This window comes from Pantoea sp. Acro-807, assembly GCF_011752675.1.
Classification (GTDB): domain Bacteria; phylum Pseudomonadota; class Gammaproteobacteria; order Enterobacterales; family Enterobacteriaceae; genus Pantoea; species Pantoea eucrina.
Window position 1 is genome coordinate 1,027,905 of record NZ_VWXE01000001.1, and the last position, 114,548, is coordinate 1,142,452.

At 54.4% G+C, this 114,548-nt stretch carries 110 protein-coding genes, 2 tRNA genes and 2 pseudogenes (1 of these 114 only partly in view); 58 read left to right on the forward strand and 56 right to left on the reverse strand.

Annotated features, from left to right (window positions below):
- Positions 1-26: 26 nt before the first annotated feature.
- Together topA and sohB are read right to left on the reverse strand one after the other, a co-directional pair.
- Positions 27-2,624 (reverse strand): type I DNA topoisomerase, encoded by a 2,598-nt coding sequence (topA, locus tag F3J39_RS04865; protein WP_104085016.1) that lies wholly within the window; start codon positions 2,622-2,624, stop codon positions 27-29.
- A gap of 463 nt (positions 2,625-3,087) precedes the next feature.
- Positions 3,088-4,134: a protease SohB gene (sohB, locus tag F3J39_RS04870; protein ID WP_039384581.1), complete on the reverse strand. Its 1,047-nt coding sequence runs from the start codon at positions 4,132-4,134 to the stop codon at positions 3,088-3,090.
- A 175-nt stretch (positions 4,135-4,309) separates the two neighbouring features.
- On the opposite strand from sohB, the gene F3J39_RS04875 reads away from it, so the two are divergent.
- Positions 4,310-5,074 (forward strand): YciK family oxidoreductase, encoded by a 765-nt coding sequence (locus F3J39_RS04875; RefSeq protein WP_166713875.1) that lies wholly within the window; start codon positions 4,310-4,312, stop codon positions 5,072-5,074.
- A complete protein-coding gene (gene cobO / locus F3J39_RS04880) occupies positions 5,071-5,658 on the forward strand; it encodes a cob(I)yrinic acid a,c-diamide adenosyltransferase (RefSeq protein ID WP_166713876.1) in 588 nt (195 codons plus the stop codon). The genes F3J39_RS04875 and cobO overlap by 4 nt, the downstream gene beginning before the upstream one ends.
- A gap of 28 nt (positions 5,659-5,686) precedes the next feature.
- Here cobO and rluB read toward each other — a convergent pair whose 3' ends face one another.
- Positions 5,687-6,562 carry a 23S rRNA pseudouridine(2605) synthase RluB gene (rluB, locus tag F3J39_RS04885; protein WP_071668861.1) on the reverse strand — a complete coding sequence of 292 codons (876 nt, stop codon included), beginning with the start codon at positions 6,560-6,562 and terminating at the stop codon, positions 5,687-5,689.
- A gap of 777 nt (positions 6,563-7,339) precedes the next feature.
- Here rluB and F3J39_RS04890 point away from each other — a divergent pair.
- Positions 7,340-7,981 (forward strand): hypothetical protein, encoded by a 642-nt coding sequence (locus F3J39_RS04890; protein ID WP_039384588.1) that lies wholly within the window; start codon positions 7,340-7,342, stop codon positions 7,979-7,981.
- Positions 7,982-8,004: 23 nt separating this feature from the next.
- Here the strand turns inward: F3J39_RS04890 and F3J39_RS04895 are convergent, their stop codons facing one another.
- Together F3J39_RS04895 and F3J39_RS04900 are read right to left on the reverse strand one after the other, a co-directional pair.
- Positions 8,005-8,625 (reverse strand): L-threonylcarbamoyladenylate synthase, encoded by a 621-nt coding sequence (locus F3J39_RS04895; protein WP_039384591.1) that lies wholly within the window; start codon positions 8,623-8,625, stop codon positions 8,005-8,007.
- Positions 8,626-8,646: 21 nt separating this feature from the next.
- Positions 8,647-9,522 carry a PHP domain-containing protein gene (locus F3J39_RS04900; protein WP_039384594.1) on the reverse strand — a complete coding sequence of 292 codons (876 nt, stop codon included), beginning with the start codon at positions 9,520-9,522 and terminating at the stop codon, positions 8,647-8,649.
- 280 nt (positions 9,523-9,802) lie between these two features.
- On the opposite strand from F3J39_RS04900, the gene F3J39_RS04905 reads away from it, so the two are divergent.
- From F3J39_RS04905 to F3J39_RS04935, 6 genes and pseudogenes are all read left to right on the forward strand, one after another.
- The gene (locus tag F3J39_RS04905; RefSeq protein ID WP_104085017.1) at positions 9,803-11,365 is read left to right on the forward strand and encodes an anthranilate synthase component 1; all 1,563 of its coding nucleotides are present in this window, start codon (positions 9,803-9,805) and stop codon (positions 11,363-11,365) included.
- Positions 11,365-12,958, forward strand: a pseudogene (gene trpD, locus F3J39_RS18795) (bifunctional anthranilate synthase glutamate amidotransferase component TrpG/anthranilate phosphoribosyltransferase TrpD). Before F3J39_RS04905 ends, trpD begins: the two are co-directional and overlap by 1 nt.
- A 7-nt stretch (positions 12,959-12,965) precedes the next feature.
- Positions 12,966-14,327, forward strand: a complete 1,362-nt coding sequence (gene trpCF / locus F3J39_RS04920; RefSeq protein WP_199181686.1) for a bifunctional indole-3-glycerol-phosphate synthase TrpC/phosphoribosylanthranilate isomerase TrpF — start codon at positions 12,966-12,968, stop codon at positions 14,325-14,327.
- Between the two features lie 43 nt (positions 14,328-14,370).
- The gene (gene trpB, locus F3J39_RS04925) at positions 14,371-15,564 is read left to right on the forward strand and encodes a tryptophan synthase subunit beta (protein ID WP_039384608.1); all 1,194 of its coding nucleotides are present in this window, start codon (positions 14,371-14,373) and stop codon (positions 15,562-15,564) included.
- The gene (trpA, locus tag F3J39_RS04930) at positions 15,564-16,367 is read left to right on the forward strand and encodes a tryptophan synthase subunit alpha (protein WP_166713877.1); all 804 of its coding nucleotides are present in this window, start codon (positions 15,564-15,566) and stop codon (positions 16,365-16,367) included. Before trpB ends, trpA begins: the two co-directional genes overlap by 1 nt.
- 187 nt (positions 16,368-16,554) lie before the next feature.
- Positions 16,555-16,869: a BON domain-containing protein gene (locus F3J39_RS04935; protein WP_039384615.1), complete on the forward strand. Its 315-nt coding sequence runs from the start codon at positions 16,555-16,557 to the stop codon at positions 16,867-16,869.
- Between the two features lie 38 nt (positions 16,870-16,907).
- Here F3J39_RS04935 and ompW read toward each other — a convergent pair whose 3' ends face one another.
- Positions 16,908-17,543, reverse strand: a complete 636-nt coding sequence (ompW, locus tag F3J39_RS04940) for an outer membrane protein OmpW (protein WP_175540465.1) — start codon at positions 17,541-17,543, stop codon at positions 16,908-16,910.
- A gap of 229 nt (positions 17,544-17,772) precedes the next feature.
- Here ompW and F3J39_RS04945 point away from each other — a divergent pair, with 229 nt between their 5' ends.
- Genes F3J39_RS04945 through yciA form a run of 4 tightly spaced genes read left to right on the forward strand, consistent with a single transcriptional unit; the run spans position 17,773 to position 20,022 of the window.
- Positions 17,773-18,168 carry a YkgJ family cysteine cluster protein gene (locus tag F3J39_RS04945; protein WP_094110951.1) on the forward strand — a complete coding sequence of 132 codons (396 nt, stop codon included), beginning with the start codon at positions 17,773-17,775 and terminating at the stop codon, positions 18,166-18,168.
- A gap of 49 nt (positions 18,169-18,217) precedes the next feature.
- A complete protein-coding gene (locus F3J39_RS04950) occupies positions 18,218-18,952 on the forward strand; it encodes a YciC family protein (RefSeq protein ID WP_039384626.1) in 735 nt (244 codons plus the stop codon).
- 59 nt (positions 18,953-19,011) lie between these two features.
- A complete protein-coding gene (locus F3J39_RS04955; RefSeq protein WP_039384629.1) occupies positions 19,012-19,551 on the forward strand; it encodes a septation protein A in 540 nt (179 codons plus the stop codon).
- 54 nt (positions 19,552-19,605) lie between these two features.
- Positions 19,606-20,022: an acyl-CoA thioester hydrolase YciA gene (gene yciA, locus F3J39_RS04960; RefSeq protein ID WP_039384631.1), complete on the forward strand. Its 417-nt coding sequence runs from the start codon at positions 19,606-19,608 to the stop codon at positions 20,020-20,022.
- Positions 20,023-20,067: 45 nt separating this feature from the next.
- Here yciA and F3J39_RS04965 read toward each other — a convergent pair whose 3' ends face one another.
- On the reverse strand, positions 20,068-20,805 hold the full coding sequence (locus F3J39_RS04965) for an energy transducer TonB (RefSeq protein ID WP_150034364.1): 738 nt from the start codon (positions 20,803-20,805) through the stop codon (positions 20,068-20,070).
- Positions 20,806-21,009: 204 nt separating this feature from the next.
- On the opposite strand from F3J39_RS04965, the gene F3J39_RS04970 reads away from it, so the two are divergent.
- Both F3J39_RS04970 and F3J39_RS04975 read left to right on the forward strand, forming a co-directional pair.
- Positions 21,010-21,306, forward strand: coding sequence for a YciI family protein (locus tag F3J39_RS04970; RefSeq protein WP_039384635.1), 297 nt, complete (start codon positions 21,010-21,012; stop codon positions 21,304-21,306).
- 3 nt (positions 21,307-21,309) lie between these two features.
- Positions 21,310-21,480, forward strand: a complete 171-nt coding sequence (locus tag F3J39_RS04975; protein ID WP_158086426.1) for a hypothetical protein — start codon at positions 21,310-21,312, stop codon at positions 21,478-21,480.
- A 20-nt stretch (positions 21,481-21,500) separates the two neighbouring features.
- On the opposite strand, the gene F3J39_RS04980 is transcribed toward F3J39_RS04975, so the two are convergent.
- The gene (locus F3J39_RS04980) at positions 21,501-21,674 is read right to left on the reverse strand and encodes a YciY family protein (RefSeq protein ID WP_128083772.1); all 174 of its coding nucleotides are present in this window, start codon (positions 21,672-21,674) and stop codon (positions 21,501-21,503) included.
- Between the two features lie 163 nt (positions 21,675-21,837).
- Here F3J39_RS04980 and cls point away from each other — a divergent pair, with 163 nt between their 5' ends.
- Together cls and F3J39_RS04990 are read left to right on the forward strand one after the other, a co-directional pair.
- Positions 21,838-23,298: a cardiolipin synthase gene (gene cls, locus F3J39_RS04985; protein ID WP_039384637.1), complete on the forward strand. Its 1,461-nt coding sequence runs from the start codon at positions 21,838-21,840 to the stop codon at positions 23,296-23,298.
- A 35-nt stretch (positions 23,299-23,333) separates the two neighbouring features.
- Positions 23,334-23,663, forward strand: coding sequence for an HI1450 family dsDNA-mimic protein (locus F3J39_RS04990; protein ID WP_199181676.1), 330 nt, complete (start codon positions 23,334-23,336; stop codon positions 23,661-23,663).
- Positions 23,664-23,726: 63 nt separating this feature from the next.
- Here the strand turns inward: F3J39_RS04990 and oppF are convergent, their stop codons facing one another.
- From oppF to F3J39_RS05020, 6 genes are all read right to left on the reverse strand, one after another.
- Positions 23,727-24,731 (reverse strand): murein tripeptide/oligopeptide ABC transporter ATP binding protein OppF, encoded by a 1,005-nt coding sequence (oppF, locus tag F3J39_RS04995; RefSeq protein ID WP_039384638.1) that lies wholly within the window; start codon positions 24,729-24,731, stop codon positions 23,727-23,729.
- A complete protein-coding gene (locus tag F3J39_RS05000; protein ID WP_039384639.1) occupies positions 24,728-25,744 on the reverse strand; it encodes an ABC transporter ATP-binding protein in 1,017 nt (338 codons plus the stop codon). The genes oppF and F3J39_RS05000 overlap by 4 nt, the downstream gene beginning before the upstream one ends.
- Before the next feature lie 11 nt (positions 25,745-25,755).
- Positions 25,756-26,664 carry an oligopeptide ABC transporter permease OppC gene (gene oppC, locus F3J39_RS05005; protein ID WP_039384641.1) on the reverse strand — a complete coding sequence of 303 codons (909 nt, stop codon included), beginning with the start codon at positions 26,662-26,664 and terminating at the stop codon, positions 25,756-25,758.
- Positions 26,665-26,679: 15 nt separating this feature from the next.
- Entirely contained in the window at positions 26,680-27,600 is a 921-nt protein-coding gene (gene oppB / locus F3J39_RS05010; RefSeq protein WP_039384644.1) for an oligopeptide ABC transporter permease OppB, read from the reverse strand.
- Between the two features lie 81 nt (positions 27,601-27,681).
- Complete coding sequence (gene oppA / locus F3J39_RS05015) at positions 27,682-29,322, reverse strand: oligopeptide ABC transporter substrate-binding protein OppA (RefSeq protein ID WP_039384646.1); 1,641 nt, start codon at positions 29,320-29,322, stop codon at positions 27,682-27,684.
- A 772-nt stretch (positions 29,323-30,094) separates the two neighbouring features.
- Positions 30,095-30,742, reverse strand: a complete 648-nt coding sequence (locus F3J39_RS05020) for a YchE family NAAT transporter (RefSeq protein WP_039384649.1) — start codon at positions 30,740-30,742, stop codon at positions 30,095-30,097.
- A gap of 386 nt (positions 30,743-31,128) precedes the next feature.
- Between F3J39_RS05020 and adhE the strand changes: the two genes are divergently transcribed.
- Positions 31,129-33,807, forward strand: a complete 2,679-nt coding sequence (adhE, locus tag F3J39_RS05025) for a bifunctional acetaldehyde-CoA/alcohol dehydrogenase (protein ID WP_166713878.1) — start codon at positions 31,129-31,131, stop codon at positions 33,805-33,807.
- Positions 33,808-33,858: 51 nt separating this feature from the next.
- Here adhE and tdk read toward each other — a convergent pair whose 3' ends face one another.
- Entirely contained in the window at positions 33,859-34,479 is a 621-nt protein-coding gene (gene tdk / locus F3J39_RS05030; protein WP_039384655.1) for a thymidine kinase, read from the reverse strand.
- Between the two features lie 373 nt (positions 34,480-34,852).
- Here tdk and hns point away from each other — a divergent pair, with 373 nt between their 5' ends.
- On the forward strand, positions 34,853-35,260 hold the full coding sequence (gene hns, locus F3J39_RS05035; protein WP_039384658.1) for a histone-like nucleoid-structuring protein H-NS: 408 nt from the start codon (positions 34,853-34,855) through the stop codon (positions 35,258-35,260).
- A 95-nt stretch (positions 35,261-35,355) separates the two neighbouring features.
- Here the strand turns inward: hns and F3J39_RS05040 are convergent, their stop codons facing one another.
- The 5 genes from F3J39_RS05040 to rssA all read right to left on the reverse strand — a co-directional run bounded on the left by F3J39_RS05040 (position 35,356) and on the right by rssA (position 40,861).
- Complete coding sequence (locus F3J39_RS05040) at positions 35,356-36,363, reverse strand: NAD-dependent epimerase (RefSeq protein ID WP_039384660.1); 1,008 nt, start codon at positions 36,361-36,363, stop codon at positions 35,356-35,358.
- A 14-nt stretch (positions 36,364-36,377) separates the two neighbouring features.
- Complete coding sequence (locus tag F3J39_RS05045; RefSeq protein ID WP_039384663.1) at positions 36,378-37,718, reverse strand: UDP-glucose/GDP-mannose dehydrogenase family protein; 1,341 nt, start codon at positions 37,716-37,718, stop codon at positions 36,378-36,380.
- A 23-nt stretch (positions 37,719-37,741) separates the two neighbouring features.
- The gene (gene galU, locus F3J39_RS05050) at positions 37,742-38,650 is read right to left on the reverse strand and encodes a UTP--glucose-1-phosphate uridylyltransferase GalU (protein WP_039384664.1); all 909 of its coding nucleotides are present in this window, start codon (positions 38,648-38,650) and stop codon (positions 37,742-37,744) included.
- A 193-nt stretch (positions 38,651-38,843) separates the two neighbouring features.
- Positions 38,844-39,860 (reverse strand): two-component system response regulator RssB, encoded by a 1,017-nt coding sequence (gene rssB / locus F3J39_RS05055; RefSeq protein ID WP_166713879.1) that lies wholly within the window; start codon positions 39,858-39,860, stop codon positions 38,844-38,846.
- Positions 39,861-39,961: 101 nt separating this feature from the next.
- Entirely contained in the window at positions 39,962-40,861 is a 900-nt protein-coding gene (rssA, locus tag F3J39_RS05060; RefSeq protein WP_166713880.1) for a patatin-like phospholipase RssA, read from the reverse strand.
- A 96-nt stretch (positions 40,862-40,957) separates the two neighbouring features.
- On the opposite strand from rssA, the gene F3J39_RS05065 reads away from it, so the two are divergent.
- The 5 genes from F3J39_RS05065 to xthA all read left to right on the forward strand — a co-directional run bounded on the left by F3J39_RS05065 (position 40,958) and on the right by xthA (position 43,640).
- A complete protein-coding gene (locus tag F3J39_RS05065) occupies positions 40,958-41,413 on the forward strand; it encodes a YchJ family protein (protein WP_039384671.1) in 456 nt (151 codons plus the stop codon).
- A 56-nt stretch (positions 41,414-41,469) separates the two neighbouring features.
- Positions 41,470-42,318 (forward strand): formyltetrahydrofolate deformylase, encoded by an 849-nt coding sequence (gene purU, locus F3J39_RS05070; protein ID WP_039384674.1) that lies wholly within the window; start codon positions 41,470-41,472, stop codon positions 42,316-42,318.
- Between the two features lie 157 nt (positions 42,319-42,475).
- A tRNA-Tyr gene (locus F3J39_RS05075) sits at positions 42,476-42,560 on the forward strand.
- Between the two features lie 43 nt (positions 42,561-42,603).
- A tRNA-Tyr gene (locus F3J39_RS05080) sits at positions 42,604-42,688 on the forward strand.
- 145 nt (positions 42,689-42,833) lie between these two features.
- Positions 42,834-43,640 carry an exodeoxyribonuclease III gene (gene xthA, locus F3J39_RS05085; protein WP_108569369.1) on the forward strand — a complete coding sequence of 269 codons (807 nt, stop codon included), beginning with the start codon at positions 42,834-42,836 and terminating at the stop codon, positions 43,638-43,640.
- A gap of 33 nt (positions 43,641-43,673) precedes the next feature.
- Here the strand turns inward: xthA and F3J39_RS05090 are convergent, their stop codons facing one another.
- From F3J39_RS05090 to F3J39_RS05100, 3 genes are all read right to left on the reverse strand, one after another.
- Positions 43,674-43,973, reverse strand: a complete 300-nt coding sequence (locus tag F3J39_RS05090) for a YnjH family protein (protein WP_166713881.1) — start codon at positions 43,971-43,973, stop codon at positions 43,674-43,676.
- The gene (locus F3J39_RS05095) at positions 43,970-45,889 is read right to left on the reverse strand and encodes a DNA topoisomerase III (RefSeq protein ID WP_039384680.1); all 1,920 of its coding nucleotides are present in this window, start codon (positions 45,887-45,889) and stop codon (positions 43,970-43,972) included. Before F3J39_RS05095 ends, F3J39_RS05090 begins: the two co-directional genes overlap by 4 nt.
- Positions 45,890-46,035: 146 nt before the next feature.
- A complete protein-coding gene (locus F3J39_RS05100; protein ID WP_039384682.1) occupies positions 46,036-46,587 on the reverse strand; it encodes an NAD(P)H nitroreductase in 552 nt (183 codons plus the stop codon).
- A gap of 171 nt (positions 46,588-46,758) precedes the next feature.
- On the opposite strand from F3J39_RS05100, the gene sppA reads away from it, so the two are divergent.
- The 3 genes from sppA (at position 46,759) to pncA (ending at position 50,337) form a co-directional block, all read left to right on the forward strand.
- Positions 46,759-48,615, forward strand: coding sequence for a signal peptide peptidase SppA (sppA, locus tag F3J39_RS05105; protein ID WP_166713882.1), 1,857 nt, complete (start codon positions 46,759-46,761; stop codon positions 48,613-48,615).
- A gap of 84 nt (positions 48,616-48,699) precedes the next feature.
- Entirely contained in the window at positions 48,700-49,713 is a 1,014-nt protein-coding gene (gene ansA, locus F3J39_RS05110) for an asparaginase (protein WP_166713883.1), read from the forward strand.
- 15 nt (positions 49,714-49,728) lie between these two features.
- Positions 49,729-50,337: a bifunctional nicotinamidase/pyrazinamidase gene (pncA, locus tag F3J39_RS05115; protein ID WP_145339034.1), complete on the forward strand. Its 609-nt coding sequence runs from the start codon at positions 49,729-49,731 to the stop codon at positions 50,335-50,337.
- A gap of 30 nt (positions 50,338-50,367) precedes the next feature.
- Here the strand turns inward: pncA and F3J39_RS05120 are convergent, their stop codons facing one another.
- On the reverse strand, positions 50,368-50,649 hold the full coding sequence (locus F3J39_RS05120) for a DUF1315 family protein (RefSeq protein WP_039384691.1): 282 nt from the start codon (positions 50,647-50,649) through the stop codon (positions 50,368-50,370).
- Between the two features lies 1 nt (position 50,650).
- A complete protein-coding gene (gene msrB / locus F3J39_RS05125; protein WP_039384692.1) occupies positions 50,651-51,061 on the reverse strand; it encodes a peptide-methionine (R)-S-oxide reductase MsrB in 411 nt (136 codons plus the stop codon).
- A gap of 338 nt (positions 51,062-51,399) precedes the next feature.
- Here msrB and gapA point away from each other — a divergent pair, with 338 nt between their 5' ends.
- Entirely contained in the window at positions 51,400-52,398 is a 999-nt protein-coding gene (gene gapA / locus F3J39_RS05130) for a glyceraldehyde-3-phosphate dehydrogenase (RefSeq protein WP_039384694.1), read from the forward strand.
- 72 nt (positions 52,399-52,470) lie between these two features.
- Entirely contained in the window at positions 52,471-53,355 is an 885-nt protein-coding gene (locus F3J39_RS05135; RefSeq protein ID WP_039384696.1) for a D-hexose-6-phosphate mutarotase, read from the forward strand.
- Here F3J39_RS05135 and F3J39_RS05140 read toward each other — a convergent pair.
- On the reverse strand, positions 53,352-54,197 hold the full coding sequence (locus F3J39_RS05140; protein WP_104085077.1) for an aldo/keto reductase: 846 nt from the start codon (positions 54,195-54,197) through the stop codon (positions 53,352-53,354). The two genes, F3J39_RS05135 and F3J39_RS05140, sit on opposite strands and share 4 nt — an antisense overlap.
- 64 nt (positions 54,198-54,261) lie before the next feature.
- Positions 54,262-54,984: a MipA/OmpV family protein gene (locus F3J39_RS05145; protein ID WP_104085354.1), complete on the reverse strand. Its 723-nt coding sequence runs from the start codon at positions 54,982-54,984 to the stop codon at positions 54,262-54,264.
- A gap of 439 nt (positions 54,985-55,423) precedes the next feature.
- On the opposite strand from F3J39_RS05145, the gene yeaG reads away from it, so the two are divergent.
- The 6 genes from yeaG (at position 55,424) to F3J39_RS05175 (ending at position 64,143) form a co-directional block, all read left to right on the forward strand.
- Entirely contained in the window at positions 55,424-57,358 is a 1,935-nt protein-coding gene (yeaG, locus tag F3J39_RS05150) for a protein kinase YeaG (RefSeq protein WP_065649162.1), read from the forward strand.
- 88 nt (positions 57,359-57,446) lie between these two features.
- Positions 57,447-58,724 (forward strand): YeaH/YhbH family protein, encoded by a 1,278-nt coding sequence (locus F3J39_RS05155; RefSeq protein ID WP_039384703.1) that lies wholly within the window; start codon positions 57,447-57,449, stop codon positions 58,722-58,724.
- Positions 58,725-58,951: 227 nt separating this feature from the next.
- A complete protein-coding gene (locus F3J39_RS05160; protein ID WP_039384705.1) occupies positions 58,952-60,679 on the forward strand; it encodes a potassium/proton antiporter in 1,728 nt (575 codons plus the stop codon).
- Between the two features lie 76 nt (positions 60,680-60,755).
- Entirely contained in the window at positions 60,756-60,989 is a 234-nt protein-coding gene (locus F3J39_RS05165; RefSeq protein ID WP_039384706.1) for a DUF1480 family protein, read from the forward strand.
- 375 nt (positions 60,990-61,364) lie between these two features.
- Complete coding sequence (wbaP, locus tag F3J39_RS05170) at positions 61,365-62,831, forward strand: undecaprenyl-phosphate galactose phosphotransferase WbaP (RefSeq protein ID WP_166713884.1); 1,467 nt, start codon at positions 61,365-61,367, stop codon at positions 62,829-62,831.
- Between the two features lie 118 nt (positions 62,832-62,949).
- On the forward strand, positions 62,950-64,143 hold the full coding sequence (locus tag F3J39_RS05175; protein ID WP_039384710.1) for a multidrug effflux MFS transporter: 1,194 nt from the start codon (positions 62,950-62,952) through the stop codon (positions 64,141-64,143).
- Here the strand turns inward: F3J39_RS05175 and dadX are convergent.
- Positions 64,136-65,206: a catabolic alanine racemase DadX gene (dadX, locus tag F3J39_RS05180; protein WP_039384712.1), complete on the reverse strand. Its 1,071-nt coding sequence runs from the start codon at positions 65,204-65,206 to the stop codon at positions 64,136-64,138. The two genes, F3J39_RS05175 and dadX, sit on opposite strands and share 8 nt — an antisense overlap.
- Positions 65,207-65,227: 21 nt before the next feature.
- Positions 65,228-66,529: a D-amino acid dehydrogenase gene (locus tag F3J39_RS05185; RefSeq protein ID WP_166713885.1), complete on the reverse strand. Its 1,302-nt coding sequence runs from the start codon at positions 66,527-66,529 to the stop codon at positions 65,228-65,230.
- Between the two features lie 488 nt (positions 66,530-67,017).
- On the opposite strand from F3J39_RS05185, the gene F3J39_RS05190 reads away from it, so the two are divergent.
- Positions 67,018-68,553, forward strand: a complete 1,536-nt coding sequence (locus tag F3J39_RS05190; RefSeq protein ID WP_039384715.1) for a SpoVR family protein — start codon at positions 67,018-67,020, stop codon at positions 68,551-68,553.
- A 35-nt stretch (positions 68,554-68,588) separates the two neighbouring features.
- On the opposite strand, the gene fadR is transcribed toward F3J39_RS05190, so the two are convergent.
- The gene (gene fadR / locus F3J39_RS05195; protein ID WP_039384716.1) at positions 68,589-69,308 is read right to left on the reverse strand and encodes a fatty acid metabolism transcriptional regulator FadR; all 720 of its coding nucleotides are present in this window, start codon (positions 69,306-69,308) and stop codon (positions 68,589-68,591) included.
- A 285-nt stretch (positions 69,309-69,593) separates the two neighbouring features.
- On the opposite strand from fadR, the gene dsbB reads away from it, so the two are divergent.
- A complete protein-coding gene (dsbB, locus tag F3J39_RS05200) occupies positions 69,594-70,124 on the forward strand; it encodes a disulfide bond formation protein DsbB (protein ID WP_039384717.1) in 531 nt (176 codons plus the stop codon).
- Positions 70,125-70,135: 11 nt separating this feature from the next.
- Here the strand turns inward: dsbB and F3J39_RS05205 are convergent, their stop codons facing one another.
- The 3 genes from F3J39_RS05205 to F3J39_RS05215 all read right to left on the reverse strand — a co-directional run bounded on the left by F3J39_RS05205 (position 70,136) and on the right by F3J39_RS05215 (position 71,846).
- Positions 70,136-70,582 (reverse strand): YcgN family cysteine cluster protein, encoded by a 447-nt coding sequence (locus F3J39_RS05205; RefSeq protein WP_039384718.1) that lies wholly within the window; start codon positions 70,580-70,582, stop codon positions 70,136-70,138.
- A 65-nt stretch (positions 70,583-70,647) separates the two neighbouring features.
- On the reverse strand, positions 70,648-71,307 hold the full coding sequence (locus tag F3J39_RS05210) for a fumarylacetoacetate hydrolase family protein (protein ID WP_039384719.1): 660 nt from the start codon (positions 71,305-71,307) through the stop codon (positions 70,648-70,650).
- A 263-nt stretch (positions 71,308-71,570) separates the two neighbouring features.
- Positions 71,571-71,846, reverse strand: a complete 276-nt coding sequence (locus F3J39_RS05215; RefSeq protein ID WP_039384721.1) for a YcgL domain-containing protein — start codon at positions 71,844-71,846, stop codon at positions 71,571-71,573.
- 154 nt (positions 71,847-72,000) lie between these two features.
- Here F3J39_RS05215 and minC point away from each other — a divergent pair, with 154 nt between their 5' ends.
- Genes minC through minE form a run of 3 tightly spaced genes read left to right on the forward strand, consistent with a single transcriptional unit; the run spans position 72,001 to position 73,827 of the window.
- The gene (minC, locus tag F3J39_RS05220) at positions 72,001-72,708 is read left to right on the forward strand and encodes a septum site-determining protein MinC (RefSeq protein ID WP_039384722.1); all 708 of its coding nucleotides are present in this window, start codon (positions 72,001-72,003) and stop codon (positions 72,706-72,708) included.
- Positions 72,709-72,741: 33 nt separating this feature from the next.
- Positions 72,742-73,554, forward strand: a complete 813-nt coding sequence (gene minD / locus F3J39_RS05225) for a septum site-determining protein MinD (RefSeq protein ID WP_039384727.1) — start codon at positions 72,742-72,744, stop codon at positions 73,552-73,554.
- A 3-nt stretch (positions 73,555-73,557) separates the two neighbouring features.
- The gene (minE, locus tag F3J39_RS05230; RefSeq protein ID WP_039384731.1) at positions 73,558-73,827 is read left to right on the forward strand and encodes a cell division topological specificity factor MinE; all 270 of its coding nucleotides are present in this window, start codon (positions 73,558-73,560) and stop codon (positions 73,825-73,827) included.
- 55 nt (positions 73,828-73,882) lie between these two features.
- Here minE and rnd read toward each other — a convergent pair whose 3' ends face one another.
- The 5 genes from rnd to F3J39_RS05255 all read right to left on the reverse strand — a co-directional run bounded on the left by rnd (position 73,883) and on the right by F3J39_RS05255 (position 80,302).
- On the reverse strand, positions 73,883-75,004 hold the full coding sequence (gene rnd / locus F3J39_RS05235; protein ID WP_071668922.1) for a ribonuclease D: 1,122 nt from the start codon (positions 75,002-75,004) through the stop codon (positions 73,883-73,885).
- A gap of 99 nt (positions 75,005-75,103) precedes the next feature.
- Positions 75,104-76,780 carry a long-chain-fatty-acid--CoA ligase FadD gene (fadD, locus tag F3J39_RS05240; protein ID WP_139239674.1) on the reverse strand — a complete coding sequence of 559 codons (1,677 nt, stop codon included), beginning with the start codon at positions 76,778-76,780 and terminating at the stop codon, positions 75,104-75,106.
- Positions 76,781-76,985: 205 nt separating this feature from the next.
- The gene (locus F3J39_RS05245) at positions 76,986-77,579 is read right to left on the reverse strand and encodes a Slp family lipoprotein (RefSeq protein WP_071668868.1); all 594 of its coding nucleotides are present in this window, start codon (positions 77,577-77,579) and stop codon (positions 76,986-76,988) included.
- Positions 77,580-77,640: 61 nt separating this feature from the next.
- Positions 77,641-78,339 carry a tRNA (adenosine(37)-N6)-threonylcarbamoyltransferase complex dimerization subunit type 1 TsaB gene (tsaB, locus tag F3J39_RS05250; protein ID WP_166713886.1) on the reverse strand — a complete coding sequence of 233 codons (699 nt, stop codon included), beginning with the start codon at positions 78,337-78,339 and terminating at the stop codon, positions 77,641-77,643.
- 52 nt (positions 78,340-78,391) lie between these two features.
- Positions 78,392-80,302, reverse strand: a complete 1,911-nt coding sequence (locus F3J39_RS05255) for an ATP-dependent DNA helicase (RefSeq protein WP_039384744.1) — start codon at positions 80,300-80,302, stop codon at positions 78,392-78,394.
- Positions 80,303-80,426: 124 nt separating this feature from the next.
- Here F3J39_RS05255 and F3J39_RS05260 point away from each other — a divergent pair, with 124 nt between their 5' ends.
- A complete protein-coding gene (locus F3J39_RS05260) occupies positions 80,427-80,771 on the forward strand; it encodes a RidA family protein (protein ID WP_104085356.1) in 345 nt (114 codons plus the stop codon).
- A 12-nt stretch (positions 80,772-80,783) separates the two neighbouring features.
- Here the strand turns inward: F3J39_RS05260 and F3J39_RS05265 are convergent, their stop codons facing one another.
- Entirely contained in the window at positions 80,784-80,969 is a 186-nt protein-coding gene (locus F3J39_RS05265) for a YoaH family protein (RefSeq protein WP_039384746.1), read from the reverse strand.
- Between the two features lie 111 nt (positions 80,970-81,080).
- Between F3J39_RS05265 and pabB the strand changes: the two genes are divergently transcribed.
- The 4 genes from pabB to F3J39_RS05285 all read left to right on the forward strand — a co-directional run bounded on the left by pabB (position 81,081) and on the right by F3J39_RS05285 (position 86,349).
- Positions 81,081-82,439, forward strand: coding sequence for an aminodeoxychorismate synthase component 1 (gene pabB / locus F3J39_RS05270; RefSeq protein ID WP_166713887.1), 1,359 nt, complete (start codon positions 81,081-81,083; stop codon positions 82,437-82,439).
- Between the two features lies 1 nt (position 82,440).
- Positions 82,441-83,007, forward strand: coding sequence for a CoA pyrophosphatase (locus F3J39_RS05275; RefSeq protein ID WP_039384751.1), 567 nt, complete (start codon positions 82,441-82,443; stop codon positions 83,005-83,007).
- Positions 83,008-83,195: 188 nt separating this feature from the next.
- Positions 83,196-84,560: an L-serine ammonia-lyase gene (locus tag F3J39_RS05280; protein WP_039384754.1), complete on the forward strand. Its 1,365-nt coding sequence runs from the start codon at positions 83,196-83,198 to the stop codon at positions 84,558-84,560.
- A gap of 229 nt (positions 84,561-84,789) precedes the next feature.
- Positions 84,790-86,349 carry an EAL domain-containing protein gene (locus F3J39_RS05285; RefSeq protein ID WP_039384755.1) on the forward strand — a complete coding sequence of 520 codons (1,560 nt, stop codon included), beginning with the start codon at positions 84,790-84,792 and terminating at the stop codon, positions 86,347-86,349.
- 47 nt (positions 86,350-86,396) lie between these two features.
- Here the strand turns inward: F3J39_RS05285 and F3J39_RS05290 are convergent, their stop codons facing one another.
- Entirely contained in the window at positions 86,397-87,962 is a 1,566-nt protein-coding gene (locus tag F3J39_RS05290) for a TerC family protein (RefSeq protein WP_039384757.1), read from the reverse strand.
- Between the two features lie 493 nt (positions 87,963-88,455).
- Between F3J39_RS05290 and manX the strand changes: the two genes are divergently transcribed.
- Genes manX through F3J39_RS05310 form a run of 4 tightly spaced genes read left to right on the forward strand, consistent with a single transcriptional unit; the run spans position 88,456 to position 91,631 of the window.
- Complete coding sequence (manX, locus tag F3J39_RS05295) at positions 88,456-89,412, forward strand: PTS mannose transporter subunit IIAB (protein WP_104085084.1); 957 nt, start codon at positions 88,456-88,458, stop codon at positions 89,410-89,412.
- A gap of 47 nt (positions 89,413-89,459) precedes the next feature.
- The gene (locus F3J39_RS05300; protein ID WP_104085085.1) at positions 89,460-90,260 is read left to right on the forward strand and encodes a PTS mannose/fructose/sorbose transporter subunit IIC; all 801 of its coding nucleotides are present in this window, start codon (positions 89,460-89,462) and stop codon (positions 90,258-90,260) included.
- 14 nt (positions 90,261-90,274) lie between these two features.
- Positions 90,275-91,120, forward strand: a complete 846-nt coding sequence (locus F3J39_RS05305) for a PTS mannose transporter subunit IID (RefSeq protein WP_071668873.1) — start codon at positions 90,275-90,277, stop codon at positions 91,118-91,120.
- A gap of 52 nt (positions 91,121-91,172) precedes the next feature.
- Entirely contained in the window at positions 91,173-91,631 is a 459-nt protein-coding gene (locus F3J39_RS05310; RefSeq protein ID WP_104085086.1) for a DUF986 family protein, read from the forward strand.
- Here F3J39_RS05310 and rlmA read toward each other — a convergent pair.
- From rlmA to F3J39_RS05335, 5 genes and pseudogenes are all read right to left on the reverse strand, one after another.
- The gene (gene rlmA, locus F3J39_RS05315; protein WP_071668874.1) at positions 91,628-92,434 is read right to left on the reverse strand and encodes a 23S rRNA (guanine(745)-N(1))-methyltransferase; all 807 of its coding nucleotides are present in this window, start codon (positions 92,432-92,434) and stop codon (positions 91,628-91,630) included. The genes F3J39_RS05310 and rlmA overlap by 4 nt on opposite strands.
- A 138-nt stretch (positions 92,435-92,572) precedes the next feature.
- The gene (cspE, locus tag F3J39_RS05320; protein ID WP_021510024.1) at positions 92,573-92,782 is read right to left on the reverse strand and encodes a transcription antiterminator/RNA stability regulator CspE; all 210 of its coding nucleotides are present in this window, start codon (positions 92,780-92,782) and stop codon (positions 92,573-92,575) included.
- A gap of 21 nt (positions 92,783-92,803) precedes the next feature.
- Positions 92,804-92,938, reverse strand: a pseudogene (locus F3J39_RS18800) (DUF2627 domain-containing protein).
- 514 nt (positions 92,939-93,452) lie between these two features.
- A complete protein-coding gene (locus tag F3J39_RS05330) occupies positions 93,453-94,454 on the reverse strand; it encodes an MBL fold metallo-hydrolase (protein WP_104085088.1) in 1,002 nt (333 codons plus the stop codon).
- Between the two features lie 18 nt (positions 94,455-94,472).
- Complete coding sequence (locus F3J39_RS05335; protein ID WP_094111077.1) at positions 94,473-94,748, reverse strand: YebO family protein; 276 nt, start codon at positions 94,746-94,748, stop codon at positions 94,473-94,475.
- 208 nt (positions 94,749-94,956) lie between these two features.
- Between F3J39_RS05335 and F3J39_RS05340 the strand changes: the two genes are divergently transcribed.
- Positions 94,957-95,196, forward strand: coding sequence for a YobH family protein (locus tag F3J39_RS05340; RefSeq protein WP_039384778.1), 240 nt, complete (start codon positions 94,957-94,959; stop codon positions 95,194-95,196).
- 142 nt (positions 95,197-95,338) lie between these two features.
- The gene (locus tag F3J39_RS05345) at positions 95,339-96,715 is read left to right on the forward strand and encodes an MFS transporter (protein ID WP_166713888.1); all 1,377 of its coding nucleotides are present in this window, start codon (positions 95,339-95,341) and stop codon (positions 96,713-96,715) included.
- Between the two features lie 68 nt (positions 96,716-96,783).
- On the opposite strand, the gene htpX is transcribed toward F3J39_RS05345, so the two are convergent.
- The 4 genes from htpX to F3J39_RS05365 form a co-directional block, all read right to left on the reverse strand.
- Positions 96,784-97,665, reverse strand: coding sequence for a protease HtpX (gene htpX / locus F3J39_RS05350; protein WP_039384837.1), 882 nt, complete (start codon positions 97,663-97,665; stop codon positions 96,784-96,786).
- Between the two features lie 220 nt (positions 97,666-97,885).
- Complete coding sequence (gene prc / locus F3J39_RS05355) at positions 97,886-99,925, reverse strand: carboxy terminal-processing peptidase (RefSeq protein ID WP_166713889.1); 2,040 nt, start codon at positions 99,923-99,925, stop codon at positions 97,886-97,888.
- Between the two features lie 20 nt (positions 99,926-99,945).
- Complete coding sequence (proQ, locus tag F3J39_RS05360) at positions 99,946-100,626, reverse strand: RNA chaperone ProQ (protein WP_039384840.1); 681 nt, start codon at positions 100,624-100,626, stop codon at positions 99,946-99,948.
- Positions 100,627-100,722: 96 nt separating this feature from the next.
- Positions 100,723-101,223 carry a GAF domain-containing protein gene (locus tag F3J39_RS05365; protein WP_071668877.1) on the reverse strand — a complete coding sequence of 167 codons (501 nt, stop codon included), beginning with the start codon at positions 101,221-101,223 and terminating at the stop codon, positions 100,723-100,725.
- A 217-nt stretch (positions 101,224-101,440) separates the two neighbouring features.
- On the opposite strand from F3J39_RS05365, the gene yebS reads away from it, so the two are divergent.
- From yebS to rsmF, 3 genes are all read left to right on the forward strand, one after another.
- Positions 101,441-102,685, forward strand: coding sequence for a membrane integrity lipid transport subunit YebS (gene yebS, locus F3J39_RS05370; protein ID WP_071668878.1), 1,245 nt, complete (start codon positions 101,441-101,443; stop codon positions 102,683-102,685).
- The gene (locus tag F3J39_RS05375; protein ID WP_166713890.1) at positions 102,654-105,287 is read left to right on the forward strand and encodes a PqiB family protein; all 2,634 of its coding nucleotides are present in this window, start codon (positions 102,654-102,656) and stop codon (positions 105,285-105,287) included. The genes yebS and F3J39_RS05375 overlap by 32 nt, the downstream gene beginning before the upstream one ends.
- A gap of 75 nt (positions 105,288-105,362) precedes the next feature.
- A complete protein-coding gene (gene rsmF, locus F3J39_RS05380; RefSeq protein ID WP_166713968.1) occupies positions 105,363-106,787 on the forward strand; it encodes a 16S rRNA (cytosine(1407)-C(5))-methyltransferase RsmF in 1,425 nt (474 codons plus the stop codon).
- A 196-nt stretch (positions 106,788-106,983) separates the two neighbouring features.
- On the opposite strand, the gene F3J39_RS05385 is transcribed toward rsmF, so the two are convergent.
- The 3 genes from F3J39_RS05385 to F3J39_RS05395 all read right to left on the reverse strand — a co-directional run bounded on the left by F3J39_RS05385 (position 106,984) and on the right by F3J39_RS05395 (position 107,800).
- Complete coding sequence (locus F3J39_RS05385; RefSeq protein ID WP_166713891.1) at positions 106,984-107,151, reverse strand: hypothetical protein; 168 nt, start codon at positions 107,149-107,151, stop codon at positions 106,984-106,986.
- Positions 107,152-107,318: 167 nt separating this feature from the next.
- Positions 107,319-107,456, reverse strand: coding sequence for a hypothetical protein (locus F3J39_RS05390; RefSeq protein WP_158086430.1), 138 nt, complete (start codon positions 107,454-107,456; stop codon positions 107,319-107,321).
- Between the two features lie 137 nt (positions 107,457-107,593).
- The gene (locus tag F3J39_RS05395; protein ID WP_039384852.1) at positions 107,594-107,800 is read right to left on the reverse strand and encodes a hypothetical protein; all 207 of its coding nucleotides are present in this window, start codon (positions 107,798-107,800) and stop codon (positions 107,594-107,596) included.
- 202 nt (positions 107,801-108,002) lie between these two features.
- Between F3J39_RS05395 and F3J39_RS05400 the strand changes: the two genes are divergently transcribed.
- Together F3J39_RS05400 and F3J39_RS05405 are read left to right on the forward strand one after the other, a co-directional pair.
- The gene (locus F3J39_RS05400) at positions 108,003-108,173 is read left to right on the forward strand and encodes a hypothetical protein (protein WP_039384855.1); all 171 of its coding nucleotides are present in this window, start codon (positions 108,003-108,005) and stop codon (positions 108,171-108,173) included.
- Between the two features lie 1,081 nt (positions 108,174-109,254).
- Entirely contained in the window at positions 109,255-110,010 is a 756-nt protein-coding gene (locus tag F3J39_RS05405; RefSeq protein WP_166713892.1) for a glycosyltransferase family 25 protein, read from the forward strand.
- 258 nt (positions 110,011-110,268) lie between these two features.
- Here the strand turns inward: F3J39_RS05405 and F3J39_RS18805 are convergent, their stop codons facing one another.
- From F3J39_RS18805 to F3J39_RS05425, 4 genes are all read right to left on the reverse strand, one after another.
- The gene (locus F3J39_RS18805; RefSeq protein ID WP_247648220.1) at positions 110,269-111,477 is read right to left on the reverse strand and encodes an HNH endonuclease; all 1,209 of its coding nucleotides are present in this window, start codon (positions 111,475-111,477) and stop codon (positions 110,269-110,271) included.
- Positions 111,478-111,539: 62 nt separating this feature from the next.
- Positions 111,540-112,169: a hypothetical protein gene (locus F3J39_RS05415; protein WP_166713893.1), complete on the reverse strand. Its 630-nt coding sequence runs from the start codon at positions 112,167-112,169 to the stop codon at positions 111,540-111,542.
- 23 nt (positions 112,170-112,192) lie between these two features.
- Positions 112,193-112,774: a WYL domain-containing protein gene (locus F3J39_RS18760; protein ID WP_211049192.1), complete on the reverse strand. Its 582-nt coding sequence runs from the start codon at positions 112,772-112,774 to the stop codon at positions 112,193-112,195.
- A 13-nt stretch (positions 112,775-112,787) separates the two neighbouring features.
- Positions 112,788-113,630 carry a phage repressor protein CI gene (locus F3J39_RS05425; protein WP_166713894.1) on the reverse strand — a complete coding sequence of 281 codons (843 nt, stop codon included), beginning with the start codon at positions 113,628-113,630 and terminating at the stop codon, positions 112,788-112,790.
- A gap of 108 nt (positions 113,631-113,738) precedes the next feature.
- On the opposite strand from F3J39_RS05425, the gene F3J39_RS05430 reads away from it, so the two are divergent.
- Both F3J39_RS05430 and F3J39_RS05435 read left to right on the forward strand, forming a co-directional pair.
- Positions 113,739-114,140, forward strand: a complete 402-nt coding sequence (locus F3J39_RS05430) for a hypothetical protein (protein WP_166713895.1) — start codon at positions 113,739-113,741, stop codon at positions 114,138-114,140.
- A 31-nt stretch (positions 114,141-114,171) separates the two neighbouring features.
- Positions 114,172-114,548, forward strand: partial view of a phage regulatory CII family protein gene (locus tag F3J39_RS05435; RefSeq protein ID WP_166713970.1) — the 5' portion only. Its footprint extends 133 nt past the window's final position; only the first 377 of its 510 coding nucleotides appear in the window; the start codon lies at positions 114,172-114,174; its stop codon lies beyond the right edge, outside the window.

Below are 114,548 nucleotides of genomic sequence, written 5' to 3' on the forward strand. Positions count from 1 at the left end.
GGCTGGCAGATGCCAGCCCCGGAGAGTTATTTTTTCGCTTCCTGCCATTTACCGTCAATATAGAACATTGACCAGCCGGTTGCTTTACCCTCTTTTTCAGACGAAACGTACTGCTGTTTTGTCTTGCGGCTAAAACGCACCAGGGTTTTATTTCCTTCCGGATCGGCTGCCGGTGCCTCTGCCAGATATTTAAGCTTTTCCGGCAGACGGTCAGCGAAACGCTTCAGCTCTTCCACCAGCGGCGCGCGGGTCTCGCGCGATTTCGGGAACGTATTAGCCGCAAGGAAGACGCCGGCTGCTCCGTCACGCAGCACAAAATAGGCATCTGACTTCTCGCACGGCAGCTCAGGCAGCGGTACCGGATCCTCTTTCGGCGGCGCGACTTCGCCATTGCGCAGGATTTTACGGGTGTTTTTACACTCTTCGTTGGTACACGCCATATACTTGCCAAAGCGTCCCATCTTAAGGTGCATTTCCGACCCGCATTTCTCGCACTCGACTATAGGGCCATCATAGCCCTTGATGCGAAACTCGCCCTGCTCAATTTCATAGCCATCGCACTCTGGATTGTTACCACAGACGTGCAGCTTGCGGCTGTTATCAATCAGATAGCTGTCCATCGCGGTGCCGCACTTAACGCAGCGGCGGCGGGCACGTAACGCGTTGGTTTCCGCGTCGTCACCCTCCAGCACGTTCAGCACTTCGTTTTCCGGGATCAGATTGATGGTCTGCTTGCAGCGCTCTTTTGGCGGCAGGGCGTAGCCCGAACAGCCGAGGAATACGCCGGTGCTGGCCGTACGAATGCCCATTTTGCGACCGCATGTCGGGCAGTCGATTGAGGTCAGCACCATCTGATTCGGCTGCATGCCGCCCTCTTCCGGATCTTTTTCAGCCTGCTCCAGCTGCTGGCTGAAGTCACTGAAGAAGGAGTCGAGAACGCCTTTCCACTGCGCCTGATTGTTGGCTACCTGATCGAGGCTGTTTTCCATATGAGCGGTGAAATCGTAATTCATCAGCTCGCGGAAATTTTCTTCCAGCCGGTCGGTGACGATCTCACCCATCTTCTCAGCATAAAAACGACGGTTCTCAACGCGTACATAACCACGATCCTGGATAGTGGAAATAATAGACGCGTAGGTTGAGGGACGGCCAATACCGCGCTTCTCCAGCTCGCGCACCAGCGACGCCTCGCTGAATCGCGCCGGAGGCTTGGTAAAATGCTGGCTCGGCTGCAGCGCAGTCAGATCCAGTATTTCCCCTACCGCTACTGGCGGCAGCGTCCTGTCTTCATCGTTTTTACGCAGTGCCGGCATAACGCGCGTCCAGCCATCAAAACGCAGCGTGCGGCCTTTTGCCTTGAGCCTGAATTCGGCTGCGCCTACGGTCAGCGTGGTGGAGTCATATTTAGCCGGAACCATCTGACACGCCACAAACTGGCGCCAGATAAGCTGGTAAAGTTTTTGCGCATCCGCTTCCATATCTTTCAGCTGCTCAGCGCTTACGTTGACATCTGACGGGCGAATCGCTTCGTGCGCTTCCTGCGAATTATCTTTGCTGGTATAGGTCACCGGCGCTTCCGGCAGGTATTTTTTGCCGAACTCGCTGGCGACATAGTCGCGCGCCATGGTCACTGCATCCTGGCTCAGGTTCGTGGAGTCAGTACGCATGTAGGTGATGTGACCCGCTTCATAAAGCCGCTGCGCCATCATCATGGTTTTCTTCACACCAAAGCCGAGACGTGTGCTCGCAGCCTGCTGCAGCGTTGAGGTAATAAAAGGTGCAGAAGGTTTGCTGCTGGTCGGTTTATCTTCACGATCCAGCACTTCATAACGCGCTTTTTCCAGTATCGCGACCGCCGCGTGCGTCTGCTCGCGGTTAACCGGACGAAACGCTTTGTCGCCCTGATGCGTCACCTGCATCGCCAGCGCATCGCCTTTTGGCGTAGCAAAATCTGCGTCGATCTCCCAGTACTCTTCTGGCACAAACGCTTTGATTTCGCGCTCGCGCTCAACCACCAGACGTACCGCTACCGACTGAACGCGTCCGGCAGAGAGACCGCGGGCGATCTTTTTCCACAGCAGAGGCGAAACCATATACCCCACAACGCGATCCATAAAACGGCGCGCCTGCTGGGCATTAACCCGCTCGATATTCAGTTCACCCGGCTTTTCAAACGCCTGGCGAATCGCATTTTTGGTGATTTCATTAAACACCACCCGGCTGAAACGCTTGTCGTCGCCACCAATGACTTCACGCAGGTGCCAGGCAATGGCTTCTCCTTCGCGGTCAAGGTCGGTTGCGAGATAGATATGATCGGCGTCAGCGGCCAGGCTTTTAAGTTCAGACACAACCTTCTCTTTGCCTGGCAGAATCTGATAATCAGCTTCCCAGCCATGCCACGGATCAACACCCATTCGGTTGACCAGCGCCGCCTTTTCATCTTTTTTAACTTTTTTCCCGGTTTTTACCTTCTCACCGTCAGTACTTTTACGGGTCGTTGAACCACTGGTCGGCAAATCGCGGATATGACCGACGCTGGATTTCACCACGTAGTCATTACCGAGGTATTTATTGATTGTTTTGGCCTTTGCCGGGGACTCAACGATAACGAGTGCTTTACCCATATGTACCTTTACCTGATTGAAACGTCCTGATAAACGGGAGAGGATTAATGCCCCAAAACCCAGTGGGTTTAATATTGCTGCCAGCAATCTGATTTTCAAGCTGGCGGGGACTGCCACTATTCAGTTTAAAACGGTGTGCGCAACCTTATGATTAACTACACTTTTTCCGCCTGACATCATCACACATCCTGGTGTGAACTCCCTGAAAGCTGAATCGCCCACACTCTACCTGATAAAATCTGATACGCAACTTAAATAGCACTCTGTTTAATTTTGCGCCAGCTGCAGGCGTGAACACGGATAAGTGGCAACAGAATGGCAGGTAATATAGAAGGAGAAAATGCGCTGTCAAAAAAAGTCGGATAATTCGGGACAAAAATGGAATTCATTTCACAACCCGGCCGAAGTAAATGGGACTCACCCGTTGCTAAGCATAAAAAACCCGGCCGGAGCCGGGTTTCTGTTACAGCAGAGGCTTTTCGCCACGCTGCCAGATTTTTAGCAACAGCCGTTCTGCCGCCTGGCTGGCGCTGCCGGTAAAACGATCCATCATCTTTTTCTTACGCGCATACTGTACGCCCAGCACGGTGAAGCGCTCCATATGCCGGATAATCAGGGCATCACTGGTGCCGATTTCATCAATCAGACCCAGTTCAAGCGCCTGCTGCCCATACCAGTGTTCGCCGGTCGCTACCCGGTTCATATCCAGCGACGGACGCATTTGCTGCACAAAGCCCTTAAACAGCTGATGCGTTTCATCCAGATCGTGCTGGAACTTCTCACGCCCCTCTTCGGTATTTTCACCAAACAGCGTCAGGGTACGTTTGTACTGGCCTGCAGTATGCAGCTCCACGTCAATATCATTGCGCTTCAGCAGCCGGTTGAAGTTGGGGATCTGCGCCACAACGCCGATTGAACCGATAATGGAGAACGGCGCGGCGACAATGCGATCTGCCACACAGGCCATCATATATCCGCCGCTGGCGGCCACTTTATCTACGGCGGCGGTCAGGCGCAGACCCGCGTCGCGCAGGCGCTGCAGCTGCGACGCTGCCAGACCGTAGCCATGCACCACCCCGCCCGGGCTTTCAAGCCGCAGCAGGACTTCATCACCCGGTTGCGCTACGGCCAGTACAGCGGATACTTCTTCACGCAGGGAGGCGACTTCACCCGCGTCCATGCTGCCTTTAAAGCCAAGCACATAGAGTACCGGCTTCGCGGTTTCAGTGACGCCGTTTTTTGCGTTGCGCTTCTCTGTTTTCGCTTTCAGCTTCTCTTCTTTTTTATGCTGTTTCAGCCAGACTTTTTGTACCTGCGGCTTCATTTTAGCCAGCTGCAGATCCTCTTTTATCTGACGATACTCATCATCCAGATGCGTCACCTGCAGCTGACCGGCGTGATGACGTTTGCGCAGCGCAGCATTCAGTATGATAAATACTACGGCCGCAATGGCGATCACTACCGTGACAGCCTTGGCCAGGAAGAGCCCATAGCTGGAGAAAAAATCCATTCTGCCGCCTTATTAAACAGTGAATTACAATTAACAGCTGAGTGTAACTGCTTTAACCCGGTTCGTCGCCTGAAAAGCCCGCAGGCGGCACAGAATGCTCCTCTGTAGCATTGCACCGGCTGGCGAATTCAGGCATAAAGCCAGAAACCTCTACCACTGACTGAAGGAGATTGCTGTGCACTATCAGCCTAAAGGCGATCTACTCGAAAACCGCATTATTCTGGTTACCGGCGCATCAGACGGCATTGGCCGGGAAGCGGCGCTGACCTATGCCCGCTACGGCGCCCGCGTTATCCTGCTCGGACGTAACGCCGTTACCCTGCAGCAGACAGAAGCGGCGATTAACCAGCTTAATAAGCAGCCCGCCAGCTCATACCTGCTGGATCTCGCGACCGCCACGCCTGAATCATGTCAGCAGCTGGCCGCGCAGATTGCTGAGCGCGTGCCGCGTCTGGACGGCGTACTGCATAACGCCGGTATTCTGGGTGAAATTGCTCCGCTGGCCGATCTTGAGCCGGCCCTCTGGCGCGAGGTGATGCAGATCAACCTGGATGCCACCTTTTATCTGACGCAGGCTCTGCTGCCGCTGTTGCTGAAATCAGAGGCGGGATCGCTGGTATTCACTACCTCCAGCGTAGGCCGCACCGGGCGCGCCGGCTGGGGCGCTTACGCCGTCTCTAAATTTGCCACTGAAGGCATGATGCAGGTGCTCGCCGATGAGTATAAAAACCACGCCCTGCGCGTAAACTGTATCAATCCCGGCGGCACGCGTACGAAGATGCGCGCCAGCGCGTTTCCGGAGGAGGATGCAAACCTGCTGAAAACTCCGGCCGATTTAATGCCGCTTTATCTCTACCTGATGGGCGATGATAGCCGGCGTAAAACGGGCATGAGCTTCGATGCTCAGCCCGGACGTAAAGCGGGTCCGGCCAGCGCATGAGCGGTCGCCATCAGCAACGTCAGCAGCGCCTGAAAGAGCAGGTTGACGCGCGCATCGCTGCGGCGACAGAACATCGCGGTATCGTTATGGTATTTACCGGTAACGGTAAGGGAAAAACCACGGCGGCTTTCGGTACGGCGCTGCGCGCCTGCGGCCACGGAAAAAAGGTGGCAGTGGTACAGTTCATTAAGGGGGAGTGGCCCAACGGCGAGCGTAATCTGCTGGCGCAGCACGGGGTTGAGTTTCAGGTAATGGCCACCGGATTTACCTGGGAGACCCAGAGCCGCAGCACGGATACGATCGCCTGCCAGCAGGTCTGGCAGCAGGCACAACGCATGCTGGCTGATAGCGATGTTGACCTGGTGATCCTTGATGAAATCACCTATATGGTGAGCATGGATTATCTGGATCTGGAGGCGCTGATGCTTGCTCTGCAACAGCGTCCGTCTGCGCAAAGCGTGATTATTACCGGACGCGGCTGTCACCGGCGCCTGCTGGAGCTGGCAGATACCGTGACTGAGATGCGCCCGGTAAAACATGCCTTTGATGCCGGCATCCAGGCGCAACAGGGAATTGACTGGTAGCCGCTGCCGGGGCAGCGGCACACAGCCATCAGGCGCCGCGTTTGCTGCTGCGGCGCTGAGTGGTATTGCCGGCGCTGCTGTGACGCTTCACTGCGCGGCGGATCTGATTCGCTTTGGTGCGACGGCGATCTTTCTCAACGGCAACTTTGGTAACGGTCTCTTCCGGCATGCCCACCAGCTTACGCAGGTAGTTTACCGCCGGCAGCTCCATCTCCATCCAGCCGCCGCGCGGCAGGCCTTTTGGCAGCTGAATATCACCATAACGCACGCGCATCAGGCGGCTAACCTGAACGCCTACCGCTTCCCATAAACGACGCACTTCGCGGTTGCGTCCTTCGGTAAGGGTAACGTTGTACCACTGATTGATCCCTTCACCGCCAGCAAACTTAATGGTTTTAAAGGCAGCCGGGCCATCTTCCAGCTGAACGCCCTTGCTCAGCAGACGCACTTTATCGTCACCCACTTCGCCAAAAACACGCACCGCATATTCGCGTTCAACTTCGCGACTTGGATGCATCAGACGGTTAGCCAGTTCCCCATCGGTAGTGAACAGCAGCAGACCGCAGGTGTTAACGTCCAGACGACCCACTGCCACCCAGCGCGATCCACGCAGGCGCGGCAGGCGGTCAAACACGGTTGGGCGCCCTTCCGGATCGTTACGGGTACAAAGCTCCCCTTCCGGCTTGTAATAAGCCAGCACGCGGCACACTTCCGTAGTGGACTCGGCAATAGAGACCAGGTGACCATCAATACGAATTTTCAGGCTTTTGTCATTTTCAATGCGATCGCCCAGCGTGGCCAGTTTGCCATCTACGCTGACGCGTCCGGCGGAAATCATGGTTTCGATTTCGCGGCGCGAGCCGTGACCGGCGCGCGCTAATACTTTCTGTAATTTTTCGCTCATGGAGCTGCCTCGTTGTCGCCTTCCCAGGCGTCGTGGTAAGAATGGGTAAGACAGCGGGATTACCACGTCCTCTGTCAGAAACTGTTAACGTTGCGCATCAATCTGACCGGATGCAAACGGCCTGCGATTTTACACCAGCTAAGGTTGCGTTAACACCTTTAACTTTGCTGCCGATAATAGCTGGCCGGCGTTTTCCCGCCTCTGCCGGTTTTGCCGTTCATGACGACAGGCGTTTTTATCCCTGACACTCTCCTGTTTACAGCCTGGTCAATGACCTGGCGATAGAGAAGCTCGTATTATATTGATGCCTGATGAGCCCGACCGGGGAAATCGCTTTAAAGCAATGAACCCGCTAAAACCGCTCAGGCCCCGGCTGCACGGCAAAATAGTGCTATCGCTTACGAAAACCACACAATCATCTACCCAACCAGCTTAAAACAAAATTTCACCTCGCCCTGAGTGGGTTGTGCGTATGATCCGCGCTACAGGTTGGTTTAAGGCTCTATATTCTGTTTTATTGCCATCTATTAGCGCGCTGAATTTGTGCATAAATAAAAGCGGTGTAAAATAAAGCAGCAGGCCAGATGTAGATTCGAAGAAATATTATTTTATTAAGTCTAAAGCTATTTATAACAAATTATTAACGTCACTCTGCATGACGGCTGTTTTAACGGAAAATATCCCGTCTATATGCCCGTACAGGCTGACATAATTAATTAGCGTGTCTGCTCTCCTCACCAGGGATGTTACTGACGCGCCTTAAAGAAGATCGTAACAATGAAAATAACCGTACTTTGCCCGGCGCTGTTCGCGCTGGCGCTAACCGGTTGTTCCGTTGGACAGACTGAATACAGCAAAGCGGCGCTTGAACATGTTGATATGAGCGTAACAGGCGTACCGACAGTGCTGGGTTTGGGTGTTCTCGGTACAACTATTCCCCTTACGCCGGAGTACAGCCTGACAGCGGCGCACGTTGCTAAAACGTCTGTGCAGCGCGTTAAGGCCTATCATCCTTATTGCGACGTTGCGATTATTTATCACAAAAATAGTCCTGATACGCTGGCCAGGTTTCGTACCAGCGCGCCCGGAGAAGCGATTAAAATGTATGGCTACAGTTTTATTTCTGCCATGCCGGTTGAATCGAGCGGCGTTAATTTGGCGCGCACGGCTATTACTAATCGCTGGAATAAAAAACCCTGTATGGCAATGGCATCTAATGCGGGTGTGACTCAGGGAATGTCAGGCGGCGCGGTCTATAACAGTGATGAAACCATTGCCGGAGTGATTGTGGGATACAGTCATGAAATTGCGAACAGACGTAGCAGAAAAGTGATCCTTAAAGATGTGTCACTCTATATTCCCTATGGCGATTTTAAGCGCTGGCTTGAGCGCAATCTCAGCCAGGCGCCTGTCACGTAGCGACACCTGGCCTGGCCGGGCGATTAGCTAAATGGCCGCGTATCTCCGGCACCTGCGCGCACCACGACCGGCGTGTCTTCCGTCAGGTCGACAACCGTCGTCGGCTGTTGCCCCAGCGTGCCGCCATCGAGGATCAGATCGACCAGTTTTCCGATGCTGTGCTGGATCTCTTCCGGATCGGATTCCGTAAAGTCATTACCGGGCAGCATCAGTGATGTCGACATCATCGGCTCATTCAGTCGCTCAAGCAGCGCCAGCGCAACCGGATGCGAAGGCACGCGCAGCCCGATGGTTTTGCGTTTGTCATTCATCAGGCGGCGCGGCACCTCTTTCGTCGCCTTGAGAATAAAAGTGTAATTACCTGGGGTGTTGTTTTTCAGGATACGAAAGGCTGAGTTGTCGACCTGAGAGTAAACCGAAAGCTCTGAGAGGTCGCGACACATCAGCGTAAAGTTGTGGTTACCATCCAGCTGACGGATACGGCAGATACGTTCCATCGCGTTTTTTTCTTCCAGCCGGCACCCCAGCGCATAGCCGGAGTCGGTGGGATAGACAATGACGCTGCCTTTATTGAGATAATCCACCGCCTGATTAATCAGGCGCGGCTGCGGGTTATCAGGATGAATGTGAAAACGTTGACTCATAAAAACCTCTTGTCATCTGTCTCAGGCAGTTGAAGCGGGGGCCAGAGCGGGAAAGCGTTCCCAGACGGGTTCAACGCCACCCGGCAGCCAGAGTTTACGCCCCAGCTCAATCCAGGGACAGGGTTGGTGAAAGTCGGACCCCTGCGATGCTGCCAGTTGATTATCGCGCGCATAGCCTGCCAGCTGGGTGCGTTCGTTAGGCGGCTGCTGACACTGCGCCACCTCGATCGCGTCGCCTCCCGCTTGTGCGAAAAAGGCAATCAGCCGCTTCAGCCATTTTGCCGACAGGCCGTAGCGTCCCGGATGCGCCAGCACCGCGACGCCGCCGGAATGATGAATAGCTTCAATAGCTTGTTCAATTGTACACCATTGTGGTGGCACATAGCCGGTTTTGCCACGCGCCAGATAGTGTTTGAACACCTGGGCCATATTCTCAGCTTTACCCTGTTCAATCAGATAACGGGCAAAATGACCGCGCGTAATCACCCCACCCTGTGCCAGCCGCTGTGCGCCCGCCAGTGCGTCGGGGATGCGGGCCCGCTCCAGCCGTTCAGCAATCTGCAGCGCCCGCTCATAACGACACTGGTGCTGCGCTGCCAGAAAGGCCTTAAGTGCCGGATGATCGCAATCGATATTCAGGCCTGCGATATGAATTTCGTGATTTTCCCACAGCGTGGACGCTTCCAGACCGGCCAGCACTTTTATCGGCAGTTTCTGCTCCTGTGCAAACGCCTGCGCCTCAGCAACGCCCGCGACCGTATCGTGATCGGTAATGGCCAGCACGCCAACTTGCTTATCAACCGCGCGCTGAACCAGGGCCGCTGGGGTCAGCAATCCATCGGAGGCGCGGGTATGGCTGTGAAGATCGTAAAGCGGGAAACGGCTAATATCTGACAAAGTAACTCCGGAGCACGGCTAAAAATCAGCGGGCATGATAGCGATTTTGTTGTTAACTGAGAAAGGGTATTGACATTTTTCATCCGAACCAGTTAACTAGTACACAAGTTCACACACAGTGGGTATCTGCCATGAGTCAGGTAGCAATGCGGTTAACAGATAGCTGGCGTACGTCTTCCTGTAACGGGTGGCGTTATTGTGCACAAGCCTGATTCCTGTGCAGATACCTGAGCCCGCCACCATGCGGGCTTTTTTTTGAGCGAATTTCAGAGAAATTATCATGGCAAATGCGAAACCTACATTGAAGTTGATTACCGGAAACGCACCCTATCGCGAAGATCCGGCCGCGGTGTTTCATCAACTGTGCGGCGCACGTCCGGCCACTCTGCTGCTTGAGTCTGCGGACATCGACAGCAAAAAAAATCTGAAAAGCCTGCTGATTGTTGATAGTGCACTGCGCATCAGCGCCCTTGGTCAGACCGTGACTTTACAGGCGCTCTCTGAAAATGGCCGTGCCCTGCTGCCGTTGCTGGATGCCGCTCTGCCTGAGAGCGTAAAAATCGACGTTCGTCCGGATGGTCGTGAGCTGCATTTTGCTACGGCGAATGATGTACAGGATGAAGATTCGCGGCTAAAAGCCTTCTCGGTGTTTGATGCGCTGCGTCTGATTCCGCAACTGGTTAATACACCTGCCGATGAGCGTGAAGCGATGCTGCTGGGCGGACTGTTTGCTTACGACCTGGTCGCCGGCTTTGAAGCGCTGCCGGCGCTGCGCAACGACCAGTGCTGTCCCGACTACTGCTTCTATCTGGCGGAAACGCTGCTGATTATCGACCACCAGCAGGGTTCAGCCCGCCTGCAGGCGAGCCTGTTTACGCCGTCAACCAGTGAGTTTCAGCGTCTGCAGAGCCGTATTGAGCAGCTGCACGGCCAGATGACACAGCCGGCGCCCGCCCTGCCGGTGCAGCGCGTGGAACAGATGACGCTCAGCACCAGCCAGAGCGATGATGCTTACTGCGAGGTGGTGGCGTCGCTGCAGCAGGCTATCCGCATCGGTGAAATTTTCCAGGTCGTGCCGTCGCGCCGCTTCTCGCTACCCTGTCCGTCACCGCTTGCCGCTTATGAAACGCTGAAGAACAGCAATCCCAGCCCCTATATGTTCTTTATGCAGGATCGGGAATTCGCCCTGTTTGGTGCCTCACCGGAAAGCTCGCTGAAGTATGACGCGCAGTCGCGCCAGATTGAGATCTACCCCATTGCCGGCACCCGCCCGCGCGGCCGCCATGCCGACGGCTCGCTGGATCGCGATCTCGACAGCCGTATCGAGCTGGAGATGCGTACCGATCATAAAGAGCTGGCCGAACATCTGATGCTGGTGGATCTGGCGCGTAACGACCTTGCCCGTATCTGCAAACCCGGCAGTCGTTACGTTGCCGATCTGACCAAAGTTGACCGCTACTCTTTTGTTATGCATCTGGTCTCCCGCGTGGTCGGCACGCTGCGTGACGATCTGGATGTCCTGCACGCCTACCGCGCCTGTATGAATATGGGCACGCTGAGCGGCGCGCCTAAAGTACGCGCCATGCAGCTGATTGCTGAAAAAGAGGGCACGCGGCGCGGCAGTTACGGCGGTGCCGTGGGCTACTTCACGGCGACCGGCGATCTCGATACCTGCATCGTGATCCGTTCCGCCTGGGTCGAAGAAGGTGTGGCTACCGTGCAGGCGGGTGCCGGCGTGGTGCTGGATTCTGTCCCGCAGGCTGAAGCGGATGAAAGCCGCAACAAAGCACGCGCAGTTCTGCGCGCTATCGCAACCGCGCACCACTGCAAGGAGATGTTCTGATGGCTGATATCCTGCTGCTCGATAATATCGACTCGTTTACCTATAACCTGGTGGATCAGCTGCGCAGCTTTGGTCACAACGTAGTGATCTACCGCAACAGCGTGCCGGCTGAGACGCTGATTGCGCGGCTGCAGCAGATGGAAAATCCGGTGCTGATGCTGTCACCCGGTCCTGGCGCGCCGACTGATGCGGGCTGTATGCCAGCCCTGCTGCAGGCGCTGCGCGGCCAGCTCCCCATTATCGGTATCTGTCTGGGTCATCAGGCTATCGTTGAAGCGTATGGCGGCCACGTGGGCCAGGCGGGTGAAATTCTGCATGGTAAGGCGTCTGCGGTAGAGCATGACGGCAGCGCGATGTTCAGCGGCCTGAGTAATCCGCTGCCGGTGGCACGCTATCACTCGCTGGTGGGGAGTAATACGCCCGCTGAGCTGACGGTTAACGCCAGCTACAACGGCATGGTCATGGCCGTGCGGCATGATGCCGATCGCGTCTGCGGCTTTCAGTTCCATCCTGAATCGATTCTCACCACCCAGGGCGCACGCCTGCTTGAGCAGACGCTGGCCTGGGCGCTGGCGCAGTAACAGGGAGATAAAGATGCAAACTATTCTGGAAAAACTGTATCAGGCGCAAACGCTGAGCCAGGCGGAGAGCCACCAGCTGTTCAGCGCCATTATTACCGGTCAGCTGGAGCCCACTCAGCTGGCCGCAGCGCTGATTGCCATGAAAGTGCGCGGCGAGCAGCCACAGGAGATAGCCGGCGCCGCATCGGCGCTGCTGGCTGATGCCAAACCTTTCCCGCGTCCTGACTATGCGTTTGCTGATATCGTCGGCACCGGAGGCGACGGCAGTAACAGCATTAATATCTCGACCGCCAGCGCGTTTGTGGCCGCAACCTGCGGCCTTAAAGTGGCCAAACATGGTAATCGCAGCGTCTCCAGCAAATCCGGCTCCTCCGATCTGCTGGCAGCGTTTGGTATTAATCTGGACATGCCCGCGCAGCAGGCGCGCCAGGCGCTGGACGATCTTAATGTCTGTTTCCTGTTTGCGCCGCAGTACCATACCGGCTTTCGTCACGCAATGCCGGTGCGTCAGCAGCTGAAATCGCGCACGCTGTTCAACGTGCTCGGCCCGCTGATCAATCCGGCCCGACCGCCGCTGGCGGTGATTGGCGTGTACAGCCCGGAGCTGGTGCTGCCCATCGCGCAAACGCTGAAGGTGCTCGGCTATCAGCGGGCCGCTGTGGTCCACGGCGGCGGAATGGATGAGGTCGCTCTGCACAGCGCCACGCAGGTGGCTGAGCTGCGCGAAGGGGAAATTACCTGCTATCAGCTGACGCCGGATGACTTTGGTTTTGGCATGCATGACAAAGAGGCGCTGGCGGGCGGGACGCCGGAAGAAAACCGTGACATTCTGACCCGTTTACTTCAGGGTAAAGGAGAGCCCGCGCATGAGCAGGCGGTCGCCGTTAACGTGGCGATGCTGCTGAAAGTGTTTGGTCATGAAGACCTGCGCGACAACGCGGAGCGGGCCATTGCCGCGATTCGCAGCGGACAGGCTTATGAGCGCGTGGTTGCACTGGCAGCGAGAGGATGAGATGAGTATTAAAGGCACCGTATTAGAGAAAATTGTGCAGGATAAGGCGATCTGGATAGCAGAGCGTCAGCAGCAGCAGCCGCTGGAGACATTCCACCCGGAACTGCAGCCGGCAACGCGCTCTTTTTATGACGCCCTGCGCGGCACCCGCACCGTTTTTATCCTTGAGTGTAAAAAAGCGTCACCGTCAAAAGGGGTGATCCGCGAGGATTTCGATCCTGCCGCCATCGCCGCCGTCTATCGTCATCACGCGTCTGCCATTTCGGTACTGACGGATGAGAAATATTTTCAGGGTGACTTCGCTTTTCTGCCGATTGTCAGCGCGGCGGTGACCCAGCCCGTGCTGTGCAAAGATTTTATCATCGACCCCTATCAGATCTACCTGGCGCGCCACTACCAGGCGGACGCCATCCTGCTGATGCTCTCCGTACTGGATGATGAACAGTACCGGCAGCTCGCCGCAGTGGCTCACAGCCTGAACATGGGCATCCTGACCGAAGTCAGCAATGAGGCGGAGCTGGAACGGGCGATTGCCCTCGACGCTCAGGTGGTGGGCATCAACAACCGCGACCTGCGCGATCTTTCAATCGATCTTAACCGCACCCGCGAGCTGGCACCGCGCCTCAGTCACGGCGTCACGGTCATCAGTGAATCCGGTATTCATAATTATGCGCAGGTGCGTGAGCTGAGCCGCTTTGCTAACGGTTTTCTCATCGGCTCGGCGCTGATGGAAGAGGCTGACCTGGCAGCTGCGGTACGTCGCGTGCTGCTGGGTGATAATAAAGTGTGCGGCCTGACGCAGCCGGAAGCGGCGCGCGCCGCCAGTGAAGCGGGAGCCCTGTATGGCGGTCTGATTTTTGCTGAAGGCTCACCGCGCAAAATCGATACTGTCCAGGCACACCGCGTGATGGCCGCAGCGCCGCTGCGCTATGTGGGCGTGTTTCGTAATGCGCCGGTTGGTGACGTTGTCACGTTGGCGGTAGAGCTGAATCTGGCAGCAGTGCAGTTGCATGGCGCCGAAGATCGCGACTATGTTGCCACGCTGCGTCAGGCGCTGCCGCCACAGACGCAAATCTGGAAAGCGCTGAGTGTCAAAGAGAGCCTGCCGGCGCGCGACTGGCCGCACGTTGATCGCTACGTGTTTGATAATGGCCAGGGCGGCAGCGGGCAGCAGTTTGACTGGTCGCTGCTGCAGGGAGAGTCGCTGGACAACGTGCTGCTGGCTGGCGGTCTCGCCGCTGATAACTGCGTGACGGCAGCCCAGCTGGGCTGCGCTGGTCTTGATTTTAACTCCGGCGTGGAGTCCGCCCCTGGCATAAAAGATGCCGGCAAAATTGCTGCGGTATTTACCACATTACGCGCTTACTAATGTTGCTGGCCCGCCAGTGCGGGCCGTTGAGGAAAGATCAATTATGTCGACGTTATTGAATCCCTATTTTGGTGAATTTGGCGGCCAGTACGTTCCGCAAATCCTGATGCCGGCTCTGCGCCAGCTGGAAGCTGCTTTTGTTGAAGCGCAGCGCGATCCTGAGTTTCAGCAGGAGTTTACCGATCTGCTGAAAAATTACGCTGGTCGTCCGACGGCGCTGACCCTGTGCCGTAATCTGACTCAGGGGACGAAAACCCGCCTCTATCTGAAGCGCGAAGATCTGCTGCATGGCGGCGCGCATAAAACCAATCAGGTACTGGGTCAGGCGCTGCTGGCAAAGCGAATGGGGAAAAATGAGATCATTGCGGAAACCGGCGCCGGCCAGCATGGTGTCGCCTCCGCGCTCGCCTGCGCGCTGCTCGGCATGAAGTGCCGTATTTATATGGGGGCGAAAGATGTTGAGCGTCAGTCTCCCAATGTATTCCGGATGCGGTTGATGGGCGCGGAAGTGATCCCGGTTCACAGCGGCTCAGCTACGCTGAAAGATGCCTGTAACGAGGCGCTGCGCGACTGGTCAGGCAGCTATGAAACTGCACACTATATGCTGGGAACCGCAGCAGGTCCGCACCCCTTCCCAACCATCGTGCGCGAATTCCAGCGTATGATCGGCGAAGAGACCAAAGCGCAGATCCTCGAAGCGGAAGGCCGCCTGCCCGATGCCGTGCTGGCGTGCGTAGGCGGCGGCTCCAATGCGATTGGCATGTTTGCTGATTTCATTGAAGAGAGCAGCGTGGGCCTGATTGGTATTGAACCCGCTGGCCACGGTATTGAAAGCGGCGAGCACGGCGCGCCACTGAAGCACGGCCGGGTTGGTATCTATTTTGGTATGAAAGCGCCAATGATGCAGACCGAAGAGGGCCAGATTGAAGAGTCTTATTCTATCTCCGCCGGCCTCGACTTTCCGTCAGTTGGTCCGCAGCACGCGCATCTGAACAGCATCGGGCGCGCAGAGTATGTCTCCATTACCGATGATGAAGCGCTCGACGCGTTTAAAACGCTGTGCCGCGCAGAAGGGATTATTCCGGCCCTGGAATCGTCTCATGCGCTGGCCCATGCGCTGAAAATGATGCGGGCAAATCCGGAAAAAGAGCAGCTGCTGGTGGTTAACCTTTCCGGTCGCGGCGATAAAGATATTTTCACGGTTCACGATCTGCTTAAAGCGAAAGGAGAGATTTGATGGAGCGTTATAATCAGCTGTTTTCACGCCTGTCAGCGCGTCAGGAAGGCGCGTTTGTCCCTTTTGTTACGCTGGGCGATCCCTCTCCGGAGCTCTCACTGCAGATTATCGATACGCTGGTTGAAGGCGGCGCTGATGCGCTGGAGCTGGGGATCCCTTTCTCCGATCCGCTGGCAGATGGACCCACCATTCAGAGCGCCACGCTGCGGGCTTTTGCGGCCGGCACCACGGTGGCGCAATGCTTTGAAATGCTGCAGGTAGTGCGGCAGAAATACCCCGATCTGCCCATTGGTTTACTGATGTACGCTAATCTGGTGTTCAGCCGCGGCATCGATACGTTCTATGCGCAGTGTGCCGCCGCGGGCGTCGACTCGGTACTGGTCGCTGATGTGCCAGTTGAAGAGTCAGCCCCCTTCCGCCAGGCTGCGCTGCGTCACAACATTGCGCCGATTTTTATCTGCCCGCCTAATGCCAGCGATGACCTGCTGCGTGAACTGGCTCAGCATGGCCGCGGTTACACTTATCTGCTGTCGCGCGCAGGGGTGACCGGTGCTGAAAACCGCGCCAGTCAGCCGCTTCACCATCTGATTGATAAACTGCGTGAGTTTCAGGCGCCGCCTGCCCTGCAGGGGTTCGGTATCTCCGAGCCGGAGCAGGTACGTGAAGCGATTGCTGCAGGCGCAGCGGGAGCGATCTCCGGTTCCGCCATTGTACGCATCATTGAGAAAAATCAGCGCGACCCGGCAACGCTGCTGCGTGAGCTGAAAGCCTTTGTCAGCGGCCTGAAAGCGGCCACCTGCTAATCGCTGTGGCTCCGTCACTCCGACGGGGCCACACTCTTTTTTCCGCCCCCCCCCATCCTTTCTGCCTGAGCGCCAGCTTTTTTCACTTTTTCTCTGCCAGCAGGTTGCCGATTATTCAGGGCCGACCCACACTTAAATGCGCCGTTGCGTTACGGTGTGAATCCATCTATGACAGGGAGATAACCAAATGAAATTGTTCAAGGTCGTTGCGGGAATTTTTATGGCTGCATTTGTGGCACTGACACTGAGCGCCTGTGCGCCAACGCCAACCAAAGAAGGCACCGGCGGTTATATTGATGACACCGTCATCACCACGAAAGTAAAAGCGCAGCTGCTGAATGATGAAGCGCTGAAATCTACAGAAATCAATGTTGAAACGTTCAAAGGTAAGGTTCAGCTGAGCGGGTTTGTCAGCTCGCCACAGATGGCTAACCGCGCCGTTTCCGTTACGCGCAGCGTGGCAGGCGTGAAGTCTGTTGTTAATAATATGCAGATCAAGTAATACCAAAAGGGCGGCCGGCAGGTCGCCCTTCTTCTGCCTCAGAAGCGATAGCCTGCACCAAAGAAAAAGACAAACGGATCGATACGCGTATTAATATTCTGCTGTACGCCCTGATGTCTGAATTTCACTTCAGTATCAATATCCATGTACCACAGCGAAGCGTTCAGCATCCAGTCACGGTTAATCTGATAATCGAGCCCCACCTGACCCGCAATGCCCCAGGAGTCTTTAACGCTCAAATCGCTGAGCTGTGCATCCCTGGCGGTCTGATTCAGCTTTGCGTCAAAAAAGGTGGTGTAATTGATGCCAACGCCTGCATAAGGACGTACCGCGCTGTTACTGTCGAGGAAATAGTATTGCGCCATCAGCGTGGGCGGCAGCTGACGCACCGTGGCCAGGTTACCGGTCGGACCAAGACCGACTTTATGACGAAACGGCGTGGCAGCCAGCAGCTCAATTCCGATATGGTCGGTTGCCATCCAGGTGAATGTCAGCCCCAGCTGCGTATCATTATCGACGCTGAATTCACCCATGTTCAGCACATTATCTGACCCCTCTGTCGGACGGACCGTTGCCGTACCGGCGCGCATAAAAAAGTCACCCGCCTGATGAGCCAGCGCCAGCTGTGGTATCGCCATCGCCAGGAACAGTGCGCATTTTGCCAGTTTCATCATCACTCCTTTGCCTGAATTAAAATTTTTCGCGGCACAGATGTAACGGTTTTCAGCGCAGATTTCATTAACTGGCTGGCAGAATAAATGCTTAGTTAACAATGAATTGACACAGATCAAATTTGCAAGCGCGAAAAAAGATCAAAAACAGGTTGCTGAAGTTTCATAACGTGATTACTTTGCTGATCCCGAGTGATTTTGGTTCGATGCCTCAGGAGTGGCGGGCGATCAGATGAGCGATATAACTAACCCTTGTATGACCTGTGGCGCCTGCTGCGCCTATTTTCGCGTTTCCTTTTACTGGGCTGAAGCCGATGATGCCGGTGGCGCAGTGCCAGCCGAACTCACCGAGCCGCTAAACCTGCTGATGCGCAATATGCGCGGCACCAGCGATCGCACGCCGCGCTGCGTTGCTCTGCAGGGCGAGCCCGGTAGCTGCGTCTCCTGCGGTATCTATGAGCAGCGCCCCTCTCCCTGCCGTGAATTTGCGATGTCCGGGGAAAATGGCGTCGTTAACGAAGCCTGCGACCGTGCCCGCGCCCGCCATGGATTACCTGCCCTTTTTCACCCTTCTTTACCTGACATGACAGAAAGTTATGGTATTCCGGGTGCCAGCCTGACCGCTTAGCATGTACAATCGCCGGGTTAATTAACCCGGTTTTTTTCAAGGAGTGTACATGTCTATCACGGCAAGCTCGTTATACCGTGACACAGGAAATTTTTTGCGCCATCAGCTGGTCACTATAATGCTGATGGCGCTGCTGACCTCATTCATTACCGTGATTATCGGGCATGCGTTAACGCCTGATGATGAGCAGCTGTCGCTGCTGAGTCAGAGTGACAGCAGCGCATCCTCCCTGTTTGAACTGGTACAGAATATGTCTCCGGATCAGCAGCGTATACTGCTGCGCGCTTCCGCAGCAGGAACCCTGGCGGCGCTGATTGGTAATACGCTGCTGCTCGGCGGCATGCTTTGCCTGATCCCGCTGGTCTCCAGCGGTCAGCGCGTCAGTGCCCTGCGCGCTATCGGTACCGCTGCACCGCTGCTGCCTAAGCTGCTGCTGCAGACCTTTTTGATCACGCTGCTGGTGCAGCTTGGCTTTATGGTGCTGATGGTGCCTGGCATCGTGCTCGCTATCTTGCTCTCTCTGGCGCCGGTGATGCTGGTCAGTGAAAAAATGGGCGTAATCGGTGCCATGCGCGCCAGCCTGCGCCTGGCGTGGAAAAATATTCGCCTGATTGCACCCGCTATTCTGCTGTGGCTGCTGGCAAAAATTATTCTGATGTTCTTTTTCTCTTCGCTGACGGTATTGCCCGCCAATATTGCCTCCGTGGTGCTTAACGCGCTGGGCAATCTGGTTTCTGCCGTTTTGATTATTTATTTGTATCGGCTCTATATGCTGTTACGTTAAGGGTTACGGCGCTCCGCTGAGCGCTATAACCACAGGCTACTGTCCGGACTGGAAACGCTATGAAGCAGTTACTCGACTTTCTCCCCCTGGTCGTTTTCTTTGTTTTTTACAAACTCTACGACATCTACGTTGCATCGGGCGCGCTGGTGGTGGCTACCGGCCTGGCGCTGGTAGTGAGCTGGGTGCTCTATCGCAAGCTGGAAAAGATGACCCTGTTTACCTTTGTCCTGGTGGCGGTGTTCGGCACCCTGACGCTGGTGTTTCATAATGATGAATTCATCAAGTGGAAGGTCACCGTAATCTATTCGCTGTTTGCGCTCGCACTGCTCTACAGCCAGTGGTTCATGCAGCAGCCCCTGATCCAGACCATGCTGGGAAAAGAGCTGCAGCTGCCTGCCACGGTCTGGCGCCGGCTCAACATCGCCTGGGCGCTGTTCTTTCTGCTGTGCGGCCTTGCCAACATCTATGTTGCGTTCTGGTTGCCACAGCCGGTATGGGTGAACTTTAAAGTGTTTGGCCTGACAGGGCTGACGCTGCTGTTTACCCTGCTGAGCGGGCTCTACATCTGGCGGCAGATGCCCCAGCAGGAATCAAAATAGTCTTTCCATCGCCCGGCCAGCCGGGCTTTTTTTCACCTGCAGAAGAACTGAGCAATGAACGAGAAGCATAAGCAGCCCACGGGCGAAATGGTTTTGCGTACGCTGGCTATGCCAGCCGACACCAATGCCAACGGCGATATTTTTGGCGGCTGGCTGATGTCGCAGATGGACATGGGCGGTGCAATTCTGGCAAAAGAGATCGCTGAAGGTCGCGTGGTCACGGTTCGGGTCGACGGCATGAGTTTTCTGAAGCCGGTCGCGGTAGGCGATGTGGTCAGCTGCCATGCGCACTGCCTGCGCACCGGAAACAGCTCAATGACTATCAACGTTGAGGTGTGGATTAAAAAGGTTTCATCTGAGCCGATAGGCCAGACCTACTGCGCCACCGAAGCGGTGTTCGTTTACGTCGCAGTAGACAACAGCGGCAAGTCGCGTCCGCTGCCGGCAGATCGCGCTAACCGCAGCCACTGAGTGATGAAAAGCAGAGCGGCTTTTTCGGCCGCTCTGCTCTGCGCCCTACTCGATCTTCGCGCCGCCGTTAATACGGAAAACAATATTCATGGTGATGCCCTGGCCCGGCTGGCCCGGCTGGTAGCGCCACTTTTTAACCTGATCCCTGACGCTGCGCTCGAACATATTGCGCGGCTGTGCCGAAAGAATAGTGACGTTGCCAACCCGGCCGTCACTGTCGACATCAAATTTCACCCGTACATTACCCTCAATACGCAGCGCGGCCGCGCGTGCCGGATAGGCTGGTTTGCTGATGCTGAGCGCTTTCGGTCCGCTCGCTTTAACCGGTGCCGGAGCAGTGGCCGCTTTTGGTGCAGTGGCGGGCCGGGGCTGAGCTGCTGCGGTCTCCTGCCTGAACGGATCGGCCCGGTCCGGTGCCGGCTGACGGGGGGCTGGCGCCGGTTTTTTTTCTGCTTTTGGTTTTGGCTTCGGCTTAGGTTTCGGCTTCGGCTTTGGCTCCGGTTTTGCAATAGGAACCGGCTCCGTTTTTGGCGGCTCCGGGGCGGCCTGCGGCTCGGGTTCAGGCTCAGGTTGCGGTGCCGGTGCTACCACAGCCGGCGCAGGTTCCGGCTGCACCTCAGGCGCGACCATGGTGATGGCGATAGGCTGAGACGCGGCAGGCAGCTCACGGGACTGATGCCACGAGGCATAGAGAATGCCGGCAATAACGGACCCGTGCAGTACCACGGAGAGGATCAGTGAAACAGGCGTACGGGTCGGAAAAGGCGTTGTCAATGTCGTCATAGCAGCTGTGGTCATTGAGTGAGAAGATGATTTTAAATGCAAATAGCAATCAGTTTCAATAAGCAGCGTAAAAGTGCCCCGTTTCCTCTTTTTTTTAACCCCGCTTGCGCTGGCGCCGATTGCCCTGAGGTTTCGTTTGCACTCTGCCGGGCGATCCCTTAACGTGTCTCGCAATTTCGGCCAGTCTAACGGGAGTATCCCATCGTGCTTTACCTCATCTACGCGGAAGATACCGCAGATTCACTGGAAAAACGCAACAGCGTGCGCCCTGCGCACCTTGCTCGTCTGCAGCTGCTGCAGGATGAGGGACGACTGATTGTTGCCGGCCCGCTACCGGTGGTCGACAGCAACGATCCAGGCCCCGCTGGCTTTAGCGGCTCGGCAATTGTCGCAGAGTTTGATTCGCTGGAGGCGGCGCAATCCTGGGCTCAGGACGATCCCTATATCGCCGCTGGCGTTTACGAAAAAGTTACCGTTAAGCCGTTTAAGCGGGTATTTTAATTCGTGATGTTATCACTGCTGCTGCTACTGGTGGCACTGCTGCTTACCGGTCGTGCGCTCTGGATCTGGCGCCGTCAGGGCTGGCTTCAGGCGCGCCAGCAGATTGTCATGCTGATAGTCCTGGCGGCGGCGGCGCAGATCGTCAACATTACGCTGATGCTGCGCGGCCATTAACGAACCCAGCCGCGCCGGTCTCACATATTCTGCGTAATAAACAGAATTGAACGGCGCTGCTGCTGCGCAACCTGGTGACGAATGGCATGGATGCGCTTATAGCGACGCGACTGGCCTTCCAGCCAGCGGGCACGACGGCGATGCACCTGGCGTAACATTCTCCAGCGGGCCACTTCATTTCTGCTTCGTCTCATGACACTCTCTCAGTCCGGCATATTTCGGCACGCATTATAGTGATCTGCACAGAAATGCCAATTCGAAACCTTTATCGATAAATCTCAGGGCAGATTAAGGTTTCGCTACAGCGCATCAGCACGTAAACTTTGCCTATAAATGCGCGAACAGGATGTCCACTCAATGACCACCTTTTATACCCTGATCAGTTGGTTACTGCTGTTTGGCTACTGGCTGCTGATTGCGGGTGTAACGCTGCGTATTCTGATGAAACGTCGCGCAGTGACCTCAGCTATGGCCTGGCTGCTGATCATCTATATTCTGCCGCTGGTAGGGATTATCGCCTATCTCTCGTTCGGGGAGCTGCATCTTGGCAAGCGCCGGGCCGAGCGCGCCCGCACCATGTGGCCCTCTACGGCTAAGTGGCTCACCGACCTCAGGCAGTGCCGGCATATCTTTGCCACCGAGCACAGCGACGTTGCACGCTCGCTTTTTGATCTCTGCCGGCACCGGCAGGGGATCGCTGGCGTCAAAGGCAATCAGCTGCAGCTGCTGACCAGCAGCGATGAGGTGATGCAGGCGCTAATCCGTGATATTCAGCTGGCGCGTCATAATATCGAGATGGTGTTCTATATCTGGCAGCCAGGCGGCCTGGCTGACGATGTGGCGGAGTCGCTGATGGCAGCCTCACGCCGGGGCGTGCACTGTCGTCTGATGCTCGATTCTGCCGGCAGCGTCGCCTTTTTCCGTAGCCCATGGGCAAATATGATGCGTAACGCCGGGATCGATGTGGTTGAGGCGCTGCAGGTCAGCCTGCTGCGTGTTTTCCTGCGGCGTATGGATCTGCGGCAGCACCGCAAAGTCGTGCTCATCGACAACTACATCGCCTACACCGGCAGCATGAACCTGGTCGATCCGCGTTTCTTTAAGCAGGATGCCGGTGTCGGGCAGTGGATCGATCTGATGGCGCGGATGGAGGGGCCTGTTGCCACCACAATGGGGATCGTTTACGCCTGCGACTGGGAGATTGAGACCGGTAAGCGTATTCTGCCTCCGGCACCAGACGGCAACATCATGCCGTTTGAACAGGAGAGCGGCCACACTATTCAGGTTATCGCTTCCGGGCCGGGTTTCCCCGAGGATATGATCCATCAGGCGCTGCTGACCGCGGTTTACTCCGCGCGCGAGCAGCTGATCATGACTACCCCCTATTTTGTTCCCAGCGACGATCTGCTGCACGCTATCTGCACGGCTGCGCTGCGCGGCGTAGAGGTCAGTATTATTGTCCCGCGTCACAACGATTCACTGCTGGTTGGCTGGGCCAGCCGGGCATTCTTTACGGAACTGCTGGAAGCGGGCGTAAAAATCTATCAGTTTGAAGATGGCCTGCTGCATACCAAAAGCGTGCTGGTTGACGGGCAGCTCAGCCTGGTGGGCACGGTGAACCTTGATATGCGCAGCCTGTGGCTCAATTTTGAGATCACCCTGGTGGTAGATGATGATGGTTTTGGCAGCGATCTCGCTACCGTGCAGGATGACTATATTGCCCGTTCGCGCCTGCTGGACAACGCCCGCTGGGCGAAACGTGCCTGGTGGCAGCGCATCGTTGAACGACTGTTTTACTTCTTTAGTCCATTACTGTAAAACGAGCGGAAAGATTACCGCCGCAGGATAAGCACATGACCATGGATTTAGACAACCGCCTGACCGATGATGAAACGCTGGAGCAGGCCTACGATATTTTTCTGGAGCTGGCGGGCGATAACCTCGATCCGGCTGATATTATTCTGTTTAACCTGCAGTTTGAAGAGCGTGGCGGCGCAGAGCTGTTTGACCCGTCGGAAGACTGGCAGGAACATGTTGATTTTGACTTAAATCCCGACTTTTTCTCAGAGGTTGTGATTGGTCTGGGTGAGGCCGATGGCGAACCTATCACGGATGTGTTTGCCCGCGTGCTGCTCTGCCGTGAGAAGGATCATAAGCTCTGCCATATTCTCTGGCGCGAATAAGTCAGCCATAAAAACGCCGGGCCTTTGCCCGGCGTTTTGCTATTCAGAGCCTGCTGACTGACGTCAGAGCGGATCTACCTTCAGGCAGGATACCGCATGGCGGAAACTGCCCTCCAGCAGCGGGCGGGTTTTGGCACATTCCGGCCCGGCAATCGGACAGCGGGTACGAAATACGCAGCCTGAAGGCGGATTGATTGGCGAAGGCAGCTCTCCGTCCAGCAGCTGGATCTGTTTATTCTTCTCCAGGTCAGGATCGGGGATCGGCACCGCCGACATCAGCGCCCGGGTATAGGGATGCTGCGGATCGTTGTACACCGCATCATAAGTACCCAGCTCAACGGCATGGCCCAGATACATCACCAGCACGCGATCGGAGATATGTTTCACCACCGCCAGATCGTGCGCAATGAATATCAGCGACAGGCCCATCTCGCGCTGCAGTTTCTGCAGCAGATTCACCACCTGCGCCTGGATAGAGACATCCAGAGCCGAGACTGGCTCATCACAGATAATCAGCTTCGGCTCCAGGATCAGCGCGCGCGCAATACCGATACGCTGACACTGGCCGCCAGAGAACTCGTGCGGATAGCGGTTGATAAGATTCGGCAGCAGGCCGACTTTCATCATCATCGCTTTGACCTTGTCTCTGACTTCCTGACGCGGCATTTTTGGATAATAGGTGCGCAGCGGTTCAGCAATAATGTCGCCAATGGTCATACGCGGGTTCAGTGACGCCAGCGGGTCCTGAAAAATCATCTGAATATCGCTGCGGGCCTGACGCCACTCTTCCGCGCTCTGCCCCAGCAGATCGCGTCCCAGCCAGGCGACACGCCCTTCGGTCGCTTTCACCAGCCCGATGATAGCGCGCGCCAGCGTCGATTTACCGCAGCCCGATTCGCCTACCACACCCAGCGTCTCGCCCTCATACAGCCGCAGGCTGACACCATCCACCGCTTTCAGCGTCTTCGGCGGCTGCCAGAACCACTGTTTGCCATCTTTGATCTCAAAATGCACTTTAAGATCGGCTATCTCCAGCAGTACTTTTTTCTCTTCCACAACGGTGCTCATACTAACTCCTCCACCGGTTTGAAGCAGGCGCGCAGGCGTCCGTCGGCAAACGGCTCCAGCGGCGGCGAAGCGGCACATATCTCCATTGCATAAGCGCAGCGTGGCTGGAACGGACAGCCCTGCGGCAACCGCAGCAGGTTTGGCGGATTGCCGGGAATGGTCGTCAGAGACTCACCCTCTGCATCGAGTCGCGGTACCGCATTCAGCAGCCCGATAGAGTACGGATGCGCCGGCTGATAAAACACATCGCGGGCACGGCCATACTCCATGGTGCGCCCGGCATACATCACCAGTACTTTGTCGCAGATCCCGGCTACGACGCCAAGATCGTGCGTGATCATAATGATGGCGGTGTTAAATTCGCGTTTCAGCTCATTAAGCAGCGTCATGATCTGCGCCTGAACCGTTACATCCAGTGCAGTGGTGGGCTCATCGGCAATCAGCAGCTTAGGACGACACAGCAGCGCCATGGCAATCATCACGCGCTGGCGCATCCCGCCCGAAAATTCATGCGGATACATCTTCATCCGCTTCCGCGCTTCCGGCATCTTTACCGCATCCAGCATGCGTACCGACTCTTCAAAAGCCTGCGCGCTGTTCATGCCTTTGTGCAGCTGCAGAACTTCCATCAGCTGCTCCCCTACCCGCATATAGGGATTGAGCGATGTCATGGGGTCCTGAAATATCATGGCAATCTGCTCCGCACGCAGCTTGTTCAGCTTGCCTTCGGGCAGGTTCAGGATCTCCTGCCCGTTAAAACGTGCCGATCCGTCAATGCGGCCGTTCTTTGCCAGCAGCCCCATCAGCGCAAACGCCGTCTGCGATTTGCCGGAGCCTGACTCACCTACAATGCCAAGGGTTTCCCCGGCACGCAGTGAAAAATTGAGATCGTTGACGGCGGTAACGTCGCCGTCGTGCGTGGTAAAGGTTACGCGCAGATCCTGCACATTCAGCAGCAGCTCCGGGCTTCCCGCCGGCACAGCACGCGCTGGCGTTGTGGTTTCAAAACTCATCGGGAAACTCCTTAGCGATCTTTCGGGTCGAGGGCATCACGCAGACCATCGCCGATAAAGTTAAAGCAGAATAGCGTGACCACCAGAAAGCCGGCCGGGAACATCAGGAGCCACGGAGAAACCTCCATCGAGTTCGCTCCGTCACTCAGCAGCGCGCCCCAGCTACTGAGCGGCTCCTGCGTCCCCAGACCCAGGAAGCTCAGGAAAGATTCAAACAGAATCATGCTGGGCACCAGCAGCGAGGCGTAGACCACTACGACGCCCAGTACGTTAGGCACAATGTGGCGCAGCACGATACTGGCCGTGGAGACGCCTCCTACCTGAGCCGCTTCGATAAACTCTTTGCGTTTTAGTCCCAGCGTCTGACCACGCACAATACGCGCCATATCGAGCCAGGAGACCATGCCAATGGCGACAAAGATCAGCAGAATATTGCGGCCGAAAAAGGTCACCAGCAGGATCACAAAAAACATAAACGGAAAGGAGTTGAGGATCTCCAGAATACGCATCATTACCGAGTCGATTTTGCCACCGAGATAGCCCGCCAGCGAGCCATAGAGCGTTCCCACCAGCACCGCAATCAGTGCAGAGGCGATGCCCACCATCAGGGAGATACGTCCGCCAATCGCCACCCGCACCAGCAGATCGCGCCCGGAGGAGTCCGTTCCAAACCAGTGGCCTGAAACCGTATCCGGCGGCGACGACATCATCGCCCAGTCGGTATCATCATAGTTAAACTGCGCCAGCATCGGCGCAAACACCACAAACAGGGCAATCAGCAGCAGCACCAGCAGGCTGATCAGCGCCGCACGGTTGTGAATAAAGCGGCGGCGTGCATCCTGCCACAGGCTGCGCCCCTCCACCTCGAGCTTTTCGCTGAAGGCATCCACCACGTCACTGTTTTTTTTGCTTAACATCATGAGCGTGCTCCACCCTTAATAGCGAATCTTGGGATCAATAACGGCGTAAAGCACATCAACGATCGCATTAAACAGAATAGTCAGCACGCCGACCAGAATCGTCAGGCTCATTACCAGCGAATAGTCACGGTTTAGCGCACCGTTAACAAACAGCTGGCCGATACCGGGCAGGCCATAGATCGACTCAATTACCATCGAACCGGTAATGATGCCGACAAAAGCAGGCCCCAGATAGGAGAGCACCGGCAAAAGCGCAGGCTTGAGCGCATGGCGCAGCACGATACGGCGCAGCGGCAACCCTTTTGCCCGAGCCGTACGAATGAAGTTTGAGTGCATGACCTCAATCATGGAACCGCGCGTAATACGGGCGATGCTGGCGATATAAGCCAGCGAGAGCGCCACCATCGGCAGCAGCATGTAGTTCCACTGCCCGCCGTTCCAGCCGCCGCCCGGCAGCCAGCGCAGCGTAATGGCAAAAATTAATACCAGCAGCGGCGCCACAACAAAGCTCGGGATAACAATGCCGGTCATCGCCACCCCCATGACGGCGTAGTCCCACAGGCTGTTCTGCTTCAGCGCCGCGATAACGCCAGCGGTTACGCCCAGGATCACCGCCAGGAAAAAGGCCGCCAGTCCCAGCTTCGCGGAGACCGGGAAGGCGTGCCCTACCAGATAGTTAACCGAATAGTCCTTATATTTGAACGAAGGACCAAAATCGCCGTGCGCCAGCTGCCCCAGATAACTCAGGTACTGTTTGCCAATCGGATCGTTGAGATGGTATTTGGCTTCAATATTGGCCATCACCTCAGGGGAGAGCGTGCGCTCGCCGGTAAACGGGCTGCCCGGCGCTAAACGCATCATAAAAAACGAGATGGTGATCAGAATAAAGAGCGTCGGAATCGCTTCCAGAAGCCGACGCAGAATAAATTTTAACATTGCCGTACCTGCCAGGCTGTTGCTTCACAAAATCAAAAAAGCGGTGCCGCAGCACCGCCACTGTCGATAGCCTGTGTGCTATTAGTGCTTAATGATGTACAGGTTCTTATCCAGCGTTTTATCCAGCGGATCGTTACCGGTATAGCCGCCGACGTAAGGCTTAACCAGACGGGCGTTAACGTAGTAATAGACCGGCACGATGGCACTGTCTTTATCCAGAATCTGCTCTGCCTGCTGGTAGTCAGCCACGCGCGCTTTTTCATCGGCAGCTTTCACAGCATCGTGGATCACTTTGTCAAAATCAGCGCTCTTGTAGTGCGCTGTATTACTGCTGCTGTCGGACAGCATGGTGTTCAGGAAGGAGGTCGGTTCGTTATAGTCCGCGCACCAGGCCGCACGTGAAACGTCGTAGTTGCCCTGATGACGGGTATCCAGGAACGTTTTCCACTCCTGATTCTCCAGCTTGATATTAACGCCGAGGTTCTTTTTCCAGATAGAGGACGCCGCGATTGCCAGCTTTTTGTGCAGATCTGAGGTGTTATACAGCAGGTTAAACGTCAGTGGCTTATCTGCGGTATAGCCTGCTTCAGCCAGCAGTTTTTTCGCTTCTGCGTTACGCTTGTTCTGATCCCATTTAAACCAGTCCGGCGGCAGCAGTTCCATGCCATCGGTTGCCGGCGGTGTATAGCTGTAGGCGGGCAGCTGACCCTGCGCCAGTACCTTATTCACCATGATGTCGCGATCCAGACCCAGCTTCAGCGCGGTGCGCACGCGGGCATCAGTGAAAGGCGCTTTCTGGTTATTGATCTCGTAGTAGTAGGTGCAGAGATACGGTTTTACCATCAGCTCTTTGCCATTATCGCGCTGCAGCTTTTTGAACAGCTCAATCGGCATATTGTTATAGGTGATGTCGCTGCCATTTTCAGAGAAGTAGCGGTTCACATCGCTCACTTCTGAGTTGATGGGCAGGAAGGTGACTTTGTTCAGTACCGTATGTTCGTTATCCCAGTATTGCGGGTTGCGTACCAGCGTGACGCGCTCGTTGATAACGTGCGCTTCCAGTTTAAACGCGCCGTTTCCTACCCAGTTCTGCGGCTGCGTCCACTGATCGCCCGATTTTTCGATTGCAGGCTTATAGACCGGTGACATCACGGCATTGATCAGCAGCTTATAAAAGTAAGGTACCGGCTGGCTTAGCGTAACTTCCAGCGTATGATCGTCCAGCGCTTTTACGCCCAGTTCAGAGGTCGGCTTTTTACCGGCAATAATTTCATCAACGTTAGCGATATGGCCATACTGCGGATAGCTGGCATAAGGTGACGCCGTTTTCGGGTCAACCAGACGCTGCCAGCTGTAGACGAAATCCTGTGCGGTAACCGGCTCGCCATTAGACCATTTGGCATTTTTACGCAGATGGAAAGTCCAGACTTTAAAATCTTTGTTTTCCCAGCTCTCTGCAACGCCCGGAACCGGTTTGCCGCTGGCATCGCTGACGATAAGCCCTTCATAGAGATCGCGGGCAATATTATCTTCCGGTACGCCCTCAATTTTATGCGGATCGAGCGACTGAACTTCGTCACCGTTACCGCGCACCAGCTCCTGTTTGGCGGCCAGCTCAACGCCAGCCGGTACCGTTGCAGCCAGCGCAGCGTTCCCTGTCAGAGAGGCAATTGCGGCCAGAACGCCGGCCGCAATCAGACTTTTTTTCGTGATGTTGTTCATTGTTATGCTCCAGTTTTATTATTGTCGTCGGTGCGCTATCGCGCCTGACGTATCCCGTTTACCGGGCGATCTTCGTCTCGTTCGAGCAAAGATCCCTGTCCCCTTCCGGGTGACTTCAGCAAGCCGCCAGCGGGTAATGATATTTGCTGACGACTCACTCACTGTTCTTTTGATAAAGAAAGCGTTCAGCTGCCGGTTTCTGATACGCGTTGCCGGTATAACTACGCCCGCGTGCTAATAAGCAAAAATCGTACACATCTGCTGAGAGAGCGATAAAAATCCTGGAAGTGCCAGAAATTATCAGAAGCTATCCCGTTGCGCCAAAGCCAATGCAGAAAAATGTTAGCTATTTCTCTTTTATCATGTCCGGGATAACGTTGAAAGCGTTAATTATTTCCGCTAAATATCAGCTAATACATTGATAAATATGATTATTTAATCAATTCTGGCGATTATGCGCGCACTTATTTTATGCAAAACTCATTCTGCGCAAATCTATTGAGTTTTTACTTCAAAGCGGAATATTCAGCGACTACTTTACAAGAGAGGCACAGCTAATCACTTTCAGCGCGGATTTAGCAGCAGGTAAATCTGTGACAATAATCACATTAATAAGCGGATATTAAGCAGGGATGACTGACTGAGTAGTAAAAGTGATAAAAGCGAGCCTGAAAGTAGCCCGATAACTAATTTCACCAAAAAGGTGCATGTGCACGTCGCGATGCACCCTTTTGGTTCATGAAGATGTTTTTCAGCAAAAAACAGGTCAGGTCTAATTCAGTAATCCTGGAAAGATTGCTTTTATGCCGGTGACGACAAATTCAATCCCTAACGCCATTAATAACAACCCCATAATACGGGTAATGACGTTAATTCCGGTCTGACCCAATATCCGTACCATTAACGGCGCCGCTCTGAACAGTAACCAGCAGCAAAAGGCGAAAACCGCAATCGCCAGCGTAAAACCCAGCAAATTAAGCCAGCTGTGATAGCGCGAACTCCAGACGATAGTGGAACTGATAGCCCCCGGCCCTGCCATGAGCGGCAGCGCCAGCGGGACAACACCGATGCTTTCACGAATAGCCGTTTCTGATTTTTCCTGCTTGTTTTGCTTATCCTCACCCAGCTTGCCGCTAATCATCGACATCGCAATGGTCACAACCAGTATGCCGCCTGCGATTCGGAAAGAGTCGATTGAGATACCAAACAGATGCAGGATCCCATCGCCAAGAAACAGCGAGGTCCAGAGAATAATCGCGACTGCAAGGTTGGCTGTAAGATTGGTTTTGTTGCGTTCAGCCACCGCCTGATAGCGGGTCATGCTGATAAAAACCGGAATGATGCCTACCGGATTCACCAGCGCAAACAGGCCGACAAAAAATTTTATATAGCCGGAAAGATCGAGTAGCACGGGGGTCACAACAGGCTCCTGAAAAAGTCAAAAAAACGCGCTTAATGTAGTGCATATGTCTGCTGAAAAACAGCGTATATGGCAGAAATATCTGCTATATGTCCGCCACAGAGATGGCATAAAAATCTGGCTGTTTTCATATATGCCTGCAGAACAGCAGCGTCTAAAAAACGGCGCCTTTAGTCGTAAACGATCTGGCTGACCGCTCACCGCTGCAGCCTCTCTTGATCTGCATCATGATTACGTCTCTCCACCAGCGCTACGCTGGGTGCAGTAAATCATTCACGTCAGACCTTTTTACTAAACAGACGGGCCTGCCCTGTCAAACCTTAGCTGATTTCTTTCTCTGCGCTGGCCTGTTTATTAAAAAAGTTTAACTTCCTCAGGAGAGTATTATGGCCGTAACCAATGTTGCCGAACTCAATGCACTGGTTGAACGTGTAAAACGCGCGCAGCGCGAGTTTGCCAGTTTTAGCCAGGAGCAGGTTGATGCAATTTTTCGCGCCGCGGCGCTGGCGGCAGCTGACGCCCGCATTCCGCTGGCTAAGATGGCGGTAGCGGAATCGGGCATGGGTATTGTTGAAGATAAAGTGATCAAAAATCATTTCGCTTCAGAATATATCTACAACGCGTACAAAGATGAAAAAACCTGTGGCGTGCTGGCAAGCGATGATACCTTTGGCACCATTACCATTGCCGAACCCATTGGCCTCATCTGCGGTATCGTCCCTACCACCAACCCTACCTCCACGGCTATTTTCAAGGCGCTTATCAGCCTGAAAACCCGCAACGGCATTATTTTTTCTCCTCATCCGCGCGCAAAAAATGCCACCAATAAAGCAGCCGATATCGTGCTGCAGGCGGCTATTGCTGCGGGCGCTCCCAAAGATATCATCGGCTGGATCGATGCGCCTTCGGTCGAGCTTTCCAGTCAGCTCATGCATCATCCGGATATCAACCTGATTCTGGCGACCGGCGGCCCGGGCATGGTTAAAGCGGCCTATAGCTCAGGTAAACCGGCGATTGGCGTTGGCGCGGGCAATACGCCGGTGGTGATTGATGAAACGGCTGACATCAAACGCGTGGTCGCTTCCATTTTAATGTCTAAAACGTTCGATAACGGCGTGATCTGTGCCTCTGAGCAATCGGTCATTATCGTTGATGCCGTCTATGACGCGGTCCGCGAACGGTTTGCCAGCCACGGCGGCTATCTGCTGCAGGGCCATGAGCTGAGCGCGGTTCAGAATATCCTGCTGAAAAACGGCGCACTGAACGCGGCAATTGTGGGCCAGCCCGCCTGCAATATTGCTGCGCTTGCCGGCATTAGTGTCCCGCCGGGCACCAAAATTTTAATTGGCGAGGTGTCAGCCGTTGATGAATCGGAGCCTTTTGCACATGAAAAGCTCTCGCCGACGCTGGCGATGTATCGGGCAAAAGATTATGCGGACGCGGTAGCAAAAGCAGAGAAGCTGGTCGCGATGGGCGGCATTGGTCACACATCCTGTCTCTACACCGATCAGGATAACGAGGCCGGGCGGATCCACTATTTTGGCGACAAAATGAAAACGGCCCGCATCCTGATCAACACCCCGGCTTCACAGGGCGGCATTGGCGATCTTTACAACTTCAAACTTGCCCCTTCCCTGACGCTGGGCTGCGGCTCCTGGGGGGGCAACTCTATCTCTGAAAACGTAGGCCCTAAACACTTGATCAATAAGAAAACCGTGGCTAAGCGAGCAGAAAATATGTTGTGGCATAAGTTACCGAAGTCTATCTACTTCCGCCGCGGCTCTCTTCCGATTGCGCTGGAAGAGGTTGCTGCTGAGGGAGCGAAACGCGCGTTTATCGTTACCGATCGCTTTCTGTTTAATAACGGCTATGCCGAGCGCGTTACGCGGGTGCTGAAATCACAGGGTATCGAAACCGAGATATTTTTTGAAGTGGAAGCCGATCCGACCCTGAGCATTGTGCGTAAGGGTGCAGAGCAGATGCACAGTTTCCGGCCCGACGTGATTATCGCCCTGGGCGGTGGTTCACCGATGGACGCAGCGAAAATCATGTGGGTCATGTATGAGCATCCGGAAACGCATTTTGAAGAGCTGGCGCTGCGCTTTATGGATATCCGTAAACGTATCTACAAATTCCCGAAAATGGGCGTGAAAGCGCGCATGGTCGCGATCGCCACCACGTCAGGCACCGGCTCAGAAGTCACCCCGTTTGCCGTTGTCACCGATGACGCCACCGGGCAAAAATATCCGCTGGCGGACTACGCCTTAACGCCGGATATGGCGATTGTCGATGCCGACCTGGTGATGGATATGCCGCGCTCGCTCTGCGCTTTTGGCGGCCTTGATGCGGTGACGCATGCGCTGGAGGCTTACGTCTCGGTGCTTGCCAGTGAGTACTCAGATGGACAGGCACTACAGGCGCTGAAGCTGCTTAAAGAGAACCTGCCTGCCAGCTATCGCGATGGTGCGAAAAATCCGGTTGCGCGTGAACGCGTACACAACGCGGCGACTATCGCCGGCATTGCCTTTGCCAACGCTTTCCTCGGGGTGTGCCACTCTATGGCCCATAAACTTGGCTCAGAGTTTCATATCCCGCACGGGCTGGCAAACGCGCTGCTTATCGGTAACGTCATCCGCTATAACGCCAATGATAACCCGACGAAACAGACGGCGTTCAGCCAGTATGACCGGCCGCAGGCACGGCGCCGCTATGGGGAAATTGCTGACCATCTCGGCCTGACTCAGCCCGGGGATCGCACGGCGCAGAAAATCGAAAAACTGCTGGCGTGGCTGGATGAAATAAAAACGCAGCTCGGTATTCCCGCTTCTATTCGGGAAGCAGGCGTGCAGGAGGCGGATTTCCTGGCGAAAGTAGATAAGCTGGCTGAAGACGCTTTTGACGATCAGTGCACCGGCGCCAATCCGCGCTATCCATTAATCGCTGAGCTAAAACAGATTATGCTGGATACGTTCTACGGACGTGATTATTCAGAAACGGACATACCCTCTGCAGAAATCTGCGAGCTGCAGTCCGCTGCCCGTGAAAAAAAAGTAAAGAAAGCGTAGTCCGCTGAAAATAAAAAACCCGCCGCGGCGGGTTTTTTTATGGCTGGCTGATTAAACCGGTGGCGGATTAGCGCCATATATGGCCTCACGCGTACCCAGATTAATCGCCTGCTTGTAATGTTTCCGGCATACGGATATATAGCGCTCATTACCGCCAATTACGACCTGCTCACCTTCGCTGAACGGTCTGCCCTCCCCGTCAAGGCGCAGCACCATGCTCGCCTTACGGCCGCAGTGGCAAATTGTTTTAAGCTCGACCAGTTTATCGGCCCAGGCAAGAAGATACTGGCTGCCGGTGAACAGCTCACCGCGGAAGTCAGTACGCAGACCGTAGCAGAGAACCGGAATATCAAGATTGTCCGCCACGTCAGAGAGCGCATAAACCTGCTCACGCGTCAGAAACTGACTTTCGTCAACCAGCACGCAGTGTACGGGCTGGCGCGCATGTTCTTCCGCAATGGCTTCGGCCAGTTCTGTTTTATCATTATACAGACAGGCAGGCGAAGAGAGCCCGATTCGTGAGCTGACCACGCCGGCACCAAATCTATCGTCTATCTCTGCGGTATAGACCAGGGTGCGCATGCCGCGCTCCTGATAGTTATAGGAAGATTGCAGCAGCGCGGTGGATTTACCCGCATTCATCGCCGAGTAATAGAAATAGAGTTGAGCCACTTACCAGTCTCTCCGGGGATACTAAATTCAGAAGGCGGCAGTTTAACACAAATGTATTGCCGCAGAGCACCTCACAAACGACAGGTTTACCGTAGCAGAAAGCCACGCTGCTGGACGCTGAAAATCAATGCCGGCACGCTGCGGTTAAATCACTAATAGCGGTTAATTTAATCTCAGCCAAATGGAATAGCCGTCACGCAACGAGACATATCGCGGATAATTTATGCAGCACAGCGATTGATAATTAACTCTGCTGACATAACTAAAAAAATAAATAAATCTCCTCACTCAGGTTTCACTATTGCAGTTATATATTCCCGCCACTATTATGGAACAGCTTAACCACTCCTTTTTATATTCTGAGATAAGAACAATGAGCGAAGCACTTAAAATCCTTAATAATATCCGTACATTGCGTGCTCAGGCTCGCGAATGCTCTCTGGAAACCCTGGAAGAGATGCTTGAAAAACTTGACGTAGTGGTTAATGAGCGTCGTGAAGAAGAGAGTCATGCTCAGGCTGAAAATGCTGAACGCAGCCGCAAACTGGAGCAGTATCGCGAAATGCTGCTGGCTGACGGCATCGATCCTAATGAACTGCTGAACGCATTATCAGAAAACAAAACGGTGACCAAAGCGCGTCGCGCTGCCCGTCCCGCCAAGTACAGCTATGTAGATGAAAACGGTGAAAGCCGCACCTGGACCGGTCAGGGCCGCACGCCTGCCGTAATTAAAAAAGCGATTGAAGAAGATGGTAAACAGCTGGACGATTTCCTGCTGTAATCCGCGCGCTTCGTTTTAACTGTCTGCACTTTTACTGCAATATTCGTTTCGCCAGGTAAAAAAAAGGAAGCCCGCGGCTTCCTTTTTTTATGCGCTTATTTCTGATAAAAGTCGCGATACCAGTCGACAAACTGCTGTACGCCCTGCTCAACGCTGGTCTGCGGCCGGAAATTGATGGCGTCATAGAGAGGCTGCGTATCTGCGCTGGTGCCCAGTACATCGCCGGGCTGCATCGGCAGCATGTTCTTCACTGCCTCAATGCCCAAAGCTTTCTCCAGCGACTCTATATAGGTCATCAGGCGCGTTGGCTGACTATTGCCAATGTTATATACCCGATAAGGCGCAGAGCTGCTGGCGGGGGAGCCGTGCTCCACGCTCCATGCGCTGTCAGGTTGTGGTACCACCGCCTGCAGGCGAACAATCGCCTCAGCGATATCATCGATATAGGTAAAGTCGCGCGTCATCTCACCGCGGTTATAAACGTCGATCGCCTCGCCTGCCAGCATTGCACGGGTAAATTTAAACAGCGCCATATCGGGCCGGCCCCATGGGCCATACACGGTAAAGAAACGCAGTCCGGTTGTCGGCAGCTGATAAAGGTGCGAATAAGTATGCGACATCAGTTCGTTGGCTTTTTTCGTCGCCGCATAGAGGGAAACCGGGTGATCAACGCTGTCATCGGTGGAGAACGGCATTTTGCGGTTCAGCCCATAAACTGAGCTTGAAGATGCATAAAGAAGGTGGCCAATCTTATGGTGACGGCAGCCTTCCAGAATATTCAGATGGCCGGTGAGGTTAGCATCTGCATAAGCGTGCGGGTTATCGATTGAGTAACGCACACCCGCCTGCGCGGCGAGATGGATAACGCGCTCAAACGCGTGCTGTTCAAACAGAGAGGAAATGGCCTGGCGATCGGCCAGGTCCATTTTAATAAAAGTAAATGCGGGATGCGGTGAAATCTGATCGAGGCGAGCCTGTTTCAGGCTGACATCATAATAGTCATTCAGGTTGTCGATACCAACAACCTGGTGACCGGCAGCGAGCAAACGCTGGCTTACGTGAAAACCGATAAATCCTGCTGCGCCGGTAACCAGAAAATTCATACATCCCTCATTTATTACGCAATTTGAATAGACGCTCCGCGGCCGATTGCATAATAAACGAAACCGCGTTTGCTGATACGCTCTGGATCATACAGGTTACGACCATCAAAAATCACGGGTTGTTTTAACGCATTTTTAATTACGTCAAAATCAGGCGCCCGGAAATTCTGCCATTCGGTACAGATAACCAGACCATCAGCGCCCTGCAGTGCCGCTTCTTTAGTCCCTGTGAGTTTCAGATCGTCACGGTGACCATAGATGCGCTGCGCTTCTTCCATCGCTTCCGGATCGTAAGCCTGAACCGTAGCACCCGCTTCCCATAACGCTTCCATCAGCACACGGCTGGAGGCTTCACGCATATCGTCGGTGTTGGGTTTAAACGCCAGGCCCCACAGCGCAAACGTCTTGCCGCGCAGATCGTCACCAAAATGGCGCTTGATAAAGGCAGGCAGTTTGTTTTTCTGCGCGTCATTGACCTCTTCCACCGCCTGCAGCAGGCGCGGTTTATAGCCAATAGACTCTGCTGTACGGATCAGCGCCTGCACATCTTTCGGGAAGCAGGAACCGCCGTAGCCGCAGCCCGGATAGATGAAGTGATAGCCGATACGGGGATCAGAACCGATACCCTGACGGACTTTCTCCACGTCAGCGCCCAGCAGCTCAGCGAGATTAGAGATCTCGTTCATAAAGCTGATTTTGGTCGCCAGCATGCAGTTTGCCGCATATTTTGTCAGCTCTGCACTGCGGATATCCATCAGGATCATGCGATCGTGGTTACGGTTGAACGGCTCATAGAGCTCGCGCAGCAGTTCCACCACATCATCATTGTCAGTACCGACAACGATACGCTCTGGTCGCATGCAGTCGTTAACGGCCGCACCCTCTTTGAGGAATTCCGGGTTGGAAACCACATCGAAAGAAACGCTGGCGCCACGCTGTTTCAGCGTCTCCTGCATCACATTGCGTACGCGGTCGGCTGTGCCGACTGGCACCGTTGATTTATCGATAACGACTTTGTGATCGTTCATATGTTCTGCAATCGTGCGCGCAACCGCGGTCACATATTTCAGATCGGCAGAACCATCTTCGTCAGGCGGTGTGCCAACAGCAATAAACTGCATCACCCCGTGATTAACGCCCTCTTTGGCGTCAGTACTGAATTTCAGGCGGCCCGATTCATAATTGGACATCACCAACGGCGTCAGACCCGGTTCAAAAATCGGGATAACACCCTTTTTCAGGTTTTCGACTTTGTTCGCGTCGACATCAATGCAGAGAACGTCATGTCCGACTTCGGCCAACACCGCAGCCTGAACCAGACCGACATAGCCGATACCAAATACAGTGACTTTCATTAAATTATCCTGTGCTTAATGAATTACTTTTTATTGCCTACCGCGTTGTCCAGCCACTGTGCAAAATCTTTGCCCAGCACCGGGTGACGTACGCCGTACTCAACAAAAGCCTGCATGTAACCCAGCTTGTTACCACAGTCGTGGCTGACGCCAGTCAGGTGATAAGCTTCTACAGTCTCTTTTTCCATCAGCATAGCGATAGAGTCGGTCAGCTGAACTTCGCCGCCTGCACCCGGAGGGGTTTTAGCCAGCAGAGGCCAGATATCAGCAGAAAGAACATAACGACCTACTACCGCGAGGTTTGAAGGCGCTTCATTCGCTTTTGGCTTCTCAACAACGCCCACCATCGGTGCACTCTGGCCCGCGCTCAGCTCGGCGCCTTTGCAGTCAACCACACCGTATGCGGTTACGTCTGCTACTGGCTCAACCATGATCTGGCTGTGACCGGTTTCTTCAAAACGCGCCAGCATCTCTGCCAGGTTGTCTTTGGTCGGGTTTGACTCATATTCGTCGATGATAACGTCTGGCAGAATGACTGCTACCGGCTCATCGCCTACCAGCGGATGTGCACACATGACCGCATGGCCCAGACCTTTAGCGATACCCTGACGCACCTGCATGATGGTGACGTGTGGCGGACAGATAGACTGGATTTCATCCAGCAGCTGACGCTTAACACGCTTCTCCAGCATGGCTTCCAGTTCGAAGCTGGTATCAAAGTGGTTTTCGATTGAGTTTTTAGAAGAGTGCGTAACCAGCACAATTTCGTTAATGCCCGCAGCAATACACTCATTTACGACATACTGGATCAACGGCTTATCGACCAGCGGTAACATCTCTTTTGGAATAGCTTTGGTCGCTGGCAGCATACGCGTACCTAAACCTGCAACCGGGATTACCGCTTTTTTTACTTTTGACTTATAGGCAGACATCAAATACCTCTCTTAATAGGCCGCTCAAGTTAATACTTGATATGTCGGTTTAAAAAACGAAATGAGTATATCAGTTAGTATCAGGCGGAATTATCCTGGATAAAGTTAATCCATGGAATTTAAGACTTTTACCCAAGTGTAAAGGATAGGTCTGGCGCTGTCGCTTAACTGATTTAACCCGCTGTTTAACTGCTTATTCTTCACCCGATAACATCAGACGTAGCCTGCCGCCGGCACCCCAGACGTGGCACTGCCAGGCACCGGTATGCTGAGAAATCTGATTAAGATGGGTCTCCCCCATCGTACCCAGCGGTACACCGCTGTTTAACTGCAGCTGCTGCGTTTCCAGGTGCAGCGTGGCATTAAGCCCTGCTGAAACCAGAATTAATTTACGCAGTTCGCGATGATAATATCCCACCAGAAGCGGGAACTGCCCGGTAAGGTTTGCCTGGCGCAGCAGCATATTCACCTGACGCAGCAGACCGTTGAGTTCCGGCAGCCGATGATGCTGTCCGGACAGCTGCTCCTGCAGTAAACCGTTGAATAGCGCCCGCAGCAGCAGCGCGGCCAGCACGCCGTTGTCGCCCGCCCGGGTAACATCGAGACAGTAAAAGGCGAGATCTTTATCGGAGAGCGCAGCGATATCCAGAACCAGCCCTGGCTGTTCCGCCATGGTGAGCTGTCGGTAGTTGATGCGGCAGTGCGCAATGGTTTGCTGCACCGGCGGCTGCAGCTGCTTCAGCAGTTTTGCCGCGGCGATCGGATCGCGGGCCAGCGCATCCCAGTCCTGAAACAGCTGCTCATCCTCCTCCACTTTCGAGGTGAACATCGAGGGATAAAGACACTCAAAAACAGCCTCGCGGAAGCGTTCGATATTTTTCAGAGGTTTCAGTAATACATCCTGCACGCCAAGCCGCAGCACATGCGCGATATCAGCCATATTCTGGGTAGCAGATATGACCAGTACAGGCACCGTATTCCCCTGACTGCGCAGATGCTCAACAAACGCAATACCGCCCATCCGGGGCATTTCCAGATCGCAAATCACCAGATCGGCGCTGTGCGACGACAGAATGTCGAGGCCTTCCAGCCCATCGCCGGCCTGCAGGGCTGTTGCCCCCAGACTGGTCAGTACATTTTCCAGCAATGAACGGAAAACGACCTCATCTTCGACAATGAGTATCTTTTTGCCGAGTAGTGGTTTTTCCATTCTCTCCCCCTGCGTACCAGATATTGCAATAGTGGTTCATAAAATGCAGTTGCGCCTTTAATTATTGTCATCAGCGACAACCCCCCTGAATGAACAACTGACTATCTGCTACGGACCAGTGGTAATAGTTCATCCATTTTTTTCTCTACGGCCGCCTTACCGGCAGCCATCGCCTCTTCAGCACGATGAAAATCCAGCGTTGAAATCTGCGGACAAAACGGCTGAATCAGCACATCCGGCGGATCGCCCGCCATACGGTTACGTTTCAGGCGGTTTTCCAGCACCTGAATTGAGGTCGACATGATCTCCATTGCGCCAGGTGACTGCGCCGCGCGCTGGCGGGAAAATCCCATCAGACGCTGACGTAATTTTTTACCCCACGAGAGCGCCTCTGCCGCGTCATCGCCGTTTTCCGGCGTTACCGACAGCAGATCCTGCTGCATCAGATGCGCATCATGCTGAAGATCGACCGCAATAACAATGTCGGCGCCAAGTGCGCGCGTCAGGGAGATGGGCACCGGGTTTACCACCGCGCCATCCACCAGCCAGTATCCATTGTAGCCAACAGGTGGTAATAAGCCTGGCATACTACAGGAAGCGCGCACGGCCTGATGCAGATCGCCTTCAGTCAGCCAGAGCTCACGGCCGGTACTCAGGTTGGTGGCAACCACGCCAAACGGTTTCAGGCCGCCGTCAATCTGGTCATGCGGGATCAGCTGGCGAATATGACTGAAAACGCGATCGCCGCGTAACAGTCCCCCGCGCTGCCAGGAGAGATCCATCAGGCGTATAACATCCCAGTAGCGAAACGCGCTGACCCACTTATCCATCTTTGCCAGGTGACCATTGGTGTAGGCGGCACCAACCAGCGCGCCGACTGAGCAGCCCGCTACCACATCAATTTCAATACCGGCACGCTCCAGCGCATTGATGACACCGATATGCGCCCAGCCCTTCGCGGCGCCCGATCCCAGAGCCAGTCCAATCTTGACCTTTCTCATCTTACCTCGTGATGCTGCTGGTACGTAGCATCATGCCACGCAGTCGGCTACCATAGCGCACGCCTATGATAACGTTAACCACTCTCAGGAGATGATGTGTCCGAAAAGTGCCCCTGCTGCAGCGGGAAGCAGTATAGCGTATGTTGTCAGCCCTTTTTAAACGGCGAGGCCATCCCGCTAAGTGCTGAACAGCTGATGCGATCTCGCTATACGGCCTACGCCACGGGTAATGCAGTTTATCTGACAGAAACCTGGCACGCCAGCCAGCGCAGCGTCGATCTGACGGCGCGTTTATCTGAAAGTTTTGCCGGTACAACGTGGCTCGGACTAAATGTAACCTGTTGTAATCATGGCATCCATGAGAACGAAGCCTTTGTGACCTTTTTTGCGCGCTACCGCGAAAAAGAGCGCGAGTCAGCGATCGCTGAACGTTCACGCTTTCTTCGGGAGGAGGGTCGCTGGTACTATGTGGATGGAACAGCGCCAGCAATCGGGCGTAACGATCGCTGCCCCTGCGGCTCTGGCAAAAAATACAAAAAATGTTGTGGCTGATATCCGCTTCGCCGCAATGGTAATACCCTTATCGCTTTGACAGGACCTTGACTGAGATGCAAGCGCAAACACTGCAACGAAAAGTTTTACGGACCATTTGCCCTGATGCTAAAGGTCTGATCGCCAAGATCACCAATATTTGCTACAAGCATGAACTCAACATTGTGCAAAACAATGAGTTTGTCGATCACCGCACCGGCCGCTTTTTTATGCGCACCGAGCTGGAAGGCATTTTTAACGACAATACGCTGCTGGCCGATCTGGATAGCGCTCTGCCGACCGGTTCGGTGCGTGAGCTGCACACTGCCGGTCGCCGCCGCGTCGTTATTCTGGTCACAAAAGAGGCGCACTGCCTGGGTGACCTGCTGATGAAAAGCGCGTTTGGCGGTCTGGATATGGAGATCGCTGCGGTGATCGGCAATCACGATACGCTGCGCTCGCTGGTAGAACGTTTTGATATTCCTTTTGTGCTGGTCAGCCATGAAGGCAAAACGCGCGAAGAGCATGACAACCGCATGGCGGAAGAGATCGATCGCTATCAGCCTGATTACGTGGTGCTGGCAAAATATATGCGCGTGCTGACGCCTGCTTTTGTGCAGCGCTACCCTAACCAGATCATCAATATTCACCACTCGTTCCTGCCAGCTTTTATCGGCGCGCGTCCTTATCATCAGGCGTATGAACGCGGCGTTAAAATCATTGGCGCAACGGCGCATTACGTCAATGACAACCTGGACGAAGGTCCAATCATTATGCAGGATGTCATTAACGTGGATCACAGCTATACCGCTGAAGAGATGATGCGCGCCGGACGCGATGTGGAAAAAAACGTGCTGAGTCGCGCGCTCTATAAAGTGCTCGGCCAGCGCGTGTTTGTTTATGGCAACCGCACGATTATTCTTTAAGCGCGGCGTTTTGGCGCCAGGGCGCTGAATTGTCTAACTCTTCAGCGCTACGCGTAAAAAACGGGCAAACAGGTTTTATTTTTACATCCGGTGCTTTACAGGCGGAACGCATTTGATATGATGCGCCCCGCCTTCAGGCACAAAGATTCAGGCAAGTGGCGGGATTCCCGAGCGGCCAAAGGGAGCAGACTGTAAATCTGCCGTCATCGACTTCGAAGGTTCGAATCCTTCTCCCGCCACCATCTGAATCACTCTGCAGTGCCTGAATCTGAGCTTTATATCCCAGGCGGGATTCCCGAGCGGCCAAAGGGAGCAGACTGTAAATCTGCCGTCATCGACTTCGAAGGTTCGAATCCTTCTCCCGCCACCATCTCCTGTTCCGTTCGCTACATCCTGAAAAAACTCAGTTTGCTCTTCCCCTCTGATACTGGGCTGCCTGCTCCGCTTCGGGCATGACTTTTTGCCAAAAAGCCGTTACCATCGCGCCGCATACAGGTTATTAAAATGGCAGCGATATGAAATTTGTTTCATTCAACATCAACGGGTTGCGCGCCCGCCCTCATCAGCTGGCCGCGCTGGTGGAACAGCATCAGCCTGAGGTTATCGGCCTGCAGGAAACCAAGGTTCACGATGAGATGTTCCCACTGGAAGAGGTCAGCCAGCTCGGCTACCACGTCTTCTATCATGGGCAAAAAGGTCACTACGGCGTCGCGCTACTTACCAAAAACGCACCGGTACGGGTCATGCGCGGTTTTCCGGGCGATGACGCTGACGCCCAGCGACGCCTGATTATGGCGGAGATACCGAGCCCGGCAGGTAACATCACCGTTATCAACGGCTATTTCCCGCAGGGTGAAAGCCGCGACCACCCGCTTAAATTCCCGGCTAAAGAGAAATTCTACCGCGATCTGCAGAGCTATCTGATGGAGCACGCTGCCGCTGACAAGCCGGTGCTGATCATGGGCGACATGAATATCAGCGCCACTGACCTGGATATCGGGATTGGTGAGGAGAGCCGCAAGCGCTGGCTGCGTACCGGAAAATGCTCGTTTCTGCCGGAAGAGCGTGAGTGGATGGATCGGCTGCTGCAGTGGGGTCTTACCGATACCTGGCGCGCCAGAAACCCGACGACAAACGATCGCTTTTCCTGGTTCGACTACCGCTCGCGCGGATTTGATGACAACCGCGGACTGCGCATCGATCTGCTGCTGGCCAGTCAGCCGCTGGCCGCGCGCTGCGTCGATGCCGGTATCGATTACGCCATTCGCGGCATGGAAAAACCTTCTGACCATGCTCCCGTCTGGGCGACGTTCGATCTGTAAACGTCAGGCGTGGCGCCGGCGCGCCACGCTTAACTATTTAATGATTTTCCACAGCAGCGGATTGGTCCCCAGCACCTTTTCATCCCGCGAGCACTGCAGCAGTACCCCTTCGGCCTTAACCACTGCGCCTTCTGAATAGCTGCGGTTTTCATAAATGCAGCACTGAAGGCAGCTGTTTTGCTGACGATTCTGGCCCTGCGTCCAGACTTCCGCCGGCATATCCACCAGCACATCCGTATTACCCGTCCGCCCCGGCTCCGGCATCCGGTTTGCCAGCGCTGTAGTGCTGCAGATCAGCAGCGCCAGCGCCACTCCTGTTGTATACCCGCTCATTGCGTCTCCTTTGGCTTTCGCCGCTGTTTTTTGGCTTTCGCGCGCGCTGGCGAAGCGGCCGCCAGCCCTTTGAACGCCTGCAAAGAAGGCCGCTGCCGCGCCTCGCCAATCAGCGTGGTCAGCGTTGACACCAGCGGCTGCATAAACTCATCATAGCGGCAGCTTTTTTCGCTGATGCGCGTCAGGGTTGACTCCCACTGCGCCGTCATATCCGGCCGCGCCGCCATTTCCGGCAGCGCATGGATCAGGGCTCTGCCCGCCTCCGTTGAGTGGATATAGCGCCCTTTTTTAACCAGGAAGGTGCGGCGAAACAGCAGTTCAATAATGCCGGCCCGCGTCGCCTCCGTTCCTAAACCATCGGTCGCACGCAGCACTTTCTTTAATTCTTTATCCTGCACAAAGCGCGCAATGCCGGTCATGGCGGATAACAGCGTGGCATCAGTAAACGGCCGCGGCGGCTGGGTCTGCTTCTCCAGCAGTTCACCGCGCTCGCACAGCAGGGTGTCGCCTTTAGCGACGACCGGCAGCGGCGTGCCGTCATTCTCCTCGTCACGCTCTTTATTCCCGAGCAGCGCGCGCCACCCCGCTTCCGCCAGAAACCGCGCTTTTGCAACAAACCGGCCACCACCGATCTCCAGATCGATAACGCATTTGCGGAACTGCGCATCCGGGCAGAACTGCATCAGATATTGCCGGGCAATCAGCGCATAGATCCGGGCCTCATTGTCGCTGAGTGCGACTTTGCCGGTACGCGCGGTGGGAATGATAGCGTGATGCGCATCGACCTTTTTATCGTCCCAGCAGCGGTTTTTCTGTTCCGTATTGAAGTCAGCAGGTGGCGTGAGATCGGGCTGATGCACAGCGATCGCTTTCAGCACGGCATGACGACCGGCGTAGTGCTCATCAGGGAGATAGCGGCTATCCGAACGCGGATAAGTAATAAGCTTATGTGTCTCATAGAGGCGCTGACAGCAGTCCAGCACGCTCTGCGCGCTCAGCCCGTAACGCTTTGCGGCTTCAATCTGCAGGCTGGAGAGCGAAAACGGCAGCGGTGCGGTTTCCGATTCACGCCTGTCGTTATAGCCGGTCACCTGCGCGGGCTGCCCCTGAATACGCGCCAGCACATGCTCTGCCAGCGGCCGGTGCAGGACGCGCCCCTCTTCATCCTGCCAGGGTTCGCAGGCGTCGCTTGGCACCCAGCTGGCAACGAAGCGCTCCTCTTTTGGCGTGACGACATGCGCTTTTACTTCAAAATAGTCTTTGGGCACAAAGTGCTCGATCTCTTCATCACGTCGCACGACCAGTCCGAGCACCGGCGTCTGCACGCGCCCCACCGACAGAACGCCATCATAGCCGGCGTTACGCCCCAGCAGGGTCCAGGCGCGCGTCATATTGATGCCATACAGCCAGTCAGCGCGTGAACGCGCCAGCGCTGAGACGCAAAGCGGGATGAATTCGCGGTTTTCGCGCAGCCGGCTCACCGCACGCTCAACGGCCGCCGGATTAAGATCGTTGATCAGGCAGCGCTGCACCCGCTGGCGCTTACCAGCCGGCAGCTGCAGATAGTCCAGCACCTCATCCACCAGCAGCTGACCTTCGCGATCCGGATCGCCGGCGTGCACGATTTCGCTGGCCTGCTGCAGTAAGCCTTCTATGGCTTTCAGCTGTTTCGCTACCGAGGGGCGCGGCTGCAGACGCCACTTTTCAGGAATAATAGGCAGATCGGCCAGGTTCCAGCGGGCATAGCGGCTGTCGTAGCTATCAGGCTGCGCCTGCTCCAGCAAATGCCCGACGCACCAGGTCACCACCTGATCGTTGCCGCAGGCGATATAGCCCTCTCCGCGACGATGCGGCTTTGGCAAAACATCTGCGATGGCGCGCGCCAGGCTCGGTTTTTCAGCAATAAATAGACGCATGGAAGGCGCAAATCCTTTCTTTTAGCTTTAACGAAAACAGTGAAGCGATGGTAGCCTGGCGGCCTGCTGGAGGTAAGCTTTCTCTGCACGGATGCGGCGCTTTTGCGCACGACGCCTGCAATTCAGCCAGATTGCAGGCGAGAGAATCAAAACCAGGAGACAAACTCTGTGGTATCCGGTGCGACAACCGTGGTGCTGGCTTTAAGCTGCGGCGTGCCGAGATAGAGAAAGCCCACAATGGCATCTTTTTCTTTGCAGTTGAACGCCGCCCGCACGTGAGGATGGTCGGTCCAGGGGCCACTGCGCCAGATGCCGTTATACCCCTGAGCCAGCGCGGCCATCTGCATCGCCATAACGGCACAGCCCGCAGAGACAACCTGCTCCCACTGCGGCACTTTTTCAGAGGGCTTGTAGTCTGCAATTACCGTTATCACCATGGGCGCACGAAACGGCGCCGCCGCCGCTTTCGCGATGGCTTTTTCATCCAGCGCGCTCTCGCGGGCGGCCTGCTCCAGCACGCGGCTTAGCCGGTCCCGTCCCTCATTCTCCGCAATAACGAAACGCCACGGGCGCAGCGTACCGTGGTCGGGTGCCCGCATACCGGCATGCAGAATATTTTGCAGCACCTCACCTGCCGGAGCGGGTTCAGTCAGTCGCGAAGCTGAGCGGCGATTGGTTAATAACTCCAGTGCATCCATAAGGGTTCTCCTGTGCCTTTTGATGATGTGCTAATCCTGGCACAGCGCGATCTTTTGTAACAGTCTGGTGCGAATTCCTGCTGACTTTTCAGCCGCTGCTCTTTAGGATGATGCCGATATCGGGGTCCGCACGCCTGCTGCCGGCCCTGGCTACGTGAATATGGAGAGTTTATGCGCACATTGTGGCGAATGATTACCGGTCTGTTCCGCTGGAGCTGGCGGGTTCTGAATTTTATCCGGGAATTTATCCTTAACCTGTTTCTCATTGTCCTGATCCTGGCCGGTGTCGGCATCTGGCTGCAGCTGTCGAGCGCCGGCAACAGTGAACCGGTCCAGCAGGGAGCATTAAAAGTCGATCTTAGCGGTATGCTGGTGGATAAACCTTCAGTGAGTAACCGTCTGAGCCGCATCAGCCGTCAGCTGCTGGGCGCGAACAGCGATCGCCTGCAGGAAAACTCCTTGTTTGATGTGGTTGATGCGATTCGTCAGGCTAAAACTGACAGCAATATCACCGGTATCGTGCTGGATCTGCGCGATTTTGCCGGTGGCGATCAGCCCTCTCTGCAGTATGTCGGTAAAGCGCTGCGGGAGTTTCGCGACAGCGGTAAACCGGTTTATGCGCTGGGTGACAGCTACAGTCAGGCGCAGTATTACCTGGCCAGCTTCGCGAATAAAATCTGGCTCTCCCCTCAGGGTACGGTTGACCTGCACGGCTTTGCGACCAACGGCCTCTATTACAAAACGCTGCTGGAAAAGCTGAAGGTCTCTTCCCACGTTTTCCGCGTAGGCACCTATAAGTCAGCCGTTGAACCGTTCCTGCGCGACAATATGTCACCGGATGCACGCGATGCGGACAGCCGCTGGATCACTCAGCTATGGCAAAATTATCTCAATACGGTGTCGGCCAACCGTCAGATTACGCCAGAGCAGCTCTTTCCCGGTGCGGCAGGCGTGATCAGCGGACTGGAGGCGGTACAGGGTGACACCGCTAAATATGCGCTGAATAACAAACTGGTGGATACGCTGAGCTCACGCGCGGCGGCTGACCAGGCGCTGGCGAAAACCTTTGGCTGGGACAAAGCGAATAATGACTACCGCTATGTCAGCATCTATGACTACCGTCTGAAACAGCCAGCGCAGCAAAAAGGCAACATCGCGGTGATCCTCGCCAGCGGTGCGATCATGGATGGAGAAGAGAGCGCAGGCAATGTCGGCGGTGATACGACGGCCGCACAGATCCGTGAAGCACGCCTCGATCCCGCCATTAAAGCTATCGTGCTGCGGGTAAACAGCCCGGGCGGCAGCGTCACCGCATCGGAAGCGATTCGTGAAGAGCTGGCCGCCGCGCATGAAGCCGGTAAGCCGGTGGTGGTCTCCATGGGAGGCATGGCCGCATCGGGAGGTTACTGGATTTCAACGCCGGCAGATTACATCATCGCCGCGCCTTCTACGCTGACCGGTTCAATTGGCATTTTTGGCGTGATTAATACGGTCGAAAACAGCCTCGACGCAATCGGTGTACATACGGATGGCGTAGCCACCTCACCGCTCGCTGATGTGGCTACCACCAAAACGCTGCCTGCAGAGGTACAGCAGCTGATGCAGCTGACGATTGAGAATGGCTATCGCAATTTCATCGGTCTGGTTGCTGCGTCGCGCCATAAGACGCCTGAGCAGATTGATGCGATTGCACAGGGCCATGTCTGGACCGGCAGCGATGCCAAAGGCAATGGTCTGGTTGACGCGCTGGGTGATTTTGATGACGCCGTGGCGAAAGCTGCCTCGCTGGCCAGCGTGAAACAGCCTGTGCTGAACTGGTATCAGGATGAACCCGGTATGCTTGATCTGCTGCTTAATCAGATGAACGCCTCGGCGCAGGCGGTACTGCCCGACGCGCTGAAAATCTGGCTGCCCGCACCGGTGCAGGATGTTGTCAGCGCCATGCAGTCGCAGCCGGGCCTGCTCGGTAAGCTTAACGATCCGCAAAATCGTTACGCCTTTTGTCTGAATTGCGGCAGCGTTCGCTAATTTTACAGCCCGGCCGCTGGTCGGGCTGCTTTTCCCTGTCAATCCCCTTATACTGCGCGTTTTACGGCAAGTCTGAGTACACTCATGCAAAAGAAAAATATCTATGTAGCCTACACGGGCGGTACTATCGGGATGCAGCGCTCTGCGCAGGGCTATGTACCGGTATCAGGCCACCTTCAGCAGCAGCTGGCCAATATGCCTGAGTTTCACCGGCCGGAGATGCCGGATTTTACGATTCATGAATACGCCCCGCTTATCGACTCCTCTGATATGACGCCGCAGGACTGGCAGGCAATCGCAGATGATATCCGCCAGAATTATGACGCCTATGACGGTTTTGTTATTCTGCATGGAACCGATACCATGGCTTTCACCGCATCGGCTCTCTCCTTCATGCTGGAAAATCTGGCAAAACCGGTCATCGTCACCGGATCGCAGATCCCGCTGGCGGAACTGCGCTCTGACGGTCAGCAAAATCTGCTGAACTCCCTCTACGTGGCGGCTAACTATCCGATCAATGAAGTGGCACTGTTTTTCAATAACACCCTGTTCCGCGGCAACCGTACCACCAAAGCGCACGCCGACGGCTTTAACGCCTTCGCCTCGCCAAATCTGTCGCCGCTGCTGGAAGCGGGTATCCATATCCGCCGTCTGAACACCTCTCTCGCGCCACAGCAGACGGGCGAGCTGGTGGTTCATCCCATTACCCCGCAGCCTATTGGCGTGGTCACCATTTATCCGGGCATCTCTGCAGACGTGGTGCGCAACTTCCTGCGCCAGCCGGTTAAGGCGCTGATTCTGCGCTCTTATGGCGTGGGCAATGCGCCGCAAAATGCGGAGTTCCTGCATGAGCTGCAGCAGGCGAGCGAACGCGGGATTATCGTGGTTAACCTGACGCAGTGCATGTCCGGCAAAGTGAATATGGGCGGCTATGCCACCGGCAATGCGCTGGAGCATGCTGGCGTGATCAGCGGTTTTGACCTCACCGTTGAGGCCACGTTAACAAAACTGCACTATTTATTGAGTCAGGACCTTAGCCCCGATGAAATTCGTGCCAGAATGCAGCAGAACTTACGTGGCGAACTGACTGAAGATTGAACGGAGCAAAATGATATGAAGCGGGCATTGGTAATTATCGATATCCAGAATGACTTTTGCCCCGGCGGTCCGATGGCCGTGCGCGAAGGTGATCAGACTGTGGCGGTAGCGAATCGCTATGCGCGTGAGTTTCGCCAGCGCGGCGAATGTGTTGTGGCCCTGCAGGACTGGCATCCGGCAAATCATGGCAGCTTTGCCTCAGTGTCCGGTGAGCCTGTCTACACGCTGGGTGAGCTTAACGGGCTGGCGCAAATCTGGTGGCCGGACCACGGTATCGAAAACAGCCCGGGCGCAGATTTTCATCCCGACCTCGATCGCTCCCTGATTGACGCCGTATTTCACAAAGGTGGAGACGTTGATGTCGACAGTTACAGCGCCTTTTTCGATAACGGACACCGGCGCAAAACTGAACTGGATAACTGGCTGCGCGAACGCGATATTACGCATCTGGTTATGCTGGGAATTGCGACTGACTACTGTGTGAAATATAGCGTGCTGGATGCGCTGGAGCTCGGGTATCACGTTCAGGTCGTTAAAGAGGGCTGCCGCGGCGTGAATCTCAATCCGGAAGACAGTGACATTGCGCTGACGCAAATGCAGGCGCAGGGTGCGGAAATAATCTGAAAAACAGGCTGGGTATTCCAGCCTGTTTTCTTAGTGCAGATTGATGCGCGTGACATCCGGCTCGATGCCAAACTCTTCTTTCAGCTGCTTTTTAGATTTCGTCACAATATCTCCCCCTTTGGCAATGCTCATATGCTGAGGTGAGTCGTTATGACGCGCCTGCCACAGCATGACCAGCTGCAGACAGTGCTCGCGCTGCTCCTGCGTTAATGCAACACCATCAGGCCATTTACCCGTCTCAACGGCGGTTGCCAGACGTGCATAGATCTCAGGCGTCATCGCATCCAGCATCGCATTCAGTTCCTGATTCATTCTATCCCTCCTGCTGTTTGCCCTGTTCGTCAGTAAAGCTCAGCGAGGCGGAGTTAACGCAATAGCGCTCACCGGTAGGCTGCGGGCCATCCGGAAAAACATGCCCCAGATGCGCGTCACAGCTGCCGCAGCGGATCTCAACCCGGTGCATGCCGTGCGAGTCGTCTTCAAGGTAGCGTATCGCCTCATCGCTGACCGGCTGGTAGAAACTGGGCCAGCCACAGCCTGAATCATATTTGCTTTCTGACAGAAACAGCGGTGCCTGACAGACCAGACAGTGATAAATGCCATCCTGCTTGTTGTGCAACAGCGCGCCGGTAAAGGGTGGTTCGGTACCCCGATGCTGCGTGACGTAGCGCTGCATTTCCGACAGCTGGCCGATTTTTGCTTCAGATGCGGTATCTTTTGCCATTTTTGCTTCCAGAGTATCTTTCTGTAGAAATCAGCTACTATTCTAACAAACGGACAACATTGCCCGACGTTTTTTTTGTGCGAACTTTTCTGCCCTGGTCGCTGCAGCGTGGTTTTGTGATGACGATCACTCTTTGTGACAAACTTCCCTTTTCACACGCTAATCAGCGTAAGATAGACGCGCTGTAAAATCGGCGCGCAAGCGGTTGCAATACAGATTATTCCTGGCGTTGGAATTGACCTGTCGCAACAATTGACACGATTCCGCTTGACGCCTGGTAAGGTTTTTGTAATTTTACAGCCAACCTTTTATTCACTAACAAATAGCTGGTGGAATATATGACTATCAAAGTAGGTATCAACGGTTTTGGCCGTATCGGTCGCATCGTTTTCCGTGCTGCTCAGCAGCGTTCAGACATCGAAATCGTCGCGATCAACGATCTGCTCGACGCCGATTACATGGCTTACATGCTGAAGTACGATTCTACCCATGGTCGTTTTGACGGCACCGTAGAAGTACAGGATGGCGCGCTGATTGTTAACGGCAAAAAAATCCGTGTTACCGCTGAGAGAGACCCGGCTAACCTCAAGTGGGACGAAGCAGGCGTTGACGTTGTTGCTGAAGCAACCGGGATCTTCCTGACTGACGAAACCGCACGTAAGCATATCTCTGCCGGTGCAAAGAAAGTGGTTCTGACCGGTCCATCTAAAGATGACACCCCGATGTTTGTACGCGGTGCCAACTTTGATAAATATGCTGGCCAGGATATCGTGTCTAACGCATCCTGCACCACCAACTGCCTGGCACCGCTGGCAAAAGTCATCAACGATAAATTCGGTATCGTTGAAGGCCTGATGACCACCGTTCACGCCACCACTGCTACCCAGAAAACCGTTGATGGTCCGTCACATAAAGACTGGCGCGGCGGCCGCGGTGCAGCACAGAACATCATCCCATCGTCTACTGGCGCAGCAAAAGCGGTTGGTAAAGTACTGCCAGAGCTGAACGGTAAACTGACCGGTATGGCTTTCCGCGTTCCTACGCCTAACGTCTCTGTGGTTGACCTGACCGTTCGTCTGGAAAAAGCAGCGACCTACAAAGAGATCTGTGAAGCTATCAAAGCGGCTTCAGAAGGCGAAATGAAAGATGTACTGGGCTATGTTGAAGATGACGTGGTTTCTACTGACTTCAACGGCGAAGTACTGACTTCAGTATTCGATGCCAAAGCAGGTATCGCGCTGAATGATAACTTTGTGAAACTGGTTTCCTGGTACGATAACGAAACCGGTTATTCCAACAAGGTTCTCGACCTGATTGCTCTGGTTGCTGCTAAATAAGCGACCAGGCTATATCAATAAGGGTGACTTCGGTCGCCCTTTTTTTTCGACCAGATAAACAGAGGCTGAACGATGCCAAATACGCTTTTTACACTGCCTGTGACAGAGCAGATAACCCCTTACCTGTCGCTGCGTCAGCAGGATGACCTGCCGGTCGTGATTATCAGTCATCCGAAAGTTCGTGCGGCTATCGCGCTTCAGGGCGCGCATCTGCTCGCCTGGCAGCCCAGCGGTCAGCAGCCTGTTCTCTGGCTGAGTGATAAAAGTGCGTTTAAAGCAGGTAAAGCGATTCGCGGCGGCGTGCCGATCTGCTGGCCGTGGTTTGGCCCTGCCGGTGAACCGGCTCACGGATTTGCCCGCACCCAGCCATGGACGCTGACAGCACACGATGAAAATGACGATGCCGTCATGCTGACCTTTACGCTGGAAAGTAACAGCCAGACGAAAAAGCTCTGGCCTCACGACTTTACGCTGCTGGCCCGTTTCCGGCTGGCCGATCAGTGCGAGATTGAACTTGAAGCCTGGGGCGATTTCGACGCGACAGCCGCGCTGCATGCTTATTTTAGCGTAGCGGATATCGCTGAGACCGCAGTCAGCGGGCTGGGTAAGACGTTTATCGATAAAGTGGCGGATAACTCACCGGGTGAAAACAGTAGCGGCGTACAGCGCTACCCGGGACGGATTGACCGTATTTATACTGCGCCTGACGAGTGCAGCGTGATCAAAGACAGCAGCGGCGGCAGGCAGATTGAAGTTTATCATCACTATCAAAGTGACGTTGTCACCTGGAACCCAGGTCCTGAACTCTCCTGCAGCATGGCGGATATGCCGAATGATGGCTACAAGCGCATGGTCTGCGTCGAGACGGCGCGCATCACTAAGCCGCTAAAAAGCGCGGGCGAAACACCTGCCCGCCTGGGGACAACCTTACGCGTGCGCAGCGCTAAGCCAGCTTAAACCACATCCAGCGGCACGCGCTGCTGCGGAGCAGGAAACAGCTGGTCGAGCAACGCGATCTCTTCGGCGCTGAGCGTGATGTTCAGCGCCGCAGCGTTTTCCTGAACGTGCGCGACGCTGCCTGCTTTAGGTATCGCTATGAGACCCTCATGCCGGATCGCCCAGCTCAGCAGCAGCTGCGCCACACTAATCTGCTTATCCCGTGCCAGCGCCAGCAGCTGCGCATTATCAAACAGCGCCTGTCGCAGCCGCCCCGCCTGGGCCAGCGGGCAATAAGCCATTACCGGCATGGCGCGCTGCTGGCAGAGCGGCAGCAGCGTATGCTCAATGCCGCGGGATGCAAGATGATACAGCACCTGGTTCGTCGCGCAGGAGAAGCCGCCCTCTTCTGCCCACAGCTCTTCCATATCATCGCTGTCAAAATTTGATACGCCCCAGCTGCGTATCTTTCCCTGCGCCACCAGTTTCTCCATGCCGCGAAGGGTCTCCTCCAGCGGGATATTACCGCGCCAGTGCAGCAGATAAAGATCGAGGTAGTCGGTTTTAAGTCGCTGCAGGCTGCGCTCACAGGCTCCGGTGATATCAGCTTCGCTGGCGTTCCACGGATAGACTTTGGAAACCAGCCAGGCGCTATCACGTCGTCCCTGCAGCGCTTCACCCACCACTCTCTCAGCTTCCCCGTCAGCGTACATTTCGGCCGTATCTATCACCTGTAATCCGGCAGCAAGCCCCGCCTGCAGCGCAGCGATCTCCTGAGCACGCAGCGCGGGGTTTTCCCCCATATACCAGGTTCCCTGCCCGATAGCGGGCAGCGAAGCACCATTGATCCAGACGTTTTGCATCATCCCTCCTGCGCGGTACGGCTATAAAAAAACAACACCTGATATCAGGCGTTGCGATAGTGCATCAGAAGCTGTAGCTGAGGCCGGTCCAGAGCGTGACCTGGCCGTTTTTATCGACCATCGGGCTGTCTTTAACCTCATCATCAAAGCGGGTGTAGCGCCCGGAAAAACTGGCGTTCCAGTTTTGGGTAAGCTGGTAGCTGGCGTTCAGCTCGACATAGGGCGACCAGCTGTCATCGGGCCGGTAGGTGGCGATACCGCTACGGGCACTCTCATGCGAAGAAACGCCGTAGTAGTAACGGTTTTGATTTGCGCTGTTCCACAGGGCCCCGATACCGGGCGTCAGGCTGAATGCGCCAAACTCAAAGCGGTAGAGATACGTCAGATCCCAGATGATGCCATTACTGTTATTCAGCACATCACCCAGTAATGCCGTGCGCAGGATGCCCCACTCTGCAACATGACGATAAGTGCCACCCGCCATTAACGTCATCCGGCGCTTATCCAGAGATTTCATATCGCCAAGATCGTTATCATCCGGGTCATACTGCTGTGGCGAACCGAGCAGCGTCAGCGACAGCTGATTCTGCGGGTCTTTCCACAGGTAATAGCCGCCCTGCAGGCTGCGAAACCAGAAGTTTTCGCCTTCATAGTTGATAACCGGTACGGGCAGATAGCGATCCTGTCCGCCACGATAAGGCGATTGAGCATAGATAACAGAGGCGCCCAGCGACAGCGGGTCAGCATGAGCAGTAAATGCGGTCACCAGCGCGGGAGACAGCAGCATAAACGCAGAAAGTTTAAAGGTGTTCACTATATATTTTGCCTGTTAAGTCACTAATTGCTTTTGCAGTCTAGCGAATATTTTGCAACAGAGGCAATCTGCTGTTAACCGTAATGGCTAATTCTGCCGCTCTTCACATCTTGCAGAAATTTACGCAGCTTATACCGAACAGAGTTGTTGGCATCTTTACAGGCCGTCTCCCATCCTCACAGGCGAATATTTCGCAAAACGATCGTGGCTTAAAACAATATGCGGAAATTTGCGCGTTTTTTGTGCGCTAATCGTTTAATCCTGCGCCACTTACTACTTGATCTTTATCCGATACACGCTCATAACAATAGAGAAGCAGAGAGATTTATATCCTTAAAATTGAGAGGTTGGCACCACTGTTTGTAAGGTTACGCTTATTGTTCCCAACAATTCTAACAGGACGGGCATCGCTATGAATATATTCGATCACTATCGTCAGCGTTATGAAGCTGCCAAGGACGAAGAGTTCACACTGCAGGAATTTCTTACTATCTGTAAGCAGGATCGCAGTGCATACGCCAATGCGGCAGAACGACTGTTAACGGCTATTGGTGAGCCCGTTATGGTTGATACCGCTCAGGAGCCACGCCTTTCCCGTATCTTCTCGAATCGTGTTATTGGCCGTTACCCGGCGTTTGAAGAGTTCTATGGTATGGAGGAAGCGATTGAACAGATCGTCTCCTACCTGAAACATGCGGCGCAGGGGCTGGAGGAGAAGAAGCAGATCCTCTATTTACTCGGTCCGGTGGGCGGCGGTAAATCCTCTCTCGCTGAACGTTTAAAAGCGCTGATGCAGCGCGTGCCTATTTATGTACTGAGTGCCGATGGCGAACGCAGCCCGGTTAACGATCATCCGCTGTGCCTGTTTAATCCGCAGGAAGATGCCAATATTCTGGAGAAAGAGTATGGCGTACCTCGGCGTTACCTTGGCACCATTATGTCGCCGTGGGCAGCAAAACGTCTGCATGAGTTTGGTGGCGATATCACCCGCTTTAAAGTGGTAAAAGTATGGCCATCGATTCTGGAACAGCTGGCTATCGCTAAAACTGAACCCGGTGATGAAAACAACCAGGATATCTCCGCGCTGGTAGGTAAGGTTGATATTCGCAAGCTTGAGAATCATGCGCAAAACGATCCGGATGCCTATGGTTACTCTGGTGCGCTCTGCCGCGCGAACCAGGGCATCATGGAATTCGTAGAGATGTTCAAAGCGCCGATTAAGGTGCTGCACCCGCTGCTGACTGCTACGCAGGAAGGCAACTACAACGGTACTGAAGGCATTTCCGCTCTGCCTTTTAACGGCATTATTCTGGCGCACTCCAACGAATCGGAGTGGGTCACCTTCCGCAACAATAAGAATAATGAAGCCTTCCTCGACCGTGTCTATATCGTTAAGGTGCCCTACTGCCTGCGCGTTTCAGAAGAGATCAAGATTTACGAGAAGCTGCTTAACCATAGCGATCTCACCACTGCGCCCTGCGCCCCTGGCACACTTGAAACGCTGGCCCGTTTCACTATCCTGTCGCGCATGAAAGAGCCGGAAAACTCCAGCATCTACTCGAAAATGCGGGTGTATGACGGTGAAAGCCTGAAGGATACCGATCCCAAAGCAAAATCCTGGCAGGAGTATCACGACTACGCGGGCGTCGACGAAGGGATGAATGGCCTCTCAACCCGTTTTGCCTTCAAAATTCTGTCGCGCGTGTTCAACTTTGATCACACTGAAGTGGCGGCTAACCCGGTTCATCTTTTTTACGTGCTGGAGCAGCAGATTGAGCGGGAGCAGTTTCCGCAGGATCAGGCAGAGAAATATCTGGAGCATCTGAAGGGTTATTTAATTCCGAAATATGCGGAGTTTATCGGTAAAGAGATCCAGACCGCTTATCTGGAGTCCTATTCAGAATATGGTCAGAATATCTTTGACCGCTATGTCACTTATGCCGACTTCTGGATCCAGGATCAGGAGTATCGCGATCCGGATACCGGACAACTGTTTGACCGTGAGTCGCTTAATGCGGAACTGGAGAAGATAGAGAAACCAGCCGGCATCAGTAATCCAAAAGATTTCCGTAATGAAATCGTCAACTTTGTTCTTCGCGCCCGGGCGCAAAATAGCGGCCGTAATCCAAACTGGACCAGCTATGAGAAACTGCGCACGGTCATTGAGAAAAAAATGTTCTCCAATACTGAGGAGCTGCTGCCGGTTATCTCGTTCAATACTAAAACGTCTACCGATGAGCAGAAAAAACATGATGATTTTGTCGACCGTATGATGGAGAAAGGCTATACCCGCAAACAGGTGCGTCTGCTCTGCGAGTGGTATCTCCGCGTGCGTAAATCGTCATAATCGATCCGTAAGCCCGGCGCCTTGCGTGCCGTTAATCAGGCCGGAGAACCCTTTCCGGCCTGGCTTACACTGCAGTTGAGGGGAAACCATGGCCTATTTTATCGATCGGCGTCTCAACGGTAAAAACAAGAGTGCGGTCAACCGGCAGCGCTTTCTGCGCCGTTATAAGTCGCAAATCAAGCAGTCGATTTCCGAGGCCATCAACAAGCGTTCGGTAACCGATACAGAGAGTGGTGAGTCGGTGTCGATCCCGATTGATGACATCAATGAACCCGTATTTCATCAGGGTCGCGGCGGAAGCCGCCATCGTGTTCATCCCGGCAACGATCACTTTGTACAAAATGACCGTGTCGAGCGGCCTCAGGGCGGCGCGGGCGGCAGCGGCAGTGGTCAGGGCAACGCCAGCCAGGATGGTGAGGGGCAGGATGAGTTTGTCTTTCAGATATCGAAAGATGAGTATCTCGACTTACTGTTTGAAGACCTGGCGCTGCCGAACCTGCGCAAAAATCAGCATCGCCAGCTCAATGAGTTTAAAACGCACCGTGCCGGGTTTACCTCAAACGGCGTCCCGGCCAATATCAGCGTGGTACGCTCATTACAGAACTCGCTCGCCCGGCGTACGGCTATGACAGCAGGCAAGCGCCGTATGCTGCATGAGCTGGAAGCTGCCCTGCATGAAGTTGAAAACAGCGAGCCGGCCCAGCTGCTTGAAGAGGATCGACTGCGTCATGAGATTGCTGAACTGCGCGCGCGTATCGAACGGGTGCCGTTTATTGACACCTTCGATCTGCGCTACAAAAACTTTGAAAAACGTCCTGAACCCTCCAGTCAGGCGGTGATGTTCTGCCTGATGGACGTCTCAGGCTCTATGGATCAGGCCACCAAAGATATGGCCAAACGGTTCTATATTCTGCTTTACCTGTTCCTGAGTCGTACCTATAAAAACGTTGAAGTGGTGTATATCCGTCACCATACGCAGGCAAAAGAGGTGGATGAACAGGAGTTCTTCTACTCGCAGGAAACCGGCGGCACCATTGTTTCCAGCGCGCTGAAGCTGATGGATGAGGTGGTCAAAGAACGTTATGACCCGTCCCAGTGGAATATTTATGCGGCGCAGGCATCAGACGGAGATAACTGGGCAGATGATTCGCCGTTATGCCACGAGATCCTGGCGAAGCATATTTTGCCGGTGGTACGCTATTACAGCTATATCGAGATCACCCGGCGGGCCCACCAGACGCTGTGGCGCGAATATGAACACTTACAGGCTATGTTTGACAATTTTGCTATCCAGCATATTCGTGAACCTGAAGATATCTACCCGGTATTCCGGGAGCTTTTCCACAAGCAGGCTGCCGAGGCCTGAATCGTAAGCCGGTCACTGACCGGCTTTTTTATATCTGATTACGACCTGTTTACCCGCAAAACGACCCGCCTGTTGCAGGATTTTCCTGTTTAATGTCATCATAGCTCGCATAAACAAAAAACAGGAAATTAAGCGCTGACAAGCCGTTGATAAGGCATTATCTTTTGAACTTATTTGTACGAATTGTTCGTGCTTGTCAGTTTTGCCCCGGTTGCAGGAGAATGCTATTGAATACCAGCATGATTTACAGTCTTTTTATTATTGGTTCCGTGCTGGTCGCTGCAAGCATTTTACTGAGCTCATTTTCCTCGCGTCTTGGCATCCCCATTCTGGTGATCTTTCTCGCGCTCGGTATGCTGACCGGTGTGGATGGCATCGGCGGTATCGCCTTCGATAACTACCCGGTAGCCTATCTGGTCTCCAACCTTGCGCTGGCGGTTATTCTGCTGGACGGCGGCATGCGCACGAAAGCCAGCTCGCTGAAAGTCGCGCTCGGTCCGGCGCTGTCGCTGGCAACAGTCGGCGTCATGATCACCGCCGGCCTGACCGGTTTGATTGCAGCCTGGCTGTTTAAACTCGACCTGATGCAGGGATTTTTGATTGGCGCCATTATCGGCTCAACGGACGCAGCAGCGGTTTTTTCTCTGCTGGGTGATAAAGGCCTCAACGAACGCGTCAGCTCTACGCTGGAGATTGAATCGGGCAGCAACGACCCGATGGCGGTATTTCTGACTATCACGCTGATTGATATGATCCAGCAGGGTCAGAGCGGCCTGAGCTGGATGTTTGTGGTACATCTGGTACAGCAGTTTGGTCTGGGCATCGTCTTTGGCCTCGGCGGCGGGTGGGCGCTGCAGCAGCTGGTTAACCGTATCAGCCTGGCTCAGGGGCTTTATCCGCTGCTGGCGCTTAGCGGTGGCATTATCGTATTCGCGCTGACCACGGTGATGGAGGGCAGCGGGATCCTCGCGGTCTATCTGTGTGGCTTTTTACTGGGCAACAGCCCTATCCGCAATCGCCACGGCATTCTGCAAACGTTTGATGGCATGGCCTGGCTCAGCCAGATCGGCATGTTTATTGTGCTGGGGCTGCTGGTGACGCCATCCGATTTGTGGCACATCGCCCTGCCGGCCATGATCCTCTCACTATGGCTGATTCTGGTGGCCCGCCCGCTTTCGGTACTGGTCGGACTGCTGCCTTTCAAAGGATTCACCGGTCGGGAACGTATTTTTATCAGCTGGGTCGGCCTGCGCGGCGCCGTGCCGATCATCCTGGCCGTGTTTCCGATGATGGCGGGACTGGAGAATGCCAGACTCTATTTTAATATCGCTTTCTTTGTGGTGCTGGTATCGCTGATGCTGCAGGGAACGTCGCTGGGGTACGCAGCGAAACGCGCCAGAGTGGTTGTTCCGCCGCTCGCCTCGCCTGTCAGCCGTATCGGGCTTGATATCCATCCGGAAAATCCGTGGGAGCAGTTTGTCTACCAGCTCAATGCCGACAAATGGTGTGTGGGCGCGGCGCTGCGCGATCTCAAAATGCCGCGTGAAACGCGCATTGCGGCGCTGTTCCGCGATAACACGCTGATGCATCCCAGCGGCGCTACCCGGCTAAAAGAGGGTGATGTACTGTGCGTCATAGGCCGCGAGCGCGATTTACCGGCGCTGGGTAAAATGTTCAGTCAGACGCCGCCGGTGGCCCTTGACCAGCGCTTTTTCGGCGACTTTATTCTCGACGCTGATGCACGCCTGCGGGACGTGGCACAGATTTATGGCCTGGAGCTGGATGATGAAACCAGCGATCAACAGTCGCTGGGGCAGCTGGTGATGAGCCTGCTCGGCAGCACGCCGGTGGTAGGTGACCAGGTGGAGTGGAAGCAGCTGACCTGGACCGTCGCGGAAAAAGAGGATAATAAAATCATGAAAGTCGGCGTGCGCGTCAGCGAAGAGCGAGAATAATCTGAGGTTTTAGCGCCCCTGAAGCGGTCAGCAGCGACTATGATTTTACTTATCAGTCAGCAAACGGGAGCAAAAAATGGGAACGGTAGTCAAAATTGGTCGCTATGAAATTGTTGATGCGGAGATGGGAGGCGATAAACCTGATACCGTCTCTATCCCCTGCCAGACTAACCCGGGCCTGAGCTATCAGCTTGATGGCTGGGATCATGAGACCAGCGTGCCGGCGTGGATTGATGGCGAGCCTGTCGATTTGAAAATTGGCCACTACGATAAAGAGCAGGATCGCTGGGTACTCAATCGCCCCGCCTGATCTCACCACACCGTCATGCCTGCGTATGGCGGTGATTCCTAAAAATTGCTGAAAAAAAACGCTGTTTTTGTCCTCTTTTTCATCACCATCTCTCTGTTTTCAATAACATAGCTGATAGCCCCTCAGGTCAATAATTTCCTTTTAAGAGTAATTCCATATTAACTCCGTCAGATTCCTCTTGCATACTCGTAAACGTTGCTGCTGTTTTCGTGACTTGTATCACGTCTTATCCGGCCCTTGCCGTGCAGCGCTTGAGTGATCACTAATGGTTAGTGTGCTGATAACAAACGTTATTTTTCCTGTCAGCCATTAACCCTGAGCGCGTACTTGATTCTGGTCAGGCCATCTTTTACTTAAGAAAAGAGAGCGGGTGTTATGGCAAGTACAATTGTAATGAATGACGCAAGCCGCTCATGGAGCGGCCTGCGCAAAAATCTCATTGCTAAAGTCGCATTAAGTCTTTCCGATCTTATTGCACTTAATCTGGCGCTGTTTTTATCCGCGGCTACCGTCCAGGGGATTTGGGGAGAGCTGGACAGCTTTATTCCGCCGCAGCAGATTGAGTACCGGTTTATCGCGCAGCTTGGCCTCTCGGTACTCTGCACCGCCTGGTTCTGGGTCCGGATGCGGCACTACACCTACCGCAAACCTTTCTGGTTTGAGCTGAAAGAAGTGGTTAAAACGCTGTTTGTTTTTTCACTGCTGGATCTGGCGCTGATTGCCTTTTCAAAATGGGACTTTTCACGCATGGTCTGGGTGTTCAGCTGGAGCTGGGCGCTGCTGCTGCTGCCGCTGATGCGCGCAATGGTAAAACGGGCGATCAGCCGTGCAGGACAGTGGCAGAAAGAGACCATTATCATCGGCTCAGGCAAAAATGCCCTGGAAGCCTATGCCGCGCTGCAGAGTGAAGAGATCCTTGGTTATAACGTGCAGGCGTTTATCTCACTGGATGATGAAAACTCCCCGGATAAACTCAACGGCGTGCCGGTTATCACCCGCAAGGATATTAACTGGCAGACCATGGATCGCGATAACACGCAGTTTATCGTGGCGACCGAATATGAACAGCAGGCGGTGCGCGATCACTGGCTGAAGTTTCTCTCCAGAATGAAATGCCGCTCTGTCTCAGTGATCCCGACGCTGCGTGGCGTACCGCTTTACGGTACCGATATGTCATTTATCTTCAGTCACGAAGTGATGATTCTGCGCGTCAGCAATAATCTGGCCAAGCGCTCATCGCGCTTCCTGAAGCGCACCTTTGATATTGTGGTAGCGTCGCTGCTGCTGCTGTTTCTCGCACCGATATTTGGCCTGCTCTGCTGGATGGTGAAACGCGATGGCGGTAACGCTATCTACGGTCATGAGCGCGTAGGTCAGGATGGCGCAAAGTTTAAATGCCTGAAGTTTCGCTCTATGGTTACCAATTCGCAGGACGTCCTGCAGGCGCTGCTGGCCACCAGCGAAGAGGCGCGGGCCGAATGGGATCGTGACTTTAAGCTGAAAAACGATCCGCGCGTTACCCGCATCGGCGGCTTCCTGCGTAAAACCAGCCTCGATGAGCTGCCGCAGCTCTGGAACGTGATCCGCGGAGAGATGAGCCTGGTGGGGCCGCGTCCGGTTATCGAAGCTGAACTGGAGCGCTATGCCGGTGACGTTGATTACTACCTGATGGCCAAACCGGGTATGACCGGTTTATGGCAGGTAAGCGGTCGTAATGATATCGATTATGACACCCGCGTCTATTTTGATTCCTGGTATGTAAAAAACTGGGCGCTGTGGACCGATATTGCCATTCTGTTTAAAACCGCTGGCGTGGTACTGCGCCGCGACGGTGCCTACTGACCGCTCTCTGTGCGATGCCTGCCGTCCGGCAGGCATCGCCTTTTCACTTTAGCGCTTTCTTTTTATCCGCAGACTCATTACCCTTCTCGCCTGTTTAACAGGACGTTTCTGGTTCTTCATGCAAAAATTTACGCTTATTCTGCTGAGTCTGGTGCTGCTGGCTCCGCTCGGTATTGATCTCTACCTGCCTGTTCTGCCGCAGATTGCCGATGGCCTTAACGCCCCGGTGAGCCTGATCCAGCTTACCATCCCGCTGTTCCTGCTGGTGATGGGCATAGGTCAGCTGGTGACGGGTCCGCTGGTGGACAACTTTGGCCGCAAGCCCGTGGCGCTGGCTGGCCTGCTGCTCTATATCGTGGGCAGCGCCGTTGCGGCAACCGCCACGCTCTGGCCGGTATTTTTCCTGGCCCGCATTATTCAGGGCTGCGGCGTCTGCTGCAGCGCGGTGGTGGCATTCAGCGGCGTACGCGATCGCCTGAGCGGCGATGAGGCGGCACGCGCTTACGGATTTCTGAATGGCGCGCTAAACATCGTTCCGGCTCTGGCACCGCTGCTGGGCGGCCTTCTGGCGGAAGCCTATGGCTGGCGTGCACCTTTCTGGTTCCTGTGCAGCTATGCGCTGGCGATTGGCCTGCTGGTGATCGTGGCCTTACCGGAAACCCGGCCGGCGGATACGCTGCGGGTGAAGGGATTGCCGCTGGCGCAATATGGCGCGATTCTGCGCCAGCCGCGCTTTCTCGCTTTTGCGTTTGCCAATGCAGGCGCGCTGGGCATGGTGCTGACCTACGTCTCTCTGGCTCCGCATGTGCTGATGACTGAAGGCGGCCTGACGCCGCTGCAATTCTCATTTGCCTTTGGGGCCAACGGCTTCTGGATCATGCTGGTCAGCGCCTTTGTGAATAAAACGATCCGCAAAGCGGGCCGGCCATTTTGTCTGGCGATGGGCTTTATTACGATGCTGCTGGGGGCAATACTGCTGCTGGCGGGCGCTCACCTTCTGCCTGCTGAATGGCAGCCTCACTGGGCGCTCTATATGATCCCTGTGGCGGTCTCGGTGGCAGGCCTTGCCTTTACCGTTGGCCCGGCCACCAGCTATGCGCTGGAACCCTATCAGCAGCAGGCGGGTGTAGCCGCAGCGCTGCAGGGCTTTATTCAGATGGCGGGAGGCGCTGGCGGCAGCATGCTAATTGTTGCCCTGCCGGTCGCGGAAAAATCGTCACTGGCCCTGATGATGCTGACTGGCGCAGCGCTGGCACTGATTGCCTGGCGCTGCAGCCGTAAAATACGCGGCAGCGTGACCGCGCTTAAATAACCTCAACCGGCACGCGCGGGGCAAGCGCGCACATCAGCTCGTACCCGACCGTGCCGGCCGCTGCAGCAACGTCATCAATCTTCACGTCATTACCCCACAGCTCAACGGCGGTGCCGATACCCGCCTGCGGACAGGGTTCGAGATCGATCATCATCATATCCATCGACACCGTTCCCAGGGTGCGGGTGCGTACGCCGCCAACGGATACCGGTGTGCCGGTAGGTGCATGGCGCGGATAACCATCTGCATAGCCGCAGGCCACAATACCAATCCGCTGCGCTCCGCTGGCCCGGTAGCGATAGCCGTAGCCGACGCCGTCGCCCGCTGTCAGCTGCTGCACGCCGATAATTTCACTGCTCAGCGTCATAGCCGGCTGCAGCCCGGTACCGGCGATATCCTGCCAGCGACCGCTGGGTGAGGCGCCATACAGCACGATGCCGGGGCGAACCCAGTCATAATGCGTAAGCGGGTGCCACAACGTGGCGGCGGAGTTAGCGAGCGAACGCGGACAGTTCAGGCCTTCAGCTGCCTGCTCAATGCGTTGCAGTGGCCCGGCTACCCCCTCGGGATTATCGGCATCAGCGAAATGTGCCATCAGCGTGATCTCACCTACCCCCGGCAGCGCACGCAGTTTTTGCCAGGCGTTATGCACCTGTTCAGGGCGAAAACCGAGCCGGTTCATACCGCTGTTCATTTTCAGGTAAACATCCACGGGAGCAGAGAGCTGTGCGGTCGCCAGCGCTTTGATTTGCCAGTTACTGTGCACGCTGGTGGTCAGCCGGTAGCGATCGATAAGCTTCAGATCGTCTGCGTGGAAAAAACCTTCCAGCAGCAGAATCGGTTTTTTCCATCCCTGCTCGCGCAGCAGAATAGCCTCTTCGAGATTGAGTAACGCAAAACCGTCGGTGCTCTCCAGCGCCTGCCAGACGCGGGCAATGCCGTGTCCGTAGGCGTTAGCTTTGACCACTGACCATACGTGTGACTGCGGCGCGGCCTGACGCACCACAGACAGATTATGACGCAGCGCCTGTCGGTTAACCGACGCGCGCACAGGACGTGACATAGTGTTAACTCTCCGTGAGTGTTAGCGTGCGATATCCGCGCGGCGTAAAGGCGATGCGTGCGAGACAAAACCCGGCAGATAGCGCAATACAGAGAGATCGTCTGCGGCAATCGCGGGTTTCTGACCCGATACAATATCAGCCAGTAGCTGGCCGGAACCACAGGCCATGGTCCATCCCAGCGTACCGTGTCCGGTATTGAGATAGAGATTTGTCAGCGGGGTACGTCCCACAATTGGCGTACCGTCTGGCGTCATCGGACGCAGCCCCGTCCAGAAAGAGGCCTGTTCGATAAACCCGCCTTCAGGATAGAGATCGCGCACCACCATCTCCAGCGTTTCCCGCCGTGCCGGCAACAGTTTGGTGTTAAAACCAACAATTTCAGCCATGCCGCCTACCCGGATACGGTTATCAAAGCGGGTCACAGCGACTTTATAGGTCTCATCAAGGATCGTAGAGCGTGGCGCAGCGTCAGCATCTTTTACCGGAATAGTCAGCGAATAGCCTTTCAGCGGATAAACCGGAATGGCGAGGATATCTTTCAGCAGCGCGGTCGAATAGGAGCCAAATGCCACGACGTAAGCATCCGCTTTAATCACTTCATCTCCGCACTTCACACCATAGATGCGGTTGCCTTCACGCAGTAACCGATCAACCGGCGTATTGAAGCGAAACGTGACGCCTGCCGCCATAGCCATTTCTGCCAGGCGTTGGGTAAAGAGCTGACAATCACCGGTTTCATCATTAGGCAACCGCAGGCCACCGGTCAGCTTGTGCGCGGTAGCTGCCAGCGCCGGCTCGGCACGCTGCAGCTCATGAGCCTGCAGCAGCTCATAGGGCACGCCCGCCTCTTTCAACACGGCGATATCTTTACTGGCGCTGTCGAACTGCTGCTGAGTACGAAACAGCTGCAGCGTTCCGCCCTGCCGCTCTTCATAGGCAATTCCGGTTTCCGCCCGCAGCGTTTTCAGGCAGTCGCGACTGTATTCAGCGATACGTACCATGCGGGCTTTGTTTTCCTGATAGTGGCGCATATCGCAGTTACGCAGCATCTGCCACATCCACTCAAGCTGAAACCGGCTGCCGTCTGGCCGCATCGCCAGCGGTGCGTGGCGCTGAAACATCCATTTAATCGCTTTCAGCGGCACGCCAGGCGCGGCCCACGGCGCCGCATAGCCAGGCGAGATCTGACCGGCGTTACCGGCACTGGTTTCCAGCGCGGCGTCAGGCTGTCGATCGATGACGGTAACCTCATGTCCGGCCTGCGCCAGATACCAGGCACTTGCCACTCCCACCACCCCACTACCCAGAATCACGACACGCATAGGCCCCTCGAGACAAAAGCATAATTAACTGGTATGAGCACCTGAGTCAGAATAATCAGGCTGCTCTGTTTATCTTAGAATTGACCCGGCTATTTCACATCTTTTTTAACATTCTGCACACTTAAATCCTTCCTGATAGCAAAGATCAGAGTTTTACAGCTTCTGAAGCGCTGACCGGAGCGCTTTGTCAGAAAAAAATCAGGGCTTTTTCCCTTTTTCAGCAGAATCACCCGCTGCTGCCTGACTGCGGTTTTCCCAGTTTATTATTCTGCATTTTGATTTGCAGCCGGATTAATATCTCATAGCATGGTGTAATCGCGCTATCCGGATGATTTTCTGCCAAAAGAATTCGTTTGAGTTCCGTTATCGGATGCGAGACAGTGAACTATCCTTGATCTGTTCGCTCAGTTTTTGGGCGCTCTTTCTCAGGACGAAGCCTTCACCCGTGTGGCAGGGTCTTCCTGCCGCCTGCAAAACAGAGGTGCGCTATGACGACAATGTTTGACGAGCCAACCCGCAGCAGTAAACGACTCAGTGACGGGCCCGACTGGACATTTGAACTGCTTGATGTCTACCTGGCTGAAATCGACCGCGTGGCGAAAAGCTACGGGCTTGATACCTACCCGCATCAGATTGAAGTTATTACCTCCGAACAGATGATGGATGCCTACTCCAGCGTGGGGATGCCGATCAATTATGCGCACTGGTCGTTCGGTAAAAAGTTTATCGAAACCGAGCAGCGCTATAAGCATGGGCAGCAGGGGCTCGCCTATGAGATCGTCATCAACTCTAACCCCTGTATCGCCTATCTGATGGAAGAGAATACGATGACCATGCAGGCGCTGGTGATGGCCCACGCCTGCTACGGACACAACTCTTTCTTTAAAAATAATTATCTGTTCCGCAGCTGGACGGATGCGAGTTCAATCGTCGATTACCTGCTGTTTGCCCGTAACTATATTGCCGACTGTGAGGAGCGCTTTGGTGTCGAAGAGGTTGAGCGTCTGGTTGACTCCTGCCACGCCCTGATGAACTACGGCGTTGACCGCTATAAGCGCCCGCAGAAAATTTCACTGCAGGAGGAGAAAGCGCGGCAAAAGAGCCGCGAAGAGTATCTGCAGAGTCAGGTAAATACGCTATGGCGTACGCTGCCGCGTAAAGAGAAAGAGGCGTCGCACATAGAAGCCGCGCGCTATCCCTCTGAACCGCAGGAGAATCTGCTCTACTTTATGGAAAAAAATGCCCCTTTACTGGAGCCGTGGCAGCGCGAAGTGCTGCGCATCGTGCGTAAAGTAAGCCAGTATTTCTATCCGCAGAAACAGACGCAGGTGATGAATGAGGGCTGGGCAACCTTCTGGCACTACACGATCCTCAATCATCTCTATGACGAGGGCAAAGTATCAGAACGCTTTATGATGGAGTTTTTGCACAGTCATACCAACGTTATCTATCAGCCGCCTTATAACAGCCAGTGGTATAACGGTATTAACCCCTATGCCCTGGGGTTCGCTATGTTCCAGGATATCAAACGCATCTGTCAGGCGCCGACAGAAGAAGATCGCCACTGGTTCCCTGATATTGCCGGCTCCGACTGGCTTAAAACGCTGCATTTTGCGATGCGCGAGTTTAAAGATGAGAGCTTTATCAGCCAGTTCCTGTCGCCGAAAGTGATGCGCGATTTCCGTCTGTTCACCGTGATGGATGACGATCGCAATAACTATCTGGAAATTGCGGCGATTCATGATGAGGCTGGCTATCGCGCCATTCGCCAGCAGCTCTCTGCCCAGTATAATCTCAGCAATCTGGAACCCAATATTCAGGTCTATAACGTAGATCTGCGCGGCGACCGCTCGCTGACGCTGCGCTATGTTCCTCAGCAGCGTGCGCCGCTGGATAAAAGCCGGCGCGATGTGCTGAAACATGTTCACCGGCTCTGGGGATTTGATATTCATCTGGAGCAGCAGAACGAAGATGGCAGCATAGAACTGCTCGACCGATGTCCGCCGCGTGCGCCCGGACTCTGAGCATAAAAAAACCGGACTGAAGAGTCCGGTTTTCTTTAGCGCTTGTTACCGAGATCGTCCGGCAGATTTTTCTGCATACTGTGCCAGATCTCCCCGCTGCGGCGTCCATACACCCGCACGCACTCAACCACCTGCTCCTGCGTCGGCTGCTGCGAACACATATCCGCCAGCTGCTGATAAAAGCTGCGTGCCAGCTCGCGCGCTTCGGAATCAGAGAAATAGTGGCGTCCGACCCGCGTATAGAGCCCTTTCAGTCCGTTGAGGATCAGACCGTAAATCGGATTACCGGAAGCAAACGCCAGACCGCGGAATACCCGGTAATCAAGCTCAGCATAGGCATCAGCCTGATCCTGCTCATGCAGCGCGCTCTCCAGCACTTCGCGGGCTTTTTCCGGATGGTGACGCAGCGCACGGCTGATAAAAATAGAGGCGATGTTGCTGCGTACTGAGAGCAAATTATCAATCAGCTGCGGCACGCTGTCGTGATCGAGCCGGGCCAGCGTCTCAAGGATGTTGAGACCTGAGGTTTCCCAGAAATCATTTACGCGCGTCGGCTTGCCGTGCTGAATAGTGAGCCAGCCATCACGCGCCAGACGCTGCAGCACTTCGCGCAGGGTGGTGCGGGTAACGCCAATCAGTTCAGACAATTCACGTTCAGCAGGCAGAATCGACCCGGGGGGGAAACGACTGTTCCAGATACTCTCAATTATGTACTCTTCTGCGAATCCTGCAGGGCTCTGCGCCTTGATAACCATAGCGTTACGTTCTCATTGCGTTCTTAATCGTCATTACACTCATCATACCAGAGGGGCTATAGCGGAAATAGTCTGCCGGCGGATTAAAAGCATGGCCTGGCGCAAATTTCAGCATGCGGGCTGAATGCTTTCACCTGGCCCGGGCCGGGCAAGTGGCTATCGGGTCAGACAACCTGCCACATAAACGATCTGCGTCATTTTTATCGCTGAATTCCTGATTGCAGGCTGGCAGCGTCAGGCTTTTGGTTTACACTGCCAGGCACTGATAGCTAAGGGAAATCCACTATGTTGCGATATCTGAATCTCTGCTCGCGCGGGCGTGGCGCCTGGCTGCTGCTGGCATTGACCGCGCTGGCGCTGGAGCTGGTGGCGCTGTTCTTCCAGCACGGTATGGGGCTTAAGCCCTGCGTGATGTGTATCTACGAGCGGTGTGCGCTGTTTGGCGTAATGGCGGCAGGCGTGGTGGGCGCTATTGCGCCGCAGACTCCGCTGCGCTGGGCCAGCCTGGCCATTTGGATCTACAGCGCCGCTGAGGGCTTGCGCTTATCCTGGGAGCATACCATGCTGCAGCTGCACCCTAACCCGTTTGTCACCTGCGACTTTGCCGCACGCTTTCCGGCATGGCTGCCGCTGGACAAATGGCTGCCCGCGGTATTTGTTGCCAGCGGCGACTGCGCTGAGCGCGGCTGGACGCTCCTCGGCTGGAGCATGCCGCAGTGGATGATCGCCATTTTTGCCGCCTACCTGCTGGTGGCGATAGTGGTACTTGTCGCTCAGATATTCAGGCCGCGTCAGCGCAACCTGTTTGGCCGCTGAGGGACGCAGAATCAGCCATTCCGATCGGGTCGGTCAATAATGTGATCTTCCCAGTCGCGTACTTCACTTTCGCGTACAGCGATGTAGCGCACCGAGATCCGCTGGGCATGCATCGCTTTTTTTGATCCCGCCAGCAGCGGATGCCAGGCGGGCAGCGCTTTGCCTTCGCCAAGCAGCCGGTAGGCGCAGGTGCGCGGCAGCCAGTTAAAGGTTGTGAGGTTTTCACGCGTGAGCTTGATACAATCTTCTTCATACTCAAACCGGCGTTCGTAGTTGCGGCACTGGCAGGTTTTAATATTCAGCTGGTTGCAGGCGACATTGGTGAAATAGATCTCATCCGTATCGGCGTCCTGCAGCTTATTCAGACAGCACTGTCCGCAGCCGTCACACAGCGATTCCCACTCAGCGTCGTCCATTTGTTCCAGACGTTTGGTCTGCCAGAAAGGTTGGTCACTCATCATTGCGGTCCGGGTTGTTCAGCAAAACCGCACCTTATAAAGGTTAAGATGCGGTGATGCAAGTATTACAGCACGCGCGTGCTGATACCGTGACCCGCCAGCGATATCTCAAGTTTATCCCCTGAGCGCAGCGGGCCTACGCCCTCTGGCGTGCCGGTCAGGATCACATCGCCCGCGCGCAGCGTAAAAAACTGGCTCATATAGGCGATGAGCGGCTTGATTTTGTGGATCATATCGGACGTAGAACCATGCTGACGCCGCTCTCCATTCACCACCAGCTGCAGCTCGCTGTTTTGCGGATCGCCCGTGTACTCACCGACCGGAATAAAGCCGGAAAGCGGACAGGCGTTGTCGAACCCTTTCGCGCGCTCCCAGGGCTGACCCGCTTTTTTGAACCCCGCCTGCAGATCGCGCAGCGTAAGGTCCAGCGCTACGCCGTAACCCGCAATCGCTTTTGCCACATGCTCTTCGCTGGCCTGCTTTAACGTGGCGCCGATCAGGACAGCGAGTTCCACTTCATGATGTACGTCGCCTAACGCGGTCGGGATAGAGAGCGGCTGCCGCAAATCGCATAAGGCTGTCTCAGGTTTGATAAACAGCACCGGCTCATCCGGCGTTGCGCTTCCCATTTCTTTAATATGTTTTGCATAATTACTGCCTACGCATACCACTTTGCTGACCGGAAAATCCAGCAGAGCACCCTGCCAGTTACGATGCTGATACATATTTTTCACCTGCCTGAGTTATGTCTGCGCTCTGTCGGGATGACAGAGGCTCTGTGAGTAGCGGCCGGAACGGGGCGCCAGTAAAGATAATATTAACGGTTATCGCGACAGGTGTAACAGAAATTGTCAAAAGAGATTTATCTTTCTTACGACGGCGGGCAAACAAATATTAATTGCCCACGACAGGATGGAACATGGGCAATTAATTAATCACTGAACACTGAATATATTTACAGGCTATATTTTTTACAGATGAATCTGAATTAAACTTCTTTACCCTGCTCAAGATGGACGTTGAGCAAACTTTCTACAGGCGGCGGGATCTGCAAATAAAAACCCTGCTCGCGCAGTCCCTGCTTTACCTTTTCAATGTCTGCGTTGGCCAGTCTCTCACGCTTGTCCAGCGACAGCACCATCGCTAACTGCGGCTTGCCAAAACCTTTAAGCAGCGCTTCCGGCACGCGGGAGAAATCGTCCTTTTTTTCTACATAAAGATAAGTCTGGTCGCGTTGCGGGCTTCTATAGATCACACAAAACATATTTTTTACTCGAATTAACTGTTAGCGTCACTTGCCTGAATATTACAGTAACTATAACATGCTTGCAGAACTTCGAATATTGACCCGATGATGTTAATGGCGATTTTATCGACGTTCATCTCCGGGTCAAAAAAACAGGACTGAGCCAGGACAGATGCCGCAATCGCCAATCGAATTCAAGGGAAGCAGTTTTACCCTGTCAGTTGTTCATCTGCACCATTCACAACCCGATGTGATTCGTCAGGCGCTGCAGGAGAAGATCGATCAGGCGCCGGCCTTTTTACAGAACGCTCCGGTCGTCCTGAACATCTCAGCGCTATCCGGAGATATTAACTGGAAGCAGATGCAGCAGGCGATCAGCGCCACCGGACTGCGTATCGTTGGCGTCAGCGGTTGCAAAGATGACGCCCAGAAAAAAATGGTGGCCCGCGCGGGCTTACCGGTGCTCTCTGAAGGCAAAGAGAACCGCAAAACGGCTGAAGCGCCGCCTGCGGAAGAAGCTGCTGCACCCGCTGTTGTTACCGAGAGCATCAACAAAACGCGCGTGGTGAATACGCCAGTGCGTTCCGGTCAGCAGATTTATGCCCGTAACGCCGACCTGATTGTGACCAGCAGCGTTAGCGCCGGAGCAGAACTGGTTGCCGATGGCAATATACATATTTACGGCATGATGCGCGGCCGGGCGCTGGCAGGCGCCAGTGGCGATCGTGACTGCCAGATTTTTTGTACTCACCTTGCCGCTGAGCTGGTCTCAATCGCCGGTGAGTACTGGATCATGGATCAGATTCCGGCGGAATTTTTTGGTAAAGCGGCGCGCCTCTGTCTGAAAGAGGGCGCGCTTACCATCCAGACACTTAATTAGGCCCCTTTTCTTTCGTTAAGGAAATCAACATTTATGGCACGCATTATTGTAGTAACATCGGGCAAAGGGGGCGTTGGCAAGACCACGTCAAGCGCGGCCATCGCGACAGGGTTAGCGCAAAAGGGCAAAAAAACCGTTGTTATCGACTTCGATATCGGTCTGCGTAATCTCGATTTGATTATGGGCTGTGAACGTCGCGTCGTGTATGACTTTGTGAATGTTATTCAGGGTGATGCCACCCTGAATCAGGCGCTGATCCGCGATAAACGCACCGAGCAGCTCTACATTCTGCCGGCATCGCAGACGCGTGATAAAGACGCTCTGACGCGCGAAGGCGTAGAGAAAGTGCTGAACGATTTAGCCGCTATGGAGTTCGATTTTATCGTCTGTGACTCCCCGGCGGGTATCGAAACCGGCGCGCTGATGGCGCTTTACTTCGCTGATGAAGCGATCATCACAACCAACCCGGAAGTCTCATCCGTACGCGACTCTGACCGTATTCTGGGCATTATCTCCTCTAAATCGCGCCGTGCTGAAAACAGCCAGGACCCGGTCAAAGAGCATCTGCTGCTGACCCGTTACAACCCAGGCCGTGTGACCCGTGGCGATATGCTCAGCATGGAAGATGTGCTGGAAATCCTGCGTATTCCGCTGGTCGGTGTTATTCCGGAAGATCAGTCTGTGCTGCGCGCCTCAAACCAGGGCGAACCGGTGATCCTCGACATCAATTCTGACGCCGGTAAAGCTTATGCTGATACCGTAGAACGCCTGCTTGGCGAAGAACGCCCCTTCCGCTTTATTGAAGAAGAGAAGAAGGGTTTCCTGAAACGCCTGTTCGGGGGATAACCAATGGCCTTACTCGATTTCTTTTTATCCCGTAAAAAGAGCACAGCCAATATAGCCAAGGAGCGGCTGCAGATCATCGTTGCTGAACGCAGGAGGGGCGACAGTGAGCCCCACTATTTGCCTCAGCTTAAACGCGATATCCTGGAAGTGATCTGCAAATATGTCAAAATCGATCCCGATATGGTGACAGTACAGCTCGATCAGAAAGGCGACGATATTTCGATTCTGGAGCTGAACGTGACGCTGCCGGAAACGGAAGACGCGCCGAAATGAGTGTAGCGGATCGCAGCGTTTCCCCTGCGTAATAGCGCAGGGGAAAACAGCGCGCTTAAAGTGCCTGCAGAATCTTGTCGATTCCCGGCTTCAGCAGCTCGCCACGCCAGCCGTTCAGCAGTTCGGGTGGACGGTTTGCTGATTTCAGCCCCCAGAACACGCTGAGAACCTGATTAATCTGACGGCGTGAAGCCAGCAGTTCCTGACCATATCCCGTTTCTTCGCTTACCTGCTGTACCAGCGCTTTAATCGCTTTAAAGACCTGCTTATAGTGCGGATGCTCAATAAGATTGGGCAGCGGTGCCGGTAGCGTTGCCTCATCCTGTGCCTGCGCCTCAGCGACCTGATCAATCATCGCTTTACCGTGAAAACGGATTTCATGGCCGTTGAGTCCAAGGTGATCCAGTTCACCGAGGCTGCCGGGCAGATAGCGAGCGACCTTCCACAAATTTTCTTCACGTACCACAAAATTAACCGCCATATCTTTCTGACGCGCGACCTTCAGGCGCCAGGCCGCCAGGCGCTGCAGTGCGGCCAGCTGGCGCGGACGCAGCTGCCAGGCGTTGGTAATATCGCGCCACGCCTCTTCAGGCTGCAATATATCGAGCCGGCGCTGACACAGCATGTCGCACTCGCTCAGGGCGGCCTTCATGTTGCCGGCGGCTTCAGTCTGCGCCATCAGCTCACGGGCAATAGGCAGCAGGTAGGCGACATCCGCTGCGGCATACTGGCACTGACGCTCGGTCAGCGGGCGCGCAAGCCAGTCGGTGCGGGCCTCACTTTTATCCAGTTCAATCTGGTTAAAGTGATTAACCATCGCTGCAAATCCCCAGGAGAGCGGCTGGCCGGAAAAGGCGGCCAGAATCTGCGTATCGATCATCGGCTGCGGCAGGCAACCAAAGCGATGCAGAAAGACTTCCAGATCTTCGCCTCCGGCGTGCAGGAATTTAGTCACCTGCGTATCCTGCAGCAGGGCGATAAACGGCGTCCAGTCACCAATCGGCAGTGGATCGATCAGAACCAGCTGTTCGCCATCAAACAGCTGAATCAGCCCGAGCTGAGGATAGTAGGTCCGGGTACGTACAAATTCAGTATCCAGAGCAACAGCATCATGCTGGCGAGCCAGGCGGCACACGTCAGCCAGCTGGTGGTCTTGGTCGATCAGGGTGTAATTCACGTATTTATTCCCGCTGCGCAAACCCCGCGCAGCGCTCCATGTTAAAAACAATAAAAACGCCGGTCGTAGCCGGCGTTAACCTGGGGAAGCATGGCGACACTACTGCCCTTCCCGCTTCGCCTCATCGCGCAGTTCGCGGCGTAAAATTTTGCCCACGTTTGTCTTTGGCAGCTCTTCACGAAACTCGATAATTTTCGGCACCTTGTAGCCGGTCAGCTGACGACGGCAGTGATCCAGCACCTCTTCTTTAGTCAGCCCGGGATCCTTTTTAACGATACAGACCTTCACCGCTTCACCCGAGAGTTCGCTTGGCACGCCAATCGCTGCAGCTTCACGAATTTTTGGATGCTGCATCAGCACATCTTCAATTTCGTTAGGATAGACGTTGAAGCCGGATACCAGAATCATATCTTTTTTACGATCGACAATCCGGATAAACCCTTCACTGTCCACGGTAACAATATCGCCGGTATGCAGCCAGCCATTTTTCAGCACTTCCAGCGTGGCATCAGGACGCTGCCAGTAGCCCGCCATCACCTGCGGGCCGCGGATACAGAGCTCACCCGGCTCACCCGGCGTCACATCATTATCCTGATCGTCAATAACCCGGATATCAGTAGAGGGCACCGGCAGGCCGATACTGCCGGTATGGCAGGTAATATCGTAAGGGTTAACCGATACCAGCGGGGAGCATTCGGTGAGGCCGTAGCCTTCAAGCAGGTAATGCCCGGTAAGCTTTTCCCAGCGCTCCGCTACCGCTTTCTGAACCGACATGCCTCCGCCAGCGGAGAGCCGCAGTGTGGAGAAATCGAGTTTATTAAAGTTTTCATCATTCAGCAGCGCATTGAACAGCGTGTTTACGCCGGTAATGGCGGTAAAAGGAAACTTAGCCAGCTCTTTAACGAATCCGGGTATGTCGCGCGGATTGGTAATCAGCAGATTAGTGCCGCCCAGATCGAGGAACAGCAGACAGTTAACCGTCAGCGCAAAAATATGGTAGAGCGGCAGCGCCGTTACCACCTGCTCCTGCCCGGCGCGCAGCAGTTTGCCGTAGGTGGCTTTTGTCTGCTCCAGGTTTGCCTGCATGTTGCCATGGGTGAGCATCGCGCCTTTGGCGACGCCGGTGGTGCCCCCGGTATACTGCAGAAATGCCAGATCGTCATTGCTGAGCGCCGGACGCTGATAAGCCATGCGTGCGCCCTGCTGCAGCGCATGCCGCAGCGGTACAGCTCCGGGCAAATGGTATTTCGGCACCAGCTTTTTGACATATTTGACCACAAAGTTCACCAGCGTCGCTTTGACCGGTGCCAGGTGATCGCCCATCCGCGTCAGCATCACGTGCTTTACCGCCGTCTCTGCCACAACTTTTTCCAGCGTGTGAGCAAAATTGGAAACGATAACAATGGCGCTGGCACCGCTGTCATTGAGCTGATGTTTCAGCTCGCGCGGGGTATAGAGCGGGTTAACATTTACCACCACCATACCGGCACGCAGTACGCCAAACAGCGCCACCGGATACTGCAGCAGATTAGGCATCATCAGCGCCACGCGATCGCCCTGCTGCAGTCCCAGCCCCTGCTGCAGCCAGGCGGCAAAGTCGCGGCTCTGCGCGTCGAGCTGGCGATAGGTCAGCGGCTGCCCCATATTGATAAAGGCAACGTTGTCGGCATAGTGCAACACCGCATGTTCAAAGAGATCGACCAGAGAGGGATAACGGTCGGCATTTATTTCTGCTGGCACATCTGGCGGATAGCGTTTCAGCCAAACTTTGGTCAAAGAGTCACCCCGATATTCTTGTTGCGTAGCCATCGCCGCCTCTGCAATCAGTGTTATTAACAATACTTTAACTGATTGTACCAGTTTGCCGGTTACGGCATTTTCAGGTTGCGAAGCCCATCACTAAATTTCGCGCGCCGGTTACGCGCCCAATAAAAAAGCCCGGCTGCGTGCACCGCAACCGGGCCGGAAAAGTATGTGGCGGCTACTCGGTCAGAATAGTCTGTACCTGAGCCGGCCCCCCCAGGTTCATCCCCCAGTAAGGGTTTGGCCCCCAGTAACCCGGATGATGCCGCGTCGGGCCATATCCGATCCAGGGATCGATTGGCTGCGGCGGCGTCATTACCTGCTGAGTCAGATGCCAGCGCTGATAGCCGCGCACATCAATCACAACAAAGTTATAACTGGCCTTGCCAATTTCACCTTTTTCGGTGCCTTTGATGGTACCCAGCACCGTAACATATTGGTTATTCACATCAACCGGATCGACAAATCCTTTGAGATCGGCATATATCCGTCCGATTGAGGCAGCCCCCAGCCGGGGCCGTGCGCTCTCATCCAGCGGCTGCGTGGCTATCTCCAGCCGCGTCAGTCCGTTGAGGTTTGTAACGCGAACCACTTTACCGCCAAAGCGTGACTCCTGCCCGGTATAGAGCTGAGGAGCATTCATCACGCGCAATAAATCCTGCTGCGGAAGCGCCGAGCTTCCTTTAATAGAATCGGGTACGCTGACGCAGCCGCTCAGCAGCAATACACACGCCAGTACGCCACCAGCGATTCCAGCACGATAACCTGGCATAAGCACATCTCCTGTAATTTTTAATTTAGACTGGAGGTGCAAAAATAAGTTGCGTGGCGGCTCAGCGTCCGGGCAACTTTTTCCACGCCACTTCGTTGCGCAGATAAACCGGCTCTGCATGCTCCACCGCTACGGTGTCGCCTCGCTGCCACGCCTGCAGCGCCAGCGGCATCATATCTTCAGCCGCGGGCAGCGTAACCGGGGTGGCCAGTAGCGTTGCGCCCGGCGTGGTCATCAGCTCAGGCCATGCCTGCCAGCCGGTGCCTGCGGTCGCCCACTCGCCGCTCAGCGCCGCGATGCGGGCAGCAGCAGCCTCAGGCTTCAGCACCGCTTCGCTGTCGGCGCCGTGCCAGTGACCCGCATCATCGCGCTGATATTCAGCCCAGTAGACTTCACCCATGCGTGCATCAATCGCCACCAGCACACGAGTGGCACCGGTCAGCCGCCAGGCCCCCTGCGCCATCGTTGCCAGCGAAGAGACGCCAATCATGGGTAAGTTTGCGCCCAGCGCCAGCCCCTGCGCAATGCCAATACCAATGCGAACGCCGGTAAAACTGCCCGGCCCGCGCCCAAACGCCAGCGCATCCAGCGCGGTCAGGTCCAGCTGCTGCGCCTGCAGCAGCGACTGCACCAGCGGCAGAATGCGCTGCGTGTGATCGCGCGGAGCAATTTCAAAACGGGCATCGATCTGCTGCTGATTCAGCAGCGCGGCAGAACAGGCTTCTGTCGCCGTGTCCAGTGCTAAAATTCGGGCGGACATAACAACCTCAGAGAATCAAAATGGCGCGCATCTTATCACAAAGCGGCATAAATTAGTGTTCCTCAGCCTGCCGGACAAAGTCGATCGCACGCGCCAGATCGCGGGTCCGCGGCGTGGGTGGCAGGCTGTTGAGAAAGAGTTCGCCGTAGGGGCGGGAGACCAGACGCTGATCGCAAATCACCAGTACGCCGCGATCGGCGGTGTCGCGGATCAAACGCCCCACCCCCTGTTTGAGGGTGATTACTGCATCCGGCAGCTGCACATCACTGAACGGATCGCCGCCGCGCAGCCGGCAATCCTCCATGCGCGCCTTCAGCAGCGGATCGTCTGGCGAGGTAAACGGCAGTTTATCAATAATGACCAGCGACAGGGCATCGCCGCGCACGTCGACACCTTCCCAGAAGCTGCTGGTGGCAACCAGCAGCGCATTACCCGCCTCCAGGAACTGCTTCAGCAGCTGCCCTTTGCTGGTCTCGCCCTGCAGCAGCACCGGCAGAGTCATTGATGCACGAAACTCGGCCGCCAGCTCACGCATCATCTTGTGTGAGGTGCAGAGAAAAAAGCAGCGTCCTTTATTGGCATCAATCAGCGGCTTCATCATCCGCGCCAGCTGCCGGGCCCCGCCAGGCGCATTCGGCTCCGGCATGTTGCGCGGCACGCACAGGAGCGCCTGCCGGGCGTAGTCAAACGGACTGTCGAGGATCAGCGTCTGCGCCTGCTCAACCCCGAGCCGACTGGCGAAATGCCCGACCTGTTCATTCACCGCCAGCGTGGCGGACGTAAACACCCAGGCCGCTTTACGCGTATCCATCACTTCGCGAAAGCGCTCCGCAACTGAAAGCGGCGTCAGCGCCAGCGTAAAATGCCGGCTGGTACATTCATACCAGTAGCTGAAACCGGGTTCGCTGATGGCACGTAAACGCTTCAGGCGGGTGCGATAGAGCGCCGCGCGCTCAAAGGCCGCGTCAAGCAGCGCTGAGCGTCCCAGGGAGAGTTTAATGACGTCGTAACAGAGTTCCAGCGCATCATCCAGCAGAGTAAACATGCGCATGACGTTGTTATCACTGAGCAGATCGCGCAGATTACCGCGAAAGCCGGGTTCGCCAAGCGTCAGGCGAAAATCCTGCGCACACTGCGCCAGACGATCGGCAGATTTCTGCAGCTGCTGCACATCACGCACCTCGGTGCGATAGGCAAGAATGATATCTTTGGCGAGATCCTGCAGCTGACGGCTGGAGAGCTGCTGGCCAAAGTACTGGCTGGCGATGTCGGGCAGCTGATGTGCCTCATCGAAGATCATTACGTCCGCTTCCGGGATCAGCTCGCCAAACCCGCCCTCTTTGACCACCAGGTCAGCCAGAAACAGATGATGGTTGACCACCACAACGTCAGCATCCATCGCTTTTTTACGCGCTTTTACGACAAAACACTCTTTATAGAGCGGGCAGTCGCTGCCAAGACAGTTGTCATTGGTGCTGGTGACGTAAGGCCAGACAGGGCTATCTTCAGCGACACCGGCGCAGTTGCTGATATCGCCATCTTTGGTTTCCGATGACCAGCTGCGCACGTGGATAAGATCGCCCAGCGCCTGTACGGTAAGATCGCCGCCGCTCTGGTTTTGCTGCTCCATACGTTCGAGACAAAGATAGTTAGAGCGGCCTTTCAGCAGCGCAGTTTTTCCGCTGAATTTGAGCGCCCGGGCAATGGTGGGCAAATCGCGATTGTAGAGCTGATCCTGCAGCGCTTTGGAGCCGGTAGAGACAATGACTTTCTTTTTTGCGCGCAGTGCAGGCGCCAGATAGGCGTAGGTTTTACCGGTTCCGGTGCCCGCCTCCACCACCAGCTCACCGCCGTGCGTTACCGCTGCCGTGACCGCCTGTGCCATCTCATGCTGGGCCGCACGCGGTTTAAAACCCGGAATTGCCTGCGCTAACGCGCCATCTGCTGCAAAATCGTCTGCCACACATCCTCACCTGTAACCTGAAAAACACTGTAATTATGTCAGGATTCCGCAGACGCGACCACAACAGATGACATCGCAGCCCGGTTATGCCAGGCTGGCGCAGCAAAAAACAGAGGAGAACAGCATGTCTATTACGCGTATCGATCCCGAACATCGTATGTCCGAAGCCGTGATACACGGCAATACGATCTACTACACCAGCGTCCCGGAAAATCTGGATGCCGATGCGGAGGCGCAGACGGCTAACGCGCTGGCAGTTATCGATCGTATTCTGACGCGTGCCGGATCGGACAAGAGCAATATTCTCGACGCCACGATTTTTTTGGTGGATAAAGCGGATTTTGCGGCGATGAATCGCGCCTGGGACGCATGGGTATCACCGGGCAACGCGCCGGTACGCTGCACCGTACAGGCCGGACTGATGAACCCGAAATATAAAGTAGAAATAAAAATTATCGCCGCACGTTAAGCGGCACGGGCACTATTCGTTTTCATCTTCATCTTCGAAGCGTGCCCGAATCGCCTCACCGGTAAAGGTCTCACGAATTTCCTGCGCCACCTGCGCAATCGCCTGGCCGCTGGCCATGCCGCCCGCCATCAGTTCCTGAATTCGCTCAACCGCCTGCTGCTGCTGCTCATGAGATAGTGCCGGAAGCCCTGTAAACATACGTTACTCCAGATTAAATCGGACGGGCATTATCCCACGCGGAACAAACAGGTGCCAGTGGCAAAAAAATATGCCAGGCTACGCCTCTGCCTGTTGAATGCTGCTGAACCCATGATCGCGAAAACCCTCACGCTTACCTATAGTCCCGATGCACTGCTGAACCGCTTTGCCACGCTGGCGCATCGCCCGTGGGCCATGCTGCTGACCTCAGGTCAGGCCGATCACGCCGATAACCGCTTTGATATTCTGACCGCCGATCCGCGCATCACGCTCATCACGCGCGGCGGGTATACCGAAACCGATGATGGCACCGGCATTCAGCGCTCTGAGGAGGATCCGCTACAGCTGCTGCAGCGACAGATTGACCGGCTGGGCCTGCAGCCCGTCTCCCATCCCGACCTGCCTTTTCAGGGCGGTGCGCTGGGGCTGTTTGGCTACGATCTCGGCCGCCGGTTTGAACAGCTGCCGGCGGTGGCGCAGCAGGATCTGCAGACGCCTGACATGGCGGTGGGCCTTTATGACTGGGCGCTGATTGCCGATCATCACCTGCAGCGGCTTACGCTGGTCTCTCTCAGCGATGCTGACGCGCGCTGGCGCTGGCTGCAGGCGCAGGCGGTTCCGCTGCCGCGGGCGTTTCACTTAACCAGCGCGTGGCGCTCTGACCTGACGCGCGAAGCCTATGCAGCACGTTTCAATGCTGTACAGGCGTATATTCAGGCAGGTGACTGCTATCAGGTCAATCTTGCTCAGCGTTTCGAGGCGCGCTATAGCGGGGATGAGTGGCAGGCGTTTCTGCGCCTTACGCGCGCCAATCGCGCGCCCTTTAGCGCCTTTCTGCGTCTGCCGGACAGCGCGCTGCTCAGCCTGTCGCCGGAACGTTTTCTCTCTCTGCAGCAAAACGTTATTGAAACGCGTCCGATCAAAGGCACGCTGCCGCGTCTGGCCGATGCAGAGGCCGATCGTCTGCAGGCGGAAAAGCTGGCGCACTCCGCGAAAGATCGTGCGGAGAATCTGATGATTGTTGATCTGATGCGTAATGATATTGGTCGGGTGGCTGAACCCGGCAGCGTGAGCGTGCCTGAGCTGTTTGTGGTTGAACCCTTTCCGGCAGTGCATCATCTGGTGAGCACCGTGCGGGCCCGTCTGCCCGACAGGCTGCGCGCCACCGATCTGCTGCGCGCCTGCTTTCCAGGCGGCTCAATCACCGGAGCGCCAAAAATCCGTGCGATGGAGATTATCGAAGAGCTGGAGCCGCATCGTCGCAACGCCTGGTGCGGCAGCATAGGCTATATCAGCCTGTGTGGCCGTATGGACAGCAGTATTACCATTCGTACGCTGATCGCTGAAAACAATACCCTCTACTGCGCCGCCGGTGGCGGACTGGTGGCTGACAGCGATCTGCAATCTGAATATGAAGAGACCTTCCATAAGGTTAACCGCATTCTGCCCTGCCTCAGCGATGAGAAGTAATATGACTGCCGAACTCAGCCAGTTTCTGACGCGTTTTATGCTGCAGCCTCCGCCACCCGCACGCCTGCCGGCCCCTGCCGGACGTCATGCGGCAGTGCTGGTGCCGATTATCAACAGCGCCGAGCCGGCACTGCTGCTGACGCGGCGCTCGGCGCTGCTGCGTAAACATGCCGGCCAGGTCGCTTTTCCGGGCGGCATGCAGGATGCCAGCGATACGTCATTGATCGATACCGCGCTGCGTGAAGCGCAGGAAGAGATCGGGATCGATCCCCGTCAGGTGCAGATAGCCGGTGTACTGCCGGCGGTCACCAGCAGTACCGGTTTTGCCGTCACGCCGGTGGTGGGGATCCTGCCAGCCATGCCGCTCCGTCTGAACCCGGATGAAGTCGAAAGCGCCTTTACCATGCCGCTGCGTGAAGCACTGCATCTGGCCCGCTATCATCCGCTGACGTTATATCGCGGCCAGCGTCAGCACCGGATATGGCTCTCCTGGTATAACGATTATTTTATCTGGGGCATGACGGCCGGAATTATTCGTGCGCTTGGTCAGCAGATCGCGCTGCCCTGAATGCCGTGTGTAAACTCATAGCTGAAAAATCGATCCACTTCACAAAGGTATGGATTGATAACTATTTCTGCGGTTTATAATTAGATTATTTCATGCGAAAAGCTGTTCTTTCGCCCGCCGTGGCGATTACTATTAGCCGCAATTACGGCTCAGGCCGCAGAACCCCGTATTTGTGAGGAGCGTTACCGTTGATTAGTGTTTTTGACATGTTCAAAGTGGGCATCGGCCCATCCAGTTCACATACCGTAGGTCCGATGAAAGCGGGCAAACAGTTTGTGGATCTGCTGGCTGAGCAGGGCAAACTGCAGGATGTCACGCGCGTAGCGGTGGATGTGTATGGCTCTCTCTCGCTGACCGGCAAAGGTCACCATACGGATATCGCTATCATTATGGGTCTGGCGGGTTATGAACCTGCCACCGTGGATATTGATGCGATCCCGGCATTTATTAAAGATACGGAAACGCGTGAGCGCCTGCTGCTGGCTAAGGGCGCGCATGAGGTCGACTTTCCACGCGAAGGCGGCATGGTGTTCCGCAGTGAGAATCTTTCGCTGCATGAAAACGGTATGACGCTGTATGCGTTTGCCGGCGATCTGCTGATTCTGACGAAAACCTACTACTCAATTGGCGGCGGGTTTATCGTGGATGAAGCGCATTTTGGCCAGCCGGTGCTGGACGAAGTCGCGGTACCTTATGCGTTTCACTCGGCAAAAGAGCTGCTCAGCCACTGCAGCGAGACCGGCATGTCGCTTTCAGGACTGGTGATGCAAAATGAGCTGGCGCTGCACAGCCGTGAAGAGATCACCCGCTATTTTACCGATGTCTGGCAGACCATGCAGGCGTGTATTGACCGCGGTCTGAACACCGAAGGCGTGCTGCCGGGGCCGCTGCGCGTTCCGCGCCGTGCCGCCTCTTTGCGTCGCCTGCTGGTCTCATCGACCAAGCACTCCAATGATCCAATGAACGTTATCGACTGGGTCAATATGTTTGCCCTGGCGGTAAACGAAGAGAATGCGGCAGGCGGACGCGTGGTAACGGCCCCGACTAACGGAGCCTGCGGCATCGTGCCGGCGGTGCTTGCCTATTACGATCACTTTATCGAAAGCGTCACGCCCGATATCTTTATCCGTTATTTTCTCGCGTCAGGCGCTATCGGTATTCTCTATAAAATGAACGCCTCTATCTCCGGTGCCGAAGTAGGCTGTCAGGGTGAAGTGGGCGTGGCCTGCTCTATGGCGGCGGCGGGTCTGGCGGAGCTGCTGGGCGCCAGCCCGGAGCAGGTCTGCGTGGCCGCGGAAATTGGTATGGAGCATAACCTGGGTCTGACCTGCGATCCGGTTGCCGGTCAGGTGCAGGTGCCCTGCATTGAGCGCAATGCTATTGCATCGGTCAAAGCCATCAACTCAGCGCGCATGGCGCTGCGCCGGACCAGCGCCCCGCGCGTCTCGCTGGATAAAGTCATTGAGACCATGTATGAGACCGGTAAAGATATGAACGCTAAATATCGCGAAACCTCGCGTGGCGGTCTGGCCATCAAAGTTCAGTGTGACTGATACCTGTCCGGAGTGCGCTGGTTAAAATCAGCGCACTCATACTGATTTCTGCTTTTTTACCTACCTCGGCGTTGCCAAACCAGATATTGTAATTTTCCTGCGCGGATCCGGCAGGACGCAATTTTTATTGCCTGCTTTTTTAACGGGCAGCGCTAAACCTGGCCGTCCCGATGCCGATAACCTTCACGTTAATTTGCTCCTGGTCTGTGTCTTAACAAGGTGGTTACTGATGCTCATTCCCCAGCAATTTGTGGGTCAATTTCGCCGTAAGCGGCTGCTTATTGCGTTAGTGATCGCGACGCTGGTTTTGATCCTTACCCTGACTTTTCGTTATATCGAAGAGAAGTCACGTATTGAGCAGCAGTCTCTTAACTTTGCCAGCCGCGCCATTGAGCGCTTTGACCGTATGTTCTCGCCGCTGGACGTCTCCGCCAATAACACGCTGGGCCTGGTGGGCCTGCCCTGTTCGCTGGTGCGTTATCCGCTGATTGAAAAGATCGCTGCGCTGCAGACGGTACGCACCGTGCTGCTGGTGCAAAATGACACTATCTACTGCTCCAGCATCTATGGCGCCCGCGATATCTCTTTTAGTCAGACCTATCCGGAGCTGGCGCTCAATAATCAGCGCATGCTGCTGACCACAGATGATTATCTGCTTAAAGGCTCGCCGGTGCTGCTGCTCTGGACGCCAAAGTCGCTGGATAATCGCGATGGCTTGCTGCAGGTGGTGAATGTTGAACTGATGAGCAATTATCTGCTTGAGCCTCAGCTGCCGTGGGTAGAGCGGGCTATTTTCAACGTGGGCGGTCAGAGCCTTGAGTATGGTAATCCGATGATTGAACACACGGTGCCCTCGGATGACGAGGTCGCTTACGATCAGGCATCTTTACGCTACCCGTTCACCATTACGCTCTACGGCCCTTCTCCGGCGCGCCTGGCGTTAAATACGCTGCCTTCCCAGCTGCCGCTGGCGGTGATGCTGAGCCTGCTGATTGGCTATATTGTCTGGCTGGCAACGGCCAATCGCATGAGCCTCAGCTGGCAGATCAGCTACGGCATCACCGCCAGTGAGTTTATGGTTTATTGTCAGCCGCTGATCAATGCCCGCAGCGAACAGTGTGAGGGTATTGAGCTTCTGCTGCGCTGGCATAATCCGCGTCAGGGATGGATTGCACCTGACGTCTTTATCCCTCTGGCGGAACGGCAAAACCTGATCGCTCCCCTTACCCGCTTCGTGATTGCCCGGGCCGTAGAGGCGCTGCCGCAGCTGCCGCAAAGCAGCGCGTTCCATATTGCGATTAACGTCGCCGCCAGCCATTTTCACGATCGCGCCATTGTGGAAGATCTGCAGCAGATCTGGTGGCCTGCTAACCCCCATCCGCAGCTGGTTGTGGAGCTGACAGAGCGTGACGCCTTGCCGGTTATCGATCAGTCGGTCGTGGCGCAGCTGCATAACATTGGCGTACGCCTGGCGATAGACGATTTCGGCACCGGGCACAGTTCGCTGGCCTACCTGAAAGATCTGCAGCCGGATGTGCTGAAAATTGACAAGATTTTTACCGCGGCGATCGGCACTGACGCGATCAACGCCACGGTAACCGATATGGTGATTTCACTGGCGCAGCGGCTGAAGATTGCGCTGGTGGCCGAAGGCGTGGAGACCGCTGAACAGGCCTCCTATCTGCGCGAGCGCGGGGTAGATCATCTGCAGGGTTACTTCTATGCGCGCCCCATGCCGATCGAAGATTTTCCGGCATGGCTGGCTCAGCATCAGGAAACAGCGGGTTAAAAAAAGGGCCGTCTTCACGACGGCCCTGATTGAACAGCTACGCGCGATTACGCGTTTTCTTCATCTTCATCGTGAGGCGCATCTTTGGTCACCCGTACCAGGTCGATACGGTAATCTGTCGCCTCAACAATTTCAAAGTGCAGCGGCGGCAGATCGATTACCTCACCAGGCTGCGGCAGCTGACCTTTCTGCTCAATCAGCAGGCCCGCCAGCGAAGCGTGATCGTCCTCCTGTTTAACCAGTTCATGGTAGTCGAGCAGCTGCTGAAGCGAATGCAGGTCGGTGCCGCCTTTGACCAGCCAGCCATCACCATCGGCGATCACATCCGGCGTCTCATCTTCATCCGGGAACTCACCGGCAATCGCTTCCAGCACGTCCAGCGGCGTAATCAGACCCTGCACCATACCAAATTCGTTGGTTACGATAACAAAGCTGCCTTTCGCCCGGCGCAGCACGCCCAGCAGATTAATAGGATCCAGCGTCTCAGGGACAACAATCGCCGGCGAGCCTGATGCGAACGTGGTCACATCCATACCGTGCTCCAGCGCCACCAGCAGCTCTTTTGCGCGCACCACGCCAATAATCTCATCCAGCTCACCGCGGCACACCGGAAACAGACTGTGTGGCGTATCCAGCAGCTGCATACGGATCTCATCCAGCGGACGCGTCACATCAACCCATGAGATATCGCCACGCGGCGTCATGATGCTGCGAATAGAGCGCTGCGACAGCGTCAGTACGCCGTTAATCATATAGCGCTCTTCATCCTTAAACGCTTCCTGCGGCATAGCGTTATTCAGCGTATGCTCATCCGTTGAAGGCTGCTGCTGACGATTGCGCCCGCCCATCAGGCGTAAAATAGCTTCTGCCGTGCGCTCACGCATTGGCCGGCGCGCCTGATGGCGCATAAAATTACGGCGCGCGATCTGATTAAACAGCTCAATCAAAATTGAGAAGCCGATCGCCGCATAGAGATAACCTTTCGGAATATGGAAACCGAACCCTTCCGCTACCAGCGACAAACCGATCATCAGCAGGAAGCTCAGGCAGAGCACGACAACCGTCGGATGAGCGTTGACAAAATTAGTCAGCGGCTTCGATGCCAGCAGCATTACGCCCATTGCGATCACCACCGCAGTCATCATCACCGGCAGGTGGTTAACCATACCCACTGCGGTAATCACGGCATCCAGTGAGAAGACGGCATCCAGCACCACGATTTGTGCGACCACTGCCCAGAAGCTGGCATAGTTGCGATTACCCTGCTGCTCCATGCCTTTATTTTCCAGACGCTCATGCAGCTCCATCGTGGCCTTGAAAAGCAGGAACAGGCCACCAAACAGCAGGATCAGATCGCGACCGGAAAAGCTGAAATCCATCACGCTGAACAGCGGACGGGTCAGCGTGACCATCCACGAGATCAGGGAGAGCAGGCCGAGGCGCATCACCAGCGCCAGCGACAGACCGATCAGTCGCGCTTTATCGCGCTGCTTTGGCGGCAGTTTGTCAGCAAGAATGGCGATAAAGACCAGGTTATCGATACCCAGCACAATTTCCAGCACGATCAGCGTTAACAGCCCCGCCCAGATCGAGGGATCCAAGAGAAACTCCATTAGTGACTCCTTGCTAAGAAAGTAGACGCACGAAAATCAGCCTGCACCGGTAAGTGAGACAGCTGAAGAGTCGAAGGCGAAATAACGCTGAATGGCGTGGCGATCTGCGCCGGCTGGCACAGTAAGGATAAGAAGCGACGTCGGTGACGGTCCATAAAGGTGAGCTTGAGCCCGGTACTCCTGAGTAATAAACAGAAAGTTAATGTATCAGTTACCTCAACAAGATCAAAAAATTTTCTTACATTTACACATAGCTGCGCTGGCGCATAAAAACGGCATAAAAAAGTCCGCTGAACCGCTGTTACACCAGATAACCGACAGGCGTCACACTCTTTCTTCTTTCGCTAACTAAAATAAACGGCGACCTTAACGCAAACCGATGGGGGCTCCATCGTAGCGGCTCAGGCTTATATTGCCTGACGGGCCCGGCCGCATCCTTTATTCCTGTCAACGTCCTTTAATGACAGGGTTTCGTCATAAACGGAGGTAGCAGGTGACCATCGCATTAGTCATTGGTACACACGGCTGGGCAGCAGAGCCGCTCCTGAAAACAGCAGAGATGCTGCTGGGCGAACAGCACAATGTCGCCTGTATCGATTTTGCACCCGGTGAAAACGCCGAAACCCTGATGGATAAGTATCGTGCCCGGCTGGCAGAGCTTGATACCGCTCAGGGAGTCCTGTTTCTGGTCGATACATGGGGAGGCAGCCCGTTTAATGCCGCCAGCCGTCTCGTCACGGATCGCCCGGATCAGGAGGTCATTGCTGGCGTGAATATTCCGATGCTGGTCGAAACGCTGATGGCCCGCGATGACAATCCTGAACTGGCGGCGCTGGTGCAGGTCGCAACCGATGCCGGCCGTGAGGGCATTAAAGCGCTAAAGGCGAACCCGGTTTCCGCTGCCGCAGCGCCGGCTAAATGTGCTGTGCCGCCGCCGCCACCGCTGGCGCCGGGCCAGCATATGAAAATCGGGCTGGCGCGCATAGACGATCGTCTGATCCATGGCCAGGTAGCGACCCGCTGGACTAAAGAGACCGGCGTCAGTCGCATTATTGTGATCAGTGATGAAGTGGCAAACGATCACGTGCGTAAAACCCTGCTGACCCAGGTGGCGCCGCCGGGCGTAACCGCACACGTGGTCGATATCGCAAAAATGATCCGCGTCTGGAATAACCCCAAATATGCGGGCGAACGCGTCATGCTGCTGTTTACTAATCCCACCGACGTTGAGCGCGTGGTTGCGCAGGGCGTCAATATTACCTCTGTGAATATCGGCGGCATGGCGTTTCGTCAGGGTAAGACGCAGGTCAATAATGCGGTTTCAGTAGATGAAAAAGATATTGCCGCTTTTCGTCAGCTCAACGCCCACGGGATTGAGCTTGAGGTACGCAAAGTCTCGACCGATCAAAAGCTTAATATGATGGACCTGATTGCGAAGGCCACCGCCTGACTTGTTGCCGCCCGGCAATAATGGCGGGCGTGCTGAGGAGATGCAAAATGGAAATAACCACGTTACAGATTGTGCTGATATTTATCGTGGCCTGTATTGCCGGTATGGGTTCTATCCTGGATGAATTTCAGTTTCACCGTCCGCTGGTGGCCTGTACCCTGATTGGTGCCGTGCTGGGTGACATGAAAACCGGCATTATTATCGGCGGCACGCTGGAGATGATCGCGCTGGGCTGGATGAATATCGGGGCGGCGGTAGCACCCGATGCGGCTCTCGCCTCCATTATATCCACCATCCTGGTGATTGCCGGCGGACAGAGCGTCGGTGCCGGTATCGCTCTGGCGATCCCGCTGGCCGCAGCGGGTCAGGTGCTGACCATTATCGTGCGAACGCTGACCGTGGCGTTTCAGCATGCGGCAGATAACGCGGCCGCGAAAGGTAACCTCACCGCTATCTCCTGGATCCATGTCTCTGCCCTGCTGCTGCAGGCGATGCGCATTGCCATCCCGGCGCTGATTGTCGCTATCTCTGTCGGCACCAGCGCCGTGCATACGCTACTGAGTTCCATTCCGGAGGTAGTCACCAACGGCCTTAACATCGCCGGCGGCATGATTGTGGTAGTGGGATACGCAATGGTCATCAATATGATGCGCGCCGGTTATCTGATGCCGTTCTTCTATCTCGGGTTTGTCACCGCCGCGTTTACTGACTTCAATCTGGTTGCGCTGGGCGTTATCGGCGTCGTGATGGCGATTCTCTATATCCAGCTCGCCCCGAAATATAACCGGGTCGCAGGCGCAGCGCCGGCAGGTGCCTCGCAAAACGACCTTGATAATGAACTTGACTAGGAGCAGGTGCCACTATGGTTGACAGCACGCGAATGGCTAAAAAGCTCACCTCCGGTGATGTCCGCGCCGTGTTCATACGATCTAACCTGCTTCAGGGGTCATGGAACTTTGAACGTATGCAGGCGCTCGGTTTCTGTTTTTCCATGGTGCCGGTGATCCGTCGCCTCTACCCGGAAAACGACGACGCACGTAAACAGGCGATCCGGCGTCATCTGGAGTTTTTCAACACGCAGCCCTATGTCGCCGCGCCGGTACTGGGCGTCACTATGGCGATGGAGGAGCAGCGGGCAAACGGCGCCGCCATTGATGATGGTGCTATTAACGGCATTAAAGTGGGTCTGATGGGGCCGCTGGCAGGCGTAGGCGATCCCATCTTCTGGGGCACCGTACGGCCGGTGTTTGCCGCGCTTGGTGCAGGGATTGCCATGAGCGGCAGCCTGCTGGGCCCGCTGCTGTTTTTTGTGCTGTTTAACGTTGTGCGCCTGCTGACCCGCTATTACGGCGTTGCTTACGGCTATCGCAAAGGCGTTGATATCGTCAGCGATATGGGCGGCGGTTTTCTGCAGAAGCTCACCGAAGGCGCCTCGATCCTCGGCCTGTTTGTGATGGGCGCACTGGTCAATAAATGGACCCACGTTAACGTGCCGCTGGTGGTATCGAGTATTACCGACCAGACCGGTAAAACCACGGTAACCACCGTTCAGTCTATTCTTGACCAGCTTATGCCCGGCCTGATCCCGCTGCTGCTGACATTTGGCTGTATGTGGCTGCTGCGTCGTAAAGTTAACGCGCTGTGGATCATCATCGGTTTCTTTGCGATCGGGATTATTGGTTACTCGATTGGCCTGCTGGGACTGTAAGCCGCTTTCCGGCCGGACGCGTAATATGGGCAGAGTGTAAAAAGGAGCGATAATGGCGCTGACCGATCTGCTGCTGATGTTCTGCATCGCCGCTCTGCTGCTGTTTGCTATTTACCATGATGTAGTGTTGCCGCGCCGTAAAGGCATCACCCTGCTGCGGGTCGCACTGCGACGACGTCACCTGCCCGATAGCGCGATTTTTATCGGACTGCTGCTGATTCTGCTGTGGAAAAATATCAGCAATGCAGGGCCGGTGCTGACGACAACGCTTATCATGGTGCTGTGCGCCCTGACGCTCTGGGTATTCTGGCTGCGCCGTCCGGTGCTGCTGATGAAGCAGGAGGGCCTGTTTGATAACGGGATCTGGATCCGCTATGCGCGCATTGCCGCGATTAACCTCTCGCCGGAGGGGGTTTTAATGATGCAGCTGGAGCGGCGCCGGCTGCTTATTGCTGTTCATACGCTGGATGACCTGGAGCGTATCTGGCATACGCTCCTCACCGCTCGCTAATCGCGCTGCCACAGAGAGAGGGTAAAGTCCGCGTCACAGCGGAACTGCTCTGCCGCTGCCAGCGTCTGCCATACCGCTTCCGATGCACGCCAGGCAAAGGGTGTCATCTGCAGCAGGCTTACCGCTTCAGCGCCGCTTAGCGTCAGGTCATAGCTGAGAGACTGCGACTCGCAGAGCGTAAAGCCGGTATAGGTTTTCTCTTCTGCAGCATGCAGCTGCACCTGCGAATAGATTAGCGCCTTGAACTGCTGCAGATGGTGCGGACCCGGCGTAACGGTCAGCAGATAACCGCCTGACTTTACCACCCGGCTAAGCTCCTCTTCATTACAGGGCGCATAGATGCGTACCACCGCATCCAGCACCGCGCTGGCAAACGGCAGCCGCTGGCTGGAGGCAACGCAAAAGCGTACCTGCGTATAGCGTTTTGCCGCCATCCGGATAGCCGGTTTGGCAACATCAAGCCCATAGATTTCGGCGTCAGGCAGCGCGCTGGTCAGGGCGCTGGTGTAATACCCCTCACCGCAGCCGATATCCAGAACCTGAGCCGCAGGCTGCGTCAGGCGTTGCGCCAGTATCGCCGCCACGCGATCGCGCAGCGGCTGATAGTGCCCGGCATCCAGGAAAGCACGGCGCGCCTGCAGCATCTCCAGGCTGTCACCCGGCTCTCGCGACCCCTTGTGCTGCACCGGCAGAAGATTGACATACCCTTCTCTGGCCCGATCAAACTGATGACCAGCGTCACAGCGAAACACGCCCGGCTGCTGGGTTAATGGCTGGCGGCACAGGGGACAGATCAGGGACATAGCGGACTCCGGTTCAACGATAAGCGGCGCAGTTTACCCTGAAGCAGGAGTAACAAAAAGCATAAAGAAAAGCCCCGCTCAGAGAGCAGGGCTTACGATTCGTTTCAGCAGGTACAGTGACCCGGGCTGAGCGGAAAATCAGATAGCGGTAACGTTAACCGCTGCAGGACCTTTCTGGCCATCCTGAATTTCAAACTCAACCTGCTGGCCTTCAGCCAGAGTTTTGAAGCCGTTACCCTGGATAGCAGAGAAGTGTACGAACACATCTTTGCTGCCGTCAGCAGGAGTAATGAAACCAAAACCTTTAGACTCGTTGAACCACTTAACCTGACCTTTAATTTTTGCCATTTTGCAAATTCCTTTAAATGTTTATTTTGCCCGAAGGCAGTATTGCAGAGAAAAAGAGACGTTACTGAATGAGGCACTAATTTAAGGTTCGGCAAGGAAGCGGTATTCAACGTCAACGTCTTTACTCAAAACTTCTTTACTGAAGATGCCATGCATAAACAGAACTGTACCTCGTTTGACCCGCTGATGGTTATCACATATCCGCTAAATAATGGCAAGCCATTTTTAAACAGTGGTCGACTTGTCGCACATTATTATCCGGGACCCCTGCTCCTTCGTGGTGAAACAGGAACCGCAAACGCCTGATGGCGCACAAAATCCTTGATGACCAGCGTTTTTCTGCAGCAACGTCAAGCGCAGCGGCAGGACATGAATTTGCGTTAAGTGCCAGACGCTACGTTAAACGTGTTGCACTATTATGGCAGACAAAGATTATTTCTCTCTGCAGTGTAAAATAACAGCGCCTGCTTCTCTTAATGCACAAGGTGTACAATTAAACCCGCGGAGTACAGGTTATAAAACGCTTTTGCACCAAAACCGGGAAAATTATTATCCGGCTGCTCCGGATATAATCATTAACCTGCTGAACTTATCTGTTATTTTTATAAGCACGCTAATCCGGACAGGTTAAGAAAACTGTACACCTTATTCATTACCGGTGAGAAAAATCTCATTCAATATCCGCCAGCGTCCGGCTCTCCCCTATTCGCCACGGGCTGAACCGTCCGGCCAGAGGCGTCCCGGCTGCGTCCAGCACACGCTGCAGTTCAGCAGGAGGCGCATCCAGCGACTCATCAGCCAGTTCATAAACACCCCAGTGTATAGGTATTGTTAATGGATGCCCGGCATACTGCCATAAGTCTGCGGCGTGCTGCGGGTTCATGTGCTGGCTGCCCATGAACCATTCTGGTGCATACGCGCCAACCGGCAGGGCGGCCAGATTAAACGGCCCCAGCCGTTGCACAATCTGCAGCAGGTTATCGCTGTAACCGCTGTCGCCGGAAAACCAGAAGTTGAGCGTGCCGCAGCGCACTACCCAGCCACACCATAGCGAGCGATTGCGATCCCACAGCGTGCGCATACTCCAGTGGCGCGCCGGCACAGCGGTAATGCTCAAATCCTGACTATCCGCTGACTCCCACCAGTCCATCTCGGTGACGTTGCGGGCCCCCCGCTTCCGGCACCATGCGCCCAGGCCAAGCGGTACTATCATCTTTACCTCCGGAAAACAGCGCAGCAGGCGCTTTATCGTGCCCCGGTCAAGATGATCGTAGTGGTTATGTGAAATCAGTACATAGTCGAGCTGCGGCAGCCGGGTCACATCAAGCGGTGAGGGTACCCGGCGTTCAGGACCGGCAAAGGGCAGCGGCGAAGCGCGCGGTGATAAAGCCGGGTCAATCAGGATATAGCGCTGCTTAAGGCGCAGCAGCAGCGCGGCGTGACCCAGCCACCAGATGCGATCGTCACTGCCGCTCAGGTCGGCGGGCTGATACCAGCGAGCGCTGAAATCAGCATAGCCGCTGGCAGGCGGCAGCGGGAGATGCTGCGCTTTACGTTCACGACGCCAGCGCTGTAAATCACCCGGCTTGCGCTGTTCCCCTTCAGGATTGCAAAACCCGTCAGGGGTATGGTGTGCTTTTGAAGCGTCGTACCAGGGATTTCTGCGGCTCATGCCCTCTCCATTTTACTCTCAGCGCTCCGGGATCAGCCGGATAAAATCGCGTGAAGCCGTGCCTTCGTCATCCTGCACAGCGGACGACGTTTCTCCCTGCGCCTCCGCAATACGGCGCAGCAGCGCGGTCTGTTTTTTCTGCTCTTCCACCAGCATTTCCAGCAGCTGCAGATGCTCGCTGGCACGCACGCTGGCGCGATTAACAAAAAACCAGACGATAAAGGCCACAAGAATAATGAGCGCCACGATACCATAGTGCAGCAGCGGGCTGGAGTTTGCGGCTAATTCGTTCATAACTGCCTCGGGTAACTATCAGTAAGGATTTAACGGCGCTAATTCTACCTGTTGCGCCAGGAAAAGATATCTTCTGCAACCAAAGCAGTTGCCTGCCGCAGCGCTTTCAGCTATCTCCGATCGTATTAACGTGTAAAGCACGGCATGGTACGCCTGTCGCGCTTATTGCCAAACGGATGCGGCGCGTTTTCAATTTCGGGAGATAATAATGAAATATTTTATTCGTCTGGTGATGCTGTTCGCCCTGCTGTGGCTGGCGCTGCTCTTCACCGGCTATGGTGTTCTGACCGGCAGCGCTGAGAAAGCAGCCGGTCTTGGCCTGGAGTGTAACTACCTGACCGCACGCGGCATGATGACCGCCCGTTATCTGCATAGCGACAGCGGAATTGTCGGTGTAACGGCCTGTCCGCTGCTGAAAAAAAGCGGCGATGTCATTGATAACCAGTAACCCTTCCGGGCTCAGCGTGAGCCCATTTTGATTTTCGCTATGCCGGCATCAGCGAAATAGAGGTTTTTCACGCCTGCGGCGATGCTTTCCGGCGCTAAATTGATTAGCATGATGATATTTACTCCCTTTACTTACCACTATTATGCCTTCAATTGCCCCTCAGGATGGACTTCCGCTACCGCAGCGCTATGGCGCAATCATCACGATTGCGCTGGGTATTATGATGGCGGTACTCGATGGCGCTATCGCTAACGTAGCGCTGCCGACGATAGCCCGCGATCTCAGCGCCAGCCCGGCTGAATCAATCTGGATAGTTAACGCGTATCAGATCGCAATCGTGATCTCGCTGCTGTCGCTCTCCTTTCTGGGAGATATGCTGGGATACCGCCGTATCTTTCAGGCCGGCCTGATCCTGTTTATCGCGACATCGCTGTTCTGCGCCCTCTCCTCCACGCTGACGACGCTAACCGTGGCGCGCGTACTGCAGGGATTTGGCGGCGCCGCGCTGATGAGCGTCAACACCGCGCTAATCCGGATTATTTATCCGCAGCGCTTTCTTGGACGCGGCATGGCAATCAACTCACTCATTGTGGCGGTCTCCAGCGCCGCCGGCCCCACTATTGCCGCGGCTATTCTGGCCGTGGCCAGCTGGCAGTGGCTCTTTTTAATCAATATCCCGTTTGGCCTTGCCGCACTCTGGCTGGCACTGCGCTTCCTGCCTGACAATCTGCAAAAAGCGCGCCAGCAGAAGTTTGATATTCCAAGTGCGGTGATGAACGCGCTCTTTTTTGGGTTACTCATCACTGCACTGAGCGGCTTTTCGCAGGGGCAGCCAGCCAGCCTTATCGTGGCCGAACTGGCGGCGCTGATCGTTACCGGTATTATCTTTGTGCGGCGTCAGCTAACCCTGCCGGTGCCCTTGTTACCGGTTGATCTGCTACGTCTGCCGCTGTTCTCGCTCTCCATTGGCACCTCCGTCTGCTCTTTCTGCGCGCAGATGCTGGCGATGGTATCGCTGCCGTTTTACCTGCAGAACGTGCTTGGCCGGGATGAAGTGGCAACCGGGCTGCTGCTGACGCCGTGGCCGCTGGCAACAATGGTGATGGCGCCGATTGCCGGACATCTGATTGAGAAGTATCACGCCGGCCTGCTGGGTGGACTGGGGCTGGCGCTGTTTGCCGCCGGGCTGTTTCTGCTGGCCATGCTCCCGGCGCAGCCTGCTGATGCAGATATCATCTGGCGTATGATGCTGTGCGGTGCCGGTTTTGGCCTGTTTCAGTCACCCAATAATCACACCATTATCTCTGCTGCCCCGCGCAACCGCAGCGGCGGAGCCAGCGGCATGCTGGGCACCGCCCGGCTGACAGGACAGAGTGCCGGTGCCGCGCTGGTGGCTCTGATGTTTAACCTGTTCAGCGACAGCGGCACGCACGCTTCTTTGATCCTTGCCGGTGGCTTTGCTTCCGCTGCTGCTGCGATAAGTCTGGTGCGGCTGACCCAGTCACGCGCGCCAGCCTGACGCTATCCGCACGCAAATAAAAAAGGCATCACCAGGGTGATGCCTTTTTTTTTCGTCGCCTGAGCGGATTATTTCAGATACTGCCCGCTGCGCAGCGCTTCGATGCGCTTATCAAGCGGCGGGTGAGACATAAACAGCTCGCTGAACGACTTGTTTTTACCGTTGATGCAGAACGCCATCATGCTGCCTGGCTCCTGCGGCTCGTAGCTGGTTTTCAGACGTTGCAGCGCGGCGATCATTTTTTCACGGCCAACCAGTTTTGCCGATCCTGCATCAGCGTGAAACTCACGGTGGCGTGAGAACCACATGGTAATGATGCTGGCGAGGATACCAAAAAGCAGTTCCAGCACCGTTGCAACCGCAAAATAGACCAGCGGATTACCGTTGCTGCTCTCTTCACCATCGCGGTTGCCGGACAGAAAGCCCGACGCAACCTGCGCAATAATGCGCGAAATAAAGATAACAAAGGTGTTCACAATGCCCTGAATCAGGGTCATGGTGACCATATCTCCGTTGGCGATATGCGCGATCTCATGCGCCAGCACGGCTTCAGCCTCATCGCGGCTCATGTTTTGCAGCAGACCGGTTGAGACAGCGACAAGGGACGCATCACGGCGCGCACCGGTCGCAAAGGCATTGATATCGGGCGCATGATAAATCGCGACCTGCGGCATCGCAATGCCAGCCTGCTGCGCCTGGCGACCCACGGTCTCCATCAGCCAGCGCTCGGTTTCATTACGGGGCTGTGCAATCACCTCCCCGCCAACGGAGCGTAGCGCCATCCATTTGGACATCAGCAGTGAAACGAACGCACCGCCAAAGCCAAACAGACCCGCCATAATCATCAGGCCCTGAACACTGCTTGACTGGATTCCTGTCAGACTCAGAATGAGTCCGAATACCAACATCACCGCCAGGTTGGTGATCAGGAAAAGAGCAATACGCATCATAAATGTTAATCTTCCTCAGTTGTTCACGCGCTTGTATGCGGATATATATCCTATGTTCATTGCGCGGCTTTTCAAGCGACCTTAATCTTTAAGTGTCTAAAAAAACAAAACTTTACATTCTACTCAGGCGATCGATTGCAAACTGCTCAGACCACTTATTTAGCGAGTATAGTGCAAAAAAAAACACCGCCGTAGCGGTGTTTTGTGACCGGCTTCAGGATTACTTCGCCGGAGTGGCAGCGGACTGAGAAGAGGCCAGCTGAGCCAGATCGTTAGCGATCTTCACCGTCTCATCCAGATAGGGATCGGGCTCTTTATAATCTTTTGGCAGCGCCTCAAGATTCTTAAGCGGCTTTTTCCCTTCCATCTGATAACGCGCGTTAATACGCTCCAGACGCAGCGCGTCCTCTTCGTGACTCTCTTTCTCACGCTGGGCAAGATTGAGCGACACGATATTGCGTTTATCTTTCATCGCATTGAAACGCGCAATATCTTTCATGATGTACTGAAACTCACGATCCTGCGCAATGCGATCGGCATGAGACTGCGTCAGCTTCGGCACCAGCGCGGTGATATCACCGGTTTTGGTATAGGTTGCCGCATTAATGCTGTCCCACGGCAGCGCGTTATCTTCAAATTTTTCGCCGGTCTCTGCCGCTTCAACGCCGGTTGGCATCAGCAGATCGGGGGTTACCCCTTTACGCTGCGTGCTGCCGCCGTTGATACGATAAAATTTCTGAATGGTATATTGTACGGAACCCAGCGCAGGCCACTCCGGACGCAGCATCTGATCGTAAATGCGGTTCAGAGAACGATACTGCTGTACGGTTCCCTTGCCGAAGGTCGGTTCGCCAACAATCAGAGCCCGGCCATAGTCCTGCATCGCCGCGGCAAAGATTTCCGAAGCTGACGCGCTGAACCGGTCGACCAGCACTACCAGCGGACCTTTGTAGTAAACAATGCCGTCGGTATCGCTGTCTTCACGCACCCGTCCATTGTTATCCCTGACCTGAACCACCGGGCCACCCGGAATAAAGAGTCCGGAGAGAGAGACCGCTTCAGTCAGTGCACCGCCGCCGTTGGTTCGAAGGTCGATAACGACGCTGTCCACATTTTGCTTTTGCAGTTTCTGCAGCTGCACTTTGACATCGTCAGTCAGACCGACATAGAAGCCCGGAATATCCAGCACGCCCACTTTTTCTTTGCCGACGTTATGCACCGTGCCTTTAACTGCCCGATCTTCCAGACGGATCTTTTCACGCGTGAGCGTAACGGTCCGGGTTTTGGTGCCTTTACCGGCAGGCAGGATCTCAAGACGCACTTTGCTGCCTTTAGGTCCTTTGATTTTCGATACCACATCATCCAGCCGCCAGCCGATAACATCCTCAACAGGCTTGCCTGGCTGACCGACGCCGACAATGCGATCGCCAACGGTAATCGATTTGCTTTTTGCTGCCGGACCGCCAGCGACCATAGAGTTGATGACCGTGTAGTCATCATCCATCTGCAGCACGGCACCAATCCCCTCAAGCGACAGGCTCATCTCGGTGTTGAACTGCTCAGTATTGCGCGGGGAAAGGTAGTTGGTGTGGGGATCGATCTCATGAGCGAAGGCGGTCATTGCCAGCTGGAAGACATCTTCACTGTTGCTCTGAGCCAGGCGACGGATGGCAAAGTTGTAGCGCTTGGTCAGCGTTTCACGGATCTCTTTGTCATCTTTGCCCGCCAGCTTCAGGCTGAGCTCATCATATTTAACTTTGGCGTCCCAGAGCGCGTTCAGCTCTGCGGTGCTCTTTGGCCATGGTGCTTTCGCCCGGTCAATATCAATGGTGTCATTGCCACTGAAATCCATCGGACGATCCAGCACCGTCAGCGCATATTGATAGCGCTCAAAACGGCGTTTTTGTGCCAGGTTATAGAGCGCGTAAAACAGATCCAGCTTGCCGCTGCGCAGCTCGTCGCCGAGCGTGGTTTTTTTGTCCGCATATTGCGCAACGTCTGATGCCAGCAGCACGTTATGGCTGTAATCCAGCAGGTTCAGATAGCGATCAAAAATCTTTGCTGAGAAATCCTGATTCAGATCGAACTGACGGTAGTGAGAGCGTGTAAAGCGCGATGTAACCCGCTCACTGACCGTGGGATGCTGCGCTTCTTCATGTAACTGCGGGATCTGGTCTGCACGCGTGATATTGTCTGCGGCAACGGAGGGGCCTGCCAGCAGCAGGCCCGCGATCATACCGATCTTAAAAAAGCTGTTCATGCCAGGGTCGGGCCTCCGTTTCAGAACTGCAAGTGTTCTGCGCGCACAATCATTGCCAGGCCTGAAGCAAGCTGTACCCGAACGCCATCTTTAGTGATTTCAAGAATGGTGGCGTCCATAGCACTTTTGCCTGCTTTGACTTTAATATTCTGGCCTGGCTGCAAAGCTGAGGTGTCGGTAACGGGTTTTGCCCGCGGCGGACGTGGTGCGGCGTTGCGTTCTGCAGCACCGGTGCGTGGCGTCTGAGGGCGCGGCTTGCGCGGCGTATCACCTTCAGCCGCTTTACGCGGTGCTGGCTTACGCGGACGACGCTCTGCACTCTCCTCTCCTGCCTCGCGCTTCTTCGCCCGCTGCTGCTCACGCTGCGCCTGAACGCGTGCCTTTGCCTCTTCCAGCTGCTTCCGCGCATGCTCTACGTGCTGCTCATCCAGTACGCCACAGGCGTTGCCATCGAGATCGACACGCGTTGCGCCGGCTTTGATACCGTAAAGATAACGCCAGCTGGAGGTATAAAGACGCAGAGCTGAACGCAGCTGCGTTTTGCTCGGACTATTTTCGCCCTGAACACGCTCGACCAGATCCTGAAAGATACCGATTTTGAGCGGACGCGCTTCACCTTCGGCGCTAAAGCAGTGCGGAAAACGTTCCGCCAGAAAGGCGATGACTTCTTTACTGCTATTCAACTTAGGTTGATTTTCCATGAAATTTCCTGATTACAACGGATTTGCCGACCAGAGCGGGCATGAACAGGCGACATTATAATGACAACATCGCCAAATGCCATGCAATCCAGACGATTAGCTATGCGACAGCGCAATAAATTTTTCGATGTTGCTGTTCGCCAGCACCTCACAAAGCCCGTCGGCAAGGGCTACCAGCCCTGCTTCATCCTCACTGTCAAAGCGGGAATAAAGCGTACTGTCGATATCAAGAACGCCTGCCAGCAGGCCGTTCACTTTCAGAGGAATCACGATTTCTGCGTTACTGGCGGCGTCGCAGGCGATATGACCGGGAAACGCATGAACGTCATCCACGCGCTGCACGCGCTCTTCAGCCACTGCCGTACCGCAAACGCCTTTACCTGCCGGAATACGCACGCAGGCAATCTTGCCCTGGAACGGACCCAGGACCAGCGTATTCTCTTCAGTCAGCAGATAGAAGCCTGCCCAGTTAACCCCCTCCAGACGCTCAAACAGCAGCGCACTGCAGTTAGCCAGCGCGGCAAGAAAAGAGGTTTCGCCCGCCAGCAGCGCCCGGGCATCACGATTTAATTCCTCGTAAAAGGCTTTTTTGTTCATTGATCAACCATAATTCATCACTGAGAGGTATCAGTTTTCCCTCAGTTGTTAAAATAAGCACTAATAATCCAGCCCAACAAGGTGAATCATTGAATAAGTTGCTATACCCTTAGCACGCTATGATTGAGACTGATCTCGTACCACAAGATAGTGCAGGCTGCACGTTCTGTTCAGACTGCCGGCAACCGTAACGAATGATGGGCCACTCGCGTCACTTATGAAAATTCACGCTATCAGCCAGAGCTTGCCCCACGCACGTTATCAGCGTTGCCCCCAATGCGATACCCTTTTTTCCTTACCGGATGTGAAATCGCATCAAACGGCTTATTGCCCGCGCTGTCATGCCAAAATCCAGAATGGCCGTGACTGGTCAATGCGTCGTCTGACCGCGATGGCAGTGACAATGCTGGTGCTGATGCCCTTTGCTTTCAGCCTGCCACTGGTTGAAATTCGCTTACTTGGCATGCGCATAAACGCCAGTCTGCTGGAAGGCGTATTGCAGATGGCGCAGCAGGGCAACGTGCTGACGGCCGCCATGGTCGCGTTTTGTACAATCGGGGCTCCGGTGACGCTGGTTGCCGGCATCAGCTATCTGTGGATTGGCAACCGGCTGGGCATGAATCTGCGACCGGTGCTGCTAATGCTTGAGCGGCTGAAAGAGTGGGTGATGCTGGATATCTACCTGGTAGGTATTGGCGTCGCCTCTATCAAAGTTCAGGATTACGCCTCGCTGGCGTTGGGTTATGGTCTGGTCGCTTACGTAGCTCTGACCCTGTTAAGCCTGCTCACTATTATTCATCTTAATGTGGAAGAGCTCTGGGAGCATTACTATCCCCAGTCCATCCCAACCGCGCCGCCAGAGCGCTGGCAGGTGTGCCTCAACTGTCATCACACCGGCATGCCCGATGAGCGTGGTCGCTGTACCCGCTGCCACACGCCGCTTGATTTTCGCCGTCGCCACAGCCTGCAAAAATCCTGGGCGGCGTTAATTGCGTCGATCGTGATGCTGATACCCGCCAACCTGCTGCCGATTTCCGTGGTGTTTGTAAACGGTTCGCGGCGTGAAGACACTATCTTTTCCGGTATCCTCGGGCTGGGCTCAGGCAATATTCCCATTGCTGCGGTGGTGTTTATCGCCAGTATCCTGGTGCCTTTCACTAAAGTGCTGGTGATGCTGACGCTGCTGCTCAGTATTCACTTCAAATGTGAACAGGGGCTGAAAACCCGCATCCGGCTGCTGCGCGTGGTGACCTGGGTGGGACGCTGGTCGATGCTGGATCTGTTTGTTATTGCTTTAACCATGTCGCTGGTCAATCGCGATCAGCTGCTGGCTTTTACCATGGGACCTGCCGCGCTTTACTTCGGCGCAGCGGTAATCCTGACTATTATGGCTGTTGAGTGGCTGGATAGCCGCCTGATCTGGGATGCACATGCAACAGGAAACGCCGACTACACCGACTAGCGCAACCGTGCGTAACAAACGCAAGTTGTCGCCATTCTGGCTTTTGCCCATTATCGCCCTGCTGATTGCCGGCTGGCTTTTATGGACCAATTATCAGGAGCGCGGTACCACCATTACCATCAACTTCCAGACGGCGGACGGCATAGTGCCGGGCCGCACGCCGATTCGTTATCAGGGCGTGGAGGTCGGTACTGTGCAGGGTATTGAGCTGAGTGATGATTATCGCAGCATTCGTATCAAAGCGAGCATCAAAAGCGATATGCGCGACGCCCTGCGCGAGAATACACAATTCTGGCTGGTGACGCCAAAAGCCTCCCTGGCCGGCGTCTCCGGGCTTGATGCGCTCGTGGGCGGTAACTACATCGGTATGATGCCTGGCGATGGTAAAGAGCGCGACCATTTCACCGCGCTTGATACGCAGCCTAAATACCGGGTCAATACCGGCGAGCTGCTCATCCATCTGCATGCGCCCGATCTCGGCTCGCTTAATACCGGCTCGCTGGTCTACTACCGGAAAATTCCGGTGGGTCACGTCTATGACTACAGCCTTAATAGCAATACTGATGGCGTCACCATTGATGTGCTGATCGAGCGGCGCTTTATCAATCTCATCAAAAAGCAGAGCCGCTTCTGGAATGTTTCCGGTATTGATGCAGATGTCAGCCTGAGCGGCGCGAAAGTGAAGCTGGAGAGTCTGGCCGCGCTGGTAAACGGCGCTATCGCGTTTGATTCACCCGATAAAGGCGAACCGGCTGAGAGCGAGCAGAACTATCAGCTCTATCCGGATCTGGCACACAGCCAGCGCGGCGTGCTGATTAACCTCGATCTGCCTGATGGTAACAACCTCAAAGCCAACAGTACGCCTCTGATGTATCAGGGGCTGGAAGTAGGCACCCTGACAAAACTTACGCTGCTGCCTGACGGCAAAGTCTCTGGCGAACTGACGATTGATCCCTCAGTGACCGGCCTGATGCGCAGCGGAACACGTATTGAGATGCGCGCACCGAAACTCAGCCTCACTGACACCAGCCTGAGCAGCCTGCTCACCGGTAACACGCTGGAGCTGGTGCCCGGTGAGGGCGAACCGCAGGACCATTTCAGCGTGCTGCCCGCCAGCGAAACGCTGCTGCAGAAACCGGATGTCCTGACGGTACAGCTTAGCGCGCCGGAAACCTACGGTATCGATGCCGGCCAGCCCCTGGTGATCTATGGCATGAAGATTGGTCAGGTGATCTCGCGCAAACTGGATGAGAACGGCATCAATTTCGTGGTCGCGATTAATCCTGAATATCGTCAGCTGGTGCACGCTGACAGCAAGTTTATCGTCAACAGTCGCCTGAACGTAAAATTTGGCCTTGATGGTATGCAGGTGCTGGGTGCCAGCGCACGTGAATGGGTGGATGGCGGTATTCGTCTCGATCCCGGCGCAAAAGGGAAAGCCTCCAGCCGCTACCCGCTCTATGCAGACGCCGAGCGTGCTGCTGAAGGGATCACCGGCGATCAGCCGCCTGCCACGCTGACGCTGACGGCAACCAGCCTGCCGGACGTACAGGCAGGTTCCGTAGTGCTCTACCGTAAGTTTGAAGTCGGTGAAGTGGTCGACGTGGTGCCGCGTGCGGATGCGTTTGATATCTCAGTGCATATTCAGCCGCAGTATCGCAAGCTGCTGACCAGCGAAAGCGTATTCTGGGCCGAAGGTGGCGCAAAAGTGCAGCTCAACGGCAGCGGTCTGACCGTGCAGGCGTCGCCGATTAACCGGGCGCTGAAAGGCGCCATCAGCTTTGACAATCTGACCGGTGCACAGGCGAAAAAAGGCGTTAAGCGCGTGCTCTATGCGTCAGAAACCGCAGCGCGCGCCGTCGGCAGCCAGATCACCCTGCACACCTACGACGGCAGCAAGCTGGCGGCAGGCATGCCGGTGCGCTATCTCGGTATTAATGTCGGTCAGGTGGAGTCGCTGGCGCTGAGTCAGGATAACAATCAGGTGGTCGCTAAAGCCGTGCTCTATCCGGAGTATGTGCAGGACTTTGCCCGCACGGGCAGCCGTTTCTCAGTGGTATCGCCGGAAATTTCTGCGGCAGGCGTCAACCATCTGGAGACGATTCTGCAGCCCTATGTCAACGTCGATCCCGGCAAAGGTGCGATGGCGCGCAGCTTTGAGCTGCAGGAAAGCACAATCACCGACTCGCGTTACCTGAACGGCCTGAACATTTATGTCGATGCCGCCGAGGCGGGATCGCTCTCCCTGGGTACGCCGGTTCTGTTCCGCGGCGTTGAGGTCGGTACGGTCACCGGCACCTCGCTGGGTAATATGGCCGATCGGGTGCAGATTGCGCTGCGCATCAGTAAAAAGTATCAGCATCTGGTGCGGAATAACTCAGTATTCTGGCTGGCATCCGGCTATAACCTCGATTTTGGCCTGATTGGCGGCGTGGTGAAAACCGGCACCTTCCAGCAGTTTATTCGCGGCGGCATTCAGTTCGCTACGCCGCCAACCGTGCCGCTGGCACCGCAGGCAGGCGCCAACAAACACTTCCTGCTGCAGGATGAAGCGCCGAAAGCGTGGCGTGACTGGGGTACCGCTATCCCTGCTCCGCGCTAAACAACCGGGCAGCCAGCAGGCTGCCCGTTCTCTTTGCGCGTGTTACACTGCGCCCATCATTTGTCAGCGCGGTAAATTGTTGTGTCCAGTCGTTTTCCTGAAGAGTTCATTACCCTCATGCGTGCCAGCCTCCCTGATGAGGCTGAACTGCAACGCTTTCTTGCTATCAGCCAGCAGCCGCTGCGCAAAAGTGTACGCGTCAACACGCTGAAGATCAGCGTGGCTGATTTTCTTACCCGCACGGCGCAGTATGGCTGGCGGCTGACGCCGGTTCCCTGGTGCGCAGAGGGATTCTGGATCGAGCGCGATGATGAGAGCCTGCCGCTTGGCAGCGTGGCTGAACATCTCAGCGGTCTGTTCTACATTCAGGAAGCGAGCTCGATGCTGCCGGTAACGGCGCTGTTTGCCGCCGCGCCGGACGCACAGCAGGTTATGGATATGGCGGCGGCACCGGGATCCAAAACCACGCAGCTGGCGGCGCTGATGCATAATCGCGGCGCGATCCTCGCCAATGAATACTCCGCCAGCCGGGTCAAAGTCCTTCATGCCAATATCAGCCGCTGCGGCGTCAGCAACGTGGCGCTGACGCATTTCGATGGCCGGGTGTTTGGCGCAGCGCTGCCGGAACAGTTCGACGCCATCCTGCTTGATGCCCCCTGCTCAGGCGAAGGCGTGGTGCGTAAAGATGCAGATGCGCTGCGCAACTGGACGCTGGCCAGCACCGAGGCGATTGCGGCCACCCAGCGCGATCTTATCGACAGCGCTTTTCACGCGCTCAGGCCCGGTGGCGTGCTGATCTACTCAACCTGTACCCTTAACACCATCGAGAATCAGCAGGTCATAGCCTGGTTGCTGACACGCTATCCCGACGCCATTGAGATCATGTCGCTGCAGGATTTGTTTGCCGGCGCAGAGGCTGCCCTGACGCCGGAAGGCTATCTGCACGTGTTTCCTCACTGCTTCGACAGCGAAGGATTTTTCGTCGCGCGTCTGCGTAAAACCGCCAGCGTGCCGGCACTGCCGGCGCCGGGCTATAAACTCGGGAAACTGCCGTTTGCGCCCGCCAGCCGAAAACTCAGCGCGGAGGTGATGCAGGCAGCGGCTAAGGTGGGCCTGCAGTGGGATGAGAGCCTGACGCTCTGGCAGCGCGATAAAGAGCTGTGGCTGTTTCCGGCCAGCGCAGAGCAGTGGCTGAATAAGGTACGCTTCTCACGCATTGGTCTGAAACTGGCTGAAACCTTTCCCAAAGGCTACCGCTGGCAGCATGAGGCGGTGATGGCACTGGCCAGGCCTGATGCATCGCTGGCGTTTGCGCTGAATGAAGCGGAAGCGGAAAGCTGGTATCGCGGACAGGATATCCATCCGGAGACACTGCCTGACCGGGATGAAGTCATCGTCACCTGGCAGCAGCAGCCGCTTGGACTGGCTAAAAAAGTGGGCAACCGCATTAAAAACAGCTATCCGCGCGAGCTGGTGCGTGACGGCCGGCTGTTTCGCTAGCAGGCTGCGGCTCATAATCTGATGGTTGAGCGTTAGTTTAACCCAACCGGCATAGTGTAATGCCGGTATGGCGTCGCCATGGAGAGCACAGCATGAAAGGCCGTAAGCAGTTTATCATTGTGTTGATTATGCTGGTGACCGGCAGCCTGCTGCTGCTGGAATCGCTGGCCCGGCTGGTGCATCTGCTGATAGTGGGTTAGCGGGTTATCAAAAATATTGCCAGCATAAAAAATGCCCAGAGACCGGTAAAGGTCATCATACCCAGCCGGCGGGTTTTTGCCTGTCCGACAATTGCACCAATAAACAGGCTGAGGATGGTCAGCGTCCCTGTCATTACCCAAAGTAAATAGTGTGTATCTGCCATTAATGATCTGTCCTGAAATATACGAAACCAGGGCATTTTATACCATTTCAGGCAGTATAACGCTGCTTTACTCTTTCCCGATCTCAGGTACAGCCAGAGAAGCGCTCATTAAAAAACCCGTATAGCGTCAGGCCATACGGGTTAACTGAGTGGTAAATACATCCCGATCAGATTCTGCGCGTGTCATCCACAGGAAGCGCGTCATCATTGGGCACAGCACCGTCATCCATGGGCAAATCTTCATCTGCACCGGGTGCCTGTCCATCATCGGGGATAGGCTGAATATCTTCTGGACGTTCTGACATATTTACCTCCTGACCCTGGGTTGGGTATTTTCAGTATAGGCACTGCTGTCTGACGCTCTGCGGCAGCCTGAGGGATATGTGCGCCAGCCGCAGAAAAAAAGATAAATGTCACACCACTCTTATTTAGCGTCTACGCGTTATTTCCCTTTATCTTCCCAGGGATCTTTCTTTTCATCTTCACTGCTGTCACGCGTACGGGGAATTTCGCCATGCTCATCCGGCGCGTCCTGAACCGGATGGTCATCCTCTTCATACGCATTTCCGGCAGAGGGGGCCGCTTCAGGCAATCCTTTGGCTACATCGCCCTCATGTTTACGCTCTTCATTACTGTTATGTTTGAACATGTTCGCCTCCTGTCATCAAGAACCTAAGTATAGGCAACAGAAGCAATGACGCCATGAATGGCGACGTCTGAGATAAAAATCTGGCCTTACAGCTGTTTTAATCAGGACGATAAAATTAAGCCAGCCGCTGCCGTCAGCGCACAGATTTATCAGCTAGGGTTAATGTGCAACGCCGGGTTGCCTGTTAATCAAGGAGTCTCTGATGAAGCTATTTTTTAGTGGATTAATTATCTCTGCCAGCCTGCTGATGCTGGCCGGTTGTCAGCAGCCGGAACGCCCGCTGGGGCCGGATGGCCGCCCTGCTCCGCCGATGGAGCATCCGGTGCCCGGCGGGCCGATGAGTAAAGGCCCGGCAGGCCAGCCTGAAGCCTGAGCGCCTGCCAGGCGCTGGATTATTCTGTAGCCATCGGGGTAGATGCTGTCGTCAGCAACAAGTAAAAAGGCCACCCTGAGGTGGCCTTTTGCGTGGCAGAGATCGGTTATCTGTGAAGCATATCGTTATTCATTTTAAGCTTAGCTAACGTATTCATCGCCGCAGGGTTAAGAGCAACCATCGCTGTTTTACAGAATATGCACTTAGCACCCGCCGGATTCTTCTCAGAAACGTCAAATGCGGATTTGCGATACTGCGAGCCCAGACAGTGAGGGCAACGCATAGAAATTGAAACTGAAATAATTTTTATATCCTTTGGTTTAAAACGGCCTTTCGCGGCCTGTCTGTTTATTGTTAAGGGTACAGCATGACTCTTTTTTACAAAACTCACCCTTTGCTATAACAATATAGTACAAAAAAAGAGTTTTGCTGTGTTTTTAAGATCGATACGGACTAAAACATCTGTAACTGAGACAGCCCAACCTGAAGTTAGTGCGGCAGGTAAACCACTTTATTCTCTGAACTTAATCAGTTAGCGGTCTGTCAGCGTCACCGCCGTCACGCTGAATTCAGACAAAACGCAGGGCGATAATGCTGTTTCAGAATAATCACCCGGCATGATTAAATTTGACGAAGTGTGATATCCGTCCTTGACTTTGTCTGTACATATCCGGGAGGGCTAACCATGACTGAGCTACTGCACATTATTTCTGTAGGCACACTCGTTGCAGGTATTTATCTGCTGGAGTGAGCGCTTTACCCGCTGCTGCGCGCGCTTTGCGGGCAGCAGCGGGCAAAGGAAAGGCCCTGCCGAAGCAGAGCCCTGAATTGGTGCGCCTGTTGATCATCATTGATTAGCAAACAGTCCGTCGTTAGATGCGGCGCATTGAGCTGTTACCCTTTAAGCGTAGCCTGTGTCAGCAATAAGGCAAACTTTTATCCTGTTTTATCCGGCTTACAACCTGCAGAACGCAGCCTGTTACCAACTGAGGCCATATACTCAGCAAGATTATTTATATGATAATATCTGCATTATTCAGGTCATGAATACAGAGGAAACGCACATCGCGCCCGGCAGATAATGAAAATTTTTATTGTAAACTTAAAAAGATCGGTTGAAAGACGGAATAAAATTGCATCCCAGCTTGATGCACTTAATCTTGATTATGAATTTGTCGAAGCGGTCGATGGCACGCTCATGACAGCCGATGAACGAGCTGCCGCAAGCGCAACCATTAATTATGCGTTTTTACCCGGAGAGATTGGGTGTGCATTAAGTCATCAAAAAATTTACCAGAAAATCGTCGACAGCAATATTGAAGCGGCAATGATTCTGGAAGATGACATTATTTTCACTCGCGAAGCCAGGGACGTACTGGAAAAAATAAATCCCGCCAGCCACAGACCAGAAGTGATCCTTTTTAGCCGTGCAAACAGTTATTTATTATCGCCTGTCTCTCATTTAACCCATAAACATACTCTGCATAAAACGCTGCAGGCCACCACCACTCACTCCTACGTAATTAACCACAAAGCCGCGCAATCTCTGTTAAAAAACCTGCACCCTATTTGGATCACTGCAGATAAGTGGACGCTTTTTGAAGAGCACGCTTTTGTAAGCGTTTTTTCAGTGATTCCGCATCCGGTTCAACTCTCTGAAGAAGCCAGCCAGTCTACAATAAACGGTAATAATGATATGAGTGAGATTGCCCGGCAAAAAAAGGTTATCTGGAATCAACTTATGTCATCACGACCGTTAAAAGCCAGGTTAAAACACCGTTTCCGGCGAGCGATCGTTCCACTGTTTTATAAAATAGTGGATCAGGGAAAGGGATAACGCTTCTGTTCTGTCAGGTAGCTGACTGACTATCCGCTAACGCCTGGATTTACCTGTTCAGAACCAGTGCGAGTGCCGTCCGGAGTGAGATGTCGGGTAAATGCTGGGAAACCCCTGAGTTATCTTTCAATAACAACCAGTTAAAAAAAGACCCAATACTAATATAACCAATATAAAACAATGAGTTGTAACCAATCATGGCGATCTATTGGCTACAACTCAACAAACTGTTTCTAGCTCTGGTATTGAACTGCTGTTTTAAGAAGCTTCCTTCTCAAAGAAAGCCTTCCGATGCCAGCACATGTACTCTGCACTTTTAGGGTCTAATGTGATTTGCAGATTTTGATCTAGACCAAGGCTCGTCATTGTTTCAGTATTTTTCAACTTTCTTGATAAGATAATCTGTCCATTATCTTCAAATGTTATTAATAACTTATCAAATAGAGTATCCATATTTGCTGACAGCAACAAACCATTATAACAGTCTAATCTTTCGGTATTATTAGACTTGCTCCACGGTTTTATGTGACTAGCTCTAAGCAACTGTTCTACATCAATACCCGTAATTATACACTTGCTGTACATACGAATTAGTTGCTGCCTAAACTTCCCTTGCCCTAGTCTCGCTTCAATCAATTGTTCTTTCGATGTTTCAGGTAAAGTTACATCACTAACAATCTTTTCGATGTCGTTTTTTGTAGAACTTTCAATTTTCTCAGCATTCGTATCTTTGAATATTATTTTGAATCCATTCTTTTCAAGAATGTCAAAACATGGTGATCCTTTACCACCAGAGAACTCATCTGAAAATAACGGCCTATTGATGATTTTTTTAGCACTAAACCCGAAGATAACTTTTGGTGGGTATGTTGTTCCATTGTACAACAAATCATATTCAACAGAATTTGCGTATTTAAACGACTCAAAGTTAATGTGTTTGAAATCATCAATAATTGATTTTATGTCATCGTGATTTAACTCATTCAGTAAAACTTTTAAATCATTTACTCTAACACCACTTCCAACATTTAACTCAATGACATTTGATTTATCAACGTAAACTCCTGCTCTAGATAAGAGATAATATGCGATCAATGGCTCAAGATTAAAACAATATCCTTGATTAGGTATTCCATCAGCATTTAAAGGGTAATACTTTTCACTTTTATGCTCTAGCAAATAACTCTTGTTTTTTTCAATGTTAATCGGCTTGGATAAGCTAAAGACTTTGATTTGAACTTGCCATTTTTTTCCTGACTCATCTGATGATTCTTCAGAATTTTTTCTGGCGATAGCAATGTGGTTTATAATCCCCTTGCAGCATAAAAAAACCACATCGCCGGATTCAACATTCTTAAGATTTTTACGGTGGTGCTTTTCTGTTTTAGCTGGTCTTGCAGTCAAGATTGAATCTTTAAGTTCTTTTTTTTGTGATTTTAAGTTTTGAGTAACCCAATAATATTTCATTGGCACCTCTGAATTAAATGGTTAATAAAGTGAGTATAAGAAATAATGTTTTTGATGAATTATTATGGAGTTGCATGTCGTTGAATCATTTTCTTTGCATCAATCAATCTCACTGCTGTAACAAGATTCGCATATGCGAAGAAAAAGCCAATGAAAAATGCATACATCACTAAACCTATTTTACCTATTGCATGAATCTCATTGAATTTAGCAACTACTTGCGATGGCTGTATCACCAGCAATAACATTGGTGTCATAAAAATTACTAGACCAAAGATAAATGAAAGCAACCTCGTTATTATTATCAAGTTGAAATAGATCACACTTGCATATCGTTTTTGTTTCCAGAGAAATGATAATGGCTCAGTGGCAATATCTAAAAGCCCCCGGCACTTAACAAATAGCTCAATATCTCTTGTAGGATTTTCACTTTGAACTAAAGCTTTTCGTTGTTGCAGACTCAAAAAGCTTTCTTTAGTTATTGCAGCATAACCATACTCTATGGATAGCCTCTTTAGTCCCTCATCATCATTTATTTTATAGAGATCGTAACACATCTTACTGAGCTTTTCTCTTTCCTCAAAAATACGTTTCTTAGTTAAAAAAAACTCTTTGAAAAAAGAAAGCACCGTCACTAAAGCCAAAATAATTGGCAGTATTACTTTGACAAATGTATCAAGTATATCTGACATGCGATTGCTCCTTGCACCGTAGGTTATCTTGCTTCCATCACTTCAGCCCACTCGTAAGGCTCTATAGCTTCCCCTGTATCACGAATGATGATGTCGCCTTCAATGCGGTCGAGTCTAAAAGTTTTAAATTTACGAGATAAATGACAATAGCCCTCAACGTACTCACCATCAAAGCTCTTCACATCAACGTCTCGGAAACTGCTTTCACCTTTACTATTCACATATGAAAAAGCAATGTTTTTGATTTCTGCATCTTTGTCTTTAGCATGATTAACAGAGCGATAGTTACTTGATTCTTTCCTATTGCTGGGTAGATCAAATTCTCTCGCCGCATCAGCGTAACCGCTCAGTTCATCATTGTGATTTGCAGGCGCTTTGTAATTCCGGTTGCAATACCAGACAACAAATGCCCCAATCAACATCATAATTGCAGAAACCAGAACTGAATTAGATGGCGGCACTGCCAAACCGGCAGCAGTTAAGAAATACCACGCTGAAAAAACACTTTTTCCAACTTTCTTGGCGATGCTTTGATGCTTAATACAAATGCTGCGTATAGACCAGATAGCTAAAATAAAACCTAAAACTACAAAAATCGTATCCATGATTCATCCCAAATTAAAAATTATAATCCATCGTTAAAACTACCTTTCCAGCAGTTTTTACTTCCTCAGCGCCACAAGTGAAATTTGTGCCCTTATTAGTGACGCTAATTTTTCTTCCCGGTAAAAGAGCAATGTCATAAACATCATACTTACCATCAATTCCTAGCAGCCAGCGTCCATTACTAATATCGCCAACATTCATGTCCACTACCCACGCAGAATTGCTGCTCGATATAAACACCGGTTCAGCAAGATTATGAGATATAAAGTCGAGATTAATTTCCCACAGACCAGCATCTTGAAGGATGCCAGCTACTAAATTTTTCCGCGGAATAGCATTGCTAGTTGATTGCGTAATCGTGTCTGTATGCCGCCTGCCCTTTCCTGTCGCCAGCCAGTGAAGATCGACACCTGTCTCTAATGCGCACGCTACTACGACGTCACCGGGAAAATAGTTTCTTCTTACCCAAGTGCTAACCGTACCTGATGAAATTCCGAGTAACTCACAAAGCTGTTTTTGTAACGAGAATCCGTATGCATCCAAGATTCTGCGCAACACCGCTTTTCCTCCATTGGAGGTGATTTCATTCAAAAGACGCTCACCAGAAGGCAGCTCTACGCCCCGCTCACGGTTTGCTTTTGCAAGTTTTCCATTCACAAGCCATTGAAGGTCTACGCCTGTATCAAGAACACACTTGATGATTGCACTACCCGGTACGCTGTTACGTTGAGACCACGCACTTACGTTATTCGATGGCACATCAAGAGACTCAGCCAAGGCGCGTTGTGTCGTTACACCATAAGCCGAAAGCAATCTCTCAATTACATCTTGAGCATTTGACTCTAAGTTAGACATACAGAAACAACCACAAAAGTAGTTTAAATGAGCACAATTGTGATCTACCGTATGCACACACCACATGTAACACCGTAGAACACACTTACCAACTGGAGATACTGCGTTATGCATACTGAAAATGCAAATAGCCAGAACGCATTTGACTTAGTGCAATCTAAAGAATTCATTGCCAATGTCGCTGCAATTCTAATGCCCGCTATTAGCGAGGTGGTTAACGATGCCGTAAACAAAGCTGTCACGTTAGCAACTTCACCAACCATGTCTAAGCAAGACTTCGCCGCAGCCAACCGCATCAGCGACTCGGTGCTGGAGAAGTGGATATCTAACGGTGTTGTATTACTCGCCCCTACACCGTCTTTCACATATACCCAAAACCGCACCAACAAAAAGACCGGTGAAAAGGTCGAAACCACCATGACCAAACATGGCAATCCGCTTATCAATGTTGCCGCTTGGCGTGAAAAAAACCGTCAACACGCAATCAAATGTCGCTACATCAAACCCTAATTTGATTTTGCAAGTTGAGGGCATTTCAAACATGTTTGATTTCAAGGTTTCTACCCATACGCATTACGACGATGCCTGCCGCAAGTTCGCGTTAGCGCACAACATGGAAGACGTTGCGCAGCAAGCTGGCATGCGCGCGCAAACGCTGCGTAACAAGCTGAATCCCGACCAGCCGCACCAGCTCACCGTGCAGGAAGTGTTAACGCTCACCGATGTCACCGAAGATGCGACGCTGATTGATGGCTTGCTTGCGCAAATCCAGTGCTTGCCTTGCGTGCCGGTCAACGAAGTCGCCAACGACAAGCTGCCACTATATGTGATGAAAGCCACCGCTGAGGTTGGTCAACTCGCTGCTGGCGCGATCTCTACTGAGCAATTAAGCGCGAGCTGCAAACGCGGTCTACTGCA

Bases quoted from the DNA above. Each gene is read 5' to 3' on its own strand.
- topA (WP_104085016.1), bottom strand. From the start codon at position 2,624: ATGGGTAAAGCACTCGTTATCGTTGAGTCCCCGGCAAAGGCCAAAACA.
- sohB (WP_039384581.1), bottom strand. From the start codon at position 4,134: ATGGATTTTTTCTCCAGCTATGGGCTCTTCCTGGCCAAGGCTGTCACG.
- cobO (WP_166713876.1), top strand. From the start codon at position 5,071: ATGAGCGGTCGCCATCAGCAACGTCAGCAGCGCCTGAAAGAGCAGGTT.
- rluB (WP_071668861.1), bottom strand. From the start codon at position 6,562: ATGAGCGAAAAATTACAGAAAGTATTAGCGCGCGCCGGTCACGGCTCG.
- F3J39_RS04890 (WP_039384588.1), top strand. From the start codon at position 7,340: ATGAAAATAACCGTACTTTGCCCGGCGCTGTTCGCGCTGGCGCTAACC.
- F3J39_RS04895 (WP_039384591.1), bottom strand. From the start codon at position 8,625: ATGAGTCAACGTTTTCACATTCATCCTGATAACCCGCAGCCGCGCCTG.
- F3J39_RS04905 (WP_104085017.1), top strand. From the start codon at position 9,803: ATGGCAAATGCGAAACCTACATTGAAGTTGATTACCGGAAACGCACCC.
- trpB (WP_039384608.1), top strand. From the start codon at position 14,371: ATGTCGACGTTATTGAATCCCTATTTTGGTGAATTTGGCGGCCAGTAC.
- trpA (WP_166713877.1), top strand. From the start codon at position 15,564: ATGGAGCGTTATAATCAGCTGTTTTCACGCCTGTCAGCGCGTCAGGAA.
- F3J39_RS04935 (WP_039384615.1), top strand. From the start codon at position 16,555: ATGAAATTGTTCAAGGTCGTTGCGGGAATTTTTATGGCTGCATTTGTG.
- ompW (WP_175540465.1), bottom strand. From the start codon at position 17,543: ATGATGAAACTGGCAAAATGCGCACTGTTCCTGGCGATGGCGATACCA.
- F3J39_RS04945 (WP_094110951.1), top strand. From the start codon at position 17,773: ATGAGCGATATAACTAACCCTTGTATGACCTGTGGCGCCTGCTGCGCC.
- F3J39_RS04950 (WP_039384626.1), top strand. From the start codon at position 18,218: ATGTCTATCACGGCAAGCTCGTTATACCGTGACACAGGAAATTTTTTG.
- F3J39_RS04955 (WP_039384629.1), top strand. From the start codon at position 19,012: ATGAAGCAGTTACTCGACTTTCTCCCCCTGGTCGTTTTCTTTGTTTTT.
- yciA (WP_039384631.1), top strand. From the start codon at position 19,606: ATGAACGAGAAGCATAAGCAGCCCACGGGCGAAATGGTTTTGCGTACG.
- F3J39_RS04965 (WP_150034364.1), bottom strand. From the start codon at position 20,805: ATGACGACATTGACAACGCCTTTTCCGACCCGTACGCCTGTTTCACTG.
- F3J39_RS04980 (WP_128083772.1), bottom strand. From the start codon at position 21,674: ATGAGACGAAGCAGAAATGAAGTGGCCCGCTGGAGAATGTTACGCCAG.
- cls (WP_039384637.1), top strand. From the start codon at position 21,838: ATGACCACCTTTTATACCCTGATCAGTTGGTTACTGCTGTTTGGCTAC.
- F3J39_RS04990 (WP_199181676.1), top strand. From the start codon at position 23,334: ATGACCATGGATTTAGACAACCGCCTGACCGATGATGAAACGCTGGAG.
- oppF (WP_039384638.1), bottom strand. From the start codon at position 24,731: ATGAGCACCGTTGTGGAAGAGAAAAAAGTACTGCTGGAGATAGCCGAT.
- F3J39_RS05000 (WP_039384639.1), bottom strand. From the start codon at position 25,744: ATGAGTTTTGAAACCACAACGCCAGCGCGTGCTGTGCCGGCGGGAAGC.
- oppC (WP_039384641.1), bottom strand. From the start codon at position 26,664: ATGATGTTAAGCAAAAAAAACAGTGACGTGGTGGATGCCTTCAGCGAA.
- oppB (WP_039384644.1), bottom strand. From the start codon at position 27,600: ATGTTAAAATTTATTCTGCGTCGGCTTCTGGAAGCGATTCCGACGCTC.
- oppA (WP_039384646.1), bottom strand. From the start codon at position 29,322: ATGAACAACATCACGAAAAAAAGTCTGATTGCGGCCGGCGTTCTGGCC.
- adhE (WP_166713878.1), top strand. From the start codon at position 31,129: ATGGCCGTAACCAATGTTGCCGAACTCAATGCACTGGTTGAACGTGTA.
- hns (WP_039384658.1), top strand. From the start codon at position 34,853: ATGAGCGAAGCACTTAAAATCCTTAATAATATCCGTACATTGCGTGCT.
- F3J39_RS05040 (WP_039384660.1), bottom strand. From the start codon at position 36,363: ATGAATTTTCTGGTTACCGGCGCAGCAGGATTTATCGGTTTTCACGTA.
- F3J39_RS05045 (WP_039384663.1), bottom strand. From the start codon at position 37,718: ATGAAAGTCACTGTATTTGGTATCGGCTATGTCGGTCTGGTTCAGGCT.
- galU (WP_039384664.1), bottom strand. From the start codon at position 38,650: ATGTCTGCCTATAAGTCAAAAGTAAAAAAAGCGGTAATCCCGGTTGCA.
- rssB (WP_166713879.1), bottom strand. From the start codon at position 39,860: ATGGAAAAACCACTACTCGGCAAAAAGATACTCATTGTCGAAGATGAG.
- rssA (WP_166713880.1), bottom strand. From the start codon at position 40,861: ATGAGAAAGGTCAAGATTGGACTGGCTCTGGGATCGGGCGCCGCGAAG.
- purU (WP_039384674.1), top strand. From the start codon at position 41,470: ATGCAAGCGCAAACACTGCAACGAAAAGTTTTACGGACCATTTGCCCT.
- xthA (WP_108569369.1), top strand. From the start codon at position 42,834: ATGAAATTTGTTTCATTCAACATCAACGGGTTGCGCGCCCGCCCTCAT.
- F3J39_RS05090 (WP_166713881.1), bottom strand. From the start codon at position 43,973: ATGAGCGGGTATACAACAGGAGTGGCGCTGGCGCTGCTGATCTGCAGC.
- F3J39_RS05095 (WP_039384680.1), bottom strand. From the start codon at position 45,889: ATGCGTCTATTTATTGCTGAAAAACCGAGCCTGGCGCGCGCCATCGCA.
- F3J39_RS05100 (WP_039384682.1), bottom strand. From the start codon at position 46,587: ATGGATGCACTGGAGTTATTAACCAATCGCCGCTCAGCTTCGCGACTG.
- sppA (WP_166713882.1), top strand. From the start codon at position 46,759: ATGCGCACATTGTGGCGAATGATTACCGGTCTGTTCCGCTGGAGCTGG.
- ansA (WP_166713883.1), top strand. From the start codon at position 48,700: ATGCAAAAGAAAAATATCTATGTAGCCTACACGGGCGGTACTATCGGG.
- pncA (WP_145339034.1), top strand. From the start codon at position 49,729: ATGAAGCGGGCATTGGTAATTATCGATATCCAGAATGACTTTTGCCCC.
- F3J39_RS05120 (WP_039384691.1), bottom strand. From the start codon at position 50,649: ATGAATCAGGAACTGAATGCGATGCTGGATGCGATGACGCCTGAGATC.
- msrB (WP_039384692.1), bottom strand. From the start codon at position 51,061: ATGGCAAAAGATACCGCATCTGAAGCAAAAATCGGCCAGCTGTCGGAA.
- gapA (WP_039384694.1), top strand. From the start codon at position 51,400: ATGACTATCAAAGTAGGTATCAACGGTTTTGGCCGTATCGGTCGCATC.
- F3J39_RS05135 (WP_039384696.1), top strand. From the start codon at position 52,471: ATGCCAAATACGCTTTTTACACTGCCTGTGACAGAGCAGATAACCCCT.
- F3J39_RS05140 (WP_104085077.1), bottom strand. From the start codon at position 54,197: ATGCAAAACGTCTGGATCAATGGTGCTTCGCTGCCCGCTATCGGGCAG.
- F3J39_RS05145 (WP_104085354.1), bottom strand. From the start codon at position 54,984: ATGCTGCTGTCTCCCGCGCTGGTGACCGCATTTACTGCTCATGCTGAC.
- yeaG (WP_065649162.1), top strand. From the start codon at position 55,424: ATGAATATATTCGATCACTATCGTCAGCGTTATGAAGCTGCCAAGGAC.
- F3J39_RS05155 (WP_039384703.1), top strand. From the start codon at position 57,447: ATGGCCTATTTTATCGATCGGCGTCTCAACGGTAAAAACAAGAGTGCG.
- F3J39_RS05165 (WP_039384706.1), top strand. From the start codon at position 60,756: ATGGGAACGGTAGTCAAAATTGGTCGCTATGAAATTGTTGATGCGGAG.
- wbaP (WP_166713884.1), top strand. From the start codon at position 61,365: ATGGCAAGTACAATTGTAATGAATGACGCAAGCCGCTCATGGAGCGGC.
- F3J39_RS05175 (WP_039384710.1), top strand. From the start codon at position 62,950: ATGCAAAAATTTACGCTTATTCTGCTGAGTCTGGTGCTGCTGGCTCCG.
- dadX (WP_039384712.1), bottom strand. From the start codon at position 65,206: ATGTCACGTCCTGTGCGCGCGTCGGTTAACCGACAGGCGCTGCGTCAT.
- F3J39_RS05185 (WP_166713885.1), bottom strand. From the start codon at position 66,529: ATGCGTGTCGTGATTCTGGGTAGTGGGGTGGTGGGAGTGGCAAGTGCC.
- F3J39_RS05190 (WP_039384715.1), top strand. From the start codon at position 67,018: ATGACGACAATGTTTGACGAGCCAACCCGCAGCAGTAAACGACTCAGT.
- fadR (WP_039384716.1), bottom strand. From the start codon at position 69,308: ATGGTTATCAAGGCGCAGAGCCCTGCAGGATTCGCAGAAGAGTACATA.
- dsbB (WP_039384717.1), top strand. From the start codon at position 69,594: ATGTTGCGATATCTGAATCTCTGCTCGCGCGGGCGTGGCGCCTGGCTG.
- F3J39_RS05205 (WP_039384718.1), bottom strand. From the start codon at position 70,582: ATGAGTGACCAACCTTTCTGGCAGACCAAACGTCTGGAACAAATGGAC.
- F3J39_RS05210 (WP_039384719.1), bottom strand. From the start codon at position 71,307: ATGTATCAGCATCGTAACTGGCAGGGTGCTCTGCTGGATTTTCCGGTC.
- F3J39_RS05215 (WP_039384721.1), bottom strand. From the start codon at position 71,846: ATGTTTTGTGTGATCTATAGAAGCCCGCAACGCGACCAGACTTATCTT.
- minC (WP_039384722.1), top strand. From the start codon at position 72,001: ATGCCGCAATCGCCAATCGAATTCAAGGGAAGCAGTTTTACCCTGTCA.
- minD (WP_039384727.1), top strand. From the start codon at position 72,742: ATGGCACGCATTATTGTAGTAACATCGGGCAAAGGGGGCGTTGGCAAG.
- minE (WP_039384731.1), top strand. From the start codon at position 73,558: ATGGCCTTACTCGATTTCTTTTTATCCCGTAAAAAGAGCACAGCCAAT.
- F3J39_RS05245 (WP_071668868.1), bottom strand. From the start codon at position 77,579: ATGCCAGGTTATCGTGCTGGAATCGCTGGTGGCGTACTGGCGTGTGTA.
- tsaB (WP_166713886.1), bottom strand. From the start codon at position 78,339: ATGTCCGCCCGAATTTTAGCACTGGACACGGCGACAGAAGCCTGTTCT.
- F3J39_RS05260 (WP_104085356.1), top strand. From the start codon at position 80,427: ATGTCTATTACGCGTATCGATCCCGAACATCGTATGTCCGAAGCCGTG.
- F3J39_RS05265 (WP_039384746.1), bottom strand. From the start codon at position 80,969: ATGTTTACAGGGCTTCCGGCACTATCTCATGAGCAGCAGCAGCAGGCG.
- pabB (WP_166713887.1), top strand. From the start codon at position 81,081: ATGATCGCGAAAACCCTCACGCTTACCTATAGTCCCGATGCACTGCTG.
- F3J39_RS05275 (WP_039384751.1), top strand. From the start codon at position 82,441: ATGACTGCCGAACTCAGCCAGTTTCTGACGCGTTTTATGCTGCAGCCT.
- F3J39_RS05285 (WP_039384755.1), top strand. From the start codon at position 84,790: ATGCTCATTCCCCAGCAATTTGTGGGTCAATTTCGCCGTAAGCGGCTG.
- F3J39_RS05290 (WP_039384757.1), bottom strand. From the start codon at position 87,962: ATGGAGTTTCTCTTGGATCCCTCGATCTGGGCGGGGCTGTTAACGCTG.
- F3J39_RS05300 (WP_104085085.1), top strand. From the start codon at position 89,460: ATGGAAATAACCACGTTACAGATTGTGCTGATATTTATCGTGGCCTGT.
- F3J39_RS05305 (WP_071668873.1), top strand. From the start codon at position 90,275: ATGGTTGACAGCACGCGAATGGCTAAAAAGCTCACCTCCGGTGATGTC.
- F3J39_RS05310 (WP_104085086.1), top strand. From the start codon at position 91,173: ATGGCGCTGACCGATCTGCTGCTGATGTTCTGCATCGCCGCTCTGCTG.
- rlmA (WP_071668874.1), bottom strand. From the start codon at position 92,434: ATGTCCCTGATCTGTCCCCTGTGCCGCCAGCCATTAACCCAGCAGCCG.
- cspE (WP_021510024.1), bottom strand. From the start codon at position 92,782: ATGGCAAAAATTAAAGGTCAGGTTAAGTGGTTCAACGAGTCTAAAGGT.
- F3J39_RS05330 (WP_104085088.1), bottom strand. From the start codon at position 94,454: ATGAGCCGCAGAAATCCCTGGTACGACGCTTCAAAAGCACACCATACC.
- F3J39_RS05335 (WP_094111077.1), bottom strand. From the start codon at position 94,748: ATGAACGAATTAGCCGCAAACTCCAGCCCGCTGCTGCACTATGGTATC.
- F3J39_RS05340 (WP_039384778.1), top strand. From the start codon at position 94,957: ATGAAATATTTTATTCGTCTGGTGATGCTGTTCGCCCTGCTGTGGCTG.
- F3J39_RS05345 (WP_166713888.1), top strand. From the start codon at position 95,339: ATGCCTTCAATTGCCCCTCAGGATGGACTTCCGCTACCGCAGCGCTAT.
- htpX (WP_039384837.1), bottom strand. From the start codon at position 97,665: ATGATGCGTATTGCTCTTTTCCTGATCACCAACCTGGCGGTGATGTTG.
- prc (WP_166713889.1), bottom strand. From the start codon at position 99,925: ATGAACAGCTTTTTTAAGATCGGTATGATCGCGGGCCTGCTGCTGGCA.
- proQ (WP_039384840.1), bottom strand. From the start codon at position 100,626: ATGGAAAATCAACCTAAGTTGAATAGCAGTAAAGAAGTCATCGCCTTT.
- F3J39_RS05365 (WP_071668877.1), bottom strand. From the start codon at position 101,223: ATGAACAAAAAAGCCTTTTACGAGGAATTAAATCGTGATGCCCGGGCG.
- yebS (WP_071668878.1), top strand. From the start codon at position 101,441: ATGAAAATTCACGCTATCAGCCAGAGCTTGCCCCACGCACGTTATCAG.
- F3J39_RS05375 (WP_166713890.1), top strand. From the start codon at position 102,654: ATGCAACAGGAAACGCCGACTACACCGACTAGCGCAACCGTGCGTAAC.
- F3J39_RS05385 (WP_166713891.1), bottom strand. From the start codon at position 107,151: ATGGCAGATACACACTATTTACTTTGGGTAATGACAGGGACGCTGACC.
- F3J39_RS05390 (WP_158086430.1), bottom strand. From the start codon at position 107,456: ATGTCAGAACGTCCAGAAGATATTCAGCCTATCCCCGATGATGGACAG.
- F3J39_RS05395 (WP_039384852.1), bottom strand. From the start codon at position 107,800: ATGTTCAAACATAACAGTAATGAAGAGCGTAAACATGAGGGCGATGTA.
- F3J39_RS05400 (WP_039384855.1), top strand. From the start codon at position 108,003: ATGAAGCTATTTTTTAGTGGATTAATTATCTCTGCCAGCCTGCTGATG.
- F3J39_RS05405 (WP_166713892.1), top strand. From the start codon at position 109,255: ATGAAAATTTTTATTGTAAACTTAAAAAGATCGGTTGAAAGACGGAAT.
- F3J39_RS18805 (WP_247648220.1), bottom strand. From the start codon at position 111,477: ATGAAATATTATTGGGTTACTCAAAACTTAAAATCACAAAAAAAAGAA.
- F3J39_RS05415 (WP_166713893.1), bottom strand. From the start codon at position 112,169: ATGTCAGATATACTTGATACATTTGTCAAAGTAATACTGCCAATTATT.
- F3J39_RS18760 (WP_211049192.1), bottom strand. From the start codon at position 112,774: ATGGATACGATTTTTGTAGTTTTAGGTTTTATTTTAGCTATCTGGTCT.
- F3J39_RS05425 (WP_166713894.1), bottom strand. From the start codon at position 113,630: ATGTCTAACTTAGAGTCAAATGCTCAAGATGTAATTGAGAGATTGCTT.
- F3J39_RS05430 (WP_166713895.1), top strand. From the start codon at position 113,739: ATGCATACTGAAAATGCAAATAGCCAGAACGCATTTGACTTAGTGCAA.